This window comes from Salinarimonas sp. (genome assembly GCF_040111675.1).
Taxonomy (GTDB): domain Bacteria; phylum Pseudomonadota; class Alphaproteobacteria; order Rhizobiales; family Beijerinckiaceae; genus Salinarimonas.
In genome coordinates this window covers 4,306,758-4,416,684 of sequence record NZ_CP157794.1, presented here as the reverse complement: position 1 = coordinate 4,416,684, position 109,927 = coordinate 4,306,758, and the positions used below count along the sequence as shown (strand labels likewise).

Annotated in this window: 107 protein-coding genes, 1 other RNA gene, 3 pseudogenes and 2 riboswitches (2 of these 113 only partly in view); of the genes and pseudogenes, 40 read left to right on the top strand and 71 right to left on the bottom strand. The window is 72.4% G+C overall.

Annotated features, from left to right (window positions below; translation table 11 throughout):
- Both ABL310_RS20415 and ABL310_RS20410 read right to left on the bottom strand, forming a co-directional pair.
- Positions 1–689, bottom strand: partial view of an ABC transporter permease gene (locus ABL310_RS20415; RefSeq protein WP_349368834.1) — the 5' portion only. It extends 424 nt beyond the left edge of the window; the window shows 689 of its 1,113 coding nt (coding positions 1–689); the start codon lies at positions 687–689; the stop codon falls past the left edge of the window.
- A gap of 153 nt (positions 690–842) precedes the next feature.
- Positions 843–2,255 carry a leucyl aminopeptidase family protein gene (locus ABL310_RS20410; RefSeq protein ID WP_349368833.1) on the bottom strand — a complete coding sequence of 471 codons (1,413 nt, stop codon included), beginning with the start codon at positions 2,253–2,255 and terminating at the stop codon, positions 843–845.
- A gap of 191 nt (positions 2,256–2,446) precedes the next feature.
- Between ABL310_RS20410 and ABL310_RS20405 the strand changes: the two genes are divergently transcribed.
- Both ABL310_RS20405 and ABL310_RS20400 read left to right on the top strand, forming a co-directional pair.
- Positions 2,447–3,259, top strand: a complete 813-nt coding sequence (locus ABL310_RS20405; RefSeq protein ID WP_349368832.1) for a hypothetical protein — start codon at positions 2,447–2,449, stop codon at positions 3,257–3,259.
- Between the two features lie 75 nt (positions 3,260–3,334).
- Positions 3,335–4,540 (top strand): GNAT family N-acetyltransferase, encoded by a 1,206-nt coding sequence (locus tag ABL310_RS20400; protein ID WP_349368831.1) that lies wholly within the window; start codon positions 3,335–3,337, stop codon positions 4,538–4,540.
- A 4-nt stretch (positions 4,541–4,544) separates the two neighbouring features.
- On the opposite strand, the gene ABL310_RS20395 is transcribed toward ABL310_RS20400, so the two are convergent.
- On the bottom strand, positions 4,545–5,240 hold the full coding sequence (locus ABL310_RS20395) for a class I SAM-dependent methyltransferase (protein WP_349368830.1): 696 nt from the start codon (positions 5,238–5,240) through the stop codon (positions 4,545–4,547).
- A gap of 132 nt (positions 5,241–5,372) precedes the next feature.
- On the opposite strand from ABL310_RS20395, the gene ABL310_RS20390 reads away from it, so the two are divergent.
- A complete protein-coding gene (locus ABL310_RS20390; RefSeq protein WP_349368829.1) occupies positions 5,373–5,846 on the top strand; it encodes a DUF2892 domain-containing protein in 474 nt (157 codons plus the stop codon).
- A 43-nt stretch (positions 5,847–5,889) separates the two neighbouring features.
- Positions 5,890–6,063: a DUF1328 domain-containing protein gene (locus ABL310_RS20385; protein WP_349368828.1), complete on the top strand. Its 174-nt coding sequence runs from the start codon at positions 5,890–5,892 to the stop codon at positions 6,061–6,063.
- A gap of 58 nt (positions 6,064–6,121) precedes the next feature.
- Here the strand turns inward: ABL310_RS20385 and ABL310_RS20380 are convergent, their stop codons facing one another.
- The 5 genes from ABL310_RS20380 to ABL310_RS20360 all read right to left on the bottom strand — a co-directional run bounded on the left by ABL310_RS20380 (position 6,122) and on the right by ABL310_RS20360 (position 10,067).
- Positions 6,122–7,132, bottom strand: coding sequence for an Hsp33 family molecular chaperone (locus tag ABL310_RS20380; RefSeq protein WP_349368827.1), 1,011 nt, complete (start codon positions 7,130–7,132; stop codon positions 6,122–6,124).
- On the bottom strand, positions 7,129–8,079 hold the full coding sequence (gene argF / locus ABL310_RS20375; RefSeq protein ID WP_349368826.1) for an ornithine carbamoyltransferase: 951 nt from the start codon (positions 8,077–8,079) through the stop codon (positions 7,129–7,131). Before argF ends, ABL310_RS20380 begins: the two co-directional genes overlap by 4 nt.
- A complete protein-coding gene (locus ABL310_RS20370) occupies positions 8,079–9,302 on the bottom strand; it encodes an aspartate aminotransferase family protein (RefSeq protein WP_349368825.1) in 1,224 nt (407 codons plus the stop codon). The genes argF and ABL310_RS20370 overlap by 1 nt, the downstream gene beginning before the upstream one ends.
- Before the next feature lie 145 nt (positions 9,303–9,447).
- Positions 9,448–9,825 carry a type II toxin-antitoxin system VapC family toxin gene (locus ABL310_RS20365; RefSeq protein WP_349368824.1) on the bottom strand — a complete coding sequence of 126 codons (378 nt, stop codon included), beginning with the start codon at positions 9,823–9,825 and terminating at the stop codon, positions 9,448–9,450.
- Positions 9,822–10,067, bottom strand: coding sequence for a type II toxin-antitoxin system Phd/YefM family antitoxin (locus ABL310_RS20360; RefSeq protein WP_349368823.1), 246 nt, complete (start codon positions 10,065–10,067; stop codon positions 9,822–9,824). Before ABL310_RS20360 ends, ABL310_RS20365 begins: the two co-directional genes overlap by 4 nt.
- Positions 10,068–10,249: 182 nt before the next feature.
- On the opposite strand from ABL310_RS20360, the gene ABL310_RS20355 reads away from it, so the two are divergent.
- The 3 genes from ABL310_RS20355 to ABL310_RS20345 all read left to right on the top strand — a co-directional run bounded on the left by ABL310_RS20355 (position 10,250) and on the right by ABL310_RS20345 (position 13,187).
- Positions 10,250–11,224 (top strand): BON domain-containing protein, encoded by a 975-nt coding sequence (locus ABL310_RS20355; protein ID WP_349368822.1) that lies wholly within the window; start codon positions 10,250–10,252, stop codon positions 11,222–11,224.
- A 3-nt stretch (positions 11,225–11,227) separates the two neighbouring features.
- A complete protein-coding gene (locus ABL310_RS20350; RefSeq protein WP_349368821.1) occupies positions 11,228–11,728 on the top strand; it encodes a BON domain-containing protein in 501 nt (166 codons plus the stop codon).
- 103 nt (positions 11,729–11,831) lie between these two features.
- The gene (locus ABL310_RS20345) at positions 11,832–13,187 is read left to right on the top strand and encodes an IS1182 family transposase (protein WP_349368221.1); all 1,356 of its coding nucleotides are present in this window, start codon (positions 11,832–11,834) and stop codon (positions 13,185–13,187) included.
- Between the two features lie 67 nt (positions 13,188–13,254).
- Here ABL310_RS20345 and ABL310_RS20340 read toward each other — a convergent pair whose 3' ends face one another.
- From ABL310_RS20340 to rnpB, 7 genes are all read right to left on the bottom strand, one after another.
- Positions 13,255–13,821 (bottom strand): hypothetical protein, encoded by a 567-nt coding sequence (locus tag ABL310_RS20340; RefSeq protein WP_349368820.1) that lies wholly within the window; start codon positions 13,819–13,821, stop codon positions 13,255–13,257.
- A gap of 34 nt (positions 13,822–13,855) precedes the next feature.
- Positions 13,856–15,433, bottom strand: coding sequence for an aminomethyl-transferring glycine dehydrogenase subunit GcvPB (gene gcvPB, locus ABL310_RS20335; RefSeq protein ID WP_349368819.1), 1,578 nt, complete (start codon positions 15,431–15,433; stop codon positions 13,856–13,858).
- A 255-nt stretch (positions 15,434–15,688) separates the two neighbouring features.
- Positions 15,689–17,032, bottom strand: coding sequence for an aminomethyl-transferring glycine dehydrogenase subunit GcvPA (gene gcvPA / locus ABL310_RS20330; protein WP_349368818.1), 1,344 nt, complete (start codon positions 17,030–17,032; stop codon positions 15,689–15,691).
- Between the two features lie 45 nt (positions 17,033–17,077).
- Complete coding sequence (locus ABL310_RS20325) at positions 17,078–17,569, bottom strand: OsmC family protein (protein ID WP_349368817.1); 492 nt, start codon at positions 17,567–17,569, stop codon at positions 17,078–17,080.
- A 12-nt stretch (positions 17,570–17,581) separates the two neighbouring features.
- The gene (gene gcvH, locus ABL310_RS20320; protein WP_349368816.1) at positions 17,582–17,956 is read right to left on the bottom strand and encodes a glycine cleavage system protein GcvH; all 375 of its coding nucleotides are present in this window, start codon (positions 17,954–17,956) and stop codon (positions 17,582–17,584) included.
- Between the two features lie 40 nt (positions 17,957–17,996).
- Positions 17,997–19,142: a glycine cleavage system aminomethyltransferase GcvT gene (gcvT, locus tag ABL310_RS20315; RefSeq protein WP_349368815.1), complete on the bottom strand. Its 1,146-nt coding sequence runs from the start codon at positions 19,140–19,142 to the stop codon at positions 17,997–17,999.
- Positions 19,143–19,210: 68 nt separating this feature from the next.
- Positions 19,211–19,317, bottom strand: a riboswitch (glycine riboswitch).
- Position 19,318: 1 nt separating this feature from the next.
- Positions 19,319–19,410, bottom strand: a riboswitch (glycine riboswitch).
- 108 nt (positions 19,411–19,518) lie between these two features.
- Positions 19,519–19,900: RNase P RNA component class A (gene rnpB / locus ABL310_RS20310), an RNA gene on the bottom strand.
- 167 nt (positions 19,901–20,067) lie between these two features.
- Between rnpB and ABL310_RS20305 the strand changes: the two genes are divergently transcribed.
- The 3 genes from ABL310_RS20305 to ABL310_RS20295 all read left to right on the top strand — a co-directional run bounded on the left by ABL310_RS20305 (position 20,068) and on the right by ABL310_RS20295 (position 22,039).
- Positions 20,068–20,346, top strand: coding sequence for a hypothetical protein (locus ABL310_RS20305; protein WP_349368814.1), 279 nt, complete (start codon positions 20,068–20,070; stop codon positions 20,344–20,346).
- 130 nt (positions 20,347–20,476) lie between these two features.
- Positions 20,477–21,193: a DnaJ family molecular chaperone gene (locus ABL310_RS20300; RefSeq protein WP_349368813.1), complete on the top strand. Its 717-nt coding sequence runs from the start codon at positions 20,477–20,479 to the stop codon at positions 21,191–21,193.
- Between the two features lie 78 nt (positions 21,194–21,271).
- A complete protein-coding gene (locus tag ABL310_RS20295) occupies positions 21,272–22,039 on the top strand; it encodes an N-acetylmuramoyl-L-alanine amidase (RefSeq protein WP_349368812.1) in 768 nt (255 codons plus the stop codon).
- 12 nt (positions 22,040–22,051) lie between these two features.
- Here the strand turns inward: ABL310_RS20295 and ABL310_RS20290 are convergent, their stop codons facing one another.
- Complete coding sequence (locus tag ABL310_RS20290) at positions 22,052–22,912, bottom strand: DUF1206 domain-containing protein (RefSeq protein WP_349368811.1); 861 nt, start codon at positions 22,910–22,912, stop codon at positions 22,052–22,054.
- Between the two features lie 228 nt (positions 22,913–23,140).
- Between ABL310_RS20290 and ABL310_RS20285 the strand changes: the two genes are divergently transcribed.
- Positions 23,141–23,272 (top strand): hypothetical protein, encoded by a 132-nt coding sequence (locus ABL310_RS20285; RefSeq protein WP_349368810.1) that lies wholly within the window; start codon positions 23,141–23,143, stop codon positions 23,270–23,272.
- 23 nt (positions 23,273–23,295) lie between these two features.
- Here ABL310_RS20285 and ABL310_RS20280 read toward each other — a convergent pair whose 3' ends face one another.
- A complete protein-coding gene (locus tag ABL310_RS20280; RefSeq protein WP_349368809.1) occupies positions 23,296–23,892 on the bottom strand; it encodes a septation protein A in 597 nt (198 codons plus the stop codon).
- A 158-nt stretch (positions 23,893–24,050) separates the two neighbouring features.
- Here ABL310_RS20280 and ABL310_RS20275 point away from each other — a divergent pair, with 158 nt between their 5' ends.
- Entirely contained in the window at positions 24,051–24,299 is a 249-nt protein-coding gene (locus ABL310_RS20275; RefSeq protein ID WP_349368808.1) for a plasmid stabilization protein, read from the top strand.
- The gene (locus tag ABL310_RS20270) at positions 24,296–24,721 is read left to right on the top strand and encodes a type II toxin-antitoxin system VapC family toxin (protein WP_349368807.1); all 426 of its coding nucleotides are present in this window, start codon (positions 24,296–24,298) and stop codon (positions 24,719–24,721) included. The genes ABL310_RS20275 and ABL310_RS20270 overlap by 4 nt, the downstream gene beginning before the upstream one ends.
- Positions 24,722–24,749: 28 nt before the next feature.
- Here ABL310_RS20270 and ABL310_RS20265 read toward each other — a convergent pair whose 3' ends face one another.
- The 3 genes from ABL310_RS20265 to ABL310_RS20255 all read right to left on the bottom strand — a co-directional run bounded on the left by ABL310_RS20265 (position 24,750) and on the right by ABL310_RS20255 (position 28,265).
- Positions 24,750–26,075 (bottom strand): folylpolyglutamate synthase/dihydrofolate synthase family protein, encoded by a 1,326-nt coding sequence (locus tag ABL310_RS20265; protein WP_349368806.1) that lies wholly within the window; start codon positions 26,073–26,075, stop codon positions 24,750–24,752.
- A 46-nt stretch (positions 26,076–26,121) separates the two neighbouring features.
- Positions 26,122–27,099, bottom strand: a complete 978-nt coding sequence (gene accD, locus ABL310_RS20260; RefSeq protein WP_349368805.1) for an acetyl-CoA carboxylase, carboxyltransferase subunit beta — start codon at positions 27,097–27,099, stop codon at positions 26,122–26,124.
- A gap of 213 nt (positions 27,100–27,312) precedes the next feature.
- Positions 27,313–28,265, bottom strand: a protein-coding gene (locus tag ABL310_RS20255) for an IS630 family transposase (protein WP_349368028.1) whose coding sequence is annotated in 2 segments (ribosomal slippage) — positions 27,313–27,923 and positions 27,923–28,265 — 954 coding nt in all. Because the reading frame shifts where the segments join, the coding sequence is not laid out codon by codon here.
- A gap of 105 nt (positions 28,266–28,370) precedes the next feature.
- Here ABL310_RS20255 and ABL310_RS20250 point away from each other — a divergent pair.
- The 3 genes from ABL310_RS20250 to ABL310_RS20240 all read left to right on the top strand — a co-directional run bounded on the left by ABL310_RS20250 (position 28,371) and on the right by ABL310_RS20240 (position 30,977).
- Positions 28,371–29,078, top strand: coding sequence for a hypothetical protein (locus ABL310_RS20250; RefSeq protein ID WP_349368804.1), 708 nt, complete (start codon positions 28,371–28,373; stop codon positions 29,076–29,078).
- Complete coding sequence (locus ABL310_RS20245; RefSeq protein WP_349368803.1) at positions 29,075–29,470, top strand: DUF5615 family PIN-like protein; 396 nt, start codon at positions 29,075–29,077, stop codon at positions 29,468–29,470. Before ABL310_RS20250 ends, ABL310_RS20245 begins: the two co-directional genes overlap by 4 nt.
- A 268-nt stretch (positions 29,471–29,738) precedes the next feature.
- Positions 29,739–30,977, top strand: coding sequence for a site-specific DNA-methyltransferase (locus ABL310_RS20240; RefSeq protein ID WP_349372097.1), 1,239 nt, complete (start codon positions 29,739–29,741; stop codon positions 30,975–30,977).
- Positions 30,978–30,986: 9 nt separating this feature from the next.
- On the opposite strand, the gene ABL310_RS20235 is transcribed toward ABL310_RS20240, so the two are convergent.
- The 4 genes from ABL310_RS20235 to ABL310_RS20220 all read right to left on the bottom strand — a co-directional run bounded on the left by ABL310_RS20235 (position 30,987) and on the right by ABL310_RS20220 (position 34,149).
- A complete protein-coding gene (locus ABL310_RS20235; RefSeq protein WP_349368802.1) occupies positions 30,987–31,895 on the bottom strand; it encodes a DMT family transporter in 909 nt (302 codons plus the stop codon).
- A 117-nt stretch (positions 31,896–32,012) separates the two neighbouring features.
- Complete coding sequence (locus ABL310_RS20230; RefSeq protein WP_349368801.1) at positions 32,013–32,561, bottom strand: hypothetical protein; 549 nt, start codon at positions 32,559–32,561, stop codon at positions 32,013–32,015.
- 66 nt (positions 32,562–32,627) lie between these two features.
- Complete coding sequence (gene lysA, locus ABL310_RS20225) at positions 32,628–33,896, bottom strand: diaminopimelate decarboxylase (protein ID WP_349368800.1); 1,269 nt, start codon at positions 33,894–33,896, stop codon at positions 32,628–32,630.
- Between the two features lie 10 nt (positions 33,897–33,906).
- A complete protein-coding gene (locus ABL310_RS20220; RefSeq protein ID WP_349368799.1) occupies positions 33,907–34,149 on the bottom strand; it encodes a lipoprotein in 243 nt (80 codons plus the stop codon).
- A 511-nt stretch (positions 34,150–34,660) separates the two neighbouring features.
- On the opposite strand from ABL310_RS20220, the gene ABL310_RS20215 reads away from it, so the two are divergent.
- The gene (locus ABL310_RS20215; protein WP_349368798.1) at positions 34,661–35,149 is read left to right on the top strand and encodes a hypothetical protein; all 489 of its coding nucleotides are present in this window, start codon (positions 34,661–34,663) and stop codon (positions 35,147–35,149) included.
- Between the two features lie 6 nt (positions 35,150–35,155).
- On the opposite strand, the gene ABL310_RS20210 is transcribed toward ABL310_RS20215, so the two are convergent.
- Positions 35,156–35,596 carry a MarR family transcriptional regulator gene (locus ABL310_RS20210; protein ID WP_349368797.1) on the bottom strand — a complete coding sequence of 147 codons (441 nt, stop codon included), beginning with the start codon at positions 35,594–35,596 and terminating at the stop codon, positions 35,156–35,158.
- 265 nt (positions 35,597–35,861) lie between these two features.
- Between ABL310_RS20210 and ABL310_RS20205 the strand changes: the two genes are divergently transcribed.
- The 3 genes from ABL310_RS20205 to ABL310_RS20195 all read left to right on the top strand — a co-directional run bounded on the left by ABL310_RS20205 (position 35,862) and on the right by ABL310_RS20195 (position 40,573).
- Positions 35,862–36,473, top strand: coding sequence for a GNAT family N-acetyltransferase (locus tag ABL310_RS20205; RefSeq protein WP_349368796.1), 612 nt, complete (start codon positions 35,862–35,864; stop codon positions 36,471–36,473).
- A 49-nt stretch (positions 36,474–36,522) separates the two neighbouring features.
- Positions 36,523–39,324, top strand: a complete 2,802-nt coding sequence (locus ABL310_RS20200) for a DNA translocase FtsK (RefSeq protein WP_349368795.1) — start codon at positions 36,523–36,525, stop codon at positions 39,322–39,324.
- A 115-nt stretch (positions 39,325–39,439) separates the two neighbouring features.
- Positions 39,440–40,573: an outer-membrane lipoprotein carrier protein LolA gene (locus ABL310_RS20195; protein ID WP_349368794.1), complete on the top strand. Its 1,134-nt coding sequence runs from the start codon at positions 39,440–39,442 to the stop codon at positions 40,571–40,573.
- A 12-nt stretch (positions 40,574–40,585) separates the two neighbouring features.
- On the opposite strand, the gene ABL310_RS20190 is transcribed toward ABL310_RS20195, so the two are convergent.
- From ABL310_RS20190 to ABL310_RS20155, 8 genes are all read right to left on the bottom strand, one after another.
- Entirely contained in the window at positions 40,586–41,170 is a 585-nt protein-coding gene (locus ABL310_RS20190) for a transglycosylase SLT domain-containing protein (protein WP_349368793.1), read from the bottom strand.
- A complete protein-coding gene (locus ABL310_RS20185) occupies positions 41,103–42,377 on the bottom strand; it encodes a flagellar hook-length control protein FliK (RefSeq protein WP_349368792.1) in 1,275 nt (424 codons plus the stop codon). Before ABL310_RS20185 ends, ABL310_RS20190 begins: the two co-directional genes overlap by 68 nt.
- Complete coding sequence (locus tag ABL310_RS20180; RefSeq protein WP_349368791.1) at positions 42,374–43,747, bottom strand: chemotaxis protein MotC; 1,374 nt, start codon at positions 43,745–43,747, stop codon at positions 42,374–42,376. Before ABL310_RS20180 ends, ABL310_RS20185 begins: the two co-directional genes overlap by 4 nt.
- Complete coding sequence (locus tag ABL310_RS20175) at positions 43,744–45,294, bottom strand: MotB family protein (protein ID WP_349368790.1); 1,551 nt, start codon at positions 45,292–45,294, stop codon at positions 43,744–43,746. The genes ABL310_RS20180 and ABL310_RS20175 overlap by 4 nt, the downstream gene beginning before the upstream one ends.
- Before the next feature lie 12 nt (positions 45,295–45,306).
- A complete protein-coding gene (locus ABL310_RS20170) occupies positions 45,307–45,990 on the bottom strand; it encodes a hypothetical protein (RefSeq protein ID WP_349368789.1) in 684 nt (227 codons plus the stop codon).
- Position 45,991: 1 nt separating this feature from the next.
- Positions 45,992–47,659 carry a flagellar basal-body MS-ring/collar protein FliF gene (gene fliF, locus ABL310_RS20165; RefSeq protein ID WP_349368788.1) on the bottom strand — a complete coding sequence of 556 codons (1,668 nt, stop codon included), beginning with the start codon at positions 47,657–47,659 and terminating at the stop codon, positions 45,992–45,994.
- 141 nt (positions 47,660–47,800) lie between these two features.
- On the bottom strand, positions 47,801–48,769 hold the full coding sequence (locus tag ABL310_RS20160; protein ID WP_349368787.1) for a methyltransferase domain-containing protein: 969 nt from the start codon (positions 48,767–48,769) through the stop codon (positions 47,801–47,803).
- Entirely contained in the window at positions 48,766–49,629 is an 864-nt protein-coding gene (locus tag ABL310_RS20155) for a type 1 glutamine amidotransferase (protein ID WP_349368786.1), read from the bottom strand. Before ABL310_RS20155 ends, ABL310_RS20160 begins: the two co-directional genes overlap by 4 nt.
- A 42-nt stretch (positions 49,630–49,671) precedes the next feature.
- On the opposite strand from ABL310_RS20155, the gene ABL310_RS20150 reads away from it, so the two are divergent.
- The 3 genes from ABL310_RS20150 (at position 49,672) to mdoH (ending at position 54,627) form a co-directional block, all read left to right on the top strand.
- Entirely contained in the window at positions 49,672–50,619 is a 948-nt protein-coding gene (locus ABL310_RS20150; RefSeq protein ID WP_349368785.1) for a DMT family transporter, read from the top strand.
- Positions 50,620–50,926: 307 nt separating this feature from the next.
- Complete coding sequence (locus ABL310_RS20145; protein ID WP_349368784.1) at positions 50,927–52,501, top strand: glucan biosynthesis protein G; 1,575 nt, start codon at positions 50,927–50,929, stop codon at positions 52,499–52,501.
- Entirely contained in the window at positions 52,498–54,627 is a 2,130-nt protein-coding gene (gene mdoH, locus ABL310_RS20140; RefSeq protein WP_349368783.1) for a glucans biosynthesis glucosyltransferase MdoH, read from the top strand. The genes ABL310_RS20145 and mdoH overlap by 4 nt, the downstream gene beginning before the upstream one ends.
- 19 nt (positions 54,628–54,646) lie before the next feature.
- Here the strand turns inward: mdoH and ABL310_RS20135 are convergent, their stop codons facing one another.
- Positions 54,647–55,315 carry a GntR family transcriptional regulator gene (locus ABL310_RS20135; RefSeq protein ID WP_349368782.1) on the bottom strand — a complete coding sequence of 223 codons (669 nt, stop codon included), beginning with the start codon at positions 55,313–55,315 and terminating at the stop codon, positions 54,647–54,649.
- A 147-nt stretch (positions 55,316–55,462) separates the two neighbouring features.
- Here ABL310_RS20135 and ABL310_RS20130 point away from each other — a divergent pair.
- Positions 55,463–55,546: pseudogene (locus tag ABL310_RS20130) on the top strand (acylphosphatase); the annotation flags it as partial.
- A 49-nt stretch (positions 55,547–55,595) separates the two neighbouring features.
- Here the strand turns inward: ABL310_RS20130 and ABL310_RS20125 are convergent.
- The 7 genes and pseudogenes from ABL310_RS20125 to ABL310_RS20095 all read right to left on the bottom strand — a co-directional run bounded on the left by ABL310_RS20125 (position 55,596) and on the right by ABL310_RS20095 (position 63,972).
- Complete coding sequence (locus tag ABL310_RS20125; protein ID WP_349368781.1) at positions 55,596–56,594, bottom strand: CapA family protein; 999 nt, start codon at positions 56,592–56,594, stop codon at positions 55,596–55,598.
- Positions 56,591–58,474: a CocE/NonD family hydrolase gene (locus ABL310_RS20120; protein WP_349368780.1), complete on the bottom strand. Its 1,884-nt coding sequence runs from the start codon at positions 58,472–58,474 to the stop codon at positions 56,591–56,593. Before ABL310_RS20120 ends, ABL310_RS20125 begins: the two co-directional genes overlap by 4 nt.
- 4 nt (positions 58,475–58,478) lie before the next feature.
- Entirely contained in the window at positions 58,479–60,047 is a 1,569-nt protein-coding gene (locus tag ABL310_RS20115) for an ABC transporter substrate-binding protein (RefSeq protein WP_349368779.1), read from the bottom strand.
- An 11-nt stretch (positions 60,048–60,058) separates the two neighbouring features.
- Positions 60,059–61,102: an oligopeptide/dipeptide ABC transporter ATP-binding protein gene (locus tag ABL310_RS20110; RefSeq protein WP_349368778.1), complete on the bottom strand. Its 1,044-nt coding sequence runs from the start codon at positions 61,100–61,102 to the stop codon at positions 60,059–60,061.
- A complete protein-coding gene (locus tag ABL310_RS20105; protein WP_349368777.1) occupies positions 61,099–62,076 on the bottom strand; it encodes an ABC transporter ATP-binding protein in 978 nt (325 codons plus the stop codon). Before ABL310_RS20105 ends, ABL310_RS20110 begins: the two co-directional genes overlap by 4 nt.
- Positions 62,073–63,002, bottom strand: coding sequence for an ABC transporter permease (locus tag ABL310_RS20100; protein WP_349368776.1), 930 nt, complete (start codon positions 63,000–63,002; stop codon positions 62,073–62,075). Before ABL310_RS20100 ends, ABL310_RS20105 begins: the two co-directional genes overlap by 4 nt.
- Positions 62,999–63,972 (bottom strand): annotated as a pseudogene (locus tag ABL310_RS20095) (ABC transporter permease). Before ABL310_RS20095 ends, ABL310_RS20100 begins: the two are co-directional and overlap by 4 nt.
- A gap of 128 nt (positions 63,973–64,100) precedes the next feature.
- On the opposite strand from ABL310_RS20095, the gene ABL310_RS20090 reads away from it, so the two are divergent.
- From ABL310_RS20090 to ABL310_RS20040, 11 genes are all read left to right on the top strand, one after another.
- A complete protein-coding gene (locus ABL310_RS20090) occupies positions 64,101–65,009 on the top strand; it encodes a LysR substrate-binding domain-containing protein (RefSeq protein ID WP_349368775.1) in 909 nt (302 codons plus the stop codon).
- Between the two features lie 134 nt (positions 65,010–65,143).
- Positions 65,144–65,521 (top strand): helix-turn-helix transcriptional regulator, encoded by a 378-nt coding sequence (locus ABL310_RS20085; RefSeq protein WP_349368774.1) that lies wholly within the window; start codon positions 65,144–65,146, stop codon positions 65,519–65,521.
- Between the two features lie 151 nt (positions 65,522–65,672).
- Positions 65,673–65,948, top strand: coding sequence for a DUF2934 domain-containing protein (locus tag ABL310_RS20080; RefSeq protein WP_349368773.1), 276 nt, complete (start codon positions 65,673–65,675; stop codon positions 65,946–65,948).
- A 270-nt stretch (positions 65,949–66,218) separates the two neighbouring features.
- On the top strand, positions 66,219–67,250 hold the full coding sequence (locus tag ABL310_RS20075; RefSeq protein ID WP_349368772.1) for a LacI family DNA-binding transcriptional regulator: 1,032 nt from the start codon (positions 66,219–66,221) through the stop codon (positions 67,248–67,250).
- 174 nt (positions 67,251–67,424) lie between these two features.
- Positions 67,425–68,744, top strand: a complete 1,320-nt coding sequence (locus ABL310_RS20070) for an extracellular solute-binding protein (protein ID WP_349368771.1) — start codon at positions 67,425–67,427, stop codon at positions 68,742–68,744.
- Positions 68,745–68,988: 244 nt separating this feature from the next.
- A complete protein-coding gene (locus tag ABL310_RS20065; RefSeq protein ID WP_349368770.1) occupies positions 68,989–69,936 on the top strand; it encodes a sugar ABC transporter permease in 948 nt (315 codons plus the stop codon).
- Positions 69,933–70,874, top strand: a complete 942-nt coding sequence (locus ABL310_RS20060) for a carbohydrate ABC transporter permease (RefSeq protein ID WP_349368769.1) — start codon at positions 69,933–69,935, stop codon at positions 70,872–70,874. The genes ABL310_RS20065 and ABL310_RS20060 overlap by 4 nt, the downstream gene beginning before the upstream one ends.
- On the top strand, positions 70,871–71,059 hold the full coding sequence (locus tag ABL310_RS20055; RefSeq protein WP_349368768.1) for a hypothetical protein: 189 nt from the start codon (positions 70,871–70,873) through the stop codon (positions 71,057–71,059). The genes ABL310_RS20060 and ABL310_RS20055 overlap by 4 nt, the downstream gene beginning before the upstream one ends.
- A 3-nt stretch (positions 71,060–71,062) precedes the next feature.
- A complete protein-coding gene (locus tag ABL310_RS20050) occupies positions 71,063–72,166 on the top strand; it encodes an ABC transporter ATP-binding protein (RefSeq protein ID WP_349368767.1) in 1,104 nt (367 codons plus the stop codon).
- Positions 72,159–73,163: an ABC transporter ATP-binding protein gene (locus ABL310_RS20045; protein ID WP_349368766.1), complete on the top strand. Its 1,005-nt coding sequence runs from the start codon at positions 72,159–72,161 to the stop codon at positions 73,161–73,163. The genes ABL310_RS20050 and ABL310_RS20045 overlap by 8 nt, the downstream gene beginning before the upstream one ends.
- Before the next feature lie 4 nt (positions 73,164–73,167).
- Positions 73,168–74,784 carry a dihydroxyacetone kinase subunit DhaK gene (locus ABL310_RS20040; protein WP_349368765.1) on the top strand — a complete coding sequence of 539 codons (1,617 nt, stop codon included), beginning with the start codon at positions 73,168–73,170 and terminating at the stop codon, positions 74,782–74,784.
- A 19-nt stretch (positions 74,785–74,803) separates the two neighbouring features.
- Here the strand turns inward: ABL310_RS20040 and ABL310_RS20035 are convergent, their stop codons facing one another.
- The 15 genes from ABL310_RS20035 to ABL310_RS19965 form a co-directional block, all read right to left on the bottom strand.
- Positions 74,804–75,568 carry an SDR family NAD(P)-dependent oxidoreductase gene (locus ABL310_RS20035; protein ID WP_349372096.1) on the bottom strand — a complete coding sequence of 255 codons (765 nt, stop codon included), beginning with the start codon at positions 75,566–75,568 and terminating at the stop codon, positions 74,804–74,806.
- Between the two features lie 36 nt (positions 75,569–75,604).
- Entirely contained in the window at positions 75,605–76,510 is a 906-nt protein-coding gene (locus ABL310_RS20030; protein WP_349368764.1) for a 2-oxo acid dehydrogenase subunit E2, read from the bottom strand.
- A gap of 11 nt (positions 76,511–76,521) precedes the next feature.
- Entirely contained in the window at positions 76,522–77,952 is a 1,431-nt protein-coding gene (locus ABL310_RS20025; protein WP_349368763.1) for an NAD-dependent succinate-semialdehyde dehydrogenase, read from the bottom strand.
- Between the two features lie 16 nt (positions 77,953–77,968).
- Positions 77,969–79,006: a biotin/lipoyl-containing protein gene (locus ABL310_RS20020; protein WP_349368762.1), complete on the bottom strand. Its 1,038-nt coding sequence runs from the start codon at positions 79,004–79,006 to the stop codon at positions 77,969–77,971.
- The gene (locus tag ABL310_RS20015) at positions 78,996–79,991 is read right to left on the bottom strand and encodes an alpha-ketoacid dehydrogenase subunit beta (protein ID WP_349368761.1); all 996 of its coding nucleotides are present in this window, start codon (positions 79,989–79,991) and stop codon (positions 78,996–78,998) included. The genes ABL310_RS20020 and ABL310_RS20015 overlap by 11 nt, the downstream gene beginning before the upstream one ends.
- Positions 79,984–81,000: a thiamine pyrophosphate-dependent dehydrogenase E1 component subunit alpha gene (locus ABL310_RS20010; protein WP_349368760.1), complete on the bottom strand. Its 1,017-nt coding sequence runs from the start codon at positions 80,998–81,000 to the stop codon at positions 79,984–79,986. Before ABL310_RS20010 ends, ABL310_RS20015 begins: the two co-directional genes overlap by 8 nt.
- A 29-nt stretch (positions 81,001–81,029) precedes the next feature.
- Complete coding sequence (locus ABL310_RS20005; RefSeq protein WP_349368759.1) at positions 81,030–82,334, bottom strand: Xaa-Pro peptidase family protein; 1,305 nt, start codon at positions 82,332–82,334, stop codon at positions 81,030–81,032.
- Between the two features lie 108 nt (positions 82,335–82,442).
- The gene (locus ABL310_RS20000) at positions 82,443–83,249 is read right to left on the bottom strand and encodes an SDR family oxidoreductase (protein ID WP_349368758.1); all 807 of its coding nucleotides are present in this window, start codon (positions 83,247–83,249) and stop codon (positions 82,443–82,445) included.
- Between the two features lie 27 nt (positions 83,250–83,276).
- Positions 83,277–85,088 (bottom strand): extracellular solute-binding protein, encoded by a 1,812-nt coding sequence (locus tag ABL310_RS19995; RefSeq protein ID WP_349368757.1) that lies wholly within the window; start codon positions 85,086–85,088, stop codon positions 83,277–83,279.
- The gene (locus ABL310_RS19990; RefSeq protein WP_349368756.1) at positions 85,085–85,792 is read right to left on the bottom strand and encodes a ThuA domain-containing protein; all 708 of its coding nucleotides are present in this window, start codon (positions 85,790–85,792) and stop codon (positions 85,085–85,087) included. Before ABL310_RS19990 ends, ABL310_RS19995 begins: the two co-directional genes overlap by 4 nt.
- On the bottom strand, positions 85,789–86,673 hold the full coding sequence (locus tag ABL310_RS19985) for an NAD(P)-dependent oxidoreductase (protein ID WP_349368755.1): 885 nt from the start codon (positions 86,671–86,673) through the stop codon (positions 85,789–85,791). The genes ABL310_RS19990 and ABL310_RS19985 overlap by 4 nt, the downstream gene beginning before the upstream one ends.
- A gap of 2 nt (positions 86,674–86,675) precedes the next feature.
- Positions 86,676–88,211, bottom strand: coding sequence for a sugar ABC transporter ATP-binding protein (locus tag ABL310_RS19980; protein WP_349368754.1), 1,536 nt, complete (start codon positions 88,209–88,211; stop codon positions 86,676–86,678).
- The gene (locus ABL310_RS19975; protein ID WP_349368753.1) at positions 88,208–89,164 is read right to left on the bottom strand and encodes an ABC transporter permease; all 957 of its coding nucleotides are present in this window, start codon (positions 89,162–89,164) and stop codon (positions 88,208–88,210) included. The genes ABL310_RS19980 and ABL310_RS19975 overlap by 4 nt, the downstream gene beginning before the upstream one ends.
- Positions 89,165–89,175: 11 nt before the next feature.
- Positions 89,176–90,204, bottom strand: a complete 1,029-nt coding sequence (locus tag ABL310_RS19970) for an ABC transporter permease (RefSeq protein ID WP_349368752.1) — start codon at positions 90,202–90,204, stop codon at positions 89,176–89,178.
- Positions 90,205–90,371: 167 nt separating this feature from the next.
- Complete coding sequence (locus ABL310_RS19965) at positions 90,372–91,307, bottom strand: sugar ABC transporter substrate-binding protein (RefSeq protein ID WP_349368751.1); 936 nt, start codon at positions 91,305–91,307, stop codon at positions 90,372–90,374.
- Positions 91,308–91,710: 403 nt separating this feature from the next.
- Here ABL310_RS19965 and atzF point away from each other — a divergent pair.
- Positions 91,711–93,461, top strand: a pseudogene (gene atzF / locus ABL310_RS19960) (allophanate hydrolase).
- Here the strand turns inward: atzF and hpxZ are convergent.
- The 15 genes from hpxZ to ABL310_RS19885 all read right to left on the bottom strand — a co-directional run bounded on the left by hpxZ (position 93,440) and on the right by ABL310_RS19885 (position 106,605).
- Positions 93,440–93,883 (bottom strand): oxalurate catabolism protein HpxZ, encoded by a 444-nt coding sequence (gene hpxZ / locus ABL310_RS19955; RefSeq protein ID WP_349368750.1) that lies wholly within the window; start codon positions 93,881–93,883, stop codon positions 93,440–93,442. The pseudogene atzF and the gene hpxZ sit on opposite strands and share 22 nt — an antisense overlap.
- A complete protein-coding gene (locus ABL310_RS19950; RefSeq protein WP_349368749.1) occupies positions 93,880–94,653 on the bottom strand; it encodes a 5-formyltetrahydrofolate cyclo-ligase in 774 nt (257 codons plus the stop codon). Before ABL310_RS19950 ends, hpxZ begins: the two co-directional genes overlap by 4 nt.
- Positions 94,650–96,050, bottom strand: coding sequence for an AtzE family amidohydrolase (locus ABL310_RS19945; RefSeq protein ID WP_349368748.1), 1,401 nt, complete (start codon positions 96,048–96,050; stop codon positions 94,650–94,652). The genes ABL310_RS19950 and ABL310_RS19945 overlap by 4 nt, the downstream gene beginning before the upstream one ends.
- On the bottom strand, positions 96,047–96,256 hold the full coding sequence (locus ABL310_RS19940) for a DUF4089 domain-containing protein (RefSeq protein ID WP_349368747.1): 210 nt from the start codon (positions 96,254–96,256) through the stop codon (positions 96,047–96,049). The genes ABL310_RS19945 and ABL310_RS19940 overlap by 4 nt, the downstream gene beginning before the upstream one ends.
- Positions 96,253–96,915, bottom strand: a complete 663-nt coding sequence (locus ABL310_RS19935; protein WP_349368746.1) for an isochorismatase family cysteine hydrolase — start codon at positions 96,913–96,915, stop codon at positions 96,253–96,255. Before ABL310_RS19935 ends, ABL310_RS19940 begins: the two co-directional genes overlap by 4 nt.
- Positions 96,915–98,459 (bottom strand): ABC transporter ATP-binding protein, encoded by a 1,545-nt coding sequence (locus tag ABL310_RS19930; protein WP_349368745.1) that lies wholly within the window; start codon positions 98,457–98,459, stop codon positions 96,915–96,917. The genes ABL310_RS19935 and ABL310_RS19930 overlap by 1 nt, the downstream gene beginning before the upstream one ends.
- Complete coding sequence (locus tag ABL310_RS19925) at positions 98,456–99,133, bottom strand: isochorismatase family cysteine hydrolase (protein ID WP_349368744.1); 678 nt, start codon at positions 99,131–99,133, stop codon at positions 98,456–98,458. Before ABL310_RS19925 ends, ABL310_RS19930 begins: the two co-directional genes overlap by 4 nt.
- A gap of 252 nt (positions 99,134–99,385) precedes the next feature.
- On the bottom strand, positions 99,386–100,315 hold the full coding sequence (locus ABL310_RS19920; protein WP_349368743.1) for an ABC transporter permease: 930 nt from the start codon (positions 100,313–100,315) through the stop codon (positions 99,386–99,388).
- Positions 100,315–101,427 (bottom strand): ABC transporter permease, encoded by a 1,113-nt coding sequence (locus ABL310_RS19915; RefSeq protein ID WP_349368742.1) that lies wholly within the window; start codon positions 101,425–101,427, stop codon positions 100,315–100,317. The genes ABL310_RS19920 and ABL310_RS19915 overlap by 1 nt, the downstream gene beginning before the upstream one ends.
- Positions 101,428–101,486: 59 nt before the next feature.
- Positions 101,487–102,593 (bottom strand): BMP family ABC transporter substrate-binding protein, encoded by a 1,107-nt coding sequence (locus ABL310_RS19910; protein WP_349368741.1) that lies wholly within the window; start codon positions 102,591–102,593, stop codon positions 101,487–101,489.
- A gap of 204 nt (positions 102,594–102,797) precedes the next feature.
- Positions 102,798–104,132, bottom strand: coding sequence for an 8-oxoguanine deaminase (locus tag ABL310_RS19905; protein WP_349368740.1), 1,335 nt, complete (start codon positions 104,130–104,132; stop codon positions 102,798–102,800).
- Positions 104,133–104,206: 74 nt separating this feature from the next.
- Positions 104,207–104,836, bottom strand: coding sequence for a glutathione S-transferase (locus tag ABL310_RS19900; protein WP_349368739.1), 630 nt, complete (start codon positions 104,834–104,836; stop codon positions 104,207–104,209).
- Positions 104,833–105,690, bottom strand: a complete 858-nt coding sequence (locus tag ABL310_RS19895; RefSeq protein WP_349368738.1) for an aromatic ring-hydroxylating dioxygenase subunit alpha — start codon at positions 105,688–105,690, stop codon at positions 104,833–104,835. Before ABL310_RS19895 ends, ABL310_RS19900 begins: the two co-directional genes overlap by 4 nt.
- The gene (locus ABL310_RS19890) at positions 105,687–106,304 is read right to left on the bottom strand and encodes a Rieske (2Fe-2S) protein (protein WP_349368737.1); all 618 of its coding nucleotides are present in this window, start codon (positions 106,302–106,304) and stop codon (positions 105,687–105,689) included. Before ABL310_RS19890 ends, ABL310_RS19895 begins: the two co-directional genes overlap by 4 nt.
- Before the next feature lie 34 nt (positions 106,305–106,338).
- Positions 106,339–106,605: a hypothetical protein gene (locus ABL310_RS19885; protein ID WP_349368736.1), complete on the bottom strand. Its 267-nt coding sequence runs from the start codon at positions 106,603–106,605 to the stop codon at positions 106,339–106,341.
- 210 nt (positions 106,606–106,815) lie between these two features.
- Between ABL310_RS19885 and ABL310_RS19880 the strand changes: the two genes are divergently transcribed.
- From ABL310_RS19880 to ABL310_RS19865, 4 genes are all read left to right on the top strand, one after another.
- Positions 106,816–107,064 carry a hypothetical protein gene (locus tag ABL310_RS19880; RefSeq protein ID WP_349368735.1) on the top strand — a complete coding sequence of 83 codons (249 nt, stop codon included), beginning with the start codon at positions 106,816–106,818 and terminating at the stop codon, positions 107,062–107,064.
- Positions 107,061–108,512 carry an amidase gene (locus tag ABL310_RS19875; RefSeq protein WP_349368734.1) on the top strand — a complete coding sequence of 484 codons (1,452 nt, stop codon included), beginning with the start codon at positions 107,061–107,063 and terminating at the stop codon, positions 108,510–108,512. Before ABL310_RS19880 ends, ABL310_RS19875 begins: the two co-directional genes overlap by 4 nt.
- A 75-nt stretch (positions 108,513–108,587) precedes the next feature.
- Positions 108,588–108,788 (top strand): hypothetical protein, encoded by a 201-nt coding sequence (locus ABL310_RS19870; protein WP_349368733.1) that lies wholly within the window; start codon positions 108,588–108,590, stop codon positions 108,786–108,788.
- A gap of 91 nt (positions 108,789–108,879) precedes the next feature.
- Positions 108,880–109,927, top strand: partial view of a hypothetical protein gene (locus ABL310_RS19865; protein WP_349368732.1) — the 5' portion only. 167 nt of this gene lie beyond the right edge of the window; the window shows 1,048 of its 1,215 coding nt (coding positions 1–1,048); its start codon is at positions 108,880–108,882; its stop codon lies off the right edge, out of view.

Here is a 109,927-nt window from a genome sequence, read left to right as displayed (position 1 = left end):
ATGGCGTAGCCGAGCCGCGAGCGGAAGATCAGCAGCCACACGAGATAGGCCGCGACCAGCGCGAGCAGGAGCGAGGCGTTCAGCTGCGAGCGGGGCAGCTCGAGACCGACGAGCGCGCCCAGCTCGTGCATGGAGGGCACGAACGACGCCTCCGGGAAGAGCGGCGTCTCGGGGTTCATGGCGGTGGGTGGCCGCAGAACGTTGACGAGGAGGTAGACCGAGAGGATCGAGGCGAGCCAGTTGAACATGATCGTCGTGATGACGATGTGGCTGCCCCGATAGGCCTGGAGATAGCCCGGCACCAGGCCCCAGAAGGCGCCGAAGGCGGCCGCGGCGAGGATGCCGAGCGGGATCGCCAGGAAGGCGGGGACCGGCAGGAAGAGCAGGGCGAGCGCGAGCCCGACCCCGCCGAGCATCGCCTGGCCCTCGCCGCCGATGTTGAAGAGGCCCGCGTGGAAGGCCACCGCCACCGCGAGCCCGGTGAAGATGAAGTTCGTCGCGTAGAACAGGGTGAAGCCGAGGCTGTAGCCGTTGCCGAGCGAGCCGTAGATCAGCACCCGGGTCACCGTGAGCGGGTCCTCGCCGATGAACAGCACGACGAGACCCGCGACCAGGAAGGCGGCGACGACGCTCACCGCGGGCACGAGGGCGACGTCCGCCCAGCGCGGCAGGTTCACGGGCGCGCTCATCGGGCGTGCCCCCGCCGCCGCCGATCCGTCGTCGTTTCCATGCCACCCCTCCGCGCTCGCGCAACCGCGCTATACGAGCAGCCTTTCGCGTTCCCCGCCAGAGGCTTGCGCGCCGATTCCCAGATAAAAGCCAGGGACCCGTCGCCGCGGCGGCTACGCCGCGCCATGGCGCTCCGCGACGAGGGCGTGCACGAGCCGCGCGGCCTGCACCTCCCCGCCCTCCGGCCGTCCGGGCTTCGCCGACGGGTTCCAGGCGAAAATGTCGAAATGAACGTAGGACTTGGCGTTCGACACGAAACGGCGCAGGAACAGAGCCGCCGTGATCGCGCCGGCATGCGGGCCGCCCGAGATGTGGTTGACGTCGGCGATCTTGGAGTCGAGCAGCTTGTCGTAGGGCTTCCACAGCGGCAGCCGCCAGGCCGGGTCGTGCACCGCGGCGGAGAGCCGGGCGAGATCCGCCGCGAGCGTCTCGTCGTCGGTCATGAAGGGCGGCAGGTCGGGCCCGAGCGCCACCCGCGCCGCGCCGGTGAGCGTCGCGAAATCGACGAGGAGGTCCGGCGTCTCCTCGTCGGCCAGCGCGAGCGCGTCGGCGAGGATGAGCCGGCCCTCGGCGTCGGTGTTGCCGATCTCGACGGTGAGCCCCTTGCGGCTCGCCAGCACGTCGCCGGGGCGGAAGCTCGCGCCCGAGATGGAATTCTCCACCGCCGGCACGAGCAGGCGCAGGCGCACGGGCAGGTTCGCCGCCATGATCATCTGCGCCGCGGCGATGGCGGCGGCGGCGCCGCCCATGTCCTTCTTCATCAGGGCCATGGCGGAGGAGGGCTTGATGTCGAGCCCGCCGGTGTCGAAGGCGACGCCCTTGCCCACCAGCGTCACCTTCGGCGCGTCGGCGGGGCCCCAGGTCAGGTCCGCGAGGCGCGGCGCCCGGTCCGCGGCGCGGCCCACAGCGTGGATCATCGGGAAGCCGCGCGCCAAGAGGTCCTCGCCCTCGATCACCGAGACCGAGGCGTGATGCCGCTCCGCCAGCGCCACCACGGCGTCGGCGATGCCGTCCGGCCCGAGATCGTTCGCCGGCGTGTTGACGAGGTCGCGCCCGAGCGCGACGGCCTCCGCGATGCGGGCGATCTCCCCGGCGTCGACGCCCGGAGGCACGAGGAGGCGGGCGCGGGCCTTCTCCGCGCCAGGATCCGCACCGTCCTCCGCGCCGTTGCGCCCGGCGCTCTTGTAGCGGGTGAAGCGGTAGCTTCCCAGAGCGAAGCCCAGCGTCGCGAGCGCCGCGCGCGCGGGCGCGGGCTCCAGGCGGTAGAGGCCGGCGGGGAGGCTGGCGAGCCGCCCGGCGGCGAAGGGATCGGCGGGGTCGAGGCAGGCGACGACGCGCGCGGCGCCGCCCTCCTCGTCGGGCAGGATCACGGTGCGCCCCGGCTTCGGCGCGAAGCCCTGCGCCTCGGCGAAGCGGCGCTCGCGCGGCGCGAGCCCGTCGCGCAGGGCGGGCCAGCTCTCGGCGTCGACCACGTGGACGGGAATGGCGGGCGCAGAGGCGTCTGCTTCGAGGGCTGGATGGGACATGATCACTCCGGACGGATGTCGACGGGATTTATCGGGCTGCGGACGGGCCTTGGCAAGGCCGTCGGCGTGCCGCGGCGGGACCGGCGCGCGCGGCGGCGTTAACATGCTGTTAGGGTTAAAAGATTATCACCGTCAACGGTTTGGTGCGGCTTCGCGGAGGCTGTCGCGGGCCACGAGCGAGGGAGCTGACGATGCGGGGTTCGAAAGCGACGGGGGCATGCGGGCGAGCCGCCCGCCGAGCGCCCGCTCTCGTCGTCGCGGTCGCGCTGGCGCTCGCCACGGCGGGCTGCCTCAGCCGCGGCCCGACCACGACCGGCGCCGTCGATCCGAGCCGGATCTCGGCCCTGAGCCCGGGCGATCTGCGCAGCGCCGCCGAGACGCTCGCCCGTCGCAACGCCCGCGACCCCGCGGATGCGCAGGTCGCGATCGCCTACGCCACGATCCTGCGCCGGCTGGACCAGCGCGCCCAGGCTGTGGCCGTGCTCCAGCAGGCCGCGATCCGCAATCGCGAGGACACGACGCTCGCCGGGGCCTACGGCCGCGCGCTCGCCGACGCCGGGCGCCTGCGCGAGGCGCAGGAGGTGCTCGCCCGCGCGCACAGCCCCGAGCGTCCGGACTGGCGCATCCTCTCGGCCCAGGGCACGGTCGCCGACCAGCTCGGGGAGCCGGATCGCGCGCAGCGCTTCTACGAGGCGGCGCTCAACATCGCGCCCGGCGAGCCCTCCGTGCTCTCCAATTACGGCCTCTCCCTCGCCCTGAGCCGCAAGCTGCCGGAGGCCGAGGACAAGCTGCGCCAGGCGGCCGCGCATCCGCAGGCGGACGCGCGCGTGCGCCGCAACCTCGCCCTCGTGCTCGGCCTGCAGGGCGAGATGGACGAGGCGGAGGAGGTTCTCGCGCGAGATCTCGCTCCGGCCGAGGTCGCCGCCAATCTCGAGGCGATCCGCGGCATGGTCGTCCAGCCCGACAGCTGGGCGCGCCTGCGCCAAGCCGACGCGCAGCGCTGAGCCGACGCGCCGCCGTAACCCCGCCTTAGGCCCGCTCTGCTAGCGGTCTGCCGACGGCGAAACGGAGGCGGCTCGATGGCGACGCGGGAGGGACGGACGATACGGCTCGACCTGCGGCCGCTCACGGCGCTCGCGACGGACGCGGAGCTGCGCGCGGCCTGGGCCGACCTGCTCCACCGCGCCGCGGACCCGAATCCCTTCTACGGCCCGGACTTCCTCGTTCCCCTCGTCGAGACCTGCGCGCGCGCCCCGGTCTCCTGCGCCGTCGTGATCGAGACCCGCGGCGCGGCGCACCCGCGTCTGCTGGCGTTCCTCCCGCTCGTGGCGCAGCGCCCGATCCCGCTCGTGCGCCCGCGCCTGCTCGCGGCCTTCACGCACGCCATGGCGGTGGATTCCACCCCGCTTCTCGACGGGGAGGACCCCCTCGTCGCGGCGGAGGGCCTGCTGGCGGCCCTCGCCCTGCACGCGCCGGGCGCGCGTCTGCGCCTGCCGCTCCTCGCGCAGGGCGCGACGCGGGACGCGCTGGCCGCGGCCCTGCGCGCCTGCGGCGGCGCGGAGGCCCGCCTCGGGATGCATGAGCGCGCGGCGCTCGTTCGCCCGGAGCCGCCCGACGCGCGCCCGGACCCGCTCGCCGGGCTCGCCTCGGCCAAGTACCTGAGCAAGCTGCGCCGGCTCGAGCGCCGCCTCGCCGAGGAGGGCGACCTCGCCGCGCGCACGCTCGCCGGCCCGGACGCGGAGGCGGGCGTCGAGGCGCTCCTCGCGCTCGAGGGCGCCGGCTGGAAGGGCGCCGCCGGCACGGCGCTCGCGAGCCGCGCGGACACGACCCGCTTCGCGCGGGACGCGCTCACGGGCGCGGCGCAGGCCCCGCGGATCGTGGTCGATCTCCTCGCCGTCGGCGGCGCGCCCGTGGCGGCGGACCTGCATCTCGTCGCCGGCGCCCGCGCGGCCACCTTCAAGACCGCCTACGACGAGGCGCGGGCGAAGACCTCGCCCGGCATGCTGCTGCACGCCCGCGTCGCCCGCGAGACCCGCGCCGGGCGCTTCGCCGAGCGGGTCGATTCCTGCGCCGTGCCCGGCCATCCGGTCGAGGCCCTGTGGACCGACCGCATCGCCTTCTCGGATACGCTGATCGACCCCGCGCCCGGCGCCGACGGCCGGGGCCTCGCGCGCGAGGCCGCGCGCCTCGCCCGGGTCGAGGCGCTCCTCCACACGGGCAAGGCGCGGGCGAAGCGCCTTCTCGGCCGGCGGGAGACGGCGCTGCGTCCGCGCGAGGCGGGATGAGCCGTCACCCGGCGCGCTCGAGCAGGTAGGCGCAATAGGTGTCGTCCGAGCGCGTCTTCTCGATCACGGCGAACCCGGAACGGGCGAAAAGCCCCTCCAGGATCCAGTCGAAGGTCGAGTGCTCCTCGGCGACGTGCGTCTCGAAATCGTCGCGCGACCACCCGTCCCCGCCGGAGGTCATCCGGTCGATCCAGCCCTCGATCCCCTCCTCGTACCGCTCGAGCGGAAACGAGAAGACGACGTCCTTCAGGTAGAGCCGTCCGCCGGGCCGCAGCATGGCGCGCAGCCGCAGGAGCGCCACGCCTTTCCAGAAATCGGGCAGATGGTGGAAGGCGTACCGGGTCACGATCAGGTCCGCCGGCGGTCCCGCGTGCTCGTAGGTGAGGAAGCCCGCCCGATGGCGAGCGATGCGCACCCCGGCGGCGTCCGCCCGGGCCGCGAGCGCACGCAGCATCGCCGCCGAGACGTCGACCGCGTCCACCTCCGCTCCGGTCTCGGCCGCCGCGACCGCGAAGGCGCCGGTTCCCGGGCCGAGCTCGATCACGCGCACGCCCGGGCCGACGCCCAGCGCGGTCGCGAGCGCTCGGCTCGCCTCGTCGGTGGTCCCCTGGCGCGCATCGTAGACGGCGACCGTCGTCTCGTCCTCGAAATCGTGCCCGACCTGCCGCAGGTCGTCGCGATGCCATCCCGGCCGGTTCATGCCGCGCTCCCGAGCCGCACACCCGTCCGGACAGCCTATGCCGCGGCGCCGGCCGTGACCAGAGGCCGTCGCGGCTGGATCGTTTCCTAGGTCTCGCGCGTTCACCGCGCCACAGACCCGGGAGCCGGCCGCATGACGACAGCGATGACCTTCCCCGACACGGCGACGCGCGTGCGCCGCCACACGAGCGACGAAGACAACGCCCGCATCGACCACGGCATCAACTCGAGCGTGCGCTATCACGCCCGCCATCCGGACAAGATCGACGCCCGCCTGCGCGAGCTCGACGCCGAATGGGACGTGGAGCGCTGGCTCGAGAGCTATGCCGGGGCCGCCGTGCTCGGCGGGACCCTGCTCGGCGCCTTCGCCGACAGGCGCTTCCTGGCGCTGCCGGCGCTGGTGGGCGCCTTCGTGCTCCAGCACGCGATCCAGGGCTGGTGCGTGCCCGTCCCGGCGCTGCGCGCCATGGGCATCCGCACCGAGCGCGAGATCGACACCGAGCGGCACGCGCTCAAGGCGTTGCGCGGGGATTACGGGCCGATCGGCCCGGGCGACCACCAGCGCGACGACCGCGTCGCCCACGCCCTCCAGGCGGCGCGCCTCTGACGCGCCCCGCCTTTCCTCTCACCATCCGTAAAGGAGACCGGCCATGCTCGAATGGGCCTTGATATTCCTCGTCATCGCGCTCGTCGCCGGCGCGCTCGGCTTCACCGGCGTCGCCAAGGGCGCGGCCACCATCGCGAAGGTGCTGTTCTTCATCTTCATCGCGGTGTTCCTGATCCTGCTGCTGCTGGCGATCCTGGGGATCGGCGCGGTGGCGTAGCAGCTTCTGGACCGCGATCGAGGCGCCGTCTGTCGAATGCCCGTTCGGCGGCGCCCGCTCACCCCTCCTGCTCGGCCTTTTCCTCGATCTCGCTCGGGTCGAAGCCGTAGACCCGCGAGCAGAACTCGCAGGTGACGCGGATCGAGCCGTCGTCGGCGATCATCTCGCGGCGGTCGTCGGGCGGGAAGCTCGTCAGCACCGAGACGATGCGCTCGCGCGAGCAGCGGCAGGCCTCGCGGATGCCCTGCGGCTCGAACACCCGCACGCCGCGCTCGTGGAAGAGCCGGAACAGCAGCCGCTCGCTGGAGACGGCCGGGTCGATCAGCTCGTGATCCTCGATCGTCTCGACGAGGGAGCGCGCCTCGACCCAGGCGTCGTCCTCCGACGGCTGGGCCGCCTCGTGCGCGGGATGTCCCTCCGGAATGTCCCCGGGGGGCAGCTCGGCCTGGCGCTGGCGCTCCGGCGAGGAGGGCAGGAACTGCACCATCAGCCCGCCGGCGCGATAGGCGCGGTCGGCACCGCCGGTGATCTCCTCCGCCACCGCGAGGCGGATACGGGTGGGGATCTGCTCGGACTGACGGAAATATTGATGCGCGGCCTCCTCGAGGCTCTGCCCTTCCAGCGGGACGAGACCCTGGTAGCGGCGCATCTCCGGCCCCTGGTCGATGGTCATGGCGAGGAGCCCGTGGCCGAGGAGCGCGCCCACGTCGGTGCGCTTGTCCGCGCGCGCGGCGTCCTGCCCGCCGGCCTGCGCCACGCGCTCCGCGTCGAAGCGCGCGAAGGCGCGCAGCCGGTCCGGCGCGTCGTAGTCGACGACGATCATCTCGATCGGCCCGTCGGTCTTGGTCTGCAGCTGGAAGCGCCCGTCGAACTTGAGCGCGGAGCCGAGGAGCGCGGTGAGCGCCGCCGCCTCGCCCACGACGCGGGCGACCGCGTCCGGATAGCCGTGGCGCGCCACCAGCGTGTCGACGGCGTCGCCCAGCCGCACCACCCGTCCCCGCACGTCGAGGGCCTCGACGGCGAAGGGGAGCACGACGTTGTCGACGCCCTCGAATTGCGTATCTGTCATTCCTGAATCCCGAAGCACCAGGCGAGAACCCCCTTCTGCGCGTGCAGACGGTTCTCCGCCTCGTCGAACACCACGGAGCACGGCCCGTCCATGACCGCGTCCGTCACCTCCTCGCCGCGGTGGGCGGGGAGGCAATGCATGAATATGGCGTCCGATTCGGCTTTCGCCATAAGGGCTTCGTTCACTTGATACGGCTTCAGGAGATTGTGGCGGCGCCCCTCGTCCTCGTCGCCCATGGAGACCCAGCAATCGGTCACGACGGCGTCCGCGCCGGCGACGGCGGCCGCGGGATCGGTGGTGACGACGACGTCCGCGCCCTCGGCCTTCGCCCAGGCGATCAGCTCCGCCGGCGGGGCCAGCTCGGCGGGGGTGGCGATGCGCAGGGTGAAGCGGAAGCGCGCCGCCGCGTGCACCCAGGAGGCCAGCACGTTGTTCGAATCGCCCGTCCAGGCCACGGTCCGGCCTTCGATGGGGCCGCGATGCTCCTCGAAGGTCATCACGTCCGCCATGATCTGGCAGGGGTGGGAGAGCTTGGTGAGCGCGTTGATCACCGGCACGCTCGCCGCCTCGGCGAGCTCCAGCATCATGTCGTGCTCGAGGATGCGGATCATGATCGCGTCGACGTAGCGCGAGAGCACGCGGGCCGTGTCGGCGATGGTCTCGCCGCGGCCGAGCTGCATCTCCGCCCCGGTCAGCATCAGGGTCTCGCCGCCGAGCTCGCGCATGCCGACGTCGAACGAGACGCGGGTGCGGGTCGAGGGCTTGTCGAAGATCATCGCCAGGGTCTTGCCCTCGAGCGGGCGCTCGCGCTGACGCTCGCCGCGCCGGCGCGCGTGCTTGATCCGCGCCGCGAGGTCGAGGATACGGCGCAGCTCGTCGCCCGGCAGGGCGGTGAGGTCGGTGAAATGGCGGGTCGCCGGCGCGGCGCTCTTGACGGGGGCGTTCATCAGCGTGCTCCCGCCGCGGCGGAGACCTCGGGCGACGCGGACGCGGCGCGCTCGAGCGCGGCGCAGGCGGCGTCGAGCCGGCGCACGGCCTCGTTCGCCTCGACCTCCGTGACGATCAGCGGCGGCAGCAGGCGCACGACGTTCTCGCCCGCCGGAATGCCGATCAGCTTCTCCTCGCGCATGGCGGCGGCGACGTCGCCGTTGAGCGCACGGCAGCGCAGGCCGAGCATCAGCCCCTCGCCGCGGATCTCCTCGACGATCGTCGGATGCCGGTCGCGCAGCTCGGCGAGGCGCTGCTTCAGCAGCAGGCCGACGCGGCGCACGTTCTCCAGGAAGCCGTCGGCGAGCACGACGTCGAGGACGGCGTTGCCCACCGCCATGGCGAGCGGGTTGCCGCCGAACGTCGTGCCGTGCGTCCCGGGCGCGAGGCCGCGGCCGGCCTCCTCGGTGCACAGGATGGCGCCCATCGGAAAGCCGCCGCCGATGCCCTTGGCGACGGTCATGATGTCGGGGCGCGCCTCCGGCCCCGCCCATTCGTGGGCGAAGAGCTTGCCGGTGCGCCCGACGCCCGTCTGCACCTCGTCATAGATCAGGAGGATGCCGGCCTCGTCGCACAGGGCCCGCAGGCCGCGCAGGCACTGGTGCGGCACGGCGCGGACGCCGCCCTCGCCCTGGATCGGCTCGACCAGGATCGCCGCCGTCTCGGGCGTCACGGCGGCGCGCATGGCCTCGTGGTCGCCGAAGGGCACCTGATCGAAGCCTTCCGCCTTCGGGCCGAAGCCTTCGAGATACTTCTTCTGCCCGCCCGCCGCGATCGTCGCGATGGTGCGGCCGTGGAAGGCGCCCTCGAAGGTGAGCACGCGGAAGCGTTCCGGATGACCGTTCACGTAGTGGTAGCGGCGCGCCATCTTGATGGCGCCCTCGTTCGCCTCGGCGCCCGAGTTCGAGAAGAACACCCGGTCGGCGAAGGTGGCGTCGACGAGGCGCTGGGCCAGCCGCTCGCCCTCCGGGATCTGGAACAGGTTCGAGACGTGCCAGAGCTTCTGCGCCTGCTCGACCAGGGCCGCGACGACGTGGGGATGCGAATGCCCGACGGAATTCACCGCGATGCCCGAGCCGAAGTCGAGATAGCGCTCGCCGCGTCGCGACACGAGCCAAGCCCCTTCGCCTTTCTCGAAGGCCACGTCGGCGCGGGCGTAGGTCGGCAGGATCGGCGAGCTCACGGGTCCATCCTCGTCTCGAGCGGATGCGCGCGCGCACGCGCGCCCCGAAAAAGAAAGCGCCGCCCCAGAGGGCGGCCGCGGAGCACGATTCTAGGTAAAGCCGGGGGCGTGTCAACGAAAACACGCGGGCGGCGGGCAAAGGTATCTACACGACGGTGACGTTCTCGCCGAAGGCGGCGAGCGCCTTGTCCGCAGTCAGCAGCCGAAGCCGTCCATGCCGTGCTTGCGCGATCAGCATCCGTTCGAACGGGTCCCGATGTATCCGGGGAAGCCGGCGCACCGCGATCGCGTGCTCGATGCCGACGGGGAGAATCTCCATTCCCGAATCCACCACGCCGTCGGCGAGCTCGTGAAGATCCAGATCGAGGCGGCCCAACCCGGTCTTGATCGCCAGCTCCCAGAAGCTCGCCGCGCTCACGAACACCTTGCTCGCCGCCGCGACCTCGACTGTGGCTTGGGCGGGCAGCCTTGAATCGGCGGTGAGCAGCCACAGGACGATATGCGTGTCGAGCAGGAGCCTCACCTGTCGTTTCGTCCCTCGAACGCGTCGAGGACGTCGTCCGGAAGAGGCGCGTCGAAATCCGCCGGCACCTCGATCTTGCCGCGCAGCAGGCCGATGCGCACGCCGCTCGGCGACGCATCGAGCGGGACGAGCTTCGCGATCGGCTTGCCGGCCTTGGCGATGACGATCGTCTCCCCCTCGCCGGCGTCGTCGACCAGCTGGGAAAGGCGCGTCTTCGCTTCGTAGAGATTGACCTGCTTCATGACGTCCTCCTCACGTTCAGCTATTCCCTGACCAAGGCTTGGTCAAGATGGCGCTCCGGGTCCGCCGGAGCGGAACCCTGCCCCCCGTCCCGCGGTTCGCGGCGTAACGGGTTCACCGCCGCGCGGGACGCCTCCGAGACGCCTCCGAGAGGCCTCCTCGCGGCCAGCGACAGGAGACCGCCATGAGAGGTCCCGGAGACAGGCATCGAGGCGCCGGCGCGGGCGGGCGGCTGCCGCCGCGGGACGCCGCGGAGCGCGACCGTTTCGGCATGACCGGCCGCGGCTACGAGGAGTTCGACCCCGACGACTACGACCGCCCGGTCGATCTCGGCGGGCGAGGCTCGCCGCCGCCGGGGCCGCCGAACCGCGTCGGCTACGACCCGAACAGCCAGCGCCACGGGGATTACGGCGACTACGGCGATTACGGCGACGAGCTCGGCACGACGACGCCGATGCGGGCCTTCTACGAGGGCCAGCTGTCGAGCGTCGGCGGCGGCCCCGCTCCGCGCGGGCGCCGCGGACGCGGCTGGGGCGCCTACGAGGGCGGCGAGCCGCGCACTCGCTCGGGGACCGACGCCGTCGACTACGACCGCGGCTACACGAGCGCCCGGCGCGGGCCCTACGCCGACTACCGCGACTACCAGACGAGGCCCGATCGCGGCCTCTATCGCGGCCAGGGCGGCGGGGTCGAGGAGGCCGACGCCCACCGCACGGGGCGCGACCAGGAGCCGGATCATCGCGCGCCGGACTATCGCGGACGGGGCCCGCGCAACTACCGGCGCACCGACGCGCGCATCTCCGAGGACGTGCACGACCGGCTCACCGACGACCCGCATGTCGACGCGAGCGAGATCTCGGTCCGGGTCGAGAACGGCGAGGTGACCCTCGACGGAACGGTGGCGAGCCGCACCATGAAACGGCGCGCCGAGGACCTGTCGGATGCCGTCTCCGGCGTGACGCACACGCAGAACAACCTGCGCGTCGTCCGCCACGCCGAGGGTGGGCGCACCACCTTCGGCGAGGCCTCGGGCGCCCGCGAGCCGGGCTCCATCGGCCGCGAGCCGCCGGAGGAGCCGGCGACCGGTCCGCGCACCGGCCAGCGCATCGGCGACACCGGCACGGCTCACGGGTCGGGCCGCACGACCGGGGAGCGCTGAGCCATGGCCGGCGGCCGTAACGACGAAGACGACGAGGGCGCGCTCGACCGGCGCGCCCGGCACGCGGGCTCCTCCGCCGGCGGCTACGGCTCCGGCGGGGGCTATGCCGACTACCGCGAGGTGGTCGGGCCGGGGCTGGAGGAGCCCGACCCGGAGCGTGTGTTCCCGCGCGAGGTCTTCGGCGAGAGCCATCGCGGCCGCGGGCCGCGCGGCTACCGTCGCTCCGACGCGCGCATCCTCGAAGACCTGGCCGAGCGCCTGACGGATGATCCGCACATCGACGCCACGACGATCGAGCTCCACATCCGCGACGGCGAGGTGACGCTCGAGGGAACCGTGCCCTCGCGCGTCCACAAGCGCTACGTGGAGGACATGGCGGAGGACACGGGCGGGGTCTCCCACGTCCAGAACAACCTGCGCCTCGATCCGCGGGCGCGCACGACGACCGGCGGCGGTCGCACGACCGGCGGAGGTGCGGGCGGCGGCGGGCCGGTGATCCTCTAGGTCGCTCGCCGCCACCGGCGGTGGACGGTCCGGTCCCGGGGCGCTAGGAGGCTGTCCGAGTAATTTTCTGGACGTGGGAATCCGGTCGTGATTCTCTTGTTTCATGAGCACGAGCAAGACGTTTCGCCCCTGGGATGTCGAGCAGAGCTGGCTTCTGCCGCCGTCCATTCACGACTTCGTCCCGCCTGGGCACGCGGCGCACTTCGTGCGCGAGACGGTGCGTGAGGGGCTGGATCTGCGGGATATCCTGAGCGCCTACATCGAGCTGCGAGGCTATCCGCCGTATCATCCGGCGATGATGGTGGCGCTTCTGCTGTACGGCTACAGCCGCGGGGTCTACTCCTCGCGCCAGCTGGCGCGAGCCTGCGAGGAGCGGGTCGACTTCATGGCGGTGACGGGCCTGCAGCGGCCGGACTTCCGCACGATCGCGGACTTCCGCAAGCGCCATCTCAAGGCGCTGGGGCGCCTGTTCGAGCAGGTGCTGCGCCTGTGCCGGGCGGCGGGACTGGTGCAGCTCGGGCACGTCGCTCTGGACGGCACGAAGATCAAGGCGAACGCCTCGCGGCACAAGGCGATGAGCTATGGCCGCATGAAGAGCGCGGAGCCGGCGCTGGCCGATGCGGTGGCGGGCTGGCTCGACCGGGCCGAGACGGCGGACCGCGAGGAGGATGCCGCGCACGGCGAGCGGCGCGGGGACGAGATGCCGGACTGGGCGGCGGACAAGCTGCGCCGGCTGGAGCGGATCCGGGCGGCCAAGGCCGCGCTGGAGGCCGAGGCGGCGGCGCCGGCGGGCGGCGAGGACGAGGACGGCCCCGGTCCCTCCAGCGGCATGCAGGATCGCGGGCGGCCCAAGCGCGCGCCCGACGGCGGCCCGCCGGACAAGGCGCAGCGCAACTTCACCGACCCCGACAGCCGCATCCAGCCGACCCGCGACGGCTTCATCCAGGGCTACAACGCCCAGATCGCCGTCGACGCCGCCCACCAGGTGATCGTCGCCCACCGCCTCCAGAGCAATCCGGGCGACGTCGACGCCCTCGTCCCCCTGGTGGACGCCGTGCGCCGCAATCTCGGAGCCAAGCCCCGCGAGATCTCGGCGGACGCCGGCTTCTGCTCGGAGGCGAACCTCGGCGCCCTGAAGGCGCGCCGCATCCGCGCCTACGTCGCCGTCGGCCGCGCCAAGCACGCCACCGGGGTCCCGGCGACCGAGCGGCGCCTCTCGAAATCACCCCTGACCCGGGCCATGGCCGAGACGCTCGCCCGCGCCGGGCGGCGCAGCCGCTACAGGCTGCGCAAGCAGGTCGTCGAGCCCGTCTTCGGGCAGATCAAGCAGGATCGCGGGATGCGCCAGCTCCTCTTGCGCGGCCTCGGCGCCGTCAGGGCCGAATGGGCGCTCGTCTGCACCGCTCACAACATCGCGAAGCTCGTCGCCGCTCACAACCGACCGAGGCCGGCCGGATGAGACGGGGCGAACGCGTCCCGCGAACGAAACGCACTCGCGTCGCAGAACGAATTAGCTGGACAGCCTCCTAGGGCGCCGGCGCCGGCGTCGCCGGGGTCGTGGCGCCGCGCCAAGCGGGGATCTCCTTGCCGCACGCGAACCCCGCGGCGTGCGTGTCGGCGATCTCGCGGGCCAGCACGTTCGCGTCGGCGTTGGCCTGCGCGTCCACGAAGCCGACGCGGCAGCCGGGCGCGCCGTCCGGCTGCCAGACGCGCGAGACGACGAGCACCTGCCGCTCGCCGCCGTCGAGATCGGACACGAACCAGCGGTGGATCGTGGCGACGGGCCTGCCGCCGGCGAGCCGCCATTCGATCGTGTCGTGGACGCGGTTGAAGGTCTGGAAGCTCATCCAGTCCCGCTCGTCCGGCGCGAAGCCGTAGGCGAGACTCATGCGCTCGCCGTCGTCGGAGACGTGGACCGGGTAGTCCCGAAAGCCGTCGCAGATCAGCTCGACCCAGGGCGGCTCGTCGGGGCCGGATTCCGAGACCACCCTGCAGCCGGTCTCGAAGGCGAGCGTGGTGTAGGCGCTCTCCTGCGCCGCGGCGGGCGCAACGAGGAGCAGGGCTGCGAGGAAGCAGGCGAATCGGCGCGTCATGGGCCGATGGTCCCAGACGCGCCGGCCGCTGTCATCACTCCGCCGCTTCGCGCACCGGCTCCGGCGGCGTCCAGCGCAGGATCGGCTGGCGGGCCGCGCGGGTCTCGTCGAGGCGCCGGCGCGGGGCGTGGTAGGGCGCGCCGGAGAACCGCTTCGTGTCGCCCGCCTTCGCGGCCATGGCGAGATCGCGCAGGGCCGCGACGAACAGGTCGAGCGAGGCCTTGCTCTCGCTCTCCGTCGGCTCGATCAGCATGGCGCCGTGGACGACGAGGGGGAAGTACATCGTCATCGGGTGGTAGCCCTCGTCGATCATCGCCTTGGCGAAGTCGAGGGTGGAGACCCCGGTGTCCTTGAGCCACTCGTCGTCGAACAGCGCCTCGTGCATGGACGGGTGGTCCGGGAACGGCAGGCTCATCAGGTCGGCGAGGCCGGCGCGCACGTAGTTGGCGTTGAGCACCGCGTCCTCGGAGGCCTGCTTCATGCCGTCCGAGCCGTGGGAGAGCATGTAGGAGAGCGCGCGGACATACATGCCCATCTGGCCGTGGAAGGCGGTGATGCGCCCGAACGGCTGGCCGTCCGGCGCATCGCCCGCATGCTCGACCAGGGTGAGGCTCCCGTCGGCCTCCTTCGTGACGAAGGGCGTCGGCGCGAAGGGCGCGAGGCGCTCGGAGAGCACCACCGGCCCGGAGCCCGGCCCGCCGCCGCCATGGGGCGTCGAGAAGGTCTTGTGCAGGTTGATGTGCATGGCGTCGACGCCCAGATCCCCGGGCCGCGCCTTGCCGACGATGGCGTTGAAGTTCGCCCCGTCGCAATAGAAGTAGGCGCCCGCCTCGTGCAGCGCATCCGCGATCTCGACGATCTGCGGCTCGAACAGGCCGCAGGTGTTGGGGTTCGTGAGCATGATCGCGGCGACTTCGGGGCCGATCAGCGCGCGCACCGCCTCGACGCGCACGGTGCCGTCCTCCGCCGCGGGCACGTCGCGCACGGTGAAGCCCAGCAGCGCGGCCGTCGCCGGGTTGGTGCCGTGGGCGCTCTCGGGCACGAGCACGACGGTGCGGGTCTCCGCCTCGCCCTTGGCCACGATGGCGGCCTTGATCGCCATCATGCCGCAGAGCTCGCCGTGCGCGCCGGCCTTGGGCGAGAGCGCGACGGTCGTCATGCCGGTGAGCGTGACGAGGTAGCGGGCGAGCTCGTCCATCAGCTGGAGCGCGCCCGGCACGGTCGAGACCGGCTGGAGCGGGTGCACGTCCGCGAAGCCCGGCAGACGGGCCATCTTCTCGTTGAGCCGGGCATTGTGCTTCATGGTGCACGAGCCGAGCGGGAAGACGCCGGTGTCGATGCCGTAGTTCTTCTGGGAGAGCTTGACGAAGTGGCGCATCGTCTCCGGCTCGGAGAGCGCGGGGATGCCGATCTCGCCCCGGCGCTCGAGGCCGCCGAGACGGGGCGCGACCTCCTCCGGCTCGTCGAGATCGACGCCGGTCACGTCGTATCGGCCGATCTCGAAGGAGAGCGCCTCCTCCTGGATCAGCGCGCGGTTGCCGGTGAAGGTGCCGGCGCTCTCGGCGGCTTCCGCGGACCCGGCGGCGGTGGGACGTCCTTGGCGGTTCAGCATGAGAGGGCTCCGTGCTGGGGATTCATTCGATGAGGGGGGAGGTATGCGCGACGGTGTCATCCCCGGCCGGAGGTCGCGAAGCGACCGCAGGGGAAGGGGACCCAGCGCAAGAATGATGCGCCGAAGGCGCTCCATAGCCGCCGTCCAGGCGGCTGGTCGCCGCCGATCGCCGCCGCTTCGCGGCGAAGAGTCGTGCTGGGTCCCCTTCCCCTCCGCGTGCCGCGCACGCTCCGGCCGGGGATGACAGGGGAGGGGTCACGACAGCGCCCCCTTCAACCCGTCGACCAGCGCCTGCCGATCCTCGTCCGAGTTCACCTCGGTGGAAGCGACCAGCAAGAGGTCGTCGAGCCCCGCCTCCGGCGCGAGGCGCGAATAGGGCACGCCGGCCAGAACGCCCTCGCCCGCGAGGCGCTCCACCACCGCGGCCGCCGGCTTCGACAGACGCAGCGTGATCTCGTTGAAGAAGGCCCGGTTCACCACCTCCACCCCCGGCACGCCGGCGAGCTGGTCTGCGAGCTTCACCGCGGCGGCGTGGTTGATCCGCGCGAGCCGGGTGAGCCCGGCCTGGCCGAGCAGCGTCATGTGGATGGTGAAGGCGAGGCAGCACAGGCCCGAATTCGTGCAGATGTTCGAGGTCGCCTTGTCGCGGCGGATGTGCTGCTCGCGGGTGGAGAGGGTCAGCACGAAGCCGCGGCGCCCTTCCGAATCCACCGTCTCGCCGCACAGGCGCCCGGGCATCTGCCGCACGTGCTTCTGGCGCGCGGCGAACAGGCCGACGTAAGGCCCGCCGAAATTGAGCGCGTTGCCGATCGACTGGCCCTCGCCCACGACGATGTCCGCGCCCATGGCGCCCGGCGGCGTGACGAGGCCGAGCGACACCACCTCTGTGAAGACCGCGATGAGCAGCGCGCCGGCGGCGTGCGCGGCGTCGGCGATCTGGCGCAGGTCGCGCAGGTTCCCGAACACGTCGGGCGTCTGCACGACGACGCAGGAGGTCTCCTCGTCGATCTTCGAGACGATGTCTTCGGCGGCGGTCACGTCCGCCGGCATGCGCACGACGCGGTCGTTCGCCATCTCGGAGAGGGTCTCGATCACCTCGGAATAGTGCGGATGCAGGCCGCCGGAGAGGATCGCCTTGCTGCGCTTCGTCACGCGGTGGGCCATCAGCACCGCCTCGCCGGCGGCGGTGGAGCCGTCGTACATGGAGGCGTTCGCCACCTCCATGCCGGTGAGCGCCGCGACCTGAGTCTGGAACTCGAACAGGTATTGCAGCGTGCCCTGGGCGATCTCGGGCTGGTAGGGCGTGTAGCTCGTCAGGAATTCCGAGCGCTGGATCAGGTGGTCCACCGTCGCCGGCACATGGTGCTTGTAGGCGCCCGCGCCGACGAAGAAGGGCACGGAGGAGGCCGGAACGTTCTTGGCCGCCATCCGGCCGAGGACGCGCTCGACCTCGAGCTCGCCCTTGCGGCGGGGCAGGTCCAGCGGCTCGGTGAGGAGCTTGTCGCTCGGCACGTCGACGAAGAGATCGTCGATCCGCGAGACGCCGATCTTGGCCAGCATCTCGGCGCGGTCGTCGGGGGACAGAGGCAGGTATCGCATGATCGAATCCGTCTTCGTCTCGTGCAGTTTCGGTCGGGTTTCGGCTCAATGGCCGTCGTCGACGCCCGCGACCACGATCTCGGTGCGGACGGAGTTGGCGATGAAGCACTCGCGGTGAGTGAGGTGGTGCATGGCGGCGATCGTCGCCGCGTCGGGCCGGCGCTCGCCGGCCCAGGCGATCTTCGGATCGAGCGTCACCCGCGAGACCCAGAGCTTGCCGTCCGCGTTCGGCGTCATCACGCCGCGCGCCGCGTCCTCGTAGGCCTCGACCAGGAACCGCTTCTTCGCCGCGATGGAGAGGAACACGAGCATGTGGCAGCTCGCGATCGCCGCGACGAAGGCCTCCTCCGGATCGACCGCCTCGGCGCGCGACCAGGGAAAGGGCACGTTCAGCGGCGAGGCCGACGCCGGCACCTCGATGCCGCCGTCGAAGATCCAGGTGTGGCCTCGGTCGTAGGCCGAGCCGAGGAAGTCGCCGTCCCCGCGCGCCCAGCGCACCGTCGCCGTGTAGAGATGATCGATGCCCTCGCCGCTCATGCGCGCCTCCGCTTACGAGATCGACTTCACGTAGGCCTGGTAGTCCGCCTCGCTCATCAGGGCGTCGAGCTCGGACGGGTCGGAGAGCTTCAGCTTCATGAACCAGCCCGTGCCGAGCGGGTCCTCGTTGATGGCGTTCGGTGCGCCCTCGAGCGCGCCGTTGACCTCGACCACCTCGCCCGAGGCGGGAGCGTAGACCTCGGAGGCCGCCTTGACGCTCTCCACCACGGCCGCCTCGCCGCCCTTGGCGACGGTCTTGCCGACCTCGGGGAGCTCCACGTAGACGACGTCCCCGAGCTGTCCCTGGGCGTAGTCGGTGATGCCGACCGTGCCGACGTCGCCGTCGACGCGGATGTATTCGTGATCCTTGGTGTAGCGCACGGTCATGGCGGCCTCCTTTAAGGCTCGTTTCGTATCGGCGATGAGGTCAGCGCTTGAACCGCGCCGGCGTGAAGGGGAGGGGGGCGACGAGGCCGGCGAGCGGGCGCCCGCGCACGACGCAGTGCAGCGGCGTACCGATCTCGGCGACCTCCGGCTTGACGTAGCCCATGGCGACAGGGCGCTCGACGCTCGGGCCGAAGCCGCCGGAGGTGACGACGCCGACGCCCTCGCCCTCCGGCGTCGTGATCGCCGCGCCCTCGCGGGCCGGGGCGCGGCCTTCCAGCGCGATGCCGACGCGCACGCGCGAGGGGCCCTCGGCCAGCTCGCGGCGGATGCGCTCGGCGCCCGGGAAGCCGCCCTCCTCGCGCCGGCGCTTCTGGATCGACCAGGTGAGGCCGGCCTCGACGGGGCTCGTCGTGGTGTCGATGTCGTGCCCGTACAGGCACAGGCCCGCCTCGAGCCGGAGTGAATCGCGGGCGCCGAGCCCGATCGGCTTCACCCGCTCGTCGGTGAGGAGGAAATCCCACATGCCGGGGGCCTCGTCGGCCTTCACCGAGATCTCGAACCCGTCCTCGCCGGTATAGCCGGAGCGGGATATGTGGGCGCGCGCCCCGTCGAGATCGAACCAGCCGGTGCGCATGAAGACGAGTTCGGAGGCGGCGCAGCCCTTGTCCCGCATCACCGCCTCGGCGGCGGGGCCCTGGAGCGCGACGAGCGCGCGGTCGTCGCCGCGGATCAGCTGGACGTTTGCGGGGAGGCGAGCGGCGATGTGGGCGTAGTCGCCCTCCTTGGTGCCCGCGTTGACGACGAGGTAGAGGTGGCCCTGCTCCTCCTCCGCCAGCGGGCGGGACACCATCAGGTCGTCGAGGATGCCGCCGTCGTCCGTGAGGAGCTGGGTGTAGCGCTGCTGGCCGGGCTTCAGGCCGACGATGTCGGCGGGGACGAGCGTCTCGAGCGCCCGGGCCGTGGTCTCGTGGTCCGGGCCGGCGAGCGCCGCCTGGCCCATGTGCGAGACGTCGAACAGGCCGGCCTGCGAGCGCGTCCAGAGATGCTCGGCGAGGATGCCCGTGGGGTACTGCACCGGCATGGAATAGCCGGCGAAAGGCACGATGCGCGCGCCCGCGGCGACGTGGCGATCGTGGAGCGGCGTGCGGAGCAGGCTCTCGCCGGCATCGGCCTTCTGGTCGGCCATGGGATCCCCTCGGGTCCGAACGATTGACAGGACGCGCCGACGACCCTCTCGAGCCTCCGTTGCGCGCCCCCTCTGTCGTCGACCTGAGAGATTTCCCGCCGCGGTCCCGCTGGGGTCGCGCGAACGGTTACGCCCTTCGGTGGGCGAGGCGCGAGCCCCGCCGCTTTCCAGAGTGCCAGCTCCCCGCGGTCCTTTTGCCTGAGCGTTTCCGGGGCGGTTGCGCCTTCGGCGCCGGGCTCGGGGGCCCGGCCTCTCCCGCGGGGATCGTACAGCTGAATGTCGTTTTAGTACCGGCTCCGGTGAAGTCAATCGCGGCCGGTGCGCGAATGCCGAGCAGCATTGCATGCTGCGGATGCAGGGCTGCTGCCCGAAAGGAAGCGTCAGCCGGCCTGTAAGCCGGGTTCTGTCCACGCGGGCGAAGCCCGCGATGGGCGACCATTCATCTGGGGCGGCCGTCGCCGGCCGCCTCGTGCAACCAACCCGGACGACGAGGCCTGGAGACGGGCCCTGGCGAGACGCCGTGTCGTCCCTATTCGGTTTTGCTCCCGGTGGGGCTTGCCGTGCCGGGCGCCGTTGCCGGTCCCGCGGTGCGCTCTTACCGCACCCTTTCACCCTGACCGCGACCGAGGTCGCGGCGGTCTGCTTTCTGTGGCGCTATCCCTGGGGTCGCCCCCGCCGGACGTTATCCGGCACCGTGTCTCCGTGGAGCCCGGACTTTCCTCCCCGCGCGAGCGCGGAGCGGCCGCCCGGCCGACTGACGATCGGGATGTGGCGTCGACGAGCCCCCCGCGTCAAGCCGCGGCGGTGAGGAAAGCGAACCTTTTCGCGCGGCGATCCGACGACGGTGGGGAACGGAGTCCTTCGAACTCGCGTTTCGCGTCGGATTTCACCGCCCGGGAAGCCGGGCTCTCTGGGAGGAGATCACATGTTCAAGCGCTTCATGACCCTGCTCGTCGCCGGCTTCCTGGCGCTCGCCGTGGGCGCCTGCACCACCCCGGGCGAGCGCGCCGTGGGCGGCGCGCTGATCGGCGGCGCGTCCGGCGCGGCCATCGGCGCCGCGGTCGACGGCGGCGAGGGCGCGCTCGTCGGCGGCGCCCTCGGCGCGGGTGCGGGCGCCATCATCGGAGCCGGCACGGCTCCGTCCGCGACGGGCTGCCCGCGCGGCTACTTCCTCGCCCGCGACGGCTATTGCTATCCGCGCTGACGCGCGCAGCGCACGGCCGCGACGTCGTCGCGAGCCGGCGAGGGCCCGGGACCCGTTCCCGGGCCCTTCACTTTTGCGCTCGGGCCGGAAACTGCTCTAGGCTCGCGCCCGATTCGGGAGGGCGCGGCGGATGAGCGTCTGGGGCAAGCTCGGCGGGTTCGGCATCGGCTTCCTGATCGGCGGGCCGATCGGGGCGCTCATCGGCGCCGTCATCGGCCACGTGCTGGTGGACCGCGAGGGCGCGCCCTTCGGGCCGACGCCGAAGGACGTGGTGTTCACCACGGGCCTCGTCGCGCTCGCCGCCAAGATGGCCAAGGCCGACGGCGTCGTCATGCGCTCCGAGCGCGAGGCCTTCCGGCGCATCGTCGAAGTGGACGAGGCCGATCGCGAGCGGGTCGAGGCCCTGTTCGACCTCGCGAGCCGCACCAGCGACGGCTACCAGGCCTATGCCCGCCAGATGCGCGATCTCCTCTCCGACGAGCCCGGCCTGCTCGAGGACGTGCTCGACGGCCTCTTCCTCATCGCCGCCGCCGACGGCGCCGTGCACGAGCGCGAGTTCGCCTTCCTGGGCGACGTCGCCGCGATCTTCGGCTTCGACGCGGCGCGCTTCGAGCGCGTCGCCGCCCGCCACGTCGCCCGCAAGGACGATCCCTACGTCGTCGTCGGCGCGACGCGCGAGATGGACGACGCGGCGCTCAAGAGCCATTACCGCCGCCTCGTCGCCGAGATCCACCCCGACCGCGCCGTCGCCCGCGGCCTCCCCCCCGAAGCCATCGCCATCGCGACGCGGCGCCTCGCGGCGGTGAACGAGGCGTGGGACCGGATCGAGCGGGAGCGGGGGATGTGACGCGGGGCGCGCGTCGAGGCTGACGCGATCCACGGATCGGGTGTAAATCGCAGCCGTTCCTCTCATCATCGGCGACCCATGCCTCACCCCACCCCCGAATCCCCCCTCGCCCAGAAGGTCTTCCCCTCGCCGAATCACGGCGAGCGGCGGGACGGGCGGCGGCCGGACATGCTGATCCTGCACTATACCGGCATGCCCGACGCCGGGCAGGCGCTGCAATGGCTGTGCAATCCGGTCTCGGAAGTCTCGTGCCATTATCTCGTCTTCGAGGACGGGCGCGTGCTGCAGCTCGTGCCCGAGGGCCGGCGTGCCTGGCATGCGGGCGTATCGAGCTGGGCCGGCGAGACCGACCTGAACTCCGCCTCGCTCGGCATCGAGATCGCCCATCCCGGCCACGACGAGGAAGGGCGGCTCGCGCCCTATCCGGAGGCGCAGATCGCGGCCGTGATCGCGCTGTGCCGCGATCTCGTCGGGCGCTGGGGCATTCGCCCGGAGCGCGTGCTCGCGCACAGCGACATCGCTCCGGCCCGCAAGCGGGATCCCGGCGAGACCTTCCCGTGGGCGCGCCTCGCGGCGGAGGGCGTCGGGCACTGGGTCGCGCCGACGCCGATCCGCGACGGGCGCTTCTTCCAGCGCGGCGAGGAAGGCCCGCCGATCGAGGCGCTCCAGGCCATGCTCGCGCTCTACGGCTACGGCGTGCCGATCGACGGCGCCTTCGGCGAGACGACGGAGCAGGTGGTCGCCGCCTTCCAGCGCCATTTCCGCCCCGAGCGCGTCGACGGCGTGGCGGACGCCTCGACGATCACGACCTTGCGGGACTTGATCGCGGCGCGGGGTGGGCGCTGATCGGCGCCCGCCTCACCCCACCTTCCGCGCGCCGCGCTCCGCCGCCCGCTTGGCGTCCCCGGCGGCCTCCTCCACGTCCGGCGCGTCGATCCGGCGATACACCGCCTGGACGAGGCCGAAGACGCCGAAGGCGAACAGGCCGGCGGCGACGAGGGCGAGGAGGATCCAGCCGTAGGGCTGCTCCTGGACGGTGCGCAGCGCGCCGCCGAGCCCGCGGGCCTCGCTCGACTGGGACTGCCAGGCGGCCACGACCAGGAAGCCGCCGATGATCAGGAACACGACGCCCCGCGCCGCGAAGCCCGCGCGGCCGAGCGGCACGACCCAGCCGCGCTGGTGGGGCGCATAGTGCAGGTGCTTCGTCACGTCGCCCGTCCAGGCGCGGCCGATGAAGGCGAGGCCCGCGCCGGCGACGCCGAGGCCGACGAGCCCCAGCAGCCAGCGCCCGAAGGGCTTCGCCAGGAGCCAGGCGGACCAGCCCTGCGCGCCCTCTCCGCCCTGGCCGCCGCCGCCCGTCGCCCAGCCGAAGGCGAGGCCGGCCGCGTAGACCGCGAGGCCGAGATAGATGACGCCGCTGATGACGTGCGCGCCGCGGATGGCGAGGCCCTTGCCGGACGTGCCGCGATTGTCGGCGTCGCTCAGCGCCGCGACCTCGCGCCACAGCGCGAAGGCGAGGAGGCCCAGCGCGATGACCGCGAGGAGCGTCTTGCCGAAAGGCTCGTCGAGGAGGCTCGCCAGCGCGTTCTTGCTGCCGCCGGTCTCGCCGCCGGCGCCCACGGCCGCCATCACGGCGAGCCCGCCGACGAGCATGTAGACGACCCCGCGGGCGGCGTAGCCCACTCGGGCGGTTTTCTCCAGAGCATTGGCGTTGGCCATGCCGCGCTCTCCTCTCGCGTTCGCGTCGGTGCGTCGCGGAGGGCAAGTCGGGGGAGGGCGCGACGGTTCCGGACGGCATGTTTCGCGCGGCGACCCGTGGGACGACATCGCCGGGACATCGACGGCGCGTAACCCTCGGAGCGTGGCGCGCGAAGAGGAGATGAACCCGCGCGCGGCGCGAACCGACAGACCGGCAGGCGCATCCGGCGCCTCTCGGAGGACGAGGCCATGAAGAACGGCGAGAACGACCGCCTGGAGACCGTGATCGGCGCCTGCGCCACGACGATCGGCGCCGCGTCCTTCGCCGTCCTGTTCACCCCGCCCTGGCTCGAGCGGCTGGTGAGCGCGCTGGTCGGCTGAGGCCGGCCTGTCGGCTCAGCCGATCACGCCGGGCTCTCGCCGTCGCTGCTCTTGTCCTCGTGCTTCAGGATCAGCGGCGTCTGGGCCAGCGCGAAGGCGAGGGTGATCGGCATGATGCCGAAGACCTTGAAGCTCACCCAGAAGTCCGTCGTCTGCGTGCGCCAGACGACCTCGTTGAGCGCGGCGAGGAAGAAGAAGAACAGCCCCCAGCGGAAGGTGAGCTTGCGCCAGCCCTCGTCGGTGAGCTTGAACACCGAATCGAGCACGATGGTGAGAAGCGACTTCCCGAACCAGAGCCCGCCGAGCAGCACCGCGCCGAAGAGCGAGTTCACGATCGTCGGCTTGAGCTTGATGAACAGCTCGTCGGCGAGGATCAGCGTCAGCCCGCCGAAGACCACCACCACCACGCCCGAGACGAGCGGCATCATCGGCAGGCGCTTGACCAGCACGTAGTGGATCGCCAGCGCGACCAACGTGGCGACGACGAACGCCGCCGTCGCCGTCATGATGTCCCAGCGCTGGTTGGCGAAGAAGAACAGCCCGAGCGGCCCGAGCTCGAGGGCGAGCTTGACGAGCGGGTTCAGATGCGCGGGATGCGCGGGGTCCTCGGTGCGGATCATGGCGGGACGGTACGCTCAGGCCGCGGCGGGGGCAAGACGCGGGTGGTCGCAGAGAGGGGAGGGCGGGCGTCTCTCGCGTTGCTCGCGGCGCGTCGGCGCACTACGTTTCTCGAGCACGACATTTCTCGAGACGGACGCGCGCGAGGAGGGCGGAGCCGATGACCACGTTGACCGTCCACGACCTGCCGGAGGCCGAGACGCAGGCCCTGCGGGCGCGCGCCGCGCGGAACGGGCGCTCGCTCGAGGCGGAGGTGCGCGCGATCCTCTGCGAGGCCGCGGGAAGGGAGCCGATTGACGAGGAGGGCGGGCTCGCGACCGCCATCCGCCGCCGATTCGCGCCCTACGGAGGCGTAGAGTTGCCGCCCGAGCCGCGCACGGCAGTGAGAGAGCCTCCAAGCTTCGAATGATCGTCCTCGATACCAACGTCGTATCGGAGCTGATGCGCGCCGAGCCCGAGCCACGCGTATTTGCGTTCGTGGATGCTCGACCGCGAAACATGCTCTTCACCACGACGATAGTTCAGGCGGAGATTCTTTCGGGTGTGGCCATGCTGCCGATGGGACGGCGTCGGACCGCGCTGCAGGAAGACGCCGAAAGGCTTTTCTCTGTCGACTTCGCGGGTCGCGTGCTGCCGTTCGACGAAGCTGCAGCCATTCATTTCGCGGCGATCCGAGCCGCGCGTCGTGCCGCCGGCCGTCCCGTGGCGAGCTTCGACAGCCTCGTCGCCGCCACTGCTCGCGCTCACGGCGCCATCGTCGCGACGCGCAATACCAGCGATTTCCGAGGGTGCGGCGTCGATGTGATCGATCCGTGGAGTGCTTCTCACTAGGTATGAGCACTCCATCCTTCGATAACCCTCACGTCGGCAGCGACCCGTTCGCCGCCAGCACCGCCCCCGCCAGATAGAGCGACCCGCAGATCAGCACCCGCGGCGGGGCCTCCCAGACCGTGTCGTTGAGGAGGGCGAGCGCCGCCTCGACGCTCGGCGCGGTGGAGGCGACGAGGCCCACCGAGGCGGCGAGCGCGGCGACCTCCTCGGGCGGGCGCGCGGCCATCTGCGAGGGGATCGGCACGCAGATCGCCTCCTTGGCGAGGCCGGCGAAATTCTTGAGGAATCCCTGCGCGTCCTTGGTGCCGAGCATGCCGACGACGAGCACGAGCGGCGCGTCGGCGCGCTCGGAGCGGTCGGCCATGGCGGCGGCGACGACGCGCCCGCCGTCCGGGTTGTGGCCGCCGTCGACCCAGACCTCCGCGCCCTCCGGCGCGAGCGCCGGCAGCACGCCGCGGGTGAGGCGTTGCAGCCGGCCCGGCCACTCGGCCTCGAGCATGCCGCGTTCGAAGGCCTCGGCCGGCAGGCGCGAGAAGCCCGCCGCGCGAAGCCCCGCGACGGCGAGGCCGGCGTTGGTCAGCTGGTGCCCGCCCGGCAGGCGCGGCATCGGCAGGTCCAGGAGCCCGTCCTCGTCCTGGAACACGAGCCGGCCGTTCTCCTCGTGGGTCGAGAAGTCCTGGCCACCCAGCCGCACCAGGGAGGCGCCGACGCGCTCGGCCGTGTCGACGAGCACGCGCTCGGCCGCCTCGTAGTCCTGCCGGGCGATCACGGCGGGGGCGCCGCGCTTGAAGATGCCGGCCTTCTCGGCGGCGATCTTCTCCACCGTCTCGCCGAGATATTCCGCATGGTCGAGGCCGATGGGCGTCACCAGCGTCGCCGCGGGCTCGTCGATCACGTTGGTGGCGTCGAGCCGTCCGCCGAGACCGACCTCGAGCAGCAGCACGTCCGCCGGCTCGTCGGCGAAGATCTTCAGCGCGGCGGCGGTGGTGATCTCGAAAACCGTGATGGGCGCGCCCTCGTTCGCCTCCTCGCACTCCCGCAGCACGTCGACGAGCTGCTCTTCCGGAACGAAGGCGCCGCCGCCGGGGCGGCCGATGCGGATGCGCTCGTGGAAGCGCACGAGATGCGGCGAGGTGTAGACGTGCACGGCGAGGCCGGCGGCCTCCAGGATCGCGCGCATGAAGGCGATGGTCGAGCCCTTGCCGTTCGTGCCGGCGACGTGGATCGTCGGCGGAAGGCGCTTCTCGGGATGGCCGAGCCGCGCGAGCAGCGATTCGATGCGCGCCAGCGACAGGTCGATGGTCTTCGGGTGCAGCGCCAGCAGGCGCGCGAGGATGGCGTCGGAGGACTCCATGGGAGCGCCTTCTCGGGTCTGGTCGGGGAAAGGTGGTGGCGCGGCCTCAGCCGCGCGCGCCTTCGGTCTCGGGTTCGCGGGTCTCGTTCGAAGCGGGCTCGACGATCGCCGCCTCGTCGGGCGCGCTGGCGGCCTTCTCGAGCGAGACCGGCGCCGGGGCCGGCGCCGCCGGCTCCAGGGCCGGGGCCTTCATCAGGATGCGGCAGAGCGAGACGAGCGTGTCCTTCAGCTCCAGGCGGTGGACGACCATGTCCACCATGCCGTGCTCCTTGAGATATTCCGCGCGCTGGAAGCCCTCGGGCAGCTTCTCGCGGATGGTCTGCTCGATCACGCGCGCCCCGGCGAAGCCGATCACGGCGCCGGGCTCGGCGATGTGGATGTCGCCCAGCATGGCGTAGGAGGCCGAGACGCCGCCCGTCGTCGGGTGGGTGAGCACGACGATGTAGGGCAGGCCCGCCTCCTTGAGGCGGCGCAGGGCCACCGTTGTGCGCGGCATCTGCATGAGCGAGAGGATGCCCTCCTGCATGCGCGCGCCGCCGGAGGCGACGAACAGCACGAAGGGCGTGCGGCGCGCCCGCGCGGTCTCGGCCGCGGTGACGATCGCCTCGCCCGCGGCCATGCCGAGCGAGCCGCCCATGAAGGCGAAGTCCTGCACGGCGACGGTGACCGGAAGCCCACCCACCGGTCCGACGGCGACGCGCACGGCGTCTTGCATGCCGGTCTTGGCGCGGTTCTCCTTCAGACGGTCGGCGTAGCGCTTCTCGTCCCGGAACTTGAGCGGGTCGGCGGCGACGTCGGGCAGCGGGATCTCCTCGAAGCCGCCGACGAACACGCTCTCGAGCCGCGCCTGCGCGCTCATGCGCAGGTGATGGTTCGAGCCGGGAATGACCCAGAGATTGGCCTCCACGTCCTTGTGGAAGACCATCTGCCCGGTGTCGGGGCACTTGATCCAGAGGTTGTCCGGGGTCTCGCGCTTGAACAGCGTCTTGATGCGCGGACGGACGACGTCGGAGATCCAGTTCATGGCGGGGCTGTTCCTCGCGGGCGCGCGTGTCGCCCGCTCCCTGGCGCGCCCTCGTGCGGGCTCGGAAAGTTTCGGCGCCTCTCTTAATCCAAAAGGCGAGGCGTTGCCAATCGGGGGCGGGGGCGGCGGATGGGACGCCTCGCGAGAGCCCGTCTTGCGCGAGCGTGGCGATTGAGGCATGGACCAGTTCCGACCATGCGCTAGAGCAGATTCTCACCACTCGGGTTCATATCCTGCTGCGGTGAAGAAGTTCGCGCATTCCTCTGGCGGGAAGGCTTCGATGGCGTCGGCGACGGCGCTCCAGAGGGCGTCGCGCGTCCGGGCGGCGACCTTCCTGAGCAGGGCCTTCAGCTTGGCGAAGGCGTTCTCGATGGGGTTGAAGTCCGGGCTGTAGGGCGGCAGGAAGCGCAGCTCGGCTCCGGCCGCCTCGATGGCCTCGCGCACGGCGGGGGTCTTGTGGCTGGCGAGGTTGTCCATGATCACCACGTCGCCGGGGCTCAGCGTCGGAACCAGGACCTGCTGGACGTAGGCGAGGAAGCTCGCCGCGTTGATCGCGCCGTCGATCAGCATCGGCGCGTCGATCCCGCCGATCCTGAGCCCGGCCACGAAGGTCGTGGTGCGCCAATGGCCGTGAGGGATGCCGGCGCGCAGGCGCTCGCCTTCGGGGGCGCGGCCCCGCAACCGCGCCATCTTGGTGTTGAGCCAGGTCTCGTCGATGAAGATCAGCCGCTGCGGGTCGAGCTCGGGCTGCTCCTCGAACCAGGCCTCGCGGGCCGCGGCGACGTCGGCGCGGTCCTGCTCGCTGGCGTGGCCGGACTTTTTTTGAACGTCAGGCCGTGGCGGCCGAAGAAGCGGTGCACCGTCGAGGGCGCGAAGCGCTCGCCGTGCTCGCGCTCGAGCCGCTCGGCGATCTCGACGAGGGTGAGATCCGGCGCCTCCTCCACCATCGCGAGGATGACCGGGCCGAGCGCCTCGATCCGCCCGGACCGCGTGTCGCCGCCTTGCGCCCGCGGCGCGACCGAGCCCGTCTCGCGCCGAAGGTTGAACCACTTCACCGCCGCGGACGGCGCGATCCCGAAGCGGTCCGCCGCGGCCCGGCGGCTCATGCCGGCATCGACCGCAGCGAGGACGCGCTGCCTCAGATCCATCGAGAGGGGCTTCGTCATGGCGGCTGGCCTCCTCCGCCAGCCTCTACCGTGAATCACGAACTGGCCTCGAAGGGAATCCCCCGCGCGATTCCATCAGGAAGCGATCTGCTCTAGGATGCGTGCATGCTTGCGACGAGCCAAGGCGACCTTTCGGCGGCGATCGGCACGGGCGTCTACACCGCCCGCGAGGCGTCGCGCCTCCTGCGCATCAGCCCGGCCAAGATCAACCGCTGGCTCGGCGGCTGCGCGTATCGGCGCGACGGCGTCGTCGTCGTCCAGCGGCCGCTGTGGGAGCCGCAGCTGCCGCGCGCGGCCGGCCACCTCGAGCTCGGCTTCCGCGATCTCGTCGAGCTGCGATTCGTCGACGCCTTTCTCCGGGCCGGCCTGAGCCTCCAGGCCATTCGCGCCTGCCTGGAGACAGCGCGCGCCCACGTCGAGGACGATCGCCCGTTCTCCACGCGCCGGTTCCGAACGGACGGGCGGAAGATCTTTCTCGAGACGGTGCGCGACGCGGATGCCCCGGAGCTGATCGACCTGGGGGACCGGCAATACGTTTTCCGGGACGTGGTCGACCGAACCTTCAAGGACCTCGACATCGAGGACGACGCGGTCGTGCGCTGGCGGCCCTACCAGGGGCGCGCCAGCATCGTCATCGATCCGACGCGCGCCTTCGGAAAGCCGATTACCGCCCAGGGAGGCGTGCCCACTGTCGCCTTGGCGGACGCGGTGCGCGCCGAGGAATCGGAGGCGAAGGTCGCGCGGCTCTACGACGTCGCGCCGAGCGTCGTCCGCGACGCGGTGCGGTACGAAGCGTCCTTGGCGGCGGCGTGAAGGTCCTGCTCGACGAGCATCTGCCCCCCGCGCTCGCCCGCGCGCTCGACGCCCTATTCGCTGGAGAGCACGAGATCGTACACCTGCGGGACAAGTTCGGTCCGCGTGTCACGGACCTGGAGTGGATCGGCACCCTCAGCCGCGAAGGGCGCTGGGTGATCATCTCGGGCGACCGGCAGATCACCAAGAAGCGCGCCGAGTACAACGCGTTCCGCGCTTCGCGTCTCGTCGGCGTCTTCCTGTCGGCGGGCGTCACCAAGAGCCGCGTCACCAAGCAGGCGGAGCGCATCCTCGCCTTGTGGGATGCGATCGAGCGACTCGCGGACAGCGTCGAGGGCGGGGCCATGTTCGAGCTTCCGATGACGAGCACGCGGCTGAAGCAGCTGAAATGAGCGGGCGGGGCGCGCATCGCCGGTTCGGGGACGGCGTCGGGATCGCGGGGCGCGGGGGCGGGGCGAAGAAGTTCCGCCGCGGGCGTCCGGCGAGGGGCGCCGAACGCGGTCGGCCTAACCCGCGTTAACCGAAAAAAGCCTTTGGTTTCAATAGCTAGGCAAAAGTTGCAGCCCCAAACCGGGACGCGTTTTCTCGATCCCGGCAACGCGATCTTTACCCTGATCCGCGCATTCTCGCACTCGTTCAGTCGAGTAACGGTGCATGGCCATGGGTACCTCGCGTACCGGGGTCGCCGGCGCCGCCGCCCGGAAACTTGTTTCGCGTACCGGGCGGTCCGCGTCGGCGCCCCGGATGGGGATTTCGGTTCCCTCCGACACAATCGCAATCCCGGCGCGCAAGCCGCGCCTCGACGGCGTCGAGACGATCCGCGACGCGATCCGCGACCGGATCTTCGTGGGCGACTGCATCGCCGCTCTCGACCGGCTTCCGGCGGAGAGCGTGGACCTCGTCTTCGCCGACCCGCCCTACAATCTCCAGCTCGAGAACGCGCTGACGCGCCCGGACCAGAGCCTCGTCGACGCCGTCGACGACGACTGGGACAAGTTCGCGAGCTTCGCCGAGTACGACGCCTTCACCCGCGCCTGGCTCAAGGCCGTGCGGCGCGTGATGAAGAAGTCCGCGACTTTGTGGGTCATCGGCTCCTACCACAACATCTTCCGCGTCGGCGCGGCCCTGCAGGACGAGGGCTTCTGGGTCCTCAACGACGTCGTCTGGCGCAAGGCCAACCCGATGCCGAACTTCCGCGGCAAGCGCTTCACCAACGCCCACGAGACCCTGATCTGGGCCTCGCGCGGGGCGGACGCGAAGGGCTACACCTTCCACTACGATGCGCTGAAGGGCGGCAACGACGACCTGCAGATGCGCTCGGACTGGTTCATCCCGCTCTGCACCGGCGGCGAGCGGCTCAAGGACGGCAACGGCGACAAGCTGCACCCGACGCAGAAGCCGGAGGCGCTGCTCGCGCGCGTGCTGCTCTCCTCGTCCAGTCCCGGCGACGTGGTGCTCGACCCGTTCTTCGGCACCGGCACGACGGGGGCGGTGGCGAAGAAGCTCGGCCGGCATTTCGTCGGCATCGAGCGCGATCCCGGCTACGCCGCCGCCGCGCAGGCGCGCATCGACGCCGTCGAGCCGCTCTCGCCGGAGGCCATCGCCGCCGCGCCGGAGAAGCGGGCCGAGCCGAGGGTGCCCTTCCTCTCGCTGGTCGAGAGCGGGTTCGTGCGCCCGGGCGAGAGCCTGATCTGCGGGCGCCGCCGCCATCGCGCCGTGGTGCGCCCCGACGGCAACCTGGCGCTCGGCCAGATCGTCGGCTCGATCCACAAGATCGGCGCCCTGGCGCAGGGGCTCCCGGCCTGCAACGGCTGGACCTTCTGGCACGCCGAGCGCGAGGACGGTCTCGTCCTCATCGACGCCTTCCGGTCGCGGCTGCGGGCGACGATGGCGGCCTGATACGAGACGTCACCCGGCGGCGCGGGCGCGCAGCCGCGCCTCCCGGCGGCTCTCGAGCAGCACGTTGCCGGCGATGGCGCCGATCACCAGCGCCACGCCGAGGATCTGCACGAGATCGAGCCGCTCCCCCAGGAGCAGCGCCGCGCCCATGGCGGCGACCACCGGCTCGATGCAGAAGGACAGCCCCGCCGCCACCGCGTTGGCGCGCGCCAGCGCCAGGAATTGCAGGGTGAAGGCGGCGATGAAGGTCACGACGCCGAGCCCCACGACCACGGGCGCGAGCATCAGGTCGCCCGGTGGGCTCATCACGCCGAACGCCAGCGCGATGGCGAGGCTCGCCGGCAGGGTGAGCGTGTTGATCCAGAACACCTTGGTGGCGAGCGGCAGGTCGCGGGCGCGCACGCCGGCGAAGAACTGCGTCGCCGCCGCCGCGCTGGCGAGACCGGCGAGCGCGATGCCGCGCCAGTCGAGCGCCTCGAAGGCGGGTCCCACCACCAGGGCGACGCCGACGAAGGCGAGCGCGGCGACGCAAAGCAGCGCCGCCGTCAGCCGCCGCCCCTCGACGAAGGGGCTGGCCAGCACGATCAGCACCGGGAAGGTGTAGAAGATCACCGCCGCGACGGTCACCGGCACGAAGACGATGGCCGAGATGTAGCAGACCGCGATCAGGATGCTGGAGACGACCAGCACCGCCATGATCGGCCAGCGCTCCCGCGGCACCGCCACGGCCTGCCGCCACAGCCCGATCGCCGCCGCGACGAGCACGACCACCACCGCCGTTCGGTAGAAGACCAGCGAGACGCCGGCCACCCCCGCATCGGCGACGAGCCGGGCGAGCACGATGTTGAGGCCGTAGGACACGGCCGAGCCGAGCGCGAGCGCGGCGCCGAGAACGGAGGACGGGGCGGAGGCGGGCATCGGCGGCTCGGAGCACCACGCCGGGGATGCGGCGCGTGCCCCTACCTAGAGCATCAATCCCCCGAGTGGAAATCCGGCGGTGGACATCCGCGGCGGTCCGGACGCGGCGCGCCCGCGCTAGCCTGCGCCGAGCAGGATCAGCGCGAACAGCACCGCGAAGAGCACGATCCCGATGACGAACCCGGTCACCACGCGCCCGCGCCCGGTCCGGCCGATATTCGCCCGCGGCTCCTGGGCCGCGCCGGCGGTCGAGCGGGAGGTCTCCTGCTCGCGGGCCATGCGGATGCGCTCGGGCGAAGCCGGGTGGCCGGCGACCTCGTCGTCGGTGCCGAGCATCGACATGCCGGGGTCGAAGACCTCGTTCTTGTCGGCGGTGCGGCCGGAATTGACGTCGGCCTTGAGCATGGCCGGGTTCGGCCGCGGGTCGTCCGGCGGCGCGTGGTCGCCCGTCATCCGCTCGGCGGAAGCGTGGGGCGCCATGTCCGGCGTCGGCGGACGCTCGGTGGCGTCGGCGGGCGTCTGCGGGCTGGTGCGCGGCTTCTCCGGCGCGGACTTGCTCGCCGTCGCCTTGCTGACGCCGGTCGCGGCTTTCGTCCCGCCGGACTTCGTCCCGGACGTCTTCGCCCCCGACGGCTTCCGGTTCGCGGCTTTCGGCTCACGGGCCATGTCGTCCCCTCGTCGCTGGTGGTCTCGCATCGATCGCGAGGCCAACGCGGGGACGCGCGTCGATGTTCAGTCGAGCCAGGCCGGCACGCTGTCGCGGCCGATCAGGTCGTCGTAGCTCTCGCGCGGGCGCACCACGGCGTAGCGATCGCCGGAGACCAGCACCTCCGGCACCAGCAGGCGCGTGTTGTAGGTGGAGGCCTGAACCGCGCCGTAGGCCCCCGCCGTCATGATCGCCAGGAGCTCGCCCGGCGCGACCTCCGGCATCTGGCGCGCTTGCGCCAGGTAGTCCCCGGTCTCGCAGACCGGGCCCACCACGTCGACGATGCGCCGCGGGGCGTCCTCCACCGCCTGGCGCACGGGCTTGATGTCGTGATGCGCCTCGTAGAGCGTCGGGCGGATGAGGTCGTTCATCGCGGCGTCGACGATGACGAAGGTCTTCTTCTCGCCCTCCTTCACGTAGACCACCTGCGTGACCAGGATGCCCGCGTTGCCGGCGATCATGCGGCCGATCTCGAAGAGCAGCGTGAGGCCGAGCCCCTTGGTGTGGCGCTTGATCGTCTCGGCGAAGACGGAAGGCGCGGGCGGCGGCTCGACGTCCTCGCGATAGGGCACGCCGAGCCCGCCGCCGAGATCCATGTGATGCAGCGGGTGGCCCTCGGCCATCAGGTCGCGGGCCAGCTCGGCGACGAGCTGGGTCGCGTTGTCGAAGGGCGCGAGGTCCGTGATCTGGCTGCCGATGTGCATGTCGACGCCGGTGATCGCGATCCCCGGCAGCGCCGCGGCGCGGGCGTAGACCTCCCTGGCGCGGGAGATCGGGATGCCGAACTTGTTGTCGAACTTGCCCGTCGAGATCTTGGCGTGGGTCTTCGCGTCGACGTCCGGGTTGACGCGGATCGAGATCGGCGCCTCGACGCCCATCTCGGTCGCGACCGCGGAGAGCGCGTCGAGCTCGGGCTCGCTCTCGACGTTGAAGCACAGGATGCGTGCGGCGAGCGCCGCCTCCATCTCCGCGCGGGTCTTGCCGACGCCGGAGAAGACGATGCGCTCGCCCGGAACGCCGGCGGCGAGCGCACGGCGCAGCTCGCCCTCCGAGACGATGTCCATCCCCGCGCCGCGGCGGGCGAGCGTCTTCAGCACCGCCTGGTTCGAGTTCGCCTTCATGGCGTAGCAGACGAGCGCGTCCATGTCGGCGAAGGCGGCGGCGAAGACGTCGTAGTGCCGCTCCAGCGTCGCCGTCGAATAGCAGTAGAAGGGCGTGCCGACGGCGGCCGCGATCGTCTCCAGCGAGACGTCCTCGGCGTGCATCAGGCCGTCCCGATAGGCGAAATGGTGCATCGCGGCAGGCTCAGAGGAGGAAATCGAGGAGGAAGGGTCGGTCCGGCTGCGCGACGGGCACGGTCTCGGGCTCGCGCGCGCCCGGCGCGGGCAGCGAGACGAGCGGATCGGAGGGCACGGCCGCCTCGTCCGCGAGGGGCGCCGGCCCCGCCTGCGGCGGCGGCTGCAGCGCGCCGCGCCGGCCGCAGGCCGTCAGCGCGAGCGAGGCCGCCACCAGAACCACCAGACTGACGCCAACCCTGTTCGCCCGCATGTCGCCCTCCGCCGGATCGTGGCACGTAAAGCACAGATCGCGCGGGCTGGCGAGAGGGTCGCGGACGGCTCCGGTCGCTCGCCCGGGGGGATCGCCATGCTCGCCCCTGGATGCGGGCCGCCGCCGGTCTGCCCTCTCCCCTGCGGCTGGTCGTTTCACGCATCGTTCCGCGCCGCTGGCAGCCGAGGACGAGCGAGGTCGCGGAGCTGCTCGACGGGCGCCGAGCCTTCTCCTTCCCCTACAGGGAAGGAAAGACGAGCGCCGCTCGTCCGCTCCCCGAGCACGCGGTCGCCGACGCTCGACTGAAGGAAATGTGTGCACCGAGGAGCCCTCGTGGAGAGGGGTCGGGGGCGAGGGGCGTGCAGAAGCGTCTCGCCATTGGAGATCCGAAAGACGACCAGCCGCGCGGGAGAGAGGCTGCCTCGCCTGCCGCATACGCATCGATCCCAATTAGACAACACGATGTCAAAATGACTATCTACTGCCCATCTCGAACGATCGGAGATCCGCCATGTCCCGTCCCGTCATCACCCGCATCCACGCATTCGCGGCGAGCCTCGCCTTCCTGACGATCCTCGCCTTCTGGACCAGCACCGTCGCCGTCGAGCTCCTCGGCGGGCCGGCGCAGATCGCCGCGGTCAAGCGCGCGATTCTCGCCGGCCTCGCGATCCTCGTCCCGGCGCTGGCGCTCGCGGGCGCCACGGGCATGCGCCTCGGCGGCAAGGCGACGGGCGGGCTGGCGCGCGCCAAGAAGCGGCGCATGCCGTTCATCGCCGCGAACGGCCTGCTGATCCTCGTTCCCTGCGCCGTGATCCTCGATCGGCTCGCGAGCGCGGGCGATTTCGGCGCGCTGTTCGTCGGCCTGCAGGCGCTCGAGCTCGCCGGGGGCGCCGTGAACCTCACGCTGCTCGGCCTCAACATGCGCGACGGCCTGCGCATGACCGGCCGTATCCGCCGTCCGGCGCGCGAGCCGGGCGGGACCGCGGCCCAGCGCGGCTGAGGCCGCTCAGGTCTCCGGGTCGTCGCCCGCCTCGGGCTCGGCGCGGCCCTCGAGCCGGCGCACCAATGCGAGCGCCCGCTCGACCTCGGCGTCGGAGAGCCCCTCGGCGAGGCCGCGCGCCCAGGCGATCTGGCGGCGGTCGGCCTCGGCGTAGACCGCCTCGCCGCGATCGGTGAGGCGGATCAGCTTGGCGCGCTTGTGGTCGGGATTGTCCTCGTAGGCGACGAGCCCGATCGCGGCGAGGTCGTTGGCGACCCGCTGCACCGCTTGGCGGGTGAGGCCCATGCGCCGCGCGGCCTGCGCCACCGTGAGGGGACGGCCGGCGAGGCTCACCGCGCCGAGCACCTGCCAACGCGCGCTGGTGAGCCCGAGATCGGCCACGAGCGCGTCCCCCGCCGCGAGGAAGGCGCCGTTGGCGCGGAAGACGGCGAGGACGAGCTCGGTCACGCGGCGCGTCAGGGGGGAATGCTCGGGGGGATCGCGGTCTGGCACGGCGTCACTCTTCGGCGGCTCGTAACGGCCCCGTTCCTCCTAGCCGCTGCCGCGCCGGCTTTCCAGCGCCCCCGCGGCGTCGCGCCGCCGATCCGGAACGCGGCGGATGCCGTATCGTTGTCGCGGCGCAGCGTCGGAACCCGTCGGCAGACACGGGCGCGCCGCGCAGGAGACGCTCTCGGGCCGGGCTCGCGCCCCCGAACGCCGCCGGAGCCCCTCGATGCCTCCCGAAAGCCCCGAATCGCTTCCCCCGATCGCCTTGCGCCGGCTCGGGCCGCTCGACGCCCGCGCCTGCCGCGATCACCTGCTTCGCCTCGAGCCCGAGCAGCGCCGGCTCAGGTTCTCCGGAACGATCGGCGACGCGGCCATCGACCGGCACGTCGCAGAGGCGTTCGCGCCCCGCGCGCTTCTGCTCGGCCGGCACGTGCTGATCGGCGCGGTGCAGGGCTCGCTGTCCGACGCGCGGGTGATCGGCCTCGCCGAGCTGCGGCTCGAGCCCGGCCGGCGCGAGGCCGAGGCCGCCTTCAGCGTCGAGCGCTCCCTGCGCCAGCGCGGCGTCGGCGCCCGCCTCTTCGCCCGCGCCCTCGTCTGCGCCCGCAATCGCGGCGTTTCGCGCGTCCACGTCCGCTGCCTCGCCCACAACGTCGCCATGCACGCCCTGGCCCGCCGCCTGGGCGTCGCGCTGCGCTTCGTCGACGACGAGATCGAGGGCGTCCTCGACCTCGACCCGCCGACGCCGCTGACGCTGGTGGCCGAGCGGATGGGGGATCTGGCGGGGTGGATGGGGACGTGGACGCCGCAGACACGACCGGCTTGGTTAAGCGCCCCTTAACTCGCCCCGCCTACCCTCCGGCCGTCGCCCATCACGCATCGACCGGATCATGCCCGCAAGACGCCGCGCCCCCTCTCCCGCCGACGAACTCAAGGACGCGCTGCGCGGATTCCTGCGCCGCCGCCTCGCCGAGACGAGCGGGTTCGCGCTCTTCGCCGTCGCGCTCGCCATGGCGCTCGCGCTCGCCACCTGGTCGGTGGAGGACCCGAGCCTCAACCACGCCACCGACGCGCCGGTGCGCAACCTGCTCGGGTTCCCCGGGGCGGTGGCCGCCGACCTCGTGATGCAGCTGATCGGGCTCGGCGCCATCGCGCTCATCGCGCCGCTCGCCCTGTGGGGCTGGCAGCTGATGCGCGAGGGCGCGCTGTCGCGGCTCGCCCTGCGGATCGGCCTCCTCGTCGTCGGCGCCGGCGCCGCGACGGCGGTCGCCTCCTCGCTGCCGGCGACGGCGCGCTGGCCCCTGCCGACGGGCCTCGGCGGCGTCTTCGGCGACGCGCTGCTCGGCGCGGTGAAGACCGTCACCGGCATCTCGACCGGCCCGGCGGCCGCCCTGGTCGGCTTCGTCTTCGCCGCGGTCGCGATCCTCGCGCTCACCGCCGCCTGCGGCTACGGCTTCGCCGATCCGGACGAGGAGGACGAGGCCGAGCCCGAGATCGCCCCGCCACGCCGCCGCGGGCCCATCGACCTCGACGATCTCGACGAGCCGAACCGGGAGGACGATCCGGGCGCCGCGCTCGTCTTCCTCGGCGCCGTGGCGCACGGGATCATGAGCGCGCGCGGCGCCCTGCGGCGCGGCTTCGCGCTCGTGCGTGCGGCCCTCCTCGCCCCGCGCCGGGAGGACGACTACGCCTTCGCCGGCCCCGCCCGCCGCGAGCCGGTGCTCGACGACGACTACCCGCCGCCGCCCCGCCGCGAGGCGCCGCGCCGGCCCGCGCCCCCACGCCCCGCGCCGCAGCCGGCCTACGAGGAGGAAGACGCCGACGAGGGGTACGGCGAGGCCTCCTACGACGACGAGGACGACGCCGCGCCCTGGGACGAGGAGCCCGCGCCCCGCCCCGCGCCGGCGCGCGCCAGGCCGGCCGCCGCTCCGGCGAAGCCCGCGCCCGCGAGGCCCTCGCGCGCCAAGGCCCCCGAGCCGGAGCCGGTCTACGACGACGAGGAAGACGACGACGAGCCCACCGCCGACGCGCCGCCCGAGGAGCCCGCCTCCTCGCGCGTGCAGATGCCGGTCGCCGCGCTCAAGCCCGGCAAGCGCATCAAGCGCGAGGCCCAGCCGAACTTCCTCGACGAGAGCGACTACGAGCTGCCCCCGCTCCAGCTGCTGGCCGAGCCGAAGCGCTCCGGCACGCCCGCCGTGTCCGCCGAGGCGCTGGAGCAGAACGCCACCCTGCTCGAATCGACGCTGGAGGATTTCGGCGTGCGCGGCGAGATCATCAACGTGCGCCCGGGCCCGGTCGTGACGCTCTACGAGCTCGAGCCCGCGCCGGGCACGAAGTCGAGCCGCGTGATCTCGCTCGCCGACGACATCGCCCGCTCGATGTCCGCGGTCTCCGCCCGCGTCGCCGTCGTGCCCGGCCGCAACGCCATCGGCATCGAATTGCCCAACGCCAAGCGCGAGACGGTGTACCTGCGCGAGCTCCTCGCCTCCCACGATTTCGAGGCGACGAAGCACAAGCTGGCTTTGTGCCTCGGCAAGACCATCGGCGGCGAGCCGGTGATCGCCGACCTCGCCAAGATGCCCCACCTGCTGGTCGCCGGCACCACCGGCTCGGGCAAGTCGGTGGCGATCAACACCATGATCCTGTCGCTGCTCTACCGGCACACGCCCGAGCAGTGCCGCCTGATCATGGTGGACCCGAAGATGCTCGAATTGTCGATCTACGACGGCATTCCCCACCTCCTCTCGCCGGTCGTGACCGACCCGAAGAAGGCCGTCGTCGCGCTGAAATGGGCGGTGCGCGAGATGGAGGATCGCTACAGGAAGATGTCGAAGGTCGGCGTGCGCAACATCGACGGCTTCAACGCCCGCGTCGTCGAGGCGGTGGAGCGCGGCGAGGTGATCACCCGCACGGTGCAGACCGGCTTCGACCGCGAGACCGGCGAGGCGATCTACGAGGAGGAGGAGATGGATCTCCAGCCTCTGCCCTACATCGTCGTCATCGTCGACGAGATGGCCGACCTGATGATGGTCGCCGGCAAGGAGATCGAGGGCGCGATCCAGCGTCTCGCCCAGATGGCGCGCGCCGCCGGCATCCACCTGATCATGGCGACGCAGCGCCCCTCGGTGGACGTCATCACCGGCACGATCAAGGCGAACTTCCCGACCCGCATCTCCTTCCAGGTCACGTCCAAGATCGACAGCCGCACCATCCTCGGCGAGATGGGCGCCGAGCAGCTGCTCGGCCAGGGCGACATGCTCCACATGGCCGGCGGCGGGCGCATCACCCGCGTGCACGGACCGTTCTGCTCGGACGACGAGGTCGAGCACGTCGTCAGCCACCTCAAGCGCCAGGGCCGGCCCTCCTATCTCGACGCGGTCACCCTCGACGAGGAGGAGGCCGCGGCGGCGGGCGGCGGCGGGGACGACGGCGCGGTCTTCGACAAGGGCGCCTTCGGCGATCCCGGCGGCGACGTCTACGACCAGGCGGTGGCGGTGGTCCTGCGCGACAAGAAGGCCTCGACCTCCTATATCCAGCGCAGGCTCCAGATCGGCTACAACCGCGCCGCCTCGCTGATGGAGCGCATGGAGCGCGAGGGCATCGTCGGCCCCGCGAACCACGCCGGCAAGCGCGAGATCCTGATGGAGAGCCCCGGCCGCGGCGGCGGCGCCGAGGACGACGACGAGCCGTGACGGGGAACCGGGCCGCCGAGCCCCCGTTTCGCCACAGCCGGCCTCTATGGGGGCGCGAGACGATGGCTCGGCAGGCTCCCACGCGCGGGGCACGGCGGGCTCGGGAGAGATCGACATGACGCGTATACGCCCTCGCACCCGCCTCGCCGCGACGTTCCTCGCCGGCGCGATGATCCTGCCGCTCGCGGGCGAGGCGAACGCCTTCTTCTGGCGACGGGACCCCGCGCCGCAGCCGCAGCCGGTCGCGCTGCCTCCGGCCGAGATCGGCCCGACCGTTCCCGTCGCCGTGCTGCCGCCCCCGCGCCCGGCGACCGTCGCCAGCGCCGCACCCGCCGCGGTCGCGCCGCAGGCCTCCCTCGGCGACGCGCCGCTGAGCATCGTGCCGCAGGCGGTCGCGCCGCAGGCCGCGGTTTCGGCTCCGGTTCCGCTGCAGAGCCTCGCCGACGCGCCGCTGCCGCCACGCCCGCCGGCGGATCTCGTGCGCGTCGCCGCGGCGACGCCCGTCGCGCCCACGGTCTCCGATGCGCCCGCGCCCGAGGCGATCGCCGCGGCTCCTGCGCCCGCGCCCGTCGTCACCGCGTCGGCCGCGCCCGTCGCGACCCCCGAGGCCGAGGCGGCGGCGGCTCCGGCCCCCGCAGCGGCGGCCGCGCCGGCCCCCGCGCCCGAGCCGATCGTGGTCGCCGCCGCGGCGCCGGCCACCGACGCCGAGGTCGTCGCGGCGGCGAACGCCTATTTCAACGGAATCGACGCGCTCACCGGCCGCTTCAGCCAGGTCGGCAGCGACGGCCGCAGCTTCTCCGGCATGCTCTACGTCGACCGACCGGGCAGGCTGCGCTTCCAGTACGACGCCCCCGCGACGATCGACGTGATCGCCGACGGCCGCTCCGTCGTGGTGCGCGACCGGCGGCTCGGCACGCAGGACATGTACCCGATCTCGCAGACGCCGCTGAAGTTCCTGCTCGGCGACCGCATCCGGCTCGGCCAGGACGTGCAGGTGATCGGCGTCGAGCGCGCGGGCGACGAGGTCGACGTGGTCCTGCGCGACCGCTCGACCTTCGCCGGGGCCTCCGACATCCGCCTCACCTTCGACTCGCGGCTGGAGCGGCTGAAGGAATGGCGCATCGTCGACGCGCAGGGCTTCGAGACGCGGGTGAGCCTGTCGGGCCTCGAGCGCCATGCGCGCCTCGATCCGGGCCTGTTCCAGATCTCCTACGAGCGCTTCCACGGCGGCGCGCGCGACACCTACTGAGCGGGCTCGGTCTCAGCCGCAGAAGGCGCGGGCGTTGGGCGTCCAGGCGCCCATGCCGGAGGACACCATGTGCCGGATCACCGCGCAGACGTAGCGCTTCTGCGCCGGCGTGTTGCGGGGTCCGGCGTGGTAGCGCGCCACCGCGAGCGTCCAGTTGCCGTGGCGCGCCCGCAGGCGCTTGAGGAAGAGCGCGGCGTACTCGACGTTCTTCACCGGGTCGAACATCTCGGCGACGGACGAGAACTGCTCGCCGTGCCAATAATGGTTGATCTGCATGCAGCCGACGTCGATCAGCTTGACGCCGCGCGCCCGCTCGGCCTCGAACGTCGCGAGCGCGTCGGCCCGGCTCTCCCCGAAATAGGAGCGCCCGGCGATGTTCAGGGCGTAGGGGTGGAGGTTGCCGCGCCGGCCGGTCTCGGTGAGGCCCACCGCGAACAGGACGGCGAGCGGCACGTCGTGCGTCGCGGCGGCGCGAATCATCTCCGCCTCGCAGATGTTCTCCTCCGCGAAGGCGGGGGCGCGGGACGCGTCAGAGATAGACGCCGCCGTCAGCAGCGCCAGCGCCGCGCCGAGAGCCGTGAGCGCTCTGCGGATCATCGTCGGACCTCCTCTCCAGGCTGAACTCGGGCTGCGGACCGCGCCCGCGGCCGTTCTCGCCGCCGGGCCGCGGCTGGCCGTCGGACGCGGCTTGCCCCTGCGCTTGCGCCCCGTCGCCGCCGGCCTGCGCCTGCGCGGAGGCGCGCGGCGCGTCGGCGGTGTGGATCGCCACCACCTCGCCGGCGAGGCCGGAGCGGCGCACCGCGTCGACGATGAGCTTCTCGTCCTGGCGCAGCATGGCGGCGGCCTTGGCGTCGGCGGCGGTGATCTCCATGGCGACGCCGTCGGCGGTCATGCGCAGCGCGATCGTCACCGTGCCGAGCGAGACCGGCTGGAGCTGGACGGTGAGCACCTTCACGGGCTGGGCCTTGGCGGCGGCGCCGGTCCCGGCGAGATCGGGCGAGAAGGCGAGGCTCGCGCGCGAGGCCGGCTCGCCCTCGGCGAGGAGCGACGTCGCGGCGTCGACCACGGCCGCGAGGTTCGCCGCGCCGAGCGCCGGCGGCAGGTGTGTCGCCTGCGAGACGACGGTCGCCTTCAGCGCCATGCCGACGCTCGGCTCCGGCTTGGTCGCCAGCGCCAGATCGGCGCGGCTCTGCAGGAAGGCGTCGGCGCGCCCGCGCGGGGCGGGGGCGTCCGGCGCGTCGGCGTCCGGATCGGCATGCGCGGCGACGTCGCCGATCTCGCCGGCGAGCGGCGCGGCGGCGCGGACGGGCTGCGGCGCGGCGGCGGTTCGGGGCGCCTTCGCCGCATCGTTCGTCGCCTTGCGCCCCTCGCCTCCGGCGAGCGCGGCGAGGAGGCTCTCGGCGCCTTCCGTCGGCGTCGCCTCGTTCGCCTCCGCAGCGTCGGCCGTCTCCGGGCCATCGAGCGGCGCGCCGTCCGCCTGCGCCGGCTCGGCCCGGCCCTGGAGAGCGAGCGCGCCGGGGCGGATCGGCAGCGAGCGCTCGAAGGCGGCGGCGAGGGAGCGCAGGTCCGATGAGCCGCGGGACGGCGCCTTCGCTTGCGGCGCTTCGCCCTCGGCGGCGGGCGTCTCGCTTGCGGCACGTCCGCCGCCGCGGCGCGCCTGCGCGTCGGCGCGGCCGGCGAGGCCGTCGAGCGCGGCGTCGAACAAGGCGCCGAGCCCGCCCTGCGCCGCGCCGTCGCCGCCCTTCGCGGACGCGCGCTCGCCGCCGCGGGACTGGACCAGGGCCGTGAGGTCGGCGGGGATCATCGGGCGTGCTCCGTCAGGAGAAGGTCGATCGAGGCGAGCGCCGCCTCGGCGCGGCGCATCACGGGGGTGGGGGCGGGCGGCTCGAAGGCGAGGGGCGTGTCCGGGGCGGGTGCGGCCTCGTCCGGCGCGACGTCGGCGGCGATCTCGGCCTGCGGATCGGCCTCTTCCTCCGCCGCGGCCTCCTCGGCGACCACCTCCTCCTCGGCGACGACCGCCTCCGCCACGGCCTCATCCGGCGTGGCGAGCGGCAGCGGCGCGCCGATCCGGATCGCGAGGTCGAGCACGGCCTCGAGCAGGAGCACGTCCGGCGGCGACAGGCGCGCGGGGTCGAGATCGGCGAGCGCGTCGGCGGCGAGCGCGTAGCGCTCCGTCGCGACCTGGGAGGCGGCGGCGTAGAAGGCCGCGCGCTCCTCCTCGTCGGACCCGCCGGCGGAGAGGTCGTAGGCGAGCGTCGCGGCGCGCCGCGCCACCGTCGTGCGGCCGTGGATCAGCGAATGGCGGGCGAAGAACAGGTAGATGTCCCGCCGGCTCTCCGCGTCGAAGCGCTCGAGCAGGGTCTCGAGCCGGGCGAAGCGGTCGAGGTCGCCGTCGAAATCGAGCGCGGTGAGCAGCACGGCGAAGCGCTGGCGGAAATTGCCGGCGTAGATCGAGTGGCGGAAGCGGCGCATGTACTGCGTCGCCAGGAACTCGAGCCGCTCGACGTCCCCGCTCTGGCCGGCGACAAAGATCTCGCGGCGCAAGGCCGCCTCCTCGATGAGCGTACCCGGCGCGAGCAGGCGCGCCACCGCGAGAAGCCGCATCGCCTCCGCCGCGCTCTCGCGCACGGCGAGCGCGGATTGCGCCATGGCGAGCTGGGCGCCGAGCGGCCCGCCGACGCGCATCGCGTCGATCGGCGAGAGCGCCGCCTGCGCCTCGTCCTCCCGGCCCTGCAGGAAGGCGAGGGCGCCCTGGGCCATCGTCCGGTCCGCCCCGAAGGCGTCCGCGCGCCCCGCGGTGGCGGCGAGGATGGCGGAGAGGCTCTGCGGCGGCCCGCCGGCGAGCACGAAGGCGATCGCCGCGCGGGCGTTGCGCGGGTCGGCCCACACGGCCGGATCGGCCTCGGCGAAGCGGCCGGTGATGGCGCCGATCAGCCCGCGCTGCGCCTCGTGGGCCGCGAGGTCGCCCTCCGCGATGCGCTCCTGCAGCGCCTGGAGCGTGCGCAGGAGGGCGTAGGGGGACAGCGGCGCCGGCCGCGCCGCGGCGGCGGCGGGAGGCGGCGGCGCGGAGGGCGGCTCGGTCTCGGCCGTCGCCGGCCCAGGGCCGGCGAGCCCGGCGGCCAGGATCGTCGCCAGGAGAAGCGGCTTGGCGAGGAGGCGGGCGGCGCGGGTCACGTGCGCGCCTCCTCGGGGCTCAGCAGGATCTCGATGCGCCGGTTCTGCGCGGCATAGGGATCGGCCGAGACCTTGAGGAGCCGGTCGGCGTGACCCTCGACGCGCAGGATGCGCTCCTCGGCGAAGCCGCCGCGCACGAGCATGTAGTAGGCCATGTGCGCGCGCGCCGAGGAGAGCCGCCAATTGTCGTAGTCCGCCGAGCGGAACGGCCGTGCGTCGGTGTGGCCGCGAATGACGATGGCGCCCGCCTCCTCGGCGAGGATCGGCGCGATCTCCTCCAGAACCCGCACCAGCTCCGGCCGCGGCTCGGCCGAGCCGATGGCGAACATGCCGAAATTCGCGTCGTCGGTGAGGGAGACGAGCACGCCCTCCGCCGTCGCCGCGACCTCGATCGCCGGCACGTTCGCCGCCGCCGGCGCGCCGGTCGCCTCGGCCATGGCGGCGGCGATACGGGCGCGCAGGGCCGCGGCGCGGGCGAGCGCGGGATCGGGCGCTTCCACGGGCTCGGCTTCGGCGATGGCCGCTTCGCTCTCGTCCACCGCCTCGATCGCGGCGGCCTGCGGCGCGGGTTCCGGCTCGGGCCTCTGCGCCTCGGCGACGAAGACCGGCTCGTCCTCGGCCTGCGCCACGGCCGCGGGCGGCGGGGCGTCTGCTTCCTCCTCGGCGACCGCGACGGGCTCCGGCCGCGGCGCGTCCGCGACGGCCTCGGCAGCCTCCGCAAGTTCGGTCGCGGCCTCCGGCGAGACCACCGTCTCGGCGACCTCCGCTTCGCCCGCGCCCGGCTCGGCGCCGGCGAGCGGGCGCGCCTCGCCGTCGAGCGCCACCGCGCCCTCGGCTGAGAAGGCCACCGCCTGGGCGAGCGCCCGCTCGGCGATGGCGAGTTCGATCTCGCTCGGCCCGGCGGGGCCTCCCGAGGGGCCGCCCATGCCGAAGGGCGCGGCCGCGTCGGGCGTGCCCATCGGCCCGCCGGTGCCGTCGCCGTCGGAGCGGCCCACCGCGATCTGCGGGGCGAGCTGCCAGTAGATCGGGTCGAACGGGTCGCGATAGGCGTCGCCTCCGGTGAGGCCGGGATCGCCGCGCTCGCCGGGGCGCAGGTCGATCCCCGCCGCCGGCGGCGCCGGCTCGAAGCGCGCCTGCGCGGCGAGCGCGGAGAGCACGGCGTAGGGGTCCTGGAACAGGGCCGTCTCGGAATAGCGCCGCTCGCTCTCGAGCCGGACCGGCGCCTGCGTCACGATTTGCTCGTCGGCCTCGGTGACGGGCGCGTCGGAGCGCTCCTCCAGGTCGACGCCCTCGGAGGACTGGTCGGGATCGCGCAGGCCCTTGCGGTCTGTCGTCGCCTCGGCGAGGCGGATCGGGTTGAAATAGGAGGCGACGACCTCGCGGGTCTCCTGGTCGGTGGCGTTGATCAGCCACATGACCAGGAAGAACGCCATCATCGCCGTCATGAAGTCGGCATAGGCGATCTTCCACACGCCGGTCTTCGGCTCGTCCGCTTCCGGGTCGGGGCGGCGGCGGATGATGACGAGCTCGTGATGCTGTTCGTCCACGGTCGCGCTCCTTCAGGCGGCGTCGGCGCGGACCCGCTCGGCCCAGGCGGCGAGGCGGGTCTCGATGAGGGTTCCCTCGCCCTCGACGACGAGGTCCGGCGCGTCCGCCGGGGTGAAGCGCAGGGCGGCGCCGATGGAGCCGAGCCGGGCGATCAGGGCCTCGCCGAGATCGGCGGGGCCGCGCAGGGTGAGAACGAGGGCGGGATCGGCGCGCAGCAGGGTCGAGACCGCCGCGGCCAGCCCCTCCAGCGCGCGGTCGCGCGCGGCGGCGTGGAGCAGCGGCGCGAGCGCCCGCGCGGCGGCTTCCGAGAGGCGCTCCTCGACGGCGCCGAGACCCTCGATGAGAAGGCCGGCGAGCCGGTCGGCGGTCTCCTCCGCCCAGGCGGCGCGCGCGGCGGCGAGGGCCTCCTCCCGCGCGGCGGCCGCCTCGGCGCGGGCCTGCTCGAGGGCGGCGGCGAGGGCCGCCTCCGTCGCCTCGCGCGCCTCGGTCAGGCCGCGCTCGTAAGCCGCGGCGACGCGCGCCTCGATCTCCTCCGGCTTCGGCGCCCGTGGGCCAAAGGCGGGGGTGACCCGCGGCTCGGCGGTGGCGGCGTCTTCCGGCTCGGACACGGGCTCGGGCGACGGAGCCGGGAGGCGCGGCGCGCTCGGCGCGGGGAAGGCGATCTCGGCGAGGACGTCGTGCAGGGAGGCCGGCATCTCAGGCGTTCTCCGCGTGCATCCACTGCTTCAGGATATGGACCGCCTGGTCCTCGTTCTTGGCGACCATCTGCTCCAGCCGCCGGATCGTGGCCTGGCTGACCGAGGTCGGCAGCGCGGCGATGGCGGCGGTGGCGGCCTCGATCTGGGCCATGTGCGGCTCGGCCGCGGAGGTGTGCGGCAGGGCCGGGGCGGCGTCCCGCTCCTCCGCGCCGGTCTCGGCCTTGGCCAGGGCCGTCTGCGTCTCCTCGATCGCCGGCGGCTTCGGCCGGTCGAGGATCGCCGCCATGGCGGGGCGCAGGCCGAACCAGACCAGGGTGAGCGCGACGAGGAGGATGGCGAGCGCGTTCACGATGTTCCCGGCCTGGGACATCAGGATCTCGCGGAGTCCGATCTCGGGCACGGGCGCCATGTCGACGCTCTCGTCGAGGAAGGCGACCGCGGAGACCTTGATCGTGTCCCCGCGCGCCGCGTCGAAGCCCGCGGCCGAGGCGGCCAGCGCCTCGATCTCGGCGATCTCGGCCTCCAGCATCTCCGGCGTCGCGTCGGGACCGAGCGCCTCCGTCAGCCGCGCGCGGTTGACGAGCACGGCGAGCGAGAGCTGCTCGATGGCGAAGCCGTCGGAGGAGACCTGCACCTGGCGCGAGGAGATCTCGTAGTTCGTCAATTCCTCGCGGCGCTGCGCCTCCTCGCTCGACTGCTCGCCGCCGTCGGCCGCGACCTCCTCCTCCGGCAGGTTCTGCTCGACGGTGACGGGCGTCTGGCGCGAGAGGTTGGTCGCCGCCTCGTTCTCGCGCACGATGCGGATGGAGCGCTCGACCCGGCTTTCGGGATCGAAGATCGTCTCGCTCACCACCTTGCGGTCGGTGTTGATGCGCGCCGCGGCGCTGACCTGGAAATTGCCGAGCCCGAGATAGGGCGCGAGCGTGCGCCTGACCGAATCCTCGAGCTCGCGGTTGACCTCGCGGCCGAGCGCCGTCACCCGGCCCGTCGCGGCGCCCGCCGCGTCGTCGCCGGACGCCAGCAGGGTGCCGTCGGCGGAGAGCACCGTGACGCCGTCGACCTTCATGCCGGGCACGGCGGCGGCGACGAGATGGCGGATCGCCTGGGCCTGCCCGGCGATGTCGGCGGTCTCGGCGCGCACCACGACCGAGGCCGAGGGCTCGCGCGCCTCGCGCCGGAACGAGCCGGGATCCGCGAGCACGATGTGCACCCGCGCGGCGACGATGCCGCGCATCTGCTGGATGGTGCGGGCGACCTCGCCCTCCAGCGCGCGCACCCGCGTCACCTCCTGCATGAAGGAGGTGATGCCCAGCGAGCCCAGATTGTCGAACAGCTCGTAGCCGGAATTGGCCGAGAACGGCAGGCCCTTCTCGGCGAGCAGCATGCGCGCCCGCGCCGTCTGGGCGTGGCGCACCATCACCGCGTCGCCCGCGGCCGAGACGTCGAAGTCGATGCCCGCGTCGTTGAGCGCCGAGCCGATGCGCGAGACGTCCTCGCGCTCGAGCCCGGAATAGAGCACGGTCATCTGCGGGCGGCCGAGATGGTAGGCCCCCGCGACCACCGCGACGATCACCGCGAGCCCCACGGCGGCGAGCGCGATCAGGCGCCTCGCGCCGAGCTCCATCAGGTTGCCCCACAGGCGGTCGGCGTGCTGGTAAGCGGTCATGTCCTGCCCTGGTGTCCCTCGACGGCGGGCGCGAAGCCCCCCTTCCGACGAGGAGACTGACGGGCGAAGCTTGCCCGAGGCTGGCAGGGGCGAGGAGGCGAGCGGCGGGGGTGGCGCGCCGCGCGACGCAGCAGCCGTCGCTCAGCGCTCCAGGACGACGACGAACCCCGCCACCGGGCGGCCCGCGTCGCAGCGCGACCAGGCGTCCTCGACGGCGACGACGCGCAGACCGGCCTCGGCGGCGCGGGCGCGCAGGAAGGCGCGGGAATGGGCGAAGCGGGCGTCCGGGCCGATGACGAAGCCCTCGCCTGCGCCGGCGCCCAGCGCCTGGACGGTGAAGGCGAAGAGCCCGCCCGCCTGCAACGCGGTCGCCGCCGCGGCGAGGACGTGGACCGGATCGCCCACGTAGACCAGCACGTCGGCGGCGAGGATCAGGTCGGCCGCGCCGGAGGGGACCGCCTCGAGCCAGGCGGTGAGCTCGGCGACGTCGAGGCTCTCGTAGAGCGCCTTCTCGCGCGCCTTCTCCACCATGGCGGGCGCGAGATCGCAGCCGGCGAGGCGCTCGACGCGCCCGCGGATCGCCTCGGCCATCAGCCCCGTGCCGCAGCCGACGTCGAGCGCCCGGGCGAAACGCCGCCCCGGGGCGTACCGGTCGAGGGCCTCGCGCAGGAGGTCGGGGCCGCGATAGTTCAGGTCCGCCGTCAGGTGCTCGTCGAAGCGCTCGGCATAGGAATCGAACAGCGCGCGGACGTAGCCTTCGGTGATGGCGTCGGCGGCGGGCAGCGCCCCGAGCCGGGCGAGCGTGACGCTGACGCCGAGCGCGTCGTCCGGCTCCAGCGCCTTGGCGCGCTCCAGCGCAGCGACGGCGCCGGCGGCGTCGCCCGCCGCGAGGCGCGCCTCGCCAAGCAGCGCCCAGGCCGGCGCGAAATGCGCGGCGCGCTCCAGCGCCTGCCCGGCGAGATCGGCGGCCGCCGCGGCGTCGCCGTCCTGCAGGTAGCCGGCGGCCCAGGAATAGCGCCGGTCGGCGATGAGGTCCCCCGACGAGCGGTGGACGACGAGGGAGGGGGAGTTCGAGCGCGTCGCGGTGGCGAGCGGAAGGGGCGGGCTCATGCGCGTCCTCTGGCGGCCTTGGTCGGGACGACCGCGGCCGCGATGAAATTGGCGATCTCGCGGGTGCGGCGGGCCGGGACGAGCACCTCGTCGTCGAGCCCGTGCCGCCAGGCGAGGTCGGCGCGCGAGGGGTCCTCGTGCAGGGCGCGGATGTCCTCGACATAGGCGCGGGCCGCATCGAGATCGGCGCAGAAGCCTTCCCGGACGAGCCGCTCGCCGTAGCGGGACAGGATCGCCGCGAGCTCGCCGAGCGAGAATTCCGGATGGTACTGCACGCCCCAGAAGACGCCGCCCTCGTGGCGGATCTCCGCCGCCTGCACGCCGGCCATGCGGTTCGCGGCGAGGATCGTCGTCTCGCAGGGAGGCGTCTCGACGATGTCGAGATGCACCGCCGGCGCGTCGAACGCCAACGGGCGCCCGGCGAGCATGGGGTGGGCGCGGCCCGTCTCGGTGAGGGTGATGCGCCGGGCGAAGCCGATCTCGCGGCCGGCGGGGTTCTTCGCCACGCTCCCGCCCGCCGCCGCGGCGCCGACCTGGATGCCCCAGCACGAGCCGAAGGCGGGCGTGCCCGAGGCGTAGACCGCGCGCATCAGCTCGATCTGGCGCGTCACCTCCGGCGTCATGTCGTAGAGGTTCAGCGCCGAGCCCGTGAGGAAGACGCCGTCGTAGCCGGAGAGCCCGCCGCCGTCGGGGAGGTTCGCGCCCGCATCCGCCGGGTAGGCGAAGTCGAAGATCGCGCCCGGCGCATGCGGCGCCACGGCGGCGGCGTAGCTCTCGGAATAGGCCGTTCCGAAAGACCGCTTGTGCTTTTCACGCTCCGGGCGCGTGTTGCCCTCGACGATCAGAAACCGTAGAGCCATGGTCAGACGAGTGCCCCCGAACGGAAAAGCGGTCTTAGCGCAATGGCGGACGCCCGCAAGCGAAACCCGGGCCAGGCGCCTGCGGCGAAGACGTCCGCGCTTCCCGCCGGGGCTTCGGGCCAGGCCTACCTGTTCCTGACGATCACGGCCCTGTCCTGGGGCGGGAACGCGGTGGCCGGGCGTCTCGCGGTGGGCGAGATCTCGCCGATGGCGCTCACCAGCCTGCGCTGGCTCATCGTCATCGCGCTGATGGTCCCCCTCGCCCGGCGCGATCTCGTCGCGCATTGGCCGACGGTGAAGGCGCACTGGCCGCGCATCGCGGCGATGGCGACGATCGGCTTCGCCGTGTTCAACGCGCTCATGTACATCGCCGCGCACTACACGACGGCGGTGAACCTGACCATCATCCAGGGCGGCATCCCGATCATGGTGCTGTTCGGCGCGCTCGTCGTCTACGGAACGCGGATCACCGCGCTCCAGGTCGCGGGGATGCTGGTGACGCTCGCCGGCGTCGCGACGGTGGCGGCGCAGGGCAGCCTCGCCACGCTGCTGGCGCTCTCCTTCAATCCCGGCGACGTGCTGATGCTCTTCGCCTGCGTCGCCTATGCCGGCTACACGCTCTCGCTCCGCTCCCGCCCGGCCATGCCGCAGATGGCGTTCTTCACCGTGATGGCGATGATCGCCTTCGTGGCGACGCTGCCCATGCTCGCCGTCGAGACGGCGCTCGGGCTCACCGTCTGGCCCGGCCTCGAGGGCTGGCTCATCCTCGCCTACGTCTCGCTCCTGCCCTCGCTGATCGCGCAGCTCTGCTACATGAAGGGCGTCGAGCTGATCGGCCCGGGACGGGCGGGGCTGTTCGTCAACCTGGTGCCGGTCTTCGGGGCGATGCTCGCCGTGGCGATCCTCTCCGAGCCGTTCCGTCTCTACCACGCGATCGCGCTGGCGCTCGTGCTCGGCGGCATCGCGCTCGCGGAGAAGGGCAGGGGCTGAGGGCCGCCGGCCGGGGAGGCCCGAGCGCCCGCGCCCGGCGTCCGCCGCGCGGGAACCGAACGGGACGTATTTCCCCATCCCCGCCCGAGCGTCGCCATAGAGTGAGCAAAAACGCGTACGAGGGTCGCCTCGCCCGCGGACGCCGCGACGCAACATTTTCGGCGTCGAGGCCGTTGTGCGGCGCAAGAGAGAAGCGTATCCTAGGAGCGCGTTCGACCGAGAGCGAGCGGACACGCGCGCGGCCCCCCGCCGCGCGACCGCGAACGGCCCGGGCGAGACGCCTCTCAGGACAGTCGGAGACGAATTCGTGTCGGTCACTCGCCGCTCGGCGCTGGCGCTCGCCGCCACGCTCGCGCTCGCCCTGCGTCCGGGCGCCTCCGGGCGCGCCCTCGCCTCCGCGCTGGCCGCGAGCGAGGACCATTGGGGCGAGCCCGAGCCCTTCCGCCCCGCCCTCGTGCGCGAGCGCGCCCAGGCGCTCGCCGCCGCGCCCTACGTGCCGCCGGCGCAGGACATTCCCGAGAGCCTCGCCGGGCTCGACTACGACCAGTATCGCGACATCCGGTTCCGGCCGGAGAGCGCGATCTGGGCGGGGACGGACAAGCCCTTCCAGCTCCAGGCCTTCCACCTCGGCTTCGGCTATCGCGAGCCGGTGACGCTGAACCTCGTCTCGGGCGGATCGGCGCGCCGGCTGATCTTCGACCCGGCGATGTTCTCCTACGGGCCGCTGGTGGAGAACCCGCCGACGCGGATCGAGGATCTCGGCTTCTCCGGCTTTCGCATCCACGCGCCGGTCAATCGCGACGACTATTTCGACGAGTTCGCCGTCTTCCAGGGTGCGAGCTATTTCCGCGCGGTGGCGAAGGACCAGGCCTACGGCCTGTCCGCCCGGGGCCTCGCCATCGGCGTCGCCGATCCGGCGGGCGAGGAATTCCCGTCCTTCCGGGAGTTCTGGGTCGAGACGCCGACGGCCGAGGCCGACGCGATCGTCGTCCACGCCCTTCTCGACAGCCCGAGCACGACGGGCGCCTACCGCTTCCTGCTGCGGCCGGGCGTGTCGACGCTGATGGAGGTCGAGGCCGTGCTCTACCCGCGCGTCGAGGTCGCGACGGTGGGGATCGCCCCGCTCACCTCGATGTTCTACTTCGCCGGGCACGACCGGGTCGGCGTCGACGATTTCCGCGGCGCGGTGCACGATTCGGAGGGGCTCTTGATGTGGAACGGACAGGGCGAATGGCTCTGGCGGCCGCTGCTGAACCCCGAGCGCCTGCAGGTCTCGACCTTCCTCGACAACCGCCCGCACGGCTTCGGCCTGATGCAGCGCGAGCGCGACTTCGGCATCTACCAGGACCTCGAGGCCGACTATCACCGCCGCCCGAGCCTCTGGGTCGAGCCCATCGGCGATTGGGGCGAGGGCGCGGTGACGCTGGTCGAGATCCCCACCGACGCGGAGGTGCACGACAACATCGTCGCCTTCTGGCGCCCGCGCACGCCGCTGGCGGCGGGCGTGCCCGCGCAGATGGCCTATCGCCTGCACTGGCGCGGCGAGCCGCCGGTGGCCCATGGGCTCGCCAAGGTGCGCCGCACGCTCACGGGCCTCTCCGAGGTCGGGCGCCCGCAGGCGGAGCGCGACAAGCGCGTCTTCGTGATCGACTTCCTCGGCGAGGACCTGCTCGCGGACGGCGCGCCGGTGCTCGCCGCGGCCAGCGCCACGGCGGGCGTCCTCTCGCCGCCGGTGGTCAAGACCGACGCCGAGATCGGCGGCGTGCGCGTCGCGCTCGAGCTCGATCCCGAGGGCGCGGAAATCAGCGAATTGCGCTGCGCGCTCACCCGCGACGGCGCCGTCGTCTCCGAGACCTGGATCTACCGCTGGCTCGCCGCATGACCGCTCATCCCCTCTCCCCCTTCGACCCGGCGCTCCCGCCCGAGGCGCCCCTCGCAATGCCGGTTCAGGATCTCGAGACGGTCCCCCCGGCCCGCGGCCCCCTTCCGCGCAGCCGGTCCGTCACCGCGATCCGCGTCTTCGCGGTGGTCCTCGCGGCGGCGATCGCCGGCCTGCTGACGGTCGAGATGCACGGCGTGCTCGGGGTCGCGCGGCTCACCGTCGTCGAGATGGCGATGCTGGCCCTCTTCGCGACGACGATCGGCTGGATCGCCTTCGCCTTCGCGCTCGCCTGCATCGGCTTCGCGACGCTGCTGTGGCGGCGCGTGCGCCCGCGCCGCTACCTCGCGCCCCGCGCGCGGCCGCAGACGCGCACCGCCATCCTGCTGCCGACCTACAACGAGGACCCCGCCCGCGTCTTCGCCACCGCGGTGGCGACCGCCGAGGCGCTGGCCGACGCCGACGTGCACGAGGCCTACGACCTGTTCGTGCTCAGCGACACGACCGACCCGGACGTCTGGCTCGCCGAGGAGGCGGCCTTCCTCGCGATCCGCGCGCCGCGCCGCCCGCGGGCGCGCATCTTCTACCGCCGCCGTCCGAAGAACGTCGAGCGCAAGGCCGGCAACGTCGCCGAATGGGTGCGCCGCTTCGGCGGGGCCTATCCGGCCTTCGTGATCTTCGACGCCGACAGCGTCATGACCCCGCGCACGCTGGTGCGCATGACGCTCGCCCTGGAGCGCCGGCCCGAGCTCGGCCTTCTCCAGACCGTGCCGCTGCTGGTGGGCCGCTCGAGCCTGTTCGCGCGCCTCCAGCAATACGCGGCGCGGGTCTATGGCCCCGTGATGGCGACGGGGCTCGCGGTCTTCTCCGGGAACGCCGGCAACTACTGGGGTCACAACGCGATCATCCGCACCCGCGCCTTCGCGGAGAGCGCCGGCCTGCCGCACCTGCCCGGCCGCGCGCCTTTCGGCGGGCCGGTGATGAGCCACGATTTCGTCGAGGCGGCGCTGATGCGCCGGGCTGGCTGGGCGATCGAGATCGATCCGGGCCTGTCCGGGTCCTACGAGGAGAGCCCGCCCTCCCTCGTCGACCTCGCCGAGCGCGACCGGCGCTGGTGCCAGGGCAACCTTCAGCACGCCCGCCTCGTCGTCGCGACGGGCCTGCACCCGGTGAGCCGGCTGCATTTCGCCACCGGCATCATGTCCTACCTCGCCGCCCCGCTCTGGCTCGCCTTCCTGGTCTCGGGGCTGCTGCTGGCGCTCCAGGCGCATTTCGTGCGGCCGGACTACTTCGCCGCCGACTTCACGCTCTTCCCGACCTGGCCGGTGATCGACAGCGAGCGGGCGCTGGGCCTCTTCGCCGCGACCATGGCGGTGCTGCTGCTGCCGAAGCTGTTCGGGCTCGTGGTCGCGCTCGTGTCCGGCCCCGTGCGCCGGGGGCTCGGCGGACCGCTGCGCGCGACCGGCGGCATGCTGCTCGAGACGCTGGTCTCGGCGCTGCTGGCACCGGTGATGATGGCGCTGCAATCGGCCGCCGTGTTCCAGATCCTCGCCGGCCGCGACGCCGGCTGGAAGGCGCAGCGCCGCGACGACGGCTCGGTGCCGTGGGCGGAGATAGCCCGGCGCCACCGCTGGCACACGGCGCTCGGCGCGGCGCTCGGCGTCGCCGCCTTCGCGGTCTCGCCGGCGGTCTTCGTCTGGATGAGCCCGGCCATCGTGGGGCTGTGCCTGGCGATCCCGCTTTCGGCGCTCACCGCGACGCGGTGGCCGCGCCTCGCTCGGCTCGGGCTCCTGCGCACGCCCGAGGAGCGTGCGCCGCCGCCGATGCTGACGCGCGCCCGCGCCGTCCGCGACGAGATCGAGGCGGCGCTCGGCGCCCCGCGCGACGCGGTGGCGCGCCTGATGGACAGCCCGGCGCTGGCCGGCTTCCACCATGCGAGCCTCCCCGCGCCGGGCGCGCGCGGCATCGACCCGGCCTACGTCGTCGCGCTGGCCCGCCTCGACGCGGCGGAGACGGTCGAGGAGGCCGTCGCCGAGATGAGCCGCGCCGAGTGCGTGGCCCTGCTCGGTCGCCGGGAGGGCATCGAGCGCCTGGTCGCCAAGGCCCGCCCGCAGGCGGAGGCGGCCTGATCCGGCGGCCGCGGCGGCCTCACGGACGGTCCGCGCCGGGATCGGCCGCCGGCTGCCCGATGCGCACCACCGCCGCCCGGGTCGCGTCGAGATGGGCGCGCATGGCCGCCGCCGCGGTCTCGGCCTCCCCGCGCTGGATCGCGCGCAGGACCGCCCCGTGCTCCGCATGGGAGCCGGCGAGGCGCTCGGCCGAATCGAGCTGCATCCCGCGATGCGGCGCGAGACGCTCGCGGATGGCGAGGGCGAGCTCCTTGAGGTAGCGGTTCGCCGCGCCGTCGTAGATCAGCGTGTGGAAGACGAGGTTCTCGGCTCGGTAGCCGGGGAGGTCGACGGCGCGCACGAGCGCCGCCATGGCCTCGTGCTGCGCCTCCAGCCGGCGGCGCAGCGCGGGCGGCATCAGGCGCGCGGCCCGGGCGGCGCACAGGGCCTCGAGCTCGGACATGGCGTCGAACATCTCGCCCAGCCCGTCGACGTCGATGGCGACGACCCGCGCCGGGCGATGCGGGCGCAGCTCGACGAGCCCGCTCGCGGCGAGCTGGCGCAAGGCCTCGCGCACCGGCGTGCGCGAGGCGCCGAGCCGGCTGGCGAGGGCGATCTCCTCGAGCGTCGTTCCCGGCGCGAGGGCGCCGGACAGGATCTCGCGCGTCAGCTGGAAGACGATCGCCGCGCCGCGGGTCGGGGCCGCCATTCGAAACTCTCGTGGTCGTGTCCCGTCCGCTTAGCACGCGGGCGTCGGCCGGACCAGTGCGCGCCCGCCCGCCCGCGGAGTGATCCGGATCGCGCCGGGCTCGACCGGCGGCTGAGCGCGCGCCTCTCGCACGTATCGGACGGGCCGATGTCCACGGAGCGGATCAGGATCGCGGGGCCGGTCCAGGGCGTGGGCTTCCGCCCGCACGCCTGGCGCGCAGCGCGCGCCTGCGGCGTCGCGGGATCGGTCGGCAACGACGCGGAGGGCGTCCTCGGGCGCGTCAGCGCGCGACCGCGACCGACGCGAGGCGGGATCCCGCATTGTCCACGACCAGCGCCGCGCCGGTCCAGACGTCGAGCCCGGCGTCGGCGTAGCGCTCCGCGCGGGCGGTCTGGAAGGCGAGGTTGCCGAGGCCGAGCGCCGCGACGCCGCCGCCGTCGCCAGCCGACACGAGCCCGTAGGCGAGCGGCGGTCCGTGCGCGGCGACGACGTCCGCGCCCAGCGCGAGAAGCCGTCGCGAGACCTCCGCCAGCCAATCGGGCGGGCGCGCCCAGTCGGGCGCCCAATGGTGGTGATGCAGCGAGACGAGGACGCGGTCGGCGTCGCGCCGCGCCGCCGCGATCGTCGCGGCGAGGCGCGCGAGGTCGGCCTCGTCGACCGCGTGCTCCTCGCGTGGCCCGTCGCCCGGAGCCAGCGCCAGCCCGTAGAAGCGCGGCCCGTCGACGGGCGGGTCGTAGCCGACCGCGATTCGGCGCGCGACCCGTTCCGCCTCGCCGCTGGCGCGGGCTATGGCCGCGAGCCGGGCGAGATCCTCGGGCGGCAGGACGAGGCGGCGGCGCACCGCGAGCGGGTTGACGCCCGGCGCCTCTCCCGCGATCGCCCAGTCCGGCGTCGGCCCGCAATCGGCCGCGATCAGCGCCACGCCGCCGCGGGTCGCGGGCCCCCCGGCCTCGGCGGCGTCGCGCCCGGCGCCGGCCACGGCGAAACCCGCCGCCTCCGCCGCGTCGCGCGTCGCGACGATGCCCGCATGGCCGTAGTCCCAGACGTGGTTGTTGGCGATGGACAGGTGGGTGACGCCGAGATCCCAGAGTGCGGCGAGCGCCTCCGGCGGCGCGGGGTGGACCGTCTTCGTCTTCATCCGCGTCGCGCCGGGCGGCGGCAGACAGCCTTCGAGATTGCAGAAGACGGCGTCGGCCCCGGCGGCCAGCGCGCGGGTCGCCTCGGGCCAGGCGAGCGGCCGCCGGATCAGGGCCTGCCCGAAGGCGACGAGGCGCGTCACGGCAGGACGCTCAGGACGAGCCGGGGCGGGCCGCCCGCCCCGCCGAGATGGACCGTCGTCGTCGCGATCCGCCGGCCGAGCGCCCGCCCCTCGGGCTCGCCGGTCTGCGGGTTGACGTCGAAGCGCGGGAAGTTGGAGCCCGCGACGTCGAGGCGGATGCGATGGCCGGCGCGAAACAGCGCCGCCACCGGCGGCGCCGTGACCACGATTTCGGCGATCTCGCCCGGCTCCATGAGCCGCGGCTCGGCGAAGGAGCGCCGGTAGCGCAGGCGCAGGATGCCGTCCGTGAGGTTCATGGCGTAGCCCTGCGGGTAGTCGGCCGAGGGCGGCGCCCAGTCGACGAGCTTCACCGTCACGTCGATGTCGGGTGCGTCGGTGGAGACGCGCAGGTGCACGCGCACCGGCCCGGCGATCTCGAGGTCGCGCGACAGCGGCGGCGTGGCGAAGACGAGGACGTCGCGCCGCGCCGCCAGCGGCAGGTAGGGCGGGCGCGCGCCGAAGGTCTCCGGCCCGGGGGTCTGGTCGTAGGCGCCGCCCTCCATGATCGGCGCGCCCGACGTGATCGCCCCGCCGATGGAGGGGACCGGGTCGGCGGGATCGGTCTGGATCGTGACGGCGCCTTCCGGTGCGGGATCGGCGCACAGCAGGCCCGATCGGGTGAGGAAGTACGCCGTCTCGACGGCGTCCGGCGGGGGGAAGGCCGCCGCCTCGCGCCAGAGCCCGCCGTGGTCGCGTCGATGGTCCGCGTTGCGCCGTCCGCTGCCGCCGCCCATGCGGAACCAGCGCGCGGCGGGCGGCGGCGGCGCGGCCTGCGCGCGCTCCGGCTTCATCCAGCGGTCGAACCAGGCGAGGCGCAGCGCGCCGTAATCCGCGCCGATCGCAGCATCGAGGGTGGAGGCCTCGCCGAAATCGACGTCCCCCGCATGCGTCTGGCTGCGCCGGCCGTGGAGCCAGGGGCCCATCACCATCTCGACGCGCCCGCCGGCCGCGGCGATGCCGCGGAAGTGCTCGCACATCGTCTCGGCATAGGGGTCGTACCAGCCGCAGATCAGGAAGGTCGGCGCCGCGGCGAGCGCGGCGTAGTGAGCCGCGGCGTAGAGCTCCGGGCGCCGCCACGAGGCGTCGAAGGCGCCGCGTTCCCATTGATCGAAGAGATAGTCCTCGTATTCCGGCACGTGGCGCAGGGGCGACTGCCCGCGCTTCCACGGCATCGCCCGGAACCAGGCCTCGATGTCCTCCGCGTCGAGCGCAGCCGCCACGACCGGGTCCGCCATCGCCGCGGGCGAGAGGCGGGCGTGCTTGAAGGCCCAGGTCGCCTGCTTGAGCTCGAAGGCGCCGCCCTTGCGCACGCCGCCCTGGTAGGCGTTCCAGAAGCCCCCCGAGTCGAGGAACATCGCAGCCAGGCCCGGCGGCCGCAGCGCCGCGAGCGCGGTCTGGACGTGGGCCGAATAGGAGAGGCCGAAGGTGCCGACCCGCCCGTCCGACCAGGGCTGCGCCCGGATCCAGGCGAGCGTGTCGACCCCGTCCTCCCCCTCGCCGAGATACTTGGCGAAGACGCCCTCCGAGCCGTAGCGCCCGCGGCAATCCTGCATGACGACGGCGTAGCCCGCCCGCGCCAGATCGGCCGCGATCAGGCCGTTGGGGCGCGGGACCGGGTCGGCGACGCTGATCTCGGAGAGCCGCGCCTCCGCCTTGCCGTAGGGCGTGCGGTGGAGGAGCGTCGGATGGGGCCCGGGGAGCGGCGCGCCGTCCCGGGCCGGCAGGGTCACGTCGGTCGCGAGCCGCACGCCGTCGCGCATCGGCACCATGACGTCCCGCATCACGACGATCTCGGTCTCGTCGCCTTGCGGCTCGGCGGCGGGCGGCGCGCTCGCGTCCATGGCGTCACTCGGCCTCCCGCGCGCCCATGGCGAGGGTGCGCTCGTCGCGCCGCGGCTCGAAGACGATGCCGTCGCGCGCCGCCCAGGCGAGGGACTGGAAGTAGAGCGGCACGAGCCCCGATTCCCCGAAGGCGATCGCCGCCGCGTCCTGCAGCGCCGCCTCGCGCTCGGCCGGATCGAAGATCTGCTTCGCCGCGGTGATGGCGGCGTCGAAGTCCGGGTTGGAATAGCGGAAGCGGTTGAGCGTGCCGCGGTCGTTCTCCTTGTCGTAGGAGTGCAGCACGCTTTCCAGGCCGCGCGAGGCCTCGCCCGTCGAGTTGCCGTAGGAGAACAGGAAGGCGCCGTATTGGTTGTCGCCCGCCGCCTTGGCGAACACGCTGTAGGGCAGCGTCTCGACGCCGTTGACGGTCAGCCCGCCGCGGGCGAGGAGCTGCCCCACCGCCTGGGCGACGTCGCCGTCCTGGCTGAAGCGGTCGTTCGAGCCGTGCAGCGTGATGCCGAACCCGTCCGGATAGCCGGCCTCCGCGAGGAGCGCGCGCGCCTTCTCGAGGTCGGGCTGCGGGACCGGGACGTCCGGGTTGTAGCCGAAGACGCCCTCCGGCACGATCTGGCTCGCCGCGCCGCCCGAGCCGTAGAGCACGCGATCGATCAGCGCCTCGCGGTCGATCATCAGCGAGACGGCGTTGCGCACCCGCGCGTCCTGGAAGGGGTTCTCCGGCAGAGGGGCGCCGGCGGCGTCCGTGAGGTAGGGCGCGTCGTCGCGCTGGTTCAGCGCGAGATAGACCAGGCGCACGGTCGGCGTCTCGAACACGTCGATGCTCTCGTTCGCCCGCAGCGCCGGCAGGTCGGCGGGCGGGACGAGGTCGATGAGGTCCACCGCGCCCGAGAGCAGCGCCGCGACGCGGGCGGCGTCGTTGTCGATGAAGCGCATGGTGACGTTGGCGAAATGCGGCTTCTCGCCCCAATAGTCCTCGTTGCGCGAAAGCTCGAGCCGATCGCCCGGCGTCCAGGAGACGAAGCGGTACGGGCCCGTGCCGACCGCGGCCTCGCCGGAGTTGAAGTCGGCGCTCTCGCGGCCCTCGGTCGCCGCCTTCGAGACGATGTAGACGGTGCCGATCGTCTCCATGAACAGGGGGGTGGGCGCCTTCGTCGTGAAGCGGATCGTGTGGTCGTCGACGATCTCCATCGCCGCGACGTCCGCCACCGACTGGGCGAAGGAGGCGGGCGAGCTCGGCACGTTCGGCGCGCGCTCGAGCGAGTAGACGACGTCGGCGGCCGTGAAGGGCGTCCCGTCGTGGAAGGTGACGCCCTCGCGCAGCTTCACCTCCCAGGTGAGGTCGTCGAGCGCCTCCCAGCTCACGGCGAGGCCGGGGCGCGCGCGCACGTTGGCGTCGGTGAGCAGCAGCCGGTCGAAGACGTGCAGGGCCGTCATCTGGTTGGGGCCGGTGCGGGAGAATTGCGGGTCGATCGACTGGGGCTCGTTGCCGCGGCCGATGGTGAGATCCTGCGCGAGCGCGGGCAGGCTCGCGGCCGCGAGCGCCGCGGCGAGGAGAAGGCTGGAAAGGGGCTTCATCCGTTCCTCCGTCATGCTTGTTGGTCGAGGTGGCACGCGGCGGCGCGCCCGGGCGCGACGTCGATGAGCGCAGGCGTCTCCTCCCGGCAGCGGGCGAAGGCGCGGGGGCAGCGCGTGTGGAAGGCGCAGCCCTGCGGCGGCGCGAGCGGGGAGGGGATCTCCCCCGTCAGCGGCGCGTAGACGCGCCGGCCCTGCCCCACCCGCGGCGCCTCGGCGAGGAGCGCGCGGGTGTAGGGATGCGCGGGCGCGGCGAAGATCTCGGGCGTCGGGCCGATCTCGACGATGCGGCCCAGATACATGATCGCGACGCGGTCGGTCAGGTGCTCGACGACGCCCAGGTCGTGCGAGATGAACAGGTAGGTGAGGCCCCGCCGCTCGCGCAGGTCCATGAACAGGTTGAGGATCTGCGCCTGGATCGAGACGTCGAGCGCCGCCACCGCCTCGTCGCAGACGAGCGCGGCGGGGGAGACCGCGAGCGCGCGGGCGATGCCGATGCGCTGGCGCTGGCCGCCGGAGAACTGGTGCGGGTAGCGGCGCATGTAGCTCGGGTCGAGCCCGACCTCGCGCATCAGCCCCGCCACGAGGTCGTCGCGCGCGCCGCGCGACACGAGGCCGTGGGCGAGGGGCGCCTCGCCGATGGCCGCGCCGACGCGCTTCCTCGGGTTGAGCGACGACATCGGGTCCTGGAAGATCATCTGGACCTCGAGCCGCGCGCGTTTCGCCCGGGCCGCGTCCCAGCCCGCCTCCTCCACGCCCTCGAACAGGAAGTCGCCGCCGGTCTTGGCGTGGACGCCGGCGAGGATGCGCCCGAGCGTGGACTTGCCGCAGCCGGATTCGCCGACGAGCCCGAGCGCCTCGCCGCGCGCGACCGCGAAGGAGACGCCGTCGACCGCCCGCAGCACCGGCGGCGGCGGCAGGAGACCGAGCGCGATCGCCGCCCGCTCGACGATGTCCGGCGTCCGCACGAAATGCTTGGTGACGCCGCGCACCTCGAGATGCGGGGTCCGCGCGTCCGCGAGTGTCGCGGGGGCGGGCGAGGTCGCGAGCGCGCTCATGCAGCCTCCTCCCGCAGAAGGGGCGCATGGCAGCGCGCCGTGCGCGCTGGCGCGACGGGGACGATCGGCGGCTCGGCGGCGCAGGCGGCGGTCGCGACCGGGCAGCGCGGCGCGAACGGGCAGCCCGGCGGCAGGTCGAGGAGCGAGGGCGTCATGCCCGGGATCTGCCGCAGGCGCGAGCCCGCGAGCGCCCGGTTCGGGATCGAATCGAGGAGCCCGCGCGTGTAGGGATGCGCCGGCGCGGCGACGACCTGCGCCGCCGGCCCCTCCTCGACGATGCTGCCCGCATACATGACGCAGACCCGGTCGGCGAGGCTCTCCACCACGGCGAGATCGTGGCTCACCCAGACCAGCGCCGCGCCGGTCTCGGCGACGAGGCGCTGCATCTCGTAGAGAATCTGGCCCTGGATGGTGACGTCGAGCGCCGTCGTCGGCTCGTCGGCGAGGATCAGCGCCGGGCCGTGCAGGAGGGCGATGGCGATCGCCACCCGCTGGCGCATGCCCCCGGAGAACTGGTGCGGATAGGCGCGGATGCGCTCGGCCGGCGCCGGGATGCCGACGCGCGCCAGCGCTTCGATCGCCCGCGCCCGGGCGGCCTTGGCCGAGACCCGCTCGTGCGCGCGGATCGCCTCCACCATCTGCGTCTCGATGCGCAGGACGGGGGTGAGCGTCATCAGCGGGTCCTGGAAGATCATGGCGATCTCCCGCCCCCTGATCCGGCGCAGGCGCGCCGGATCGGCGCCGACGAGCTCCTCCCCGCGAAAGCGGATCGAGCCCTCGACGATGCGTCCGGGCGGATCGACGAGGCCGAGCACCGAGAAGCTCGCGACCGACTTGCCCGAGCCGCTCTCCCCGACGATGCCCACGATCTCCCCGGGGCTCACCGAGAGGTCGAGCCCGTCCACCGCGCGCACCACGCCCGCGCGGGTGAGGAAATGGGTCCGCAGGCCCGTGATCTCGAGGAGCGCCGTCATCGCGCCGCCCTCGGGTCGAGCACGTCGCGCAGCCGGTCGCCGACGACGTTGATGGCGAAGACGAGGGCGAGCAGCAGCAGGCCGGGGAAGACGCTGATCCAGTAGAGCCCGGCCAGCATGACGTCGAAGCCGTTGGAGATCAGCAGGCCGAGCGAGGGCTCGGTGATCGGCAGGCCGAGGCCGAGGAAGGAGAGCGTGGCCTCCGCCGAGATGGCGCTCGCCACCTGCATGGTCGCGATCACGATGATCGGCGGCAAGCAGTTGGGCGCGAGGTGGCCGAAGACGATGCGCGCGTGCGAGAGCCCCAGCGAGCGCGCCGCCTCGACGTATTCCTTCGCCCGCTCGGAGAGGGCGGTCGCGCGCACCGCGCGGGCGAAATAGGCCCATTGCACCAGCACGAGCGCGAAGATCACCTTCTCGACGCCCTGGCCCAGGATGGCGAGGATCATCAGCGCGACGAGGATGGTCGGGAAGCCGAGCATGAAGTCGACGAGGCGCATGATCGCCGCGTCGACGACGCCTCCCGCATAGGCCGCGACGAGGCCGAGCGAGACGCCCACCACGATCGCGAGCGCGCCCGAGAAGACGCCGACGAACAGGCTCGTGCGCAGCCCGTAGAGCATGGCCGAGAGCATGTCGCGACCCTGGCCGTCGGTGCCGAGGAGGTAGAGCGTGCCCTCCGGCGTCACCGACAAGGGCGGCAGGCGCGAATCGAGGAAGCTGATGGCGCGCAGGTCGTAGGGGTCCTGCGGCGCGATCCACGGACCGACGATCGCGGCCACGAGGAAGAGCGCGCACACGCCGAGCGCGACCACGGCGCCGCGGCTCTCGGCGAAGTCCCGCCACGCCGCGCCGAGCGGCGAGGGGGCGGTCTTCGGCGCCGGCTCGACGCCCGCGGCCGCCTTCTGCGGGGTCGGCGCCGTCACGCGCGCCTCCCCAGCCGCACCCGCGGATCGAGCACGGAATAGAGCACGTCGACGACGAGGTTGATGACGATGAACAGGAAGGTGACGACGAGCAGGTAGGCGGCGACGACGGGGCGGTCGAGATCGTTGATCGAATCGATGATGAGCTTGCCCATGCCCGGCCAGGCGAAGATCGATTCGTGATCACCGCGAAGGCGATGACCGAGCCGAGCTCCATGCCGAGCACCGTGACGATCGGCGCCGCGACGGTCTTGCCGACGTGGAGTCCGACGATGCGCCTCTCGCCGAGCCCCTTGGCGCGGGCGAACTTGACGAAGTCGAGCGGCATCGTCTCGCGCACCTGGGCGCGGGTTAGCCGGATCATCAGCGCGACCTTGAACAGGGCGAGATTGGTCGCGGGCAGGATCAGGTGCCGGATCCCGTCCCAGGTGGCGAGGCTCGTCTCGATGCCGAGGATCGTGCCCGTCTCGCCGCGCCCGCTCGACGGCAGCCAGCCGAGGAAGATCGAGAAGATCAGGATCAGCATCAGCCCCTGCCAGAAGTTCGGCAGGGAGAAGCCGAGAATCGAGCCCGTGACGATCGCCGAATCGGCGCGCGATCCGGGCCTGAGGCCGGCATAGAGGCCGAGCGGCACGCCGACGACGAGCGCGATGAGCATGGCGCACAGCGCGAGCTCCAGCGTCGCCGGCATGCGCTGGACGATCAGCGAGATGGACGGGACGTTGTAGACGAAGGAGGTGCCGAGGTCGCCCTGGAGCGCGTTGACGAGGAAGATGCCGTATTGCGTCCAGATCGGCCGGTCGAGCCCGAGCGCGACGATCGCCGCCTCGCGCTCCGCGGCGGTGGCGTCGTCCGGCAGCAGGATGTCGGCCGGGTCGCCTACGGCGTAGAGGCCGATGAAGACGACGAGCGACACCGCGAGGAGCACGAGCCCCGCCTGCAGCGCCCGCCTGACGATGAACAGGACCATGGACCGGCTCGCTCCCCGCCTGCCTGCCGCGCGTTTTCGCGTCGTTTCCGAAAAATCTGTGCGGCAGCCTTCCCACACGCGCAATCTTATTGTCTGATGGTCTCGAGCCATAAGTGGGACTTATGCCGATGACGCCTGCGATCCTGCGCCGCCTCGAGATCTTCTGCGCCGTGATCGAGGCCGGCGGCGCGACGCAGGCGGCGGCCAGGCTGTCGCTGTCGCAGCCGGCGGTGAGCCAGCAGATCGCCCGGCTGGAGGAGGAGCTCGGTCTCGTGCTGTTCGCGCGCGCCAACGGGCGGATGTCCCCCACGGAAAGCGCGCTCGTCCTCTACGAGGAGGCGAGCCACGCCTTCGACGGGCTGGAGCGCGTGGTCAATCTCGCGCGCGACATCCGCGGGCTGGAGCGCGGGTTGCTGCGGGTGGCCGCCCCGCATTCGACTGCCGGCGGGCTCCTGCCGCGGGCGCTCCAGCGGCTCGCGGCGGGGCGCGAGCGCCTGCGCTTCGACGTGCGGCTCGGGCGCTACGAGAGCATCGTCGGCATGGTCGCGGCGCGCGAGGTCGATCTCGGCATCGCCAAGGCGCCGCTGCTGGCGCCGGGCGTCGAGGCGGTCGAGATCGGCGAGAGCGGGCTCGTCGCGGTGGCGGCCGCGGGCTCGCCGCTGGCCGCGCGGCCGGTCCTGCGGCTCGACGACCTCGCCGGCGAGCCGCTGATCATGATCGGCCGCGGCCGGCCCTGGCGGGACGAGATCGACGTCGCCTTTCGCCGCCGGCGCCTGCCCGTGCGCGTCGCGGTCGAGACGCAGTCGGTGGCGTCGGCGGTGGGCTTCGCGGCGGCGGGCTTCGGCGTCGCGCTCACCCCGGACTGGTTCGCCGACGCGATGACCCGGACGGACGTCGTCATCCGCCCCGTCGACATCGGCATCGCGCACCGCTTCCTCGTGGTCTACCCCGCCCGGGCCGGCTCGCGCGCCCTCGCCGAAGCCTTCGCGGAGGTGATCCGGGAGGTGCGGGCGGAGAACCTCGGATGCTCCGCTTAACGACTGCCGATCGTCCGGCGCCGGACGTGCATGCGCGTGGAGCGGGCGCACGCCGAGTTTTTGCGTCCTTTTCCCCAGCTGCCCCCTGTGTATGCTCCGGTTTCCGCAATGGAAATGCGGGTCGGAGAAAGAGTATGGATGCAGTCAAGTCGGAACCCCGCGCCGCGACCGGGATCGATCAGCTCATCGGGCAGCGGATCAGGCTCGCTCGCAAGAAGTCGAAGCTTTCACAGACCGAGCTCGGCCAGGCGATCGGGGTGACGTACCAGCAGGTGCAGAAGTACGAGAACGGCACCGATCGCGTCGCCGCATCCCGCCTGGTCCAGATCGCGAAGTTTCTCGAGGTCACGCCGTCGGCCCTGCTCGCCGAGACGGAGACGGAGGCGGTGCCGCTCCTCGACGAGATGGCGATGACGCTCGCGGCGGAGTTCGCGCGGCTGAACAGCCCGACCCTGCGCAAGGCGGCGCTCGATGCCGTCAAGGCGATCGTCGTCGCAGAGCGCAGCTACTGAGGAAACGAGCCGGTCGGGTAAGCTCGGCAGTAAACGCCGACGCTTTTCTGCAACACCGGCCGGCTCGGTGCCGTCACGGCGGTCAAAATACTGCTGATACGAGACGGCTCTTCATGCTAGGCCTTCGGATGCTGATTCGGAGGCCATGAACATGCACGAGCTCGAGGACAAGATCCGCGTCCGCGCGTACGAACTCTGGGAACGGGACGGTCGCGCCGGCGACGCCGAGGGGCATTGGTACGCCGCCGAGGGCGAGATCCATGCCGAGCTGACGCGCGCCCTCGATGTCGAGGTCGCGCCCGCCGCGCCGGCGAAGAAGCCGGCCCGCCGCGCCAAGCCGGCCGCCGAGAAGCCGGCCGCCGAGAAGCCGGGCGGCGCCGATGCGGCGCCCAGGCGCAAGAGCAAGGCCCGCACGTCCGCGACCTGAGCGCCTCACGCCTCCGCGGCCTGAAGGGCCGCGAGCGCACGCTCGCCGGCGCCGTCCCAGGCCCGCGCGGCGTCGGCGACGATGGCCGGTTCGATCGCCAGGCGGACGAGCTGCGCGTTCACGCCCCGCCATCGGCCGCCTGCGCGGGCTCGCCGAGCGCGGCGTCGCCCGCGCGCTCGCTCGCCCACCCTGCGCGGGAGGGCGGCGCACGCGCCTGATTGACGTACCTCACCGCAGGGCGGATAGTCGCCCGCCCAGCGGGAGGGTCCTGTGTCGCGTCCGACCGTCAACGACATCGCAAGGGAAGCGGGCGTGAGCCTCGCGACCGTCGATCGCGTCCTCAACGCCCGGCCCGGCGTGCGCGAGAAGACGATCGTGCGGGTCAACGAGGCCATCGCCCGGCTCGGCTACGTCCGGGACGTGGGCGCGGCGAACCTCGCCCGGCGGCGCAGCTACCGGCTGGCGTTCGTGCTCCCGGACAGCGAGACCGCGTTCATGCGAGCGCTTCGCGGCGCGATCGAGAGCGCCGGCGCGCTCGCCGCCTACGACCGGACGACGATCGCGATCGCGACCGTCCCCGCTCTCGACCCCACGGCGACGGTCCACGCGATGGCGTCCCTGACCGACGTCGACGGCGTCGCGGTGATGGCGCCGGAGACGCCGCAGGCGCGCGACGCCATCTTCCGTCTGCGCGAGGCGGGAACGCCGGTCGTCGCCATCGTCTCCGACCAGCCGAACTCGGCGCGCGCGCGCTTCGTCGGCATCAACAATCTCGCGGCCGGGCGCACGGCGGCCCAGCTCGTGGGCCGCTTCACGGCGAAGCCGGACGCCACCGTGATGGTGCTCGCCGGCTCGATGATGGCGCGCGACCAGATGGAGCGGCGTCTGGGCTTCGACGAGGTGATGCTGCGCGACTTCCCCGGCATGACGGTCCTGCCCTCGCTCGAGGGGCGCGACGATTCGGAGACGGTGGCGCGGGTGCTGCCGGCGGCGCTGGCCGCCCATCCCCGGGTCGAGGCGCTGTACGCGCCGGGCGCCGGCCATCGGGGGCTCGTCGGGACCCTGCGCGCGCTGGAGCGGCCGCGGCGCCTCACCGTCGTCGCCCACGAGCTGACGCCGGCGACCCGCGCCGGGCTGGAGGAGGGCCTGATCGACGCCGTGATCACCCAGGACGTGGGGCACGTCGCGCGCAGCGCCCTGCGCGTGCTGCGCGCGGCGATCGACGGCACGCCGCTCGACCCCGGCCAGGAACAGATCCGCATCGAGATCCTTCTGCGCGAGAACCTGCCGCCGTTCGGGTGAGCGCGGCGGCGGCGGCGGCGGACGCGACGCGCTCGCGCCCTCCGCGAACGTGTTGCGACGCAAAATGAGGTACGCACCTCAAAAAGTCGTGGACAGCTTCGCGCCTGTGCGGCTAACGTCGGGAAAAAAGGGGAAGCGGCCGCCAGCCGGGCCGCCGATGACAGGGAGGATGAGATGAAGAGAAGGACGTACCTCGCCGCGACCGTCGCCGCCCTCGCGCTGACGGCCGGCTCCAACGCCGCGCAATCCGAGGAGCTGACCCTGTGCTGGGCGGCCTGGGATCCGGCCAACGCGCTCGTCGAGCTCTCCAAGGAGTTCGAGGCGCAGTCCCGTCACACGATGCGGTTCGAGTTCGTGCCGTGGCCGAACTTCGCCGACCGCATGCTCAACGAGCTGAACTCGGGCGGGCGCCTGTGCGACCTGCTCATCGGCGACAGCCAGTGGATCGGCGGCGGCGCCGAGAACGGGCACTACGTCAAGCTGAACGACTTCTTCGAGGAAGCGGGCATCAGCATGGACGATTTCGCGCCCGCGACGGTCTACGCCTACTCGACCTGGCCCAAGGGCACGCCGAACTACTACGCGCTCCCCGCCATGGGCGACGCCAACGGATGGTTCTACCGCAAGGACTGGTTCTCCCGTCCCGAGCTGCAGGAGGCCTTCCAGGCCGAGTACGGCCGCCCGCTCGCGGAGCCGACGACCCAGCGCGAGCTGATGGAGGTCGCGAAGTTCTTCCAGGGCCGCGAGATCGACGGCCAGACCGTCTACGGCGTCTCGATCTTCACCGAGCGCGGCTCGGAGGGCATCACCATGGGCGCGACCGGCGCGCTCTACGCCTGGGGCTTCAAGTACGAGAACGAGCCGGGCTCCTACGACATGGTGGGCGCGGTGAACTCGCCGGAGGCGATCGAGGCGCTGGAGTTCTACAAGGAGCTCTACGAGTGCTGCACCCCGCCCGGCTACACCAACGCCTACATGGAGCAGTCGCTCGACGCGTTCAAATCCGGCCAGGTGGCGATGGCGATGAACTGGTTCGCCTTCTTCCCCGGCCTCTACGCCGACCCGAACGTCGGCGGCGACAAGATCGACTTCTTCGTGAACCCGCCGCAGAACGTCGCCGCCTCCACGCTCGGCGGCCAGGGCATCTCGGTCGTCTCCTACTCCCAGAAGCAGGACGCCGCGCTCGAATACATCGCGTGGTTCGCGCAGCCCGAGGTGCAGGCCAAGTGGTGGGCGCTCGGCGGTTATTCGGCCCACAACTCGGTGCTGAACGACCCCGGCTTCGTCGAGAGCCAGCCTTTCGCCGGCGACTTCCTCGAGGCCATGGCCGGCGTCCAGGACTTCTGGCAGGAGCCCACCTATGCCGAGCTGCTGCTCGCCATGCAGGAGCGGCTGCACAACTACATCGTGGCCGACCAGGGCACCGCCCAGGAGGCGCTCGATCTCCTGATCGAGGACTGGACCGAGGTCTTCGAGGACGACGGCAAGCTGTGACGCCCCCGATGTGAGACGCGTCCCCCTCTCCCGCGAGGGAGAGGGGGCGTGAGGGGCCTGGGGTGAGGGATCCACGCGCGACGCGCTCGGCTCCCGGCGGCGATCGCCGCGTGGCGCGCGTCTGCCAAAGGGCACGCCCTCACCCTAAGGCATGCCCTCACCGAAGGGCGCGCCCTCACCCCTGTCCCTCTCCCGTCCGGGAGAGGGGTCGCCGCGGGCTACCAGACGAAAAACGGTCTTCTCCATGACGAACAGCGTGATCACCGCCGCCGCCAAGGCGACGCCGCCGACGGTGGCCCGGCGCATCCGCGGCCTCTCCGACCGGGCCATCGCGTGGATCTTCGTCGCGCCGACGATCTTCCTGCTGCTGGCGATCAACATCTTCCCGCTGATCTGGACGGTGCAGCTCTCCTTCACCGATTACCGCGCCAATCGCTTGAACCGTGAGGTCGAGTGGGTGGGGCTGCGCAATTACGAGCGCATCCTCACCGACGACGGCATCTGGATGAACATGCAGGCGACGGCGCACTTCCTGGTGTGGACCATCGTCTTCCAGGTTCTGATCGGCTTCGCGCTCGCCTACCTGATCAACAAGAAGTTCAAGGGCAGCGCGCTGTGGACGACGATCATCGTCCTGCCGATGATGCTCTCGCCCGCGGTGGTGGGGAATTTCTGGACGTTCCTCTACCAGCCGCAGATCGGCCTGATCAACTACATGGTCGAGTTCTTCACCGGCATCCCGGCCTCGAGCTTCTCGATGCTCGGCTCGGTGACTCTGGCGCCCTGGGCGATCGTCATCGTCGACACCTGGATGTGGACGCCGTTCGTGATGCTGATCTGCCTCGCGGGCCTGCGATCCATCCCCGATTACATCTACGAGGCCGCCGAGATCGATCGCGCCTCCAAATGGCGGCAGTTCTGGACCATCACGGTCCCGATGGTGCTGCCGTTCCTGATGCTGGCGGTGCTGTTCCGCGGCATCGAGAACTTCAAGATGTTCGATCTCGTCGTGCAGCTCACCGGCGGCGGGCCGGGCTCGATCACGGAGCTCGCCTCGATCAACCTGAAGCGCGAGGCCTTCGAGAAGTGGCGCACCGGCTACTCCTCCGCCTACGCCGTGATCCTGTTCGTGACGATCTTCGGCCTCGCCTCGATCTACGTGAAGGCGCTGAACAAGGTGAAGGCGAGATGAGCGCGCATTCCATCACCGAGCCGTCGGCGACGACGAAATGGATCTCGGGCGGCCTCGTCGTCGCCTATGCGGTGATCACGCTGATCCCGCTCCTGTGGATCGTCGCCACCGGCTTCAAGACGCCGGCGGACGCGATCAGCTATCCGCCCAAGGTCGTCTTCGACCCGACGCTCGAGGGCTACGTCAACCTCTTCACCACGCGCACGCGCGTGACGCCCGAGCAGCTCGAGGCGCTTCCCCCGCCGGCGAACTTCGCCGAGGAGATCGTGCGCTCCTACGACATGGTGATCGCCGGGCCCTCGCGCTTCGGGGAGCGGTTCCTCAACTCGGTGATCATCGGGTTCGGGTCGACCTTCCTCTCGGTCTTCCTCGGCACGCTCGCGGCCTACGCCTTCTCGCGCTTCAAGATCCCGCTCAAGGACGACCTCCTGTTCTTCATCCTGTCGACGCGGATGATGCCGCCGATCGCTGTGGCGATCCCGATCTTCCTGATGTACCGGCAGCTCGGGCTCTCGGACACGCATCTGGGCATGATCCTCCTCTACACGGCGGTGAACATCTCGCTCGCGGTCTGGCTGCTCAAGGGCTTCATCGACGAGATCCCGCGCGAATACGAGGAGGCGGCCCTCATCGACGGCTACACGCGCTTCCAGGCCTTCGTGAAGGTCGTGCTGCCGCAGGCCGCGACCGGCATCGCCTCCACTGCGATCTTCTGCCTGATCTTCGCCTGGAACGAATACGCCTTCGCCGTGCTGCTGACGTCGGGCACCGCGCAGACGGCGCCGCCCTTCATCCCGACCATCATCGGGGTCGGCGGCCAGGACTGGCCGGCGGTGGCGGCGGGCGCGACCTTGTTCCTGCTGCCGGTCCTGATCTTCACCATCCTGCTGCGCAAGCACCTGCTCCGCGGCATCACCTTCGGGGCGGTGCGCAAATGAGAGGCTTCCTCGACGGAATCGTCCGCCTGCGCCGCGGGCCCTGGGAGATGGTCGCGACCGTGCTGATCGCGCTCGGCGTCGTGATGCTGATGCAGCCGCTTTTCCTGTGGGCCTACACCTGGTCGTTTCTCGTGACGCTGGCGGGCACGGTGATGTTCCTCGTCGTCAGCCATTTCCCGGAGTAGACCGTGGCCGAGATCGTCATTCGCAATCTCCGCAAGACGTTCGGGGACTTCGTCGCGGTTCGGGACTCGACCTTCACCATCGGCGACGGCGAGTTCTTCATGCTGCTCGGCCCCTCCGGCTGCGGCAAGACGACGACGCTGCGCATGATCGCGGGCCTCGAATTGCCGACCTCGGGCGAGATCCTGATCGACGGCGAGGACGTCACCCACGAGCCCGCCTCGCGGCGCGACATCGCCTTCGTCTTCCAGATGTTCGCGCTCTACCCGCACATGAACGTGCGCCGCAACATCGCCTATCCGCTGGTCTCGCAGGGCATGCCGCGGGCGCAGGTCAAGGCGAAGGTGGCGGAGGTGGCGCGCATCCTCGGCATCGAGGAGATCCTCGATCTGCCGGTCGGCGGCCTCTCGGGCGGCGATCGTCAGCGCGTGGCGCTGGGGCGCGCCATCGTGCGCGAGCCGAAGGCCTTCATGATGGACGAGCCGCTCGGCGCGCTCGATGCCGAGTTCCGCGAGCGCATGGCCGAGGAGCTGCGCGCGCTCCACGACCGCATGCGCGCCACCACCGTCTACGTGACCCACGACCAGCTGGAAGCCATGCAGATGGGCGACAAGATCGTGGTGATGAACCACGGCGTGGTCGAGCAGTTCGGCACGCCGCAGGAGATCTACGACCACCCGGCGACCATGTTCGTCGCCGACTTCATCGGCTCGCCGCCGATGAACATGATCCGCTTCGAGGGCGGCTTCCGCCCCGGCGACGCGAGGGTCCACGTCGCGGGCGCCGACATCGCCGTGCCGACCCTGCGCGAGGAGGCGGAGGGGCGGCGCCTCGCGCTGGGCGTCCGGCCCGAGCACGTCCACCTCACGGACGATTCCGACGCGCCCCTGCGCGGGCGGGTGGAGGCGGTGGAATATCTCGGGACGACGCAGATCGTGACGCTCTCCACCGTCAACGGCCCGCTGCGGGCGCGCGTGCCCGCGAGCGAGGTGGTCCGGCCCGGCGAGATCGCCGGGCTCTCCTTCGACGCGCGTACGCTCTCGCTGTTCGATGCCGGCACGGGGCGCGCGTTCGTCACCGACGCGAACGAGGGGGTGCGCCGTGGCTGAGGTGGTCCTGCGCAACCTGTCGAAGGCGTTCGGCAAGATCCGCGCCGTCGAGGACGTCAGCCTCGCCGTGCCCGACGGCGCCTTCGTCGTGCTTCTGGGGCCGACCGGCGCCGGCAAGACGACGACGCTGCGCCTCGTCGCCGGGCTCGAGCGTCCCGATGCCGGCGACATCCAGATCGGCGGGCGCAGCGTTCTCGCCCACACGCCCGCGCAGCGCGACGTCGCGATGGTGTTCCAGCAATACTCGCTCTATCCGCACATGAGCGTGCGCGACAATCTCGCCTTCCCATTGCGCTCGCCGATCCTGCGCTGGGACGAGGCGGCGATCGGAAAGCGCGTCGGCGAGGTGGCGGAGGTGCTGCGCATCTCCCACAAGCTCGACAACAAGGCGACGCAGCTGTCGGGCGGCGAGATGCAGCGCGTCTCGATCGGCCGCGCGCTGGTGCGCCGCCCGCAGATCTACCTGATGGACGAGCCGCTCTCCTCGCTCGACGCCAAGCTGCGCTCGGAGCTGCGCATCGAGCTCAAGCGCATCCAGCAGGAGCTCGGCGCGACGCTGCTCTACGTCACCCACGACCAGATCGAGGCCATGACCATGGCGACGCATGTCGGCGTGCTCGACCGCGGCCGTCTGGTCCAGGTCGGCGCGCCGCGCGAGATCTACGAGAACCCGGTGAGCGTCTACGTCGCCGAGCGGCTGGGCCAGCCGCGCATCAACACGCTGCCGGCGGGCCTGTTCGGCCCCGCGCCCGCCGGCGCCGCGACGATCGGGCTGCGGCCAGAGCACATCCGGCTCGGGGAGGGCCGCGAGGCGCGGGTCGGGCGCATCGAGCGGCTCGGCGACCAGACCCGCCTGCACCTGACGCTCGACGGGCACGAGATCGTCACGCTCGCCGAGGTGCACACGCGCCTGACGCCCGGCGACACGATCGCCGTCAGCCCGAAGGAACCCCTCTATTTCGACGCCGCCGGCGCGCGCGTCCCGTCCGGGAGGTGAGACCGTGAAGCAATTCATCAACAGCAAGGACACCCTCGTCACCGAGGCGATCGACGGCCTGGTGCGGGCCTCCTCCGGCCGGCTGGCGCGGCTCGACGGCTATCCGCATGTGAAGGTCGTGGTGCGCACCGACTGGGACCGCTCGAAGGTCGCGCTGGTCTCCGGCGGCGGCTCCGGGCACGAACCGAGCCATGCGGGCTTCGTCGGGCGCGGCATGCTGACGGCGGCCGTATGCGGCGACGTCTTCGCCTCGCCCTCGGTCGACGCCGTCCTCGCCGGCATCCTCGCCGTGACCGGCAAGTCCGGCTGCCTGCTCGTCGTCAAGAACTACACGGGCGATCGGCTGAACTTCGGCCTCGCCGCCGAGCGCGCCCGCGCCTTCGGGCTCAACGTCGCCATGGTGATCGTCGACGACGACGTGGCGCTCCCCGACCTGCCGCAGGCGCGCGGCGTGGCCGGCACGCTGTTCGTGCACAAGATCGCCGGCGCGCTCGCCGAGGAGGGCGCCGATCTCGAGACCGTCGCCGCGGCGGCGCAGCGCGTCATCGACGGCGCGATCTCCATCGGCATGTCGCTCGACACCTGCACCGTGCCGGGCTCGCCCAAGGAGGACCGGATCGCCTTCGGCAAGGCCGAGCTCGGCCTCGGCATCCACGGCGAGGCCGGCATCGAGCAGGTGGAGTTCGCCGGCGCGCGCGCCGCGATGGCGATGGTGGTCGATCGGCTGCGGCCGCATCTCGGCGCGGGCGATCACGTGGCGCTGATGAACAATCTGGGCGGGGCGACGCCGCTCGAGATGTCGGTCCTCACCGAGGAGCTCGCCCGCTCCGACATCGGCGCGCGGGTGAAGTGGCTCGTCGGCCCCGCGCCGCTGATGACCTCGCTCGACATGCACGGCTTCTCGCTCTCGCTCCTGCCGGTCGGCGCGGGGCAGATGAAGGCGCTCGACGCCCCCGTCGCCCCGCGGGCCTGGCCGGGCCTCGACCGGCTCGACGAGCCGACGGTGCTGCCCATTCCCGACGGCGTCACGCCGATCCAGCCGATGGCGTCCGAGCACCCGGCGAACCGCGCCCTGATCGAGCGCTGCTGCGATCTCCTGATCGCGGCGGAGGCGGACCTCAACGCGCTCGACGCCAAGTCCGGCGACGGCGACACCGGCTCGACCCTCGCCGGCGCCGCGCGGGCGCTGCGCGCCTCGCTCGATCGCATGCCCCTCGCCGACCCGACGCAGCTCTATCGCGCCATCGGCATCGAGCTCTCGCAGACGATGGGCGGGTCGTCGGGCGTGCTGCTCGCGATCTTTTTCGCCGCCGCCGGCGACGCCTCCGCCTCCGGCAAGAGCTGGATCGGTGCGCTCTCCGCGGGGCTCGATCGCATCATGCAGGTCGGCGGCGCGCAGCCGGGGGACCGCACCATGATCGACGCGCTCGCGCCCGCGCTCGAGGCCTTGCCGAACGGGCTGCCCGCAGCGGCCGCGGCGGCGCGCGCCGGCGCCGATCGCACGGCGGCGATCACCCGCGCCAAGGCCGGGCGCGCGGCCTATCTCGGCGAGGGCAAGCTCGCCGGGCACAACGATCCCGGCGCGGAGGCCGTGGCGCGGCTGCTCGAGGGCCTCGCCTGACGGGGCGGCGCGCCTGCTCTCAACGCGCGAGCCAGCCGCCGTCGACCGGGATCACGGCGCCGTGGACGAAGTCGGCGGCTTGCGAGCAGAGGAACACCGTGACGCCCGCGAGGTCCCGCGGCGCGCCCCAGCGGCCGGCGGGAACGCGCGCGAGCAGCGCCGCCGTGCGCGCCTCGTCGGCCTGGAGCGCGGCCGTGTTGTCGGTGGCGATGTAGCCCGGGGCGATGGCGTTGACGTTGACGCCGTGGCCCGCCCACTCGTTGGCGAGCGCCTTGGTCACTTGCGCGATCGCGCCCTTCGACGCCGCGTAGCCGGGCACCAGGATGCCGCCCTGGAACGACAGGACCGAGGCGGTGAAGACGATCTTGCCGCCGTTCCCGCGTGCGATCATGCGGCTGCCCACGGCGCGGGACAGCCGGAAGGGCGCGGTGAGGTTCACGTCGAGAACGGCGTCCCAGTCGGCGTCCGAATGCTCCGCGGCGGGCGCGCGGCGGATGATGCCGGCATTGTTGACGAGGATGTCGATCGGCGGGCCCGCGTCGAGGCGCTCGACCAGGGCGTCGAGCGCGGCGCGGTCGCCGAGATCGCAGCGCTCGGCCGTGAAGCGGCGGCCCGTCGCGGCGACGTCCGCGCCGACGTCGCCTCCGTCGGGCTCGAGCCCGGCGCTGACGCCGACGACGTCGGCGCCCGCCTCCGCGAGCGCGACCGCCATGGCGCGGCCGATGCCGCGTCGGCAGCCGGTGACGAGGGCGGTCTTGCCCGTGAGGTCGAACAGGGCGGCGATCGTCATGAGCGAGTCTTTCGGTACGCGTGCGCCGGCTTACAGCAGCCGGCGGGGATCCTCGATGAGGCGCGCATGATGCGCGAGAAAGCGCGCCGCGTCCGCCCCGTTGATCACGCGGTGGTCGTAGCTGAGATCGAGCGGGACCATCGGGCGCGGGACGAAGCGCTCGCCGTCCCAGACGGGAACCGTCTCGGTGCGGGTGAGCCCGAGGATCGCCACTTCCGGCGGGTTGACGATCGGCGAGAACCCGCTGCCGCCGATGCCGCCGAGGTTCGAGATCGTCATGCCCGCGCCGCCCATCTCGTCGGGGCGCAGCTTGCGCGCCTGCGCGCGCGCCGCGAGATCGGCGATCTCCTCGGCGATCGCCCACAGGCCCTTGCGATCCGCCCCGCGCACGACCGGCACGCTGAGCCCATGGGGCGCGTCGACCGCGATGCCGATGTCGACCCAGTGCTTGAGGATCAGCGTCTCGCCGTCCTCCGAGAGGGAGGCGTTGAAGCGCGGGAAGTCCTCCAGCGCGCGCGCCAGCGCCTTGACGTGGAAGGCGAGCGCGGTGAGCCGCATGCCGCGGGCGGCGGCCTCGCCCTTCATCGCGGCGCGGAAGGCCTCGAGCGCGGTCACGTCGGCGCGGTCGTGGTGGGTCACCGCCGGGATGCGCGCCTGCGCGGCCGCCATCGCCGCCGCCGAGACCTTGGCGAAGCGCGAGAGCGGCTCGCGGGTCGCCGGCCCGTAGGCCTCGTGCTCGATGGCCCAATGGCGGGCGTGCGTGTCCTCGGTGGGAGCGGCGGCCGGCTTGGCGGGCGCGGAGCCGCCCGACAGCTTCCGGTCGACGTCCTCGCGGGCGATGCTGGTGCGCCCGAGCTCGTGGCCGAGCGCGTCGAGATCGACGCCGTTCCTCCCGGCATGGGCCCGCACGGAGGGGCTGGCGATCACGTCGGTCATGGCGGTCCTCCTCACCAGCTCGCCGAGACGTACTGGCTTTCCATGAATTCCAGCATGCCCTCGTGCCCGCCCTCGCGGCCGAGCCCGGACTGCTTCACCCCGCCGAAGGGCGCCGCCGGATCCGAGACGAGCCCGCGGTTGAGCCCCACCATGCCGTAGTCGAGCCGCTCGCAGACGCCGAGGCCGCGCTTCATGTCCTTGGTGAAGACGTAGGCGACGAGGCCGTATTCGGTGTCGTTGGCGCGTCGAATCGCGTCCTCCTCGTCGCTGAAGGTCTGGATCGCGGCGACGGGGCCGAAGATCTCGTCGCGCAGGCACTCGGCGTCGTCCGGCACGTCGGTGAGCACCGTCGGCGGATAGAAGAAGCCCGGCCCGTCGGGACGTCGGCCGCCGAGGCGCACCCGTGCGCCCTTGGCCACCGCGTCCTCGACGAAGGCGGCGACCTTGTCGCGCGTGTCGGCGTTCACCAGCGGGCCGACGTCCACCGCCGGGTCCAGGCCGTTACCGACGGTGAGGGCCGCCATGCGCTCGGTGAAGCGCGCGACGAAGGCCTCCGCCACGCTCTCGTGGACGTAGAAGCGGTTCGCCGCCGTGCAGGCCTCGCCGAGATTGCGCATCTTGGCGAGCATCGCCCCTTCGACCGCGACGTCGACGTCGGCGTCGCGCAGCACGAGCAGCGGCGCGTTGCCGCCGAGCTCCATCGCGGGCTTGAGCACCTGGTCGGCGGCGCTGCGCAGGAGCGTGCGCCCGACGCCGGTGGAGCCGGTGAAGGACACGACCCGCACGCGCGGATCGTGCAGCATGCGATCGACGACGGCGCCCGTGCGGCGCGAGGGCAGCACGTTGACGACGCCCGGCGGCACGCCCGCCTCCTCGAGCAGCGGCATCAGCGCGAGCATGGTCAGCGGCGTCTCGGAGGCGGGCTTGATGACGACGGGGCAGCCGGCGGCGAGCGCCGGGGCGATCTTGCGTGTGCCCATGGCGGCCGGGTAGTTCCAGGGCGTGACCAGCACCGCGATCCCCGCGGGCTTGTGCTGGACCAGGATGCGCGCGCCCGAGGCCGGCGCGCGGGAGACGAGCCCGTCGGCGCGCACGGCCTCCTCGGAGAACCAGCGGAAGAACTCCGCGGCATAGGCCGCCTCGCCGCGCGCGTCGGCGCCGGCCTTGCCGTTCTCCAGCGTGATCAGCCGGGCGAAATGATCGAGGCGCGCGCTCATCAGCTCGAAGGCCTTGCGCAGGATCTCGGCGCGCTCGCGCGGGGTGCGCGCGGCCCAGGGGCCGAAGGCGCGCGCGGCCGCGTCGAGCGCGGCGTCGGCGTCGTCGGTGGTGGCCGAGGCGACGGAGGCGAGCACGCTCTCGTCGGCGGGGTTGATCACGTCGAAGCGCTCGCCCTCCGAGCCGGGGCGCCAGGCGCCGTCGATGTAGAGGTCGGTGTGGTCCATGATGCGATCCAGACTGTCAGAGGAGGTGGCGCAGCGGCTCGGACAAACGGCCGGCGAGGGCGGTTACGAGCGCGACCGCCGCGCGGTCGTCGAGCTTGTCTGCCGTGTAGTCGAGGGCGAGCGCGATCGCGTCTCCCGCAGGCACGAGGGTGAGGACGGGCGTGGCGAGCCCGCCGGCCCTGGCCGCGACGATCGGCGTGCCGAGGAGGTCGCGCACGGTGAGGACCGGCGCGGCCGGGTCGTCCGCGTCGCAGGGCGCGAGCGCGGCGAGGCGCACGCGGTCGGCATCGATGTAGCGGACGGGACCCGCGCCGTCCGCGGCCTCGACGGCGACGACGAGCGCGCCCGCGTCCTCGCGCCCCGCGCGCAGCCCGGCGGCGGCGAAGGCGGCGAGCACGGCCGCGCGCTGGTTCGCGCCGCCGTTTTCCGCGGCGAGCCAGGCCGCGAAGGCGTCGAGCGCCGCCGCAGGGGCGCGCGCCTCGAGCCGCGCGGCGTGGGAGGTGGCCACGGGGGACGCGGCGGGGGCCGCGGCGGGGATCGTCGACCGGGCCGCCGCGGCCCGCGCGGCGAGCGCGTCGAGGTCCCGCACATGGATCGGCTGGCCCGCGCCCTCGGCGACGAGTGCGGCGAGGTCGAGCCCGCGCTCGGCGGCGAGCCGCCGCGCCTTCGGCGAGGCGAGCACGCGGCCGTCGACAGGGGCGGGAAGCGCAGCGGCGACGGGAGGGGGCTCCGGTTTCGCCGCGGGCGCGGGCTCGGCCGCCGGCTCCGCCTCCGGCGCAGCGGACGCCCCGGCGGGCCCCGTCGGCGCTGCGGGCTTCTCGGCGGAGATCACCGCGATCACCTCGCCGACGGGCACGGTGGCGCCGGCGATTGAGCGGATCTCGGCGACGAAGCCGCCCGACTGCGCCTCGATCTCCATGGTCGACTTGTCGGTCTCGACCTCGAGCAGCACCTCGCCGGCGGCGATCGCATCGCCCGGCGCCTTGGCCCAGGAGACGATGAGCCCCGTGTCCTGCGCCATCCCGAGGGCGGGCATGATCACCTCATGCGGCATCGCGAACCTCCCCGCGCAGCATGCGGCGCGCGGCGGCGACGACGTCGTCGGGCGTCGGCACGGTGAGGTCCTCGAGCGCCGGCGAGAACGGGATCGGCACGTCCATCGCGGCGAGCCGCGCGACCGGCGCGTCGAGGTGGTAGAACGCCTTCTCCGAGATGCGCGCGGCGATCTCCGCCGAGACGCCGTAGCTGCGGTGGCCCTCGTCGACGACGATGGCGCGGCTCGTCTTGCGCACCGAGGCGAGGATCGTGTCCTCGTCCAGCGGCACGATGGTGCGCGGGTCGACCACCTCGGCCGAGACGCCCTCGCGCGCCAGCATCTCGGCGGCGGCGAGCGAGACCTGCACCATCGACGAGGTGGCCACCAGCGTCACGTCGCGCCCCGCGCGCAGGACGGCGGCCTCGCCGAACGGAATGAGGTATTCCTCCTCCGGCACCGGCGCCTTGTCCTGGTACATCAGCTTGTCCTCGAAGATCACCACCGGGTCGTCGTCCCGGATGGCGGTCTTCATCAGCCCCTTGGCCTCGTAGGCGGAGGACGGCATCGCGACCTTCAGCCCGGGGATATGGGCGACGAGGGCGTGGAGCGACTGCGAATGCTGCGCGGCGGAGCGGCGGGTGGCGCCGAGATTGGTGCGCAGCACCATCGGCACGTTCAGCTTGCCGCCGGACATGTAGCGGGCTTTGGCCGCCTGGTTGCAGAGCTGGTCCATGACCAGGAACAGGAAGTCGCCGAACATCAAGTCGACGATCGGCCGCGAGCCGGTCAGCGCCGCCCCCACGGCGATCCCGACGAAGCCGGGCTCGGAGATCGGGGTGTCGATGATGCGCTCGGGGCCGAACTCCTCCACGAGCCCGGAGAGCACCTTGAAGGGCGTGCCGGCCTCCGCGACGTCCTCGCCCAGGAGGAAGACCGTCGGGTCGCGGCGCATCTCCTCGGCGATCGCCTCGTTGACGGCCTTGGCCAGGGTGATCTCACGCATGATGGAGCTCCTCGCGGCGTCCGTCGGCCGTGCCGGGCGTGGCGTAGACGTGCATGTCGACCTCGTGGGCCGGCGGGTAGGCGGCGGCCTCGGCGTAGGCGACGGCCGCCTCCGCCTCGCGGCGCACGCGCTCGCCGATGGCGACGAGGTCGTCGGCGCCGACGATGCCCTCGCCCTCCAGCCACTTGCCGAAGTTGAGGATCGGGTCGCGCGTCTCCTTCCAGAGCGCTTCCTCGTCCTTGGGCCGGTAGTAGGCGCGGTTGATGTCGCCGACGTGGTGGCCGTGCCAGCGATAGGTGTCGAGCAGCACGAAGAACGGCCCCTCGCCCTTGCGGGCGCGGCCCACGAGATCGCGGGCGAGGCGGTTCACCGCGAGCACGTCCTGGCCGTCGACCTGGTGGGTCTCGATGCCGAAGGCGGCGGCGCGGGCGCACAGGTCCCCCGCCGCCATCTCGTCGGTGCGGGTGTACTCGCCGTAATGGTTGTTCTCGCAGGCGTAGATGACCGGCAGCTTCCACAAAGCCGCCATGTTCATCACCTCGTAGAGCAGCCCCTGGCCGAGCGCCCCGTCGCCGAAGAAGCACACCGTCACCGCGTCGCTGCCCAGCCGCTTGGCCGAGAGCGCCGCGCCGGTGGCGATCCCGGCCGAGCCGCCGACGATGGCGTTGGCGCCGAGATTGCCGTTGGCCTGGTCGGCGATGTGCATGGACCCGCCCTTGCCGCGGCAATAGCCCTCCGCCTTCCCCAGCAGCTCGCAGAACATCTCCTTGAAATCCGCGCCCTTGGCCACGCAATGGCCGTGGCCGCGGTGGGTGGAGGTGATCTGGTCGCTCTGCTCCAGCGCCTCGCAGATCCCCACCGCGACCGCCTCCTGGCCGGTGTACATGTGGGTGAGGCCCGGCATCTTGGCCGAGAGGTAGAGCTGGTTGGCGTTGTCCTCGAAGGCGCGGATGCGGGCCATCTGCTCGTAGAGGCGCAGGTACTCGGCCGTGTTGTCGGTGGCGTTCATGTCGTCCTCGGGTTCGGGTGCGCCGGGCGTCAGTAGCGGTTGGCGATCGGCAGCTCCTCGGCCGGGAACAGGCTGATCACCTGGCAGCCCTTGTCGGTGACGACGACCTCCTCCTCGATGCGCGCGGCGGAATAGCCGTCGGTCGCCGGGCAGTAGGTCTCGAGCGCGAAGACCATGCCGGTCTGGATCTCCATCGGGTTCTCCAGCGAGACGACCCGGCTGATGATCGGGCGCTCGTGCAGCGCGAGGCCGAGCCCGTGGCCGAACTGCAGGCCGAAGGCGGAGAGCTCGTCGGGGAAGCCGAACTCGTGCGCCTCGGGGAAGGCGCGGGCGACGACGTCGGTGCCCACGCCCGGCTTGATCAGGGCGATCGCGGCGTCGAGCCAGTCGCGGCACTTGACGTAGGCGTCGCGCTGCGCGGGCGTGGAGCGGCCGACGTTGAAGGTCCTGTAGTAGCAGGTGCGGTAGCCCTGGTAGCTCTGCAGGATGTCGAAGAAGGCCTGGTCGCCGGGGCGGAAGTAGCGGTCGGTGAAATTGTGCGGGTGCGGGTTGCAGCGCTCGCCGGCGATGGCGTTGATGGCTTCGACGTCGTCCGAGCCCATCTCGTAGAGCATCTTGTTGGCCATCGCGACGATGTCGTTCTCGCGCACGCCCGGCTTCATCTCCTCCCAGATCATGTGATACACGCCGTCGACCATGGAGGCCGCCTGGTTGAGCAGGTGGATCTCGTCGACGTTCTTGATCTCGCGCGCGTCGAGCATGACCTGCTGGCCGTCGACGATGTCGAGCCCCGCCTGCTGCAGCTCGAACATCATCGCCGTCTCGGCGTAGTCGAGGCCCACCGGCATGTCGCCGACGCCGGCCTTGCGGATCAGGCTCGCGATCTCCTCGGCGTAGCGCTTCATCAGCCCGAAGGAGGGCGGGATCGTGCCGCGCATGCCGACCACGCCGGCGAGGCAATGGTCCGGGTTCAGCCAGTCGCAATATTCGCGGTGATGCACGGCGGCGGAGCCGAAGTCCCAGACCCAGGGCTCCTCGTCGCCGGCGAGCAGCGCGAAGCGGCACATCTTGTCCCGCTCCCACTCGCCGATCTTGGTGCCGGAGACGTAGCGGATGTTGTTGACGTCGAACAGGATCAGCGCGCCGCAGGGCGAGTTCTTCAGCGCCTGGCGGGCCCGCGAGAGCCGGTAGCGGCGCAGGCGATCGTGGTCGACGCGCCGCTCGAAATCGACGGCGGTGTGGCCGAGCGCGGGGATGTGGCGGTCCCAGCGCCAGTTCGGATCGAGGTCGCCGGGCTGGAGGATGCGCGGGCTGAGAGCGGACGTTTCGGGCATGAGGATCTCCTTCGCGCCCGTCTCGAGGGCGCGTGGTCCGCCCTGGGCGGACGCTTCGCGGATCGTGGGGAGAGCGCGGCGCGTGCGGGCGCGCCGCGGGCGTTCAGGTCACTGCATGACCATGCCGCCGTCGATGAGAATGAGCTGGCCGGTCATGTAGTCGGAATCCTTGCTCGCCAGGAACGAGGCGGTGCCCACCACGTCCTCGGGGTAGGAATAGCGCTTCATCAGGATCATGTTGCGCGCGAGGCTGTCCATGGACTCGCCGGGCTTCTCGAACTTGCCGATTTCGACGAGGTCCTTGTCGAGCTGCTCCCAGAGCTCGGTGCGCACCACGCCCGGCCCGTAGCCGTTCACCGTGATGTTGTGGTCGACCAGCGCGCGCGCCCCGCCGGTGATCATGGCGAGCACCGCGTGCTTCGAGCAGCAATAGGGCACCACGTCGTCGAAGGTGGTGCGCGAGGCGATGGAGCCGACGTTGATGATCTTGTAGGGCCCGTGCTCCTTGCCTTGGGCGATCATCTGGCGCGCCGCCTCCTGCATGCCGAAGAGCACGCCCTTGGCGTTGACGTTCATGATCAGGTCCCAGTTCTCCTCGTCGATGTCCATGAAGAACTTGGGCTTGTTCAGGCCGGCGTTGAGGAGGGCGACGTTGAGCGAGCCGAAGGCCTCGACCGTCGCGGCCACGGCGGCGGCGTTGTCGGCGCGCTTCGTCACGTCGAGCTTCACCGCGATGGCGCGGCCGTTGCCCTCGGCGTTGATCCGCTCGGCGACACCATGCGCGCCCGCCTCGTTGACGTCGCCGAGGCAGACGTTCGCGCCCTGGGCCGCGTAGTGCTCGGCGATCGCCGCGCCCATGCCCTGGGCGGCGCCGGTGATCAGCACGTTCTTGCCCTTCAGTCGTTCGCGATCCATGGGTCTTCTCCTTCCCGTATTGCGGCCTCAGTAGCGCCCGGCCGCGCGCATCAGCGCGTCGGCGCGGGCCTGGGCGTCTTCCAGCGCCGCCGCCGGCGTCTTGCGGCGGCAGAGCATGTCGTGGATCTCCTCGCCGAGGATCGCGGTGATCTCGGCGAACTCGGGCGCCGGCGGTCGCGGCCACAGCTGCAGCGCGCCGGCCCGCGCCATGTCGTCGACCACGCCGACGATGGGCGAGAGCCCGCGCACGTCCGGGTCGGCGCAGACGCTGTAGCGCGGGCACACCCGCGAGCCGTTGGTGATGTAGAGCTTGCAGGCTTCCGCCGAGGTGAGCAGCCGCACGGCGTTCTCGGTCGCGAGCCGGCGCTCCTGCGAGAGGTTGGCGGGGATGCCGAGCACGTAGCCGCCCACCGGCGCGATCGGGCGCCGGCCCGGCGCGCCCGGGTGGGGGACGTATTCCGTCGTTCCGTGCGCCGGCGAGGCCGGATCGAGCTCGAAATAGGGCGCGAGCAGCGAGTAGCCGTAGGCCATCGCGACCTCGCCGGAAGCGTAGGCCTTGACGCGCTCGAACCAGGACATGGTCAGGACGCCCGGCGCGGAGACGTCGAGGAGCTCCATCAGGAAGTCGGCCGCCCGCCGGCCGCCCTCGCTGTCGATCATCGGGCGCAGGCGCTCGCCGGTGAGATCGAACGGGTCGAAGCCGTCGCCGCGCGGGCGCAGGTTCACCACGGGCTGGCCGAAATCGGCCATGGCGAAGATGAAGGTGTGGCCGAGCGGCGTGCCGCGCGCGCCGTTCCAGGCGATGCCGCGCAGGTTGCGCGCGGGCCGGTGCAGGGCGCGCGCGGCGGCGAGCAGATCGACCGTGGTGCGCGGCGCCTCGAGCCCGGCCTCGTCGAACAGGTCCCTTCGGTAGAACAGGAGCTCGGGCGTCGTCTGGATCGGCATGCCGTAGGGCTTGCCGCGGTGCAGGCAGCCGTGCCAGCCGGCCTGGTGGAAGTCGCCGAGATGGAAATCCTCGCGCGCGACGCAGTCCTCGAGCGGGGCGAGCACGCCCTTCTCGGCGAACTCGCCGATCCAGGGCAGGTCGACGGCGATGATGTCGTAGGCCGAGGACGCCCGCTCGGCGTTGGCCAGCGCCTCCAGCCGCAGCCGGTCGATGGAGAGCGCGCGATTGCGGATCGAGACGCCGAGCAGCTGCTCGAATTGCCGCTTCAGGCTGTCCATCGCCATGAAGGTCGGGTCGGCGTGGACCAGGATGCGCAGCGGTCCGCTGATGCCGAGCGGCTCGGTGCTCGCCGCCGGCATCGGGATCACCTGCGCTCTCAGATAGGTGCCGCCGAAATAGTAATCCGCGACGCCGCCTTTGGCGGCGAGCCCGAGCGCGCGCCCGATCGAGAGCTTGATGCGGTGCGCGTAGTCCGCGAAAGCCTCGATCAGCGCCGGGCTCGGGTGGAGGGAGAAGGTCTTGCCCGAGGCCGAGCGGGGCCGCTGGTCTATGAGGCCGCGCTCGGTCATGTCGGCGATGCGCCGCATGGCCGTCGCATAGGGCGCGCCGGAGGCCGCCGCGAGGGAGGAGAGCGTCGTGAGCTTGCCCTCCAGATGGTTGCGCATGAGGAACAGGCTCATGCTCAGGTACGGATCGGGCGTGAACAGCGGCAGCACGCTCTCGCCCTCCGCCTCGATCTCCTCGAGGAAGTCCATGAAGGCCAGCATCTCGTCGGGCGTGAAGGCCAGGCGCTCGTCCGCCGGGAGCGCGCCCGCCTCCCGGCGCGGGCGCGGCCGCGGCGGCGCGGCGCCGAAGCCTTCCTCCTGCCTTTTGACGCGGCGCATCGTGCTCATGCGGACCCCCGCGCGGCCCAGATCATCCCGCGCCGGATGATCTCCGTCACCTGCGGCGTCTCGAGATCCGCGACCGTGTGGCCGATCGAGCAGTAGAACACCCGGCCCTTGTCCCAGCGCCGCGTCCAGACGACGGGGATGGTCGCGCCCTCGATCCACCAGAGGTGCTCGCCGGAGAAGGTCGTCGTGGCCAGCACCTCGTTCGAGGGGTCGACGAGCATGTAGTACTGCTCGGAATGGAGCCGGAACGAGTCGATCCCCTCCACGATCGGGTGGTCGGGCCGGGTGATCGTCACGTCGTAGTCGACGAAGTCGTCCGACGGGACGGGATTGTCCGGCCAGCCCGGCGGGTGGGCGACGAACTGGCCGCCGATCAGGAAATGGTAGGTCGGCCGGTCGCGGAAGGCGTCGCCCATATGGCCGTGCCAGCCGGCGATGCCGGTCCCGCTCGCGATCGCGGCGAGGAGGCCGTCCTCCTGCGCCTTCGTCATGTTCCCGAATTCGGGCCGGTGGGCCGAGCGCGCGGAGGACCAGATCGGCACGACGAGATCGACGTCGCGCATGGCCTCGGCGTCCTCGAGCGGCGCGAGGGTCTCGTGGCTCTCGACCGTGAAGCCGTTCGCCGCGAGGAGGTCGTCGGCCCATTTGCGGAAGGCTTCGGGCGCGTGGCCCTCCCAGCCGCCGACGAAGAGCATGGCTTTCACGAGGGCCTCCCGAGACGACGCATGAACGGAACGATGGCGGCCATGTCCTCGCCGCCGAGGCCGGCCGCGGAGGCCTCCTCGAGCACGGCGCGGGTGACGCGCGCCTGCGGGGTCGCGACGCCCCCCGCCTCGGCGAGGGCGAGCGCGAGCCCCATGTCCTTGAGCGCGAGGTCGAGCGCGAAGGTGACGGGGTGCGCCTGCGGCTCGAGGTAGAGCGGCTTGCGGTAGCCGAGCATCGGCGCCGCCGCCGCGGAATGCTCGATCACCGCGAAGGCGTCGCGCGTCGCGATCCCGGCGCTCTCGGCGAGCGTCAGCGCTTCGGCGAGGGTCTGGTTGAGGCCGTGGATGAGGCTGTTGACGACGATCTTCATGGTCGCGCCGGTCCCGAGCGGGCCGGTCTCCAGCACGACGCGGCTCATTGCCTGGAGCACGGGCCGCGCGCGTGCGACGTCCTGCGGCGCGCCTCCGGTCATCACGGCGAGCGCGCCCGCGCGCGCCGCGTCGACGCTGCCCGAGACCGGCGCGTCGATCAGCGCTCCGCCGCGCGCCGCGAGGGCCGCGCCGAGCGCACGGACGTGGTCCGGGGAGAGGGTCGCCATCGAGACGAAGAGCCGCCCCTCCGCCGCCTCGGCCAGGCCGCCCGGGTCGAGATGGAGCGCGCGTGAGGCCTCGTCGTCCGCCACCATGGTGACGACCACGTCGCTCGCGCCCGCCAGCGCGACCGGCGTCGCGGCGACAGCGGCGCCGATCTCGCGGGCGAGGTCCCGCGCCGTCGCGGCGGTGCGGTTCCACAGCGTCAGCGGGAAGCCCGCGCCCGCGAGGCGCGCCGCCATGGGCGCGCCCATCCGTCCCAGCCCGGCGAAACCGATGCGCGTCGCCATGGTCATAGCCCCGAGATCGCCTGCACGAGGGCGTCCTCCGTCACCGTCTGCGCGTCGAACTCCGCGGCGACGCGCCCGTGATAGAGAGCGAGGATGCGGTCCGAGACGCCGAGCACCTCGGGCATCTCGGAGGAGATCATCAGGACCGCCATGCCACTCGCGGCGAGCTCGCGGATCAGCTTGTGGATCTCCGACTTGGAGCCGACGTCGATGCCCCGCGTCGGCTCGTCGATGATCAGCACCTTCGGCGCGGTGCCGAGCCACTTGCCGAGCACGACCTTCTGCTGGTTGCCGCCCGAGAGGTTGACGACCGGCGTGCGCCAGCTCGGCGACTTCAGCGCGAGGCGCTCGGCGTAGCGGTCGTAGATCGCCTGCTCGGCGGAGCGATCGAGCCAGCCGGCGCGGGAGACCTCGCCGAGCTGGGAGAGGGACATGTTGTCCCGGCAGCTCATGCCCAGCACGAGCCCCTGCTCCTTGCGGCTCTCGGGCGCGAGCGCGATGCCGTGGGCGATGGCGTCCGGCGGGGACGCGATCGCGACCACCTCCCCATCGCGCCGGATCTCGCCGGCGTCGGGCGCGCGCAGGCCGAAGATCGTCTCGGCGATCTCGGTGCGCCCGGCGCCGATGAGGCCGTACATGCCCACCACCTCGCCCTCGCGCACGCTGAAGGAGACGTCGCGGAACAGGTCGGCGCAGGACAGGCCCTTCACCTCGAGCGCGACCGGCCCCGGCTCGCGGGCGCGGGCGTGGGCGCGCGGCTCGAGGTCCCGGCCGATCATCAGCCGGGTGACCTCCTCCTCGTTCGTCTCCGCGGTGACGAGCGTCCCGCGCACCGCGCCGTCGCGCAGGACGGTGATGCGGTCGGACAGCGTGAAGATCTCGTCCATCCGGTGCGAGATGTAGACGATGCCGACGTTCTCCGCCTGGAGCGAGCGGATGACGTCGAACAGCACCACCTTCTCCGCGTCCGTGAGCGAGGCGGTGGGCTCGTCGAAGACGACGATCTTGGGCGTGAACACCAGCGCGCGGGCGATCTCGACCATCTGCCGGTTGGCGATGGAGAGGGTCTCGACCTTGTCGGAGGCCTCGAACCGGCAGCCCAGCCGGTCGAGGATGCGGCCCGCGTCCGCATAGAGCTTGCGGAAGTCCACGAAGCCCAGCGCGCGGCGCGGCAGCGAGCCGAGGAAGATGTTCTCCGCGACCGTCATCTCTGGCGCGAGCGAGAGCTCCTGGTGGATCAGCACGATGCCGAGATGCTTGGCCTCGTGCGGGTTCGAGACCCGGATCGGCTCGCCCCCGAGGTGGATCTGGCCGCGATCGGCCTGGTGGTTGCCGGCGAGCACCTTCATCAGGGTGGACTTGCCGGCGCCGTTCTCGCCGAGCAGCGCGTGGACCTCGCCGGCGCGGACCTCGAGCGAGACGTCGTCGAGCGCCTTCACGCCGGGGAACGTCTTGGTGACGCCGTCGATGTGCAGCAGCGGGGCGCGGGACGCGAGCTCGGAGAGCTCGGCGGGGGTGTGGTGGGCGAGCGTTCTCACAGCTTCACCTCCCCCGCCTCGCGGCGGTTGATGCGCGCGTCGACGAGCAGGACCGCGATCAGGATGACGCCCATCACGACGAGGACGTAGAAGGCGGGCACCTGCATCAGGTTCATGCCGTTGCGCAAGACGCCGATGGTGAGCACGCCGCCGAGCGTGCCGAGGATCGTGCCCGCCCCGCCGGTGAGCTTGGTGCCGCCGAGCACGACGGCGGTGATGACCCACAGCTCGTAGTTCGTGCCCAGATTGGGGGTCGAGGCGCCCATCTGGGTCGAGAGCGTGATCCCGGCGAGCGCCGCGAAGAAGCCGACGACGACGAAGTTCGCCACCATGTGCCAGCCGACGCGGATGCCGGCGTTCTCCGCCGCCTCGCGATTGCCGCCCACCGCATAGGCGTTGCGGCCGTGGCTCGTGCGCGTCATCACCACGTGCATGACGAGGGTCAGCGCGAGGAAGATCCAGGCGAGCGTCGGCACGCCGGCGACGGACGACATGCCGAAATCGGCATAGGCGAAGTCCATCGAGAAGAAGGACTGCTCGCCGGTGTAGAGGAACACCAGGCCGCGCACGCCCATCATCGCGCCGAGCGTGACGATGAAGGCGTCGACGCCGGTCTTCCAAACGATCATGCCGTTGAGGAAGCCGAGCGCCATCCCGGCGCCGAGCCCCACCAGGACCGCCGGCCAGATGCCGAGATCGGCCTGGAGCCCCACCGCGAGGCTCGCCGCGAGCGCGACCACGGCGCCGACCGAGAGGTCGATGTTGCCGTTGATCATCACCACCGTCATGCCCAGCGCGATCAGGCCGATCGTCGAGGTCTGGATCAGGATGTTGGTGAAGTTGCCGATGTCGAAGAAGCTGTCCGCGAAGACCGAGAAGAAGGCCGTGCAGGCGATCAGGATCAGCCAGATCGGGGGCACGCGGGAGAGGAGGCGATACGGGCTCGTGGTCATGTCGGCCTCCCTCAACTCGTCGTGGTGAACAGGCGGCCGCGCTTCGACGCCACGTCGAGCCAGACCGCGAGGATGATGACGACCCAGGTGACGAGCCACTGCGTGTAGTAGGGATAGCCGAGCAGCAGGAGGCCATTCTGGATGAAGCCCAGGATCAGCACGCCCACCACGGTCTTGGGGATCGAGCCCGAGCCGCCGAGGAGCGAGGTGCCCCCCAGGATCACGCCGGCGAGCACGATCAGCTCGTAGCCCTGGCCGACGTTGTTCTGGCTGCCCATGACGCGGCTGCCCAGGATGAGCGCCGCGCAGGCGACGCAGAAGGCCGAGATCAGGTAGGTGGAGAACACGACCCGCGCCCGGCGCACGCCCGAGAAGGCCGCCGCCGTCGGGTTGCCGCCCACAGCGAAGACCTTGCGCCCGAAGCTCGTGCGGGTCAGCACGACGTGGAAGACGACGGCGAGCGTGAGAAAGATCCAGGTGGGCACCGCGAGGCCGAGGAGAAAGTCGCGCCCGAAGAAGGAAAACCAGGTCCCTTCCTGATCGACGATGTCGACGTTCTGCCCGCCGGAATAGATCAGCGTCAGCCCCTGGATGGCCGAGAGCATGCCGAGCGTGACGATCAGCGAGTTGAGCCGCGCGAAGCCGACGAGCAAGCCGTTGACGCAGCCGACCGCCAGGGCGGCGGCGAACATGATCACGATCGCCGGGCCGGGGCCGATCTTGTCGTGCAGGTCGACCACCAGCACCGTCGTGAAGGAGAGGAGCGAGCCGACCGAGAGATCGAGATTGCCGCCGATGACGACGATGGTGACGCCCACCGCGATGGTGCCGACGATCGCCATCTGGCGCAGCACGGTGGAGACGTTGTCGACGCTCGCGAAGCGGTCGCTCGCCAGCGAGAACGCGACGAGGAAGAGCGCGAAGGCGATCACGAGCCCCTTCGTCTGCAGGAGATGCACCACGCTCTCGCGCGTCGGCCGAAGGTCGCGCCGCGCGGGGACGGCGAGCGCGCCGCCGGTCTTCACCTCGGTCTTCGCCATGATCCGTTTCCTCCGACGCCCCGTCGAGCCCGCCCGGGCTCGCGACGCGCTCGCCGACGCCCGGGATCTGCGCCCCGTCGCGCGGCTCGAGCGAGCGATTCGATTGTCCGAAACGGACAGGTCGCGGACGCCGGCCGAACCGGCGCCCGCTCCCGCCCGGGAACCGATCAGAAGACCGGCCGGTCGTACTCGCTCATGTTGTCCTGGGTGATCTTCGGAGTATCGAAGTAGTTGAGGAAGGGCACTTCCTCGCCCATCACCACGGACTTGGCGGTGGCGAGCGCGTTGCGGGCGTCCTCCACCGGAGACTGGTAGACCGAGCCCCAGTATTCGCCCCGGCCCATCGCATCGTAGCCCACCGCGAAGTTGGTCGCGCCGATGAAGACGAGGTCGTCGCGGCCCGCCGCCTTGGCGGCGTTGAGGGCGCCCACGCCCATGTTGTCGTCGCCGGAATAGACGCCGTCGATGTCGTCGTACTTGGTGAGGAAGTTCTCCATCACCCGCTGGGCCTTCTCGCGGTTCCAGTCGCCGGGCTGCGTCTCGACGATCTCGATGTCGGGGCACTGCTCGGCGAGCGCGTCCTCGAAGCCCTTCTGGCGCTCGATGGCGGTCGTGTAGCCCGGCTGGCCGGCGATCTGCACGACGCGGCCGGAGCCGTCGAGCGCATCGCACATCATCTCCGCGGCGTACTGGCCCTGGGTGATGTTGTCGGGGCCGGAGAAGGAGGCGATGAAGTCGAAGCCCGCCTCCGCGATCTGGCTGTTGGTGACGACGACCGGAATGCCGGCCTGATGCGCCTGGCGCACCACCGGCACGACGGCCTGGCCGTTGGTCGGCCAGATGATGATGGCGTCGACGCCCTGCTGGACGAGATCCTGCACCTGGCCGATCTGGCGCGCGACGTCGCCGCCGGCGTCGAGGACGACGGCCTCGACCATCGGATCGGCCTCGGCCGCCTCGATGAAGGCCTTCTCGTAGGTCGTCTGGTAGCTGTCGACGCCGACGTTGTTCTGGGTGATGCCGATGCGGATGGGCTCCTCCGCGACGGCTGCGCCAGCGAGCGCGACCGAAGCCAGAAGCGACGTGATCAGAGCGCGTTTCATGGTTTTCCTCCCTGTTCGCCGCGGTTCGCGCGGCCGTTTGCGGCGAGGCCCGCGGCCCCCTCGACGTGGGAGAATACATCGACCGGGTCCGGCTGCCCCCCGTACTTTATCCAGAATGGATATCCGACTTGGAGAATCGAGCCCGTCGAGGCTGCTCCAGGCGTGGTCCCGCCAGGGTTTGTCCAGAGTGGATGTCCCCGAGCGCCGATGCTGAAATCAAAGCGATATGCCTCTCGATTGAGCATGAAGTGCGCGGATGCATACAATACGGGCCGATACGAGCGCGGTATCGGCCCGCGGTCGAGGCCGCGCTCTGGCACGGCCTTCGCGAGGGGCGCGGAGAGCCTCGATCGCCGAGAAACCGCCCGAGCCCGAGAACCCGCCCGACCCCGAGAGATCGCCCGTGCCCGCAAATCCCCCGACCATCGCCGCTCTCCACGCCCGCTACAGGGCCGGCGAGAGCCCGCTCGCGGTTCTCGACGAGATCGAGGCGGCGATCGCACGCCTCGACGATCCCGGCGTCTTTCTCTCCCGCCCGGATCCCGCGGCGCTCCGCGCGGCGGCGCAGGCGCTGCCGCCGTTCGACCCGCACACCCATCCGCTCTGGGGCGTTCCCTTCGCGGTGAAGGACAACATCGATGTCGCCGGCCTGCCGACCACGGCCGCCTGCCCGGCCTTCGCCTATGCGCCGGCGGCGACCGCGCCGGTGGTGGAGCGGCTCCTCGCCGCCGGCGCGCTGATGATCGGCAAGACCAATCTCGACCAGTTCGCCACCGGCCTCGTCGGCGTGCGCACGCCCCATCCGGTTCCGCGCAACGCCTTCGACCCGAGCCGGGTGCCCGGCGGCTCGTCCTCGGGCTCGGCGGTGGCGGTGGCGCGGAACCTGTGCGCTTTCGCGCTCGGCACGGACACGGCGGGCTCCGGCCGCGTGCCGGCGGGGCTGAACCACCTCGTGGGCCTCAAGCCCTCGCTCGGGGCGCTGTCGACGCGTGGCGTCGTGCCGGCCTGCCGGAGCCTCGATTGCGTCTCGGTCTTCGCGCTGTCCGTCGACGACGCCCGGCGCGTCTTCGACGTCGCCTGCGGTTTCGACGCCGCCGATCCGTTCTCGCGCCCCTACAAGCCGGCCGGCGGCGCGCCGATCGCGCGGGTGGCGATCCCGCACGCGGCGGATCTCGCCTTCTTCGGCGACGCGGCGGCGCAGGCGGCCTTCGAGGCCGGCGTCGCGCGGCTGCGGGACCTGGGCGTCGACGTTGTCGAGGCCGAGATCGCGCCGCTCGTCGCCTGCGCGAAGCTGCTCTACGACGGGCCGTGGGTCGCCGAGCGGCGCGCCGCGGTCGGCCGCTTCCTCGACGCGCACGGGGAGGCCATGCACCCGGTGACCCGCGCCATCGTGTCGGGCGCGGAAAGGTTCTCGGCCGTGGACGCGTTCGAGGGGCTCTACGCGCTGAAGGGCTATGCCCGGGTCGCCGAGGCCCTGTTCGCCGAGGTCGACGCCCTCGTCGTGCCCACCGCGCCGCTGTTCCCGACGCTCGCCGAGCTCGAGGCGGACCCGATCGGGCCGAACAGCCGGCTCGGGACCTACACGAATTTCGTCAACCTGCTCGACCTCGCGGCGCTCGCGGTGCCCGGGCCGTTCCGGCCGGACGGGCTGCCGGCGGGTCTCACGCTGGTCGGGCCCCGCGGCCACGACCACCGCCTCGCCGATCTCGGCGCGCGGCTCTTCCCCGGCGCCGGCGGCGTCGCCGGCGAGCGCCTCGCATGAGGGACGCCATCGAGATCGCCGTCGTCGGCGCGCATCTGTCGGGCATGCCGCTCAACCGCGAGCTGACGGAGCGCGGCGGCGTCCTCCTGCGCGCCGTGGCGACCGCCCCGCTCTATCGCCTGCACGCGCTGGCCGGCGGCCCGCCGGAGCGGCCGGGGCTCCTGCGCGTCGGGCAGGGCGGCGCGGCGATCGACACGGAGGTCTGGGCGCTCGATCCGGCCGGGTTCGGCGGCTTCGTCGCCGGCGTGCCGTCGCCGCTCTGCATCGGCACCCTCGTGCTGGCCGACGGCACGACGCCGAAGGGCTTCCTGTGCGAGCCCGCCGGCCTCGAGGGCGCGCGCGACATCACGGCATACGGCGGCTGGCGCGCCTACCGCGCGGCGTGCGGGTGATCGGGGTCGTCGATCACGCTGACATGGGCGGCCACCACCTTCCAGCCGTCGGGGGTGCGCAGCCAAGTCTGCATCTGGCGGCCGACCTTGCCCGGCGCGCTGTCGCGGTGGAAGAGCGTCGCGGCCACCGCCATGTCGCGGCCGAAGGTGGTGATCCGCGTCATCGCGAGGCTGCGCGCGAGGCCGGCGGGGGAGCGGGCGCGGCGGAAGGCGCGGATCTCCTCGATGCCGTGGAGGTTCTCGCCGCCGCCGTAGCGGATGGTGCGCGCGTCGTCCCAGAACAGCCGGTCGAGGGTCTCGACGTCGTTTCCGACGAGCGCCGCCTCGTAGGCCGCGAACACGGCCTCGACCTCTTCCTTCACCTCGGGGATGTCGATCTGGGGGATGTCGATCCGGGGGATGTCGGTCTCGGCCGCGTTCATGCCGCGCCTCCGGTCATGCGCTCGCGCAGGGCGGCGAGGAAGGGGATGTCTTCGAACTGGTCGGGCCGCACCCGCTCCCAGGCGACGCCCGCCGGGCGCGGATCCGTGTTTCCCGTCGCGATCAGCTCGGCCTCGGTGGCGATGTAGTCGAGAGGGCTGTCGTGAGGCTCCAGCACCACGTCCTCGTCCGGGACGAGCTGGACGGAATGCACCGTCGTCGCGAGCGGCGTCGCGGGGCCGATCGTGCCGAGCGCGCGGAAGATGCCGGTCTCGAGGTCGGCGAAGCCCGCGCCCTTGCCGGTGCGCCCGCCGCCGCGGCCCACCGCCACCGAGCCGACGACGCAGAAGTCGAGGGGCTCGACCTCCTCGAAGCCGATGCGCTCGCCGTGCATGAGGTAGCCCTCGGAGGTGGCGGCGAGCTCGAAGGAGACGCCCTTCTCGAGAAGGCGCGCCGGGTCGATGCGCAGGTAGGGGAAGTCCTTCGTCAGGTAGGGCACCGGCGCGTAGAGGATCTTGCCGTCGAGGAGCGCGCGCAGCCGCACGGGGATCTGCGGCGGATCGGGATTGCACTTCACCGTGCGCGCCACCCGCCATTCCGGCGTCTGGGCGAGACGCCAGGCGGCGACGTCGGCGCCGACGAAATTGGGGATGTGGGAGACGAGCGGGCCCACCCCCATCCCGCTCTCGGCGAGGCGGGCCCAGGCGGCGGCGCGGACCGCGTCCTTGTCCGGGTTGCGGCCGGCCCAGCGGCCCTCGGAGACGGTGCTCATGCGGCGAACTCCTGCGCGACAGGCGAATGCGCGACGCCGGCTTCCTCCAACGCCGCGGCGAGACGCAGGCACACGTCCTCCCGCCAGGGCGGGGCGACGATCTGCACGCCGAGCGGGAGGCGCTCGCCGGCCTCGAACCGGGGCGCGGCGACGACGGGGAGGCCGACGAAGGAGATCGGCTGGGTGTAGAGGCCGAGATTGGGCCGCACCGGCATCGCGACGCCGTCGAGAACCATCGTCTCCTGGCCGATCCGTGGCGCGCGGCACGGCGTCGCCGGGGCGAGCAGCGCGTCGAAGCGGGAGAAGGCGTCGGCGAAGCGCGCGGCCATGACGCGCCGGAGCTTGTGCGCGCGCACCGCCCAGGCGCCCGGCAGCATCGCCCCGGCGAGGAGGCGGGTGCGCACCGCAGGGTCGAAATCCGGGCCGCGGGCGCGCAGCCGTTCGAGATGGAGCGCCGCGCCCTCCTGCATGGTGATCACGTAGGCCGCCGCCCGCGCGGCCTCGACGTCCGCGATCTCCACCGTCTCGGTCGCGCCGAGCGCCTGCGCGGCCCGCGCCACGGCGGCGAAGGCCTCCGGCGCGCCGCCGCGGGCGAACCAGCCGCCGAGCACGCCGACGCGCAGGCCGGCCGCGCCGCGGGCGAGGGCGGGCGTCGCTGGCTCGACGGGGCGGCCGGCGCAGGCGGCGTCGCCCGAATCCGCGCCCTGCATGGCGTCGTAGGCGGCGGCGAGATCGGCGACGGAGCGCGCCATGGGCCCGAGATGATCGAGGCTCGCGACGAAGGGGAAGGTCCCGGTGCGCGGCAGGCGGCCGTAGGTGGGCTTCAGGCCGAAGAGGCCGCACAGCGCCGAGGGGACGCGGATCGAGCCGTTGGTGTCCGAGCCGAGCGCCAGCGGCACGAGCCCCGCCGCGACCGCGCTTCCCGAGCCGCCCGACGAGCCGCCCGACATGCGGGCGGGGTGATGCGGATTGCGCGAGGGGCCGTCGTGGACGTTCTCGCCGGTGAAGTCGTAGGCGTACTCGCCCATGTTCAGCGCGCCGACGAGGACGGCGCCGGCGGCCTCGAGCCGCGCGACGAGGACCGCGTCGCGCGCGGCCGGGGGCAGGTCGCGGTTGATCGCCGAGCCGGCGCGGGTGGGAAGGCCCGCGACGTCGAAGAGGTTCTTCACCGCGAAGGGCGCGCCGGCGAGCGGGCCGGGATCCGCCCCGCGCGCGACGGCCGCGTCGATCGCCGCCGCCTTCGCCCGCGCCCGCGCGGCGGTGACGTCGGTGAAGGCGCCGAGGTCGGATGCCGCCGCGATGCGCGCGAGGGCCGCCTCGACCACGTCCGCGGCGCGGACCTCGCCCGCCCGGACCGCCGCCGCGATCGTGGTCGCCGAGGAGCCGGGCCCGATCACGCAGCGTCCTCCCCGACGGGGGCGGGCGTGAAGACCGGGGCCGGCTCCTCCGCGTCCGGGATCGCCACGGCCTCGACGAGGGCGTCGAGTCGCGCGGCGGTGGCGAGATGAAAGGCGACGCTCGCCCGGTCCTCCTCCGCGACCTCGAGGCCGAGGAGGGGCGCCATCGCGTCGATGATCGCGTTCGGGTCGGCGGGCGGGGTCATCGCAGGGCGCCCTCCAGCGCGGCGAGCGGCGTCGTCCAGCCGACGATGCCGCCCTGGGCGCGGATCATGGCGAGCGTCGCCGCCTTGAACTGCGGAAAATAGCTCTCGGTCGCGTCCTCGATCACGAGGCACTCGTAGCCGCGATCGTTGGCCTCCCGCATCGAGGTCTGGACGCAGACCTCGGTGGTCACGCCGGCGAAGACGAGATGGGTGATCCCCCGCGCCTGCAGCGTCTCGTGCAGGCCGGTCGCCCAGAACATGCCCTTGCCGGGCTTGTCGATCACGATCTCGCCGGGCTCCGGGGCGAGGTCGGGGAGGATCTGGTTGCCCGGCTCGCCGCGGACGAGGAGGCGGCCCATCGGGCCCTCGTCGCCGATCCGCGTGGGCGCGTTCCCGCGGGCGCGCTTCGCGGGCGGGCAGTCGGAGAGGTCGGGCCGGTGCGCCTCGCGGGTGTGGACGATCGGCCAGCGGTGCTCGCGGAAGAGCGCGATCAGCCGGGCGACGACGGGCACGATGGCGAGAAGCCGCGAGACGTCGTTGCCCAGCGCCGCGCCGAAGCCGCCGGGCTCGACGAAGTCCCGCTGCATGTCGATGACGACGAGGGCGGTCGCGCCCGGCGCCAGCGGATAGGGGTAGGGCTCGGCGGGGATCTCGACCATCAATGCGCTCCGTGCCCCGCCATATGCTTGCCGATCGTGGTGCGGTCCGTCTCGACGATGGGCGCGACGTGGACGATCTTCCCCTCGGACATCACCGCCACCCGGTCGGCGAGCTCGAGGATCTCGTCGAGATCCTCCGAGACGAGCAGCACCGCCGCGCCGCGATTGCGCGCCTCGAGGATCTGCGAGCGGATCTCGGAGACGGAGGCGAAGTCGAGCCCGAAGCACGGGTTCGCCACGATGAGCACGTCGACGTCCCCCGAGAGCTCGCGGGCGAGGATGGCGCGCTGGACGTTGCCGCCCGACAGGTTGGCGATGGGCGTGTCGGGCGAGGGCGTCTTCACGCGGTAGCGCTCGATCAGGTCGCGCGCCTTCTCCCGCATCGGGCCGGGCGAGAGCCACCAGCCGAGGCTCGCCAGCGGCGGCCTGTCGAACGAGCGGAAGGCGATGTTCTCGGCGACGCTCATGCGCGGCACGGCGGCGTTCTTCAAGGGCTCCTCGGGCAGGCCGAAGACCTTGAAGCGGTGGTAGGCGTCGCGCGTCGGCTCGAAGGGCGCGCCGCTGATGAAGACGCGCCCGTCGGAGAGCGGCCGCTGGCCGGCCAGCGCCTCGACCAGCGCCGACTGGCCGTTGCCCGAGACCCCGGCGATGCCGACGATCTCGCCGGCTTTCACCTTGAGGCTGATCTCGGCGACGGCGCGCGTCCCGTCCGGGTTGTCGGCGAAGAGCCCTGCGAGCTCGAGCACGGTCTCGCCGCCCACCGGCGCGCGGGCGGCGCGCTCGCGGATCGGCGTGTCGCCGATCATCAGCCGCGACATGTCCTCGACCGAGAGCGCGGCGGTGGCGCCGCCGCCGGCGCGCCTGCCGCGGCGCAGGATCGTGACGTCGTCCGCATAGGCGGTCACCTCGCGGAACTTGTGGGTGATCATCAGGACCGTGATCTCGCCGCGCCGGGCCATGGCGCCGAGGAGGCCCAGCACCTCGTCCGCCTCGTCGGGCGTGAGCACCGAGGTCGGCTCGTCGAGGATGAGGAAGCGCTGGTCGAGGGCGAGCAGCTTGAGGATCTCGAGCTTCTGCTTCTCGCCCGCCGAGAGGTCGGCCACGGGCACGTCGAGCGGCACCTGGAAGGGCATGCGCGCCATGAAGGCGGAAAGCTTCGCCTTCTCCGCCGCCCAGTCGATGACGGAGGGCGCGTCGGCGCGGGCGACGACGAGGTTCTCCGCCGCGGTGAGGGACGGCACCAGGGTGAAATGCTGGTAGACCATGCCGATGCCGGCGCCCTGCGCATCCCGCGGCGAGCGGATCGCGGTCTCGGCGCCGTCGAGCAGGACCGCGCCGCGGTCCTGCCGGTAGAAGCCCATGATGCACTTCACCAGCGTCGACTTGCCCGCGCCGTTCTCGCCCAGCAGCGCATGCACCGAGCCCGCCCGCACGGACAGCGAGACGTCGTCGAGCGCGACGAGGGAGCCGAAGACCTTGGTCATGCCCAAAGCCTCGAGGGAGGGGGCGCGCGCGGCGACCGGCGACTTGGCGAGCGCGGTCATGCGAGGCCTCCGATCAGCGCGTCGGCGGTGGCGACGGCGCCGAAGACGCCGCCCTGCATGGTCACCATCTTCAGCGCGGCCTCGTGGTTGCCGCGATCCGTCGCCCCGCAGCAATCGGCGAGGATCAGGCATTCGAAGCCGCGATCGTTCGCCTCGCGCATGGTGGTGTGGACGCACACGTCCGTGGTGATGCCGGTGAGGACGAGGTTGCGCACGCCGCGGGTGCGCAGCACGAGCTCGAGGTCGGTGGCGTGGAACGAGCCCTTCCCGGGCTTGTCGATCACGGTCTCGCCGGGCAGCGGCGCGAGCTCGGGGACGATCTCCCAGCCCGGCTCGCCGCGCACCAGGATGCGCCCGCACGGCCCCGGATCGCCGATGCCCGCGCCGATGCGCCGCGAGCGCCAGCGCTTGTTGGCGGGCAGGTCGGCGAGATCCGGCCTGTGGCCCTCGCGGGTATGCACGATGGCATAGCCGCGCTCCCGCATCGCGGCGAGGACGCGGGAGATCGGCGCGATCGGCGCGCGGGTGAGCGAGAGGTCGTAGCCCATGGCGTCGACGTAGCCGCCGGGGCCGCAGAAATCGGTCTGCATGTCGATGACGACGAGCGCCGTGTTCTCCGGCGCGAGCGCGCCGTCGAAGGGCCAGGGATAGGGATCGGCGTCGATCAGGGGCATCGCGGGCCTCCGCGCGAGAGGGCCGAGCGCAACCCTGTCATCCCCGGCCGGAGGTCGCGAAGCGACCGGAGGGGAAGGGGACCCAGCGAGAGACTGTGCGCCGAAGGCGCGCCGCATGCCGCCGACGAGGCGGCTGGTCGCCGCCGCAAGGAGCGCCTGCGGCGCGACACGTCGTGCTGGATCCCCTTCCCCTGCGCGCCTTCGGCGCTCCGGCCGGGGATGACAGTGCTCGCGCGTCTCATCCGATTCTCCTCACTTCACGATCGAGAGCTCGCCCGGCGCGTCGCGGCCGGAGAAGCGGGAGCGGGCGGAGGAGGCCATGATCAGCAGCGTCAGGATGTAGGGCGCGGCGTTGAAGAAGTAGAAGCCCTGGGTGATCCCGATCGCCTGCATGGCCGGGCCGATGGCGCCGGCGGCGCCGAACAGCAGCGCGGCGAAGACGCAACGGATCGGGTCCCAGCGCGCGAAGATGACGAGCGCCACCGCCATCAGGCCCTGGCCGGAGGACAGGCCCTCGTTCCACGAGCCCGGATAGGAGAGCGACAGGAACGAGCCGCCGACGCCTGCGAGAAAGCCGCCCGCGGCGGTGGCGAGGAAGCGCACGAGGTCGACCGAGACGCCCATCGCCTTGGCCGCGGGGGCGCTGTCGCCGGTGGTGCGCACGACGAGGCCGAGCCGGGTGTTGCGGAAGAACCAGCTCATGGCGAGCGCCAGCGCGATGCCGACGAAGAAGAGCGGGTTGATGGCGAGCGCCTGGGCGAGGCTGGGGATTCCCGTCCAGTCGGCGAGCGGGATGGCGTCGAGCCGCGGGGCGGAGGGCTGGATGTAGGGCTTGCCGAGATAGAAGGCGAGCCCGGTGCCGAAGGCCATCATGGCGATGCCGACCGCGATGTCGTTCACCCGCGGCAGCTTGCAGACGAAGCCGTGGATCGCGCCGAGGAAGAGGCCCGAGACGCCCGCGGCGAGGACGCCGGTCCAGGGCGAGCCGGTGTGGAAGGAGATCGCGTAGGCCACCATGGCGCCGAGCACGAGGTTGCCCTCGAGCCCGAGATTGATGCGCCCGGACTTCTCGGTGAGGCACTCGCCCAGCGCCACGAACATGAAGGGCGTGGAGACCCGGATCGCGCCGCCGATCAGCGCGACGAGGAGGGTGAAGCCCGCGGTGTCGACGAGGGCGTCCATCAGGCCTTCTCCCCCGCCGGCCGGAAGATCCGGAAGCGGCCGTAGAGCGTCTCGGAAGCCAGCAGCACGACGAAGAGGATGCCCTGGAGCACGAGCACGCTCGCGTCGGGCAGGCCCATGCGCCGCTGGATCAGCCCGCCGGCGGCGGCGAGGGCGCCGAACAGGATCGCCACCGGCACCACCGCGAGCGGGTTCTGGCGCGCCAGGAAGGCGACGAGGATGCCGGTGAAGCCGTAGCCCGCCACCAGAGCCGCGTTCGCCTGACCGTGCACGGCGGCGACCTCGAAGAAGCCGGCGAGCCCGGCGCAGGCGCCGGCGATGGCGGAGCAGGCGACGATCAGCCCGCCGACGGGGAGCCCCTGGGCGAGGGCCGCGCGCGGGTTGCCGCCGGTGAGCCGCGCGGCGAAGCCGAAGGTGGTGCGCGCCATCAGCACCCAGAGCGCGCCGGCCAGCACGATGCCTACCGCGAGGCCCCAGTGCACGCTGGTTCCCGGGATGTCGCCGATCATGGTCTCGCGCCCGATGGGCAGGGTCGAGGGCCGGTTCGCCGAGCCCGGATCGCGCAGTGCGCCCTCGACGAAGAAGGACATGATCGCGATCGCGATGTAGGTGAGGAGCAGGGTCGAGATGGTCTCGTTGACGCCGCGCGCCTGCCGCAGCCAGCCGGCGAGCGCGGTCCACAACCCGCCGGCGATCATGGCCGCGCAGGCCATCAGCGAGAGCGTCAGGACCGGCGGGGCGGCGTTGGTGACGAGCGGGATCGCGATCGCCGCCGCGGCGAAGCCGCCGATGACGAGCGAGCCCTCCGCGCCGATCATGGTGAGCCCGAGCCGGGCGGGGATGGCGAAGGCGAGCCCCGTCAGGATCAGCGGCGCCGCGCGCTGGAGCGTGTTCTGGAAGGAGAACGACGTCCCGAAGCCGCCGAGCCAGACGAGGCCGAAGAACTGCGCCGGCGAATGGCCGATGGCGAGCAGGAAGGCCGAGAAGATCGCCGCCGACGCGACGAGCGCCAGCGCGACGATGCAGACGACCTCCGCCGCCGGCCCGAGCCGCAGCCCGCCGGCGCGGGCGCGCGACGCGGATTTCGGGACGGCGGCGGCGGTGTCTGCCATGAGCCTGTCGCTCCGCTTCGAGAAGTGCCACGACCTCCGATGAAGGCCGCGGCTCGCGCTCAGGTGATCGAGCCGACCACGCCCTCGAGCAGGTAGTTCATGCCGTCGAGCTCGGGGTCGTAATTGTCCTTCTCGCCCTCGATCACGAGGTTGCCCTCGTTGTCCGAGAGCGGGCCGACATAGATCGGCTTGCCGGCCTTCAGGGCCTCGATGGCGGCCTCCGCGGCGGCGATCGCCTCGGGCGTCGCGCCGGCGCCGAAGGGCGTGTTGCGGACCATGTCGTTGTGGTAGCCGCCCACGACGACGTTGGGCAGGGGCTCGCCCGCGGCGAAGGCGTCGGCGTAGAGGCGGTAGATCGTCTCCCACTTGTACTCGGCGCCGGTGATGAAGCCGCTCGGCGCGAGCTCCGCCTGGGAGGCGTTGTGGCCGCAGCTCTTCACGCCGCGCCCCTCCGCCGTCTCGATGACCACCTTCGGCCCGTCGACGTGGCAGGTGATGACGTCGCAGCCGGCGTCGACCAGCGCGTTCGCCGCCTCCGCCTCGCGCACGGGCATCGACCAGTCGCCGGTGAAGATCAGCTGCACGGTGGCGTTCGGGTTCACCGAGCGGGCGCCGAGCAGGACCGAGTTGATGTTGGACAGCACGCTCGGGATGGGCTTGGCCGCGACGAAGCCGATCTTGCCGGAGGCCGAGGACAGGCCGGCGGCGACGCCGTTCACGAAATGCGCCTGGTTGAGATAGCAGAAATACGAGCCGAGATTGGCCGGGTGCGTGTCGGCGCTCCACAGCGGCGCCGCGTGGCGGAACTGCACGTCCGGATACTTCGCGGCGAGGTCGACCATGAAGGGGTCGAAATAGCCGAAGGAGGTGCCGAGGATGACGTTCGCGCCGTCGAGATTGATCATCGACTCCATGGTCTGGGCCACGGCGTCGGTCTCGGGGACGTTCTCCTCCTCGATGACGCTGACGCCGGAGACGCCCTTGATGATGTCCATGGCGACCGCGTGCGCCTGGTTCCAGCCGAAATCGGCGCGCGGGCCGACATAGACGGCGCCGATCACGACGGAGCCCTGGGCGCGGGCGAGGCCCGCGGGAAGAGCGGCGGCGGCGAGGCCGGCGGCGCCGGCCTTGAGCAACGAGCGGCGGGAGAGATCGGTCTTCAGCATGGGTGGGCGCTCCCTGGATCGGCGGACGGGCCGGGCGCGGCGCCGGGCGCGCCGCGCGAGGGCTCGTGACGCAATGCCTATGCCAGGATCGCCGCAGCCCGCTTCGCCATGGCGCGCCTGGCATCGCGCCGCGGGTCGGGGGCGGCGGGCCGCCACGATCTGCCTACGGGAGCGGCAGCTCTGGCGCTATTGTATACATCTCGATCACGCGAACTTCCGCGCCGCGGCGGAATGCGCCGCGATCAGGGCAAGGAGGTCGACGCCCGGCGGCACGCCGTCGACGATGCGCCAGACGCCCGCGACCATCACCCGGTCGGCCCGGTTCGCGCCGCACAGGACGAGGGCCGCGATCGGGTCGTGCGCGCCGGAAAAGCGCAGCTCGTCGAGGGTGAAGAGCGCGAGATCCGCCTGCTTGCCGGGGGCGATCCGCCCGATGTCGTCGCGCCCGAGGCAGCGCGCCGAGCCCTCGGTGGCCCAGCGCAGGGCGTCGCGATGCGTCACGGCGGAGGACGAGCGATAGTGCAGCCGGTTGACCATCACCGCGTGGCGCACCTCCTCCATCAGGTTGGACGAATCGTTCGAGGCCGAGCCGTCGACGCCGAGCCCGACGGGGCTGCCGGCGGCCTCCAGCTCGCGGGTCTTGCAGAAGCCGGAGGCGAGCGTGGCGTTCGAGGTGGGGCAATGGCAGACGCCCACGCCGGCGCGGCCGAGGCGATCGCATTCCTCGCAGGTGAAGTGCACGCCGTGGGCGAGCCAGGTGCGCGGTCCGAGCCAGCCGGCCTCCTCCAGCCAGTCGAGCGGGCGCAGGCCGAAGCGCTCCTGGCAATAGGCCTCCTCGTCGGTGGTCTCGGCGAGGTGGGTGTGGAGCCGGCAATCGAAACGCTCGGCGAGCCGCGCCGACTGGCGCATGATCGAGAGCGAGACCACGAAGGGCGCGCAGGGCGCGAGCGCGATCTGGGTCATCGCGCCCTCGGACGTGTCGTGATAGCGGTTCAGCAGCCGCTCGGAATCGGCGAGGATCGTGTCCTCGTCCTGGACGCAATGGTCCGGCGGCGCGGCCCCTTCCGACTGCCCGAGGGTGAGCGAGCCGCGCGCCATCACCGCGCGGAGGCCGAGCGCCTGCGCCTCCTCGATCTCGACGTCGATCGCGTCCTCCAGGCCGCGGGCGAAGAGGTAGTGGTGGTCCATGGCCGTGGTGCAGCCCGACATCAGGAGTTCGGTCAGCGCCAGCCGCACGCCGAGCCGGAACATGTCCGGGTCGATCCGCCCCCAGATCGGGTAGAGGCTCTGCAGCCAGGGAAACAGCTCCTTGTCGATGCCCTGCGGATGCGCCCGCGCCAGCGTCTGGAAGAAGTGGTGGTGGGTGTTGATCAGCCCCGGCAGCACCACGTGCCGCGAGGCGTCGAATACCGCGTCCAGGGGTTCCTCCGGCTCGCCGCCGGACGGCACGAGCGCGACGATCCGCGATCCCTCGACCACCACACCCCGCTCCGCGCCCTCGGCCAGAATGGCGAGGGGGTCCTTGATCCACGTCCGCATGGCGCTGCTCCCGCTGTCGCGATGCGTGCGGCTCAGCAAGTCTCGCGCCAGGAGCAGGGCCGCCGGGCGCCGCCTCAGAGGAATTCGGGAACCCCCGGCGTGGTGACGAAGCCCGGCAGCGCGCGGACGCGGCGGGTCCACAGCCGCGTCTTCGGCAGGAGGGCGAGGTCCTCGCCCCAGTCGATCGCGAGCGCGGCCGCGGGGAAGGCGGCGAGATCGGCGAGGGTGGGGCCGCCGTCGACGAGGAAGGGCTCGCCCGCCAGCGCCTGGCGGGCGAGGAGGGATTCGAGCGTCCGCAGCGCGGCCCGCGCCGCGGCGGGCGGGTCGGCGAGGGGCTGCGGCGTCTCGAACAAGGCGGCCTCCCGCGCGGCGTCGCAGGCGCGAAGCGGGCCCAGCGCGAAGACCAGCCTCTCGAGGGCGCGGGCGCGGCGCGCCGGCTCGCGCGGCAGCCAGAGGCCCGCGGGATCATGGCGCTCGGCGAGATGGACCAGGATCGCGCCGATCTCGCAGAGGACGAGGTCGCCGTCGACCAGGACGGGGAGCGCGCCGGCGGGCGAAAGCGCGCGGAAGGCGGGCGCCTCGGTCTCTCGCCCGGGGATCACGTCGACGGGGACGCGCGCATAGGCGAGGCCGAGGGCGCCGGCGAGGAGCCGCGCCCGGTAGCAGTCGGCGGAGATCTCCCAGTCGTGCAGGACGAGGCTCACGGCGCGCCCTCCACGGTGCCGAAGCGCACGCCCTTCTGCTTCAGCCAGCGGCGATAGGCGACGGAGGACATGTCGGCCCGCGTCGGCGTCTCCGCGGCGGGCGTGAGCGGCAGGAGGCGTGGGCGCTGGTTCTCGAGCACGATCCGGTCCTGCAGGAAGATCGTCTGCTGGAAATGCACGATCGCGGTGTGGGCGCTCGCGTCGTCGAGCACGAGGACGAAGGCGTAGGCGTATGACAGGTCCGGCTCGGCGGGCCGGATCAGGAGGCCGATCACGTCGAAGCGGGCGGGGTCGGCCGGGCAGGTCTTGTAGAGCATCACCGTAAAGGGCGTGGCGACGCGGTAGAGATATTCGCTCATCTGCCCCTGCGACGAGGACGCCGCCGCCTTCGGCTGCCAGAAGCGGCAATTCACGGCCCAGACCTCGTCGACGTCGCGGCGGATCTCGACGTCGTAGCGCGGCACTTCGGGGCGCTCCTCGACGCCGAGGAGATCGGTGTGGACGAAGGGGAAATGCGCCATGTCGAGGAAGTTCTCGACGAGGCGCAAACCCGAGGCGCGCACCCGCACGGCGCCGCAGGCGGCGAGCCGCCGGCCGGGCTCGGCGAATTCGGGAATGGCGAAGAGCGGGCGCGCGGGCGCGCCGAGGCAGGCGAAGACGTGGCCGTAGGCCTCTGCGACGGCGAGCGGCGCGCCGTCGGGCCCGCTCGCGGCGAGGGCGCCGTCGGCCTCGCGGGCGACCGCGACGTCGCGGGAGAGGAGGCGCAGGCGCGCGGCGCGCCCCGGCGGCAGGTCGTCGCCGCGGCACAGGACTTGCCAGGCGTCGCGGAGCGCGGGCTCGAGGTCGGTCGTCACGCGGCGTCTCCCTGGCGTTCGAGGCGCGCGCGCAGCGCCTCCGCGGCGCCGAGCGCCCGCAGGGGCGCGACGTCCGGATCGGCGGCGAAGGCGTGCAGGGCGGCGCGATGATCGTCGACGGGCTGGAGGCCGAGGAGGAGGGCGATCCCGTCCGCCTCGGCCCCGACGAGCGGGCCCTCGCCGAGGGCATGCGCGAGGACGGATGCGGGGCGCTCGACCGCGAGCGTCGCGAGGGGGCGCGCCGCGGCGGGCGTCTCCGGCGGCGGTCCGCCGGGCTCGGCGAGCGCCGCCCAGACGAGCCCCGCCGCCTCGCGCACGAGGAACCCCTCGACGGCGATGGAGCGCGGCGGCTCGAGATCGGGATGCGCGGGGATCGCCCGGCAGGCGCCGTCCGCGCCCCAGCGCCAGCCGTGATAGAGGCAGACCAGCGCGTCTCCCCGCACGAAGCCGAAGGAGAGCCGCATGCCGCGATGCGGGCAGCGGTCGACGAAGAGGCGCAGCAGCCCCGCCTCGGTGCGCCAGAGGACGAGCTCGCGCCCGGCGAGCAGGACCGGCGCGGCGACGCCGGCCGGGACGTCCTGCGACAGCGCGATCGGATGCCACCTTGCGCTCACCGTCTCGCCCTCCTCCTGCGACCCGCGCCGCCGCTCAGGCAAGCGGCGTGCCGTGGGGATCAGGGACGACGGCGCAGCTCTCGACGAGGCTCTGCGCCGGCCCGAGCAGGCAGGCGACCTCCAGCATGTCGACGAGCGCCGCGGGCCCGCGCACGCGGATCTCGGCCCGCGTCGCGCCGGCGGACACCGCGCCCTCGAGCCCGTAGCGGCGCAGGCGATCCTCCGCGAAGCCGCGAAAGACCGCGCCGAGCCCGCTGCCGCGGACCTCGAGACGCGCCGCGATGATCCGCTCGTCGCGCATTCCGCCCCATCCCCTCGCGCCGTCCGGCGCCGCGCCAGGATAGCGCGCGATCGCGCCGGGTCCACCGGGTGACCCCCGCTGGACGACCTCGCTCTCGAGGACGCGGACGGTGCGTCGGGCGCACAGGCCGGCGAACCTCACGCTCGGGTTGACAACGTCGCCAGTCGAGAGGAACTTAAAGTAGCATCTCGGCGATGGAAAGGGTGCGGCATGTCCCATCACGGCGAGCCGCCGGACGCTGGACGCGACGCCTTCGCAGCGCGCTGCGCCGCGCTCGGCCTGCGCGTCCCCGACGATCAGCTGGCCCCCCTCGCGGCGAACGTCGCCGCGCTTTCGGAGAAGGTCGCCCTGGTGCGCGCGTCCAGGGACGCGAGGATCGAGCCGGCTTGCGTCTTCGTCGCGGACGGCGCGGTCGCCGGCGTCGCGGAGCCCCGCGACGGCGCGGAGCCGCCGCGATGATCCGCGCGCTCGCGGCGGACCTGCGCGCGGGCCGCACCACCGCGACCGCGCTCGTCGAGGCCAGGCTCGCCCGCATCGCCGCGCTCGATCCCACGCTGCACAGCTTCATCCACGTGACGCAGGCGCGCGCCCGCGCCGAGGCGGCGGCGGCCGATCGCTTGCTCGCGGAGGGCGTCGACCTCGGGCCGCTCCACGGCATTCCCTACGCGGTCAAGGACATCATCGACGTCGCGGGCGCGCCCACGACCTGCAACGCGCGGCTGGAGCCGAGCGGGCCCGCTCGCCACGACGCCCCGATGATCGCGCGCCTGTCCGCCGCGGGGGCGGTGTGCCTCGGCAAGCTCGCCACCCACGAATACGCGCTCGGCGGGCCGAGCCCGGACTGCCCGTACCCGCCCGCGCGCAATCCCTGGGACCCCGAGCGCTTCACCGGCGCGTCGTCGTCCGGGAGCGGCGCCGCCGTCGCGGCCGGGCTCGCGGTCTTCGCGCTCGGGTCGGACACGAGCGGCTCCGTGCGCGGACCGGCGAGCCTGTGCGGGGTGAGCGGCGTCAAGCCGAGCTTCGGCCTCGTGTCGCGGCGCGGCATGTTCCCGCTCTCCTGGGCGCTCGACCACGTCGGCGTCCTGGCGGAGCGCGTCGAGGATTGCGCGCACGTGCTCGACGTCGTCGCCGGGCACGACCCGGACGACCCGGCGAGCGTCGCCCGCGCGATCGCCTTCCACGGGCCCGCGCCCGCCGAGCCCGCGCGGCTGCGGATCGGCGTCGTTCGCGGGCATCTCGAGCGCGCTCCGACGATGGATCCGGCGGTCGCGACGGCGATCGAGGCCGCGATCGGCCTGTGCGAGGGGGCCGGCATCGCGGTCGAGGACGTCGCGCTGCCGGCCTTCGAGCTCTTCGACGCCTGCGGCCGGGTCCTCATGACGGCGGAGGCCTACGCCATTCACGCCCGGGCCATCGCCGAGGCGCCCGAGGGGTTCGGCCGCTACACCTATCAGCGCGTCGCGCCCGGCGCCTTCCTGACCGCCGCCGACTACGTCGACGCGCAGCGCCTGCGCGCGGAGCTCGTCGCGGCGTCGCGTCCGCGGCTCGCCGGGCTCGACGCGGTGATCTATCCGGGCTCGCTGCACCCGGCGCCGCTCCTCTCGGCCTTCACGCGGGATTGGCCCCCGCCGCCGGCCCTCACGGCGACGCGAACGATCGTCGCCAACGTGCTCGGCGCACCGGCCGCGAGCCTGCCGACCGGCCTCTCGCCCGAGGGCCTGCCCCTCGGCATGCAGCTCATGGGCGCGCCGATGGCGGATCGACGCCTCCTGGATGCCGCGCGCTGGCTGCAGGAGGCGCTCGCCACAGCCGGTACCTGGCCCTTCCCGAAACCCATGATCGCCGCATCGCTAAATCACGAATCGACCAGCGATCGTCGATCTGAAGCTGGCGCTATTCCAGCTTGACAGATAAGCAATCGCTAGGTTCTACTTCTGAAGGTGGCCAGCATGGGGCTGCCACCGGCGAGAAGGGGTAACGCGATGAACATCAAGGCGAATGTCTCCACCCAGAGCAACTTCGACCTCAAGCGGATCGTCGTCGCCCGGGCGACCACGGCTCGCACGAAGGTGGTCTCGCTCGCGGATCTCGAGGCGGCCCGCGTCGGGCGTCAGAGCGTCCCCGCGTCCAAGTTCGGGCTCGAGGTGATCTGCGGCGCGAGCTGCGAGACGGGCGCGCAGTAAGTCGTCGAAGAGCGCGCTCCGGGCGCTTCGGCGCGCGGTGCGCGCTCGGGTGGCGTAGCCGAGTACCCGGTCGCATCAGCAGGAGCGCGCCATGTCCGCCGAGACCCCCGCCATCTGGGTCGTCACCACGCACGGACGCGAGGCGCTGACCGGCGCGCCCTCCGACAGGATCCTGGACGTTCTGGTGCGCAACGGCGTTCCCTGGTCCGCGGTCTCGATGTACCTGCGCGCCGCGCCGGGCGAGAGCCTCGCCCTCGCCGCCGGCCTCGACCGGCGCCTGGACAGCTTCCCCGCCGGCGCGGAGCTGTTCCTGTACTTCAACCGGAACATCAACCCGTTCCTGTTCGACATCAAGAACCCCACGCTCGTCGCCGACGAGGTGGAGGGCGCCGAGTCGACGGAGTTCATCTACCAGCGCATGGACAACGACGGCGCCCGCGTCGAGACGCTGCTGAAGAAGCTGACCCCCGAGGAGTGCCGCGGCATCATCGCCGATCGCGTCGCGGAGACGATCCGGGCGCACGTCCCCGCCGGCGAGACGCTCGTGGTCGGGGTCAGCGGCGGCGGCGACAGCAACGCCATGCTGCACGGCCTGACGCGGCTCGGCGAGGACGGCCCGACGATCCGGCCCATGATCATCAAGGGCATTCCCGACTGGGATCTCGGCGTGCCGCGCGCGCAGGCCCTGTGCGACCGCTACGGCCTCGCGCTCGACGTCGTGGAGGAGGGCGACGTCATGCGCCTGCTCGGCATGGAGCCCGGCCGCGACGGCCTGGTCGAGCGGTTCGAGCGCGAGTTCCCGGGCGACGACTTCGAGTTCCTCGGCACCCTGCTGATCCGTCTCGCCCTGAGCAAGCGGGCCGCCGAGCTCGGTGCGACCTACGTCGCGACGGGCATCAACCTCGAGGACATCCTGTGCGAGTCGCTGTACCGGGTGTCGCAGGGCCTCGCGCCCGCGCGCCATCCGCTGCGGCCGATCGGTCCGGTCAATCTCGTCATGCCGCTGTGGATGTGCCCCAAGAAGATCATCGACGGATGCTTCCCGACCTACTCGCGGGAGAACTACGACGCGCGCTACCCGTGCTTTTCCCTCGGCCGCAACACCTACTACGCGATGGCGTACGCGCTGCAGTCGCAGT

What these genes read in the sequence shown, in the direction of transcription:
- ABL310_RS20410 (WP_349368833.1), bottom strand. Translation starts at nt 2,255, where the DNA reads ATGTCCCATCCAGCCCTCGAAGCAGACGCCTCTGCGCCCGCCATTCCC.
- ABL310_RS20405 (WP_349368832.1), top strand. Translation starts at nt 2,447, where the DNA reads ATGCGGGGTTCGAAAGCGACGGGGGCATGCGGGCGAGCCGCCCGCCGA.
- ABL310_RS20400 (WP_349368831.1), top strand. Translation starts at nt 3,335, where the DNA reads ATGGCGACGCGGGAGGGACGGACGATACGGCTCGACCTGCGGCCGCTC.
- ABL310_RS20395 (WP_349368830.1), bottom strand. Translation starts at nt 5,240, where the DNA reads ATGAACCGGCCGGGATGGCATCGCGACGACCTGCGGCAGGTCGGGCAC.
- ABL310_RS20390 (WP_349368829.1), top strand. Translation starts at nt 5,373, where the DNA reads ATGACGACAGCGATGACCTTCCCCGACACGGCGACGCGCGTGCGCCGC.
- ABL310_RS20385 (WP_349368828.1), top strand. Translation starts at nt 5,890, where the DNA reads ATGCTCGAATGGGCCTTGATATTCCTCGTCATCGCGCTCGTCGCCGGC.
- ABL310_RS20380 (WP_349368827.1), bottom strand. Translation starts at nt 7,132, where the DNA reads ATGACAGATACGCAATTCGAGGGCGTCGACAACGTCGTGCTCCCCTTC.
- argF (WP_349368826.1), bottom strand. Translation starts at nt 8,079, where the DNA reads ATGAACGCCCCCGTCAAGAGCGCCGCGCCGGCGACCCGCCATTTCACC.
- ABL310_RS20360 (WP_349368823.1), bottom strand. Translation starts at nt 10,067, where the DNA reads ATGAAGCAGGTCAATCTCTACGAAGCGAAGACGCGCCTTTCCCAGCTG.
- ABL310_RS20355 (WP_349368822.1), top strand. Translation starts at nt 10,250, where the DNA reads ATGAGAGGTCCCGGAGACAGGCATCGAGGCGCCGGCGCGGGCGGGCGG.
- ABL310_RS20350 (WP_349368821.1), top strand. Translation starts at nt 11,228, where the DNA reads ATGGCCGGCGGCCGTAACGACGAAGACGACGAGGGCGCGCTCGACCGG.
- ABL310_RS20345 (WP_349368221.1), top strand. Translation starts at nt 11,832, where the DNA reads ATGAGCACGAGCAAGACGTTTCGCCCCTGGGATGTCGAGCAGAGCTGG.
- ABL310_RS20340 (WP_349368820.1), bottom strand. Translation starts at nt 13,821, where the DNA reads ATGACGCGCCGATTCGCCTGCTTCCTCGCAGCCCTGCTCCTCGTTGCG.
- gcvPB (WP_349368819.1), bottom strand. Translation starts at nt 15,433, where the DNA reads ATGCTGAACCGCCAAGGACGTCCCACCGCCGCCGGGTCCGCGGAAGCC.
- gcvPA (WP_349368818.1), bottom strand. Translation starts at nt 17,032, where the DNA reads ATGCGATACCTGCCTCTGTCCCCCGACGACCGCGCCGAGATGCTGGCC.
- ABL310_RS20325 (WP_349368817.1), bottom strand. Translation starts at nt 17,569, where the DNA reads ATGAGCGGCGAGGGCATCGATCATCTCTACACGGCGACGGTGCGCTGG.
- gcvH (WP_349368816.1), bottom strand. Translation starts at nt 17,956, where the DNA reads ATGACCGTGCGCTACACCAAGGATCACGAATACATCCGCGTCGACGGC.
- gcvT (WP_349368815.1), bottom strand. Translation starts at nt 19,142, where the DNA reads ATGGCCGACCAGAAGGCCGATGCCGGCGAGAGCCTGCTCCGCACGCCG.
- ABL310_RS20305 (WP_349368814.1), top strand. Translation starts at nt 20,068, where the DNA reads ATGTTCAAGCGCTTCATGACCCTGCTCGTCGCCGGCTTCCTGGCGCTC.
- ABL310_RS20300 (WP_349368813.1), top strand. Translation starts at nt 20,477, where the DNA reads ATGAGCGTCTGGGGCAAGCTCGGCGGGTTCGGCATCGGCTTCCTGATC.
- ABL310_RS20295 (WP_349368812.1), top strand. Translation starts at nt 21,272, where the DNA reads ATGCCTCACCCCACCCCCGAATCCCCCCTCGCCCAGAAGGTCTTCCCC.
- ABL310_RS20290 (WP_349368811.1), bottom strand. Translation starts at nt 22,912, where the DNA reads ATGGCCAACGCCAATGCTCTGGAGAAAACCGCCCGAGTGGGCTACGCC.
- ABL310_RS20285 (WP_349368810.1), top strand. Translation starts at nt 23,141, where the DNA reads ATGAAGAACGGCGAGAACGACCGCCTGGAGACCGTGATCGGCGCCTGC.
- ABL310_RS20280 (WP_349368809.1), bottom strand. Translation starts at nt 23,892, where the DNA reads ATGATCCGCACCGAGGACCCCGCGCATCCCGCGCATCTGAACCCGCTC.
- ABL310_RS20275 (WP_349368808.1), top strand. Translation starts at nt 24,051, where the DNA reads ATGACCACGTTGACCGTCCACGACCTGCCGGAGGCCGAGACGCAGGCC.
- ABL310_RS20270 (WP_349368807.1), top strand. Translation starts at nt 24,296, where the DNA reads ATGATCGTCCTCGATACCAACGTCGTATCGGAGCTGATGCGCGCCGAG.
- ABL310_RS20265 (WP_349368806.1), bottom strand. Translation starts at nt 26,075, where the DNA reads ATGGAGTCCTCCGACGCCATCCTCGCGCGCCTGCTGGCGCTGCACCCG.
- accD (WP_349368805.1), bottom strand. Translation starts at nt 27,099, where the DNA reads ATGAACTGGATCTCCGACGTCGTCCGTCCGCGCATCAAGACGCTGTTC.
- ABL310_RS20250 (WP_349368804.1), top strand. Translation starts at nt 28,371, where the DNA reads ATGCTTGCGACGAGCCAAGGCGACCTTTCGGCGGCGATCGGCACGGGC.
- ABL310_RS20240 (WP_349372097.1), top strand. Translation starts at nt 29,739, where the DNA reads ATGGGTACCTCGCGTACCGGGGTCGCCGGCGCCGCCGCCCGGAAACTT.
- ABL310_RS20235 (WP_349368802.1), bottom strand. Translation starts at nt 31,895, where the DNA reads ATGCCCGCCTCCGCCCCGTCCTCCGTTCTCGGCGCCGCGCTCGCGCTC.
- ABL310_RS20230 (WP_349368801.1), bottom strand. Translation starts at nt 32,561, where the DNA reads ATGGCCCGTGAGCCGAAAGCCGCGAACCGGAAGCCGTCGGGGGCGAAG.
- lysA (WP_349368800.1), bottom strand. Translation starts at nt 33,896, where the DNA reads ATGCACCATTTCGCCTATCGGGACGGCCTGATGCACGCCGAGGACGTC.
- ABL310_RS20220 (WP_349368799.1), bottom strand. Translation starts at nt 34,149, where the DNA reads ATGCGGGCGAACAGGGTTGGCGTCAGTCTGGTGGTTCTGGTGGCGGCC.
- ABL310_RS20215 (WP_349368798.1), top strand. Translation starts at nt 34,661, where the DNA reads ATGTCCCGTCCCGTCATCACCCGCATCCACGCATTCGCGGCGAGCCTC.
- ABL310_RS20205 (WP_349368796.1), top strand. Translation starts at nt 35,862, where the DNA reads ATGCCTCCCGAAAGCCCCGAATCGCTTCCCCCGATCGCCTTGCGCCGG.
- ABL310_RS20200 (WP_349368795.1), top strand. Translation starts at nt 36,523, where the DNA reads ATGCCCGCAAGACGCCGCGCCCCCTCTCCCGCCGACGAACTCAAGGAC.
- ABL310_RS20195 (WP_349368794.1), top strand. Translation starts at nt 39,440, where the DNA reads ATGACGCGTATACGCCCTCGCACCCGCCTCGCCGCGACGTTCCTCGCC.
- ABL310_RS20190 (WP_349368793.1), bottom strand. Translation starts at nt 41,170, where the DNA reads ATGATCCGCAGAGCGCTCACGGCTCTCGGCGCGGCGCTGGCGCTGCTG.
- ABL310_RS20185 (WP_349368792.1), bottom strand. Translation starts at nt 42,377, where the DNA reads ATGATCCCCGCCGACCTCACGGCCCTGGTCCAGTCCCGCGGCGGCGAG.
- ABL310_RS20170 (WP_349368789.1), bottom strand. Translation starts at nt 45,990, where the DNA reads ATGCCGGCCTCCCTGCACGACGTCCTCGCCGAGATCGCCTTCCCCGCG.
- fliF (WP_349368788.1), bottom strand. Translation starts at nt 47,659, where the DNA reads ATGACCGCTTACCAGCACGCCGACCGCCTGTGGGGCAACCTGATGGAG.
- ABL310_RS20160 (WP_349368787.1), bottom strand. Translation starts at nt 48,769, where the DNA reads ATGAGCCCGCCCCTTCCGCTCGCCACCGCGACGCGCTCGAACTCCCCC.
- ABL310_RS20155 (WP_349368786.1), bottom strand. Translation starts at nt 49,629, where the DNA reads ATGGCTCTACGGTTTCTGATCGTCGAGGGCAACACGCGCCCGGAGCGT.
- ABL310_RS20150 (WP_349368785.1), top strand. Translation starts at nt 49,672, where the DNA reads ATGGCGGACGCCCGCAAGCGAAACCCGGGCCAGGCGCCTGCGGCGAAG.
- mdoH (WP_349368783.1), top strand. Translation starts at nt 52,498, where the DNA reads ATGACCGCTCATCCCCTCTCCCCCTTCGACCCGGCGCTCCCGCCCGAG.
- ABL310_RS20135 (WP_349368782.1), bottom strand. Translation starts at nt 55,315, where the DNA reads ATGGCGGCCCCGACCCGCGGCGCGGCGATCGTCTTCCAGCTGACGCGC.
- ABL310_RS20120 (WP_349368780.1), bottom strand. Translation starts at nt 58,474, where the DNA reads ATGGACGCGAGCGCGCCGCCCGCCGCCGAGCCGCAAGGCGACGAGACC.
- ABL310_RS20115 (WP_349368779.1), bottom strand. Translation starts at nt 60,047, where the DNA reads ATGAAGCCCCTTTCCAGCCTTCTCCTCGCCGCGGCGCTCGCGGCCGCG.
- ABL310_RS20110 (WP_349368778.1), bottom strand. Translation starts at nt 61,102, where the DNA reads ATGAGCGCGCTCGCGACCTCGCCCGCCCCCGCGACACTCGCGGACGCG.
- ABL310_RS20105 (WP_349368777.1), bottom strand. Translation starts at nt 62,076, where the DNA reads ATGACGGCGCTCCTCGAGATCACGGGCCTGCGGACCCATTTCCTCACC.
- ABL310_RS20090 (WP_349368775.1), top strand. Translation starts at nt 64,101, where the DNA reads ATGACGCCTGCGATCCTGCGCCGCCTCGAGATCTTCTGCGCCGTGATC.
- ABL310_RS20085 (WP_349368774.1), top strand. Translation starts at nt 65,144, where the DNA reads ATGGATGCAGTCAAGTCGGAACCCCGCGCCGCGACCGGGATCGATCAG.
- ABL310_RS20080 (WP_349368773.1), top strand. Translation starts at nt 65,673, where the DNA reads ATGCACGAGCTCGAGGACAAGATCCGCGTCCGCGCGTACGAACTCTGG.
- ABL310_RS20070 (WP_349368771.1), top strand. Translation starts at nt 67,425, where the DNA reads ATGAAGAGAAGGACGTACCTCGCCGCGACCGTCGCCGCCCTCGCGCTG.
- ABL310_RS20065 (WP_349368770.1), top strand. Translation starts at nt 68,989, where the DNA reads ATGACGAACAGCGTGATCACCGCCGCCGCCAAGGCGACGCCGCCGACG.
- ABL310_RS20060 (WP_349368769.1), top strand. Translation starts at nt 69,933, where the DNA reads ATGAGCGCGCATTCCATCACCGAGCCGTCGGCGACGACGAAATGGATC.
- ABL310_RS20055 (WP_349368768.1), top strand. Translation starts at nt 70,871, where the DNA reads ATGAGAGGCTTCCTCGACGGAATCGTCCGCCTGCGCCGCGGGCCCTGG.
- ABL310_RS20030 (WP_349368764.1), bottom strand. Translation starts at nt 76,510, where the DNA reads ATGACCGACGTGATCGCCAGCCCCTCCGTGCGGGCCCATGCCGGGAGG.
- ABL310_RS20025 (WP_349368763.1), bottom strand. Translation starts at nt 77,952, where the DNA reads ATGGACCACACCGACCTCTACATCGACGGCGCCTGGCGCCCCGGCTCG.
- ABL310_RS20020 (WP_349368762.1), bottom strand. Translation starts at nt 79,006, where the DNA reads ATGCCGCATGAGGTGATCATGCCCGCCCTCGGGATGGCGCAGGACACG.
- ABL310_RS20015 (WP_349368761.1), bottom strand. Translation starts at nt 79,991, where the DNA reads ATGCGTGAGATCACCCTGGCCAAGGCCGTCAACGAGGCGATCGCCGAG.
- ABL310_RS20010 (WP_349368760.1), bottom strand. Translation starts at nt 81,000, where the DNA reads ATGAACGCCACCGACAACACGGCCGAGTACCTGCGCCTCTACGAGCAG.
- ABL310_RS20005 (WP_349368759.1), bottom strand. Translation starts at nt 82,334, where the DNA reads ATGCCCGAAACGTCCGCTCTCAGCCCGCGCATCCTCCAGCCCGGCGAC.
- ABL310_RS20000 (WP_349368758.1), bottom strand. Translation starts at nt 83,249, where the DNA reads ATGGATCGCGAACGACTGAAGGGCAAGAACGTGCTGATCACCGGCGCC.
- ABL310_RS19995 (WP_349368757.1), bottom strand. Translation starts at nt 85,088, where the DNA reads ATGAGCACGATGCGCCGCGTCAAAAGGCAGGAGGAAGGCTTCGGCGCC.
- ABL310_RS19985 (WP_349368755.1), bottom strand. Translation starts at nt 86,673, where the DNA reads ATGGCGACGCGCATCGGTTTCGCCGGGCTGGGACGGATGGGCGCGCCC.
- ABL310_RS19975 (WP_349368753.1), bottom strand. Translation starts at nt 89,164, where the DNA reads ATGACCACGAGCCCGTATCGCCTCCTCTCCCGCGTGCCCCCGATCTGG.
- ABL310_RS19970 (WP_349368752.1), bottom strand. Translation starts at nt 90,204, where the DNA reads ATGGCGAAGACCGAGGTGAAGACCGGCGGCGCGCTCGCCGTCCCCGCG.
- ABL310_RS19965 (WP_349368751.1), bottom strand. Translation starts at nt 91,307, where the DNA reads ATGAAACGCGCTCTGATCACGTCGCTTCTGGCTTCGGTCGCGCTCGCT.
- hpxZ (WP_349368750.1), bottom strand. Translation starts at nt 93,883, where the DNA reads ATGAACGCGGCCGAGACCGACATCCCCCGGATCGACATCCCCCAGATC.
- ABL310_RS19950 (WP_349368749.1), bottom strand. Translation starts at nt 94,653, where the DNA reads ATGAGCACCGTCTCCGAGGGCCGCTGGGCCGGCCGCAACCCGGACAAG.
- ABL310_RS19940 (WP_349368747.1), bottom strand. Translation starts at nt 96,256, where the DNA reads ATGACCCCGCCCGCCGACCCGAACGCGATCATCGACGCGATGGCGCCC.
- ABL310_RS19935 (WP_349368746.1), bottom strand. Translation starts at nt 96,915, where the DNA reads ATGGTCGAGATCCCCGCCGAGCCCTACCCCTATCCGCTGGCGCCGGGC.
- ABL310_RS19930 (WP_349368745.1), bottom strand. Translation starts at nt 98,459, where the DNA reads ATGACCGCGCTCGCCAAGTCGCCGGTCGCCGCGCGCGCCCCCTCCCTC.
- ABL310_RS19925 (WP_349368744.1), bottom strand. Translation starts at nt 99,133, where the DNA reads ATGCCCCTGATCGACGCCGATCCCTATCCCTGGCCCTTCGACGGCGCG.
- ABL310_RS19920 (WP_349368743.1), bottom strand. Translation starts at nt 100,315, where the DNA reads ATGGACGCCCTCGTCGACACCGCGGGCTTCACCCTCCTCGTCGCGCTG.
- ABL310_RS19915 (WP_349368742.1), bottom strand. Translation starts at nt 101,427, where the DNA reads ATGGCAGACACCGCCGCCGCCGTCCCGAAATCCGCGTCGCGCGCCCGC.
- ABL310_RS19910 (WP_349368741.1), bottom strand. Translation starts at nt 102,593, where the DNA reads ATGCTGAAGACCGATCTCTCCCGCCGCTCGTTGCTCAAGGCCGGCGCC.
- ABL310_RS19905 (WP_349368740.1), bottom strand. Translation starts at nt 104,132, where the DNA reads ATGCGGACGTGGATCAAGGACCCCCTCGCCATTCTGGCCGAGGGCGCG.
- ABL310_RS19885 (WP_349368736.1), bottom strand. Translation starts at nt 106,605, where the DNA reads ATGCGCGACGAGCGGATCATCGCGGCGCGTCTCGAGGTCCGCGGCAGC.
- ABL310_RS19880 (WP_349368735.1), top strand. Translation starts at nt 106,816, where the DNA reads ATGTCCCATCACGGCGAGCCGCCGGACGCTGGACGCGACGCCTTCGCA.
- ABL310_RS19875 (WP_349368734.1), top strand. Translation starts at nt 107,061, where the DNA reads ATGATCCGCGCGCTCGCGGCGGACCTGCGCGCGGGCCGCACCACCGCG.
- ABL310_RS19870 (WP_349368733.1), top strand. Translation starts at nt 108,588, where the DNA reads ATGAACATCAAGGCGAATGTCTCCACCCAGAGCAACTTCGACCTCAAG.